Here is a 114,404-nt window from a genome sequence, read left to right as displayed (position 1 = left end):
CGACCTCATCGGGGCGACTGTCCGCATCAAGGCCAACCGCAAGGGGGCGGGAGAAATCAGTCTGCAGTTCGGCAGCCTTGACCAACTGGACGGCCTCCTCGCACGCCTTCGCGGCGAGACGGAATAAGACGTTTTGCTGACCCCATTCGCAGGTCGAATGGCCTCCCGGCTACGAAAAACTGCCTATCTTCTATAAGATGCAGGACCTGGCGTCGCAGCCATGCTGCAGTGCCATACATATTTGACTTTGTTACGGTTAACCCCTAGTATTCGCGGAATTTTTGAGGCGATCGGCGCCTGACAGGCGCGGCGCGGCGGCAGATCCATGCTGAAGATGGTCTTACTGCAGTTCGGCGCGACGATCGTGGCAACGGCCATTGCGGCCGTTTTTTTCGGCCAGGCCGGAGCGATCTCCGCAGCACTCGGAGGTCTGTCCTGCGTGCTGCCAAGCGCCCTGTTCGCGCTGCGGTTGCACCTCGTCGCGAAGCGCGGCGGGTCAGGCCATGTGACGGCTTTTTTTGTCGGCGAGTTCCTGAAGGTCGCGTCGATAGTGGGATTGTTGGTGCTGGTCGGGCTGCGCTATGAAGACGTCCATTGGGGCGGCCTCTTCATCGGCCTGATCCTGGCACTGAAGGCGAATTTGTTTGCATTTTTGGTGAAGACCTGATTATGGCTACCGAAGCACCCACCGCAGGCGAGTACATCGTCCACCACCTCACCCACCTCAACTCCACCGGGCATGCCCAGAAGGCCGTGGTCGACTGGAGCGTGTGGAACCTCGATACCCTGTTCTTCTCGATCTTCCTGGGCGTCGTCACCCTGTTCTTCCTGATCCGCGCCGCCAACAAGGCCACCGCCGGCGTGCCGGGCCGCTTCCAGGCCGCCGTCGAGATCCTCGTCGAGATGGTCGCCGACCAGGCCAAGGGCATCGTGCATAGCGCCGAGTCGCGCAAGTTCGTCGCCCCCGTCGCGCTCACCGTGTTCCTGTGGATCTTCCTCATGAACTCGATGGACTTCCTGCCGGTCGACCTGCTGCCGAAAATCTGGCAGCTCATGACGGGCGACTCGCACGCCTACCTGCGCGTCGTGCCGACCGCCGACCTCAACGGCACCCTCGGCATGTCGATCGGCGTGCTGCTGCTGTGCCTCTACTACAACATCAAGATCAAGGGCATGTCGGGCTGGGTGCACGAGCTCTTCACTGCGCCGTTCGGCAGCCACCCGCTGCTGTACCCGGTCAACTTCCTGATGCAGATGATCGAGTTTCTCGCCAAGACCGTCTCCCACGGCATGCGACTGTTCGGCAACATGTATGCCGGCGAGCTGATCTTCATGCTGATCGCGCTGCTCGGCGGCACCGCCACCGTGTTCGGCTTCGTCGGCCACATCATCGCCGGATCGATCTGGGCCGTGTTCCACATCCTGATCGTCGCGCTGCAGGCCTTCATCTTCATGATGCTGACGCTGGTGTACATCGGCCAGGCACACGAAAGCCACTAACCGTTTTGTAGTCGTAACTGGTTTCTTTTTAACTTCAATCTCTTACTTAAGGAGTCGTCATGGAAAACGTTCTGGGTTTTGTTGCGCTGGCCGCTGGTCTGATCATCGGTATGGGTGCTATCGGTGCTTGTATCGGTATCGGCATCATGGGTTCCAAGTACCTCGAAGCTTCGGCCCGTCAGCCTGAGCTGATGAACGCGCTGCAAACCAAGATGTTCCTGCTGGCTGGTCTGATCGATGCGGCGTTCCTGATCGGCGTCGGTATCGCGATGATGTTCGCCTTCGCCAACCCGTTCCAGCTCTGATCGGTTCGCTCATTTGGCCTCCATCGGCCTCATTGAACACAACTGAGGAGCAAGAACAGTGAATTTGAACGCAACCCTGATTGCCCAGCTCGTTGTGTTCTTCATTCTGGCGTGGGTCACCATGAAGTTCGTGTGGCCCCCCATCGTGAAGGCACTCGACGAGCGCGCGAAGAAGATCGCGGACGGGCTCGCGGCTGCGGACAAGGCAAAGGCCGACCTCTCTCTCGCCGAGAAGAAGGTCGTCGAGGAACTGCGCAAGGCCCGCGAATCAGCGGGTGACGTGCGCACGGCCGCCGAAAAGCAGGCCGCCACCGTTCTCGACGAAGCCCGCGCCGAAGCCGCGCGCATCATTGCCCAGGCGCGTGAAGCCGCCCAGGGCGAAGCCGGTGCCGCTGCGCAGCGTGCCAAGGAAGCCCTGCGCGACCAGGTCGCCAACCTCGCCGTGGCCGGTGCCGAGCGCATCCTGCGTCGCGAGATCAACGCCCAGGTGCACGCCGACCTGCTCGCCAACCTGAAACAGGAACTGCAATAAGTCATGGCCGAGAACGTCACCATCGCGCGCCCCTATGCGGATGCCGCCTTCGAGCTGGCCCGCGGGGCAGGTGCGCTGGGGCCTTGGTCGGAAGCACTCGATCGTCTGGCCGCGATTGCCGCGGACGGCACGATGCGGGCCTGCATCAGTGATCCGAAACTGTCGGCGCAACAGCTGTTCCAGCTGTTCGTCGACGTTGCGGGTCAGGGCCTGACCCCCGAACTGCAGAACTTCGTCCGCGTCCTCGTGGACAACGAGCGCCTGCAGGTGCTTCCGGAGATCCGTGACCTGTTCGTCGATCTCAAGAACGAACATGAGGGCGTCAAGGAGGCCGAAATCGCCTCCGCCTTCCCGCTCGACGATGCGACCCTGGCAACGCTGAAAGCCGATCTTGAAAGCCGTTTCAAGTCCAAGCTGAACATCAGCGTGAGCCTCGACCCCGAACTCATCGGCGGGGTCCGTATCGCCATCGGCGACGAAGTGATCGACGCCTCGGTCCGCGGCAAACTCGCGAACATGGCCGCTGCGCTAAAGAACTAGGAGCATACCCAGATGCAACTCAACCCCTCTGAAATCAGTGATCTGATTAAGAGCCGGATCCAGAACCTGCAGCTCGCAGCCACGTCGCGCAACGAGGGTACGGTGGTGTCGGTTACCGACGGCATCACCCGCGTCCACGGCCTGGCAGACGTCATGCAGGGCGAAATGCTGGAATTCCCTGGCAACACCTTCGGCCTCGCGCTGAACCTCGAGCGTGACTCGGTCGGCGCGGTGGTTCTCGGCGAGTACGAGCACATCACCGAAGGCGACTCCGTCAAGGCGACGGGCCGCATTCTCGAAGTTCCGGTCGGCCCCGAGCTGGTTGGCCGCGTCGTCAACGCGCTGGGCCAGCCGATCGACGGCAAGGGCCCGATCAACGCCAAGCTGACCGACAAGATCGAGAAGGTCGCTCCCGGCGTTATCTGGCGTCAGTCGGTTTCGCAGCCGGTGCAGACCGGTCTGAAGTCGGTCGACTCCATGGTGCCGATCGGCCGTGGCCAGCGCGAGCTGATCATCGGTGACCGCCAGACCGGCAAGACCGCCGTGGCCGTTGATGCGATCATCAATCAGAAAGGCCAGGACATGTTCTGCGTCTACGTTGCGGTCGGGCAGAAGGCCTCGACGATCGCCAACGTGGTGCGCAAGCTGGAAGAGCACGGCGCGATGGAATACACCATCGTCGTCGCCGCGACCGCTTCCGAGTCCGCCGCAATGCAGTTCATCGCGCCCTACTCGGGTTGCACGATGGGCGAATACTTCCGCGACCGCGGCCAGGACGCCCTGATCATTTACGACGATCTGACCAAGCAGGCCTGGGCCTACCGTCAGATCTCGCTGCTGCTGCGCCGCCCGCCGGGCCGCGAAGCCTACCCCGGCGACGTGTTCTACCTGCACTCGCGTCTGCTCGAGCGCGCCTCGCGCGTCTCCGCCGACTACGTCGAGAAGTTTACCAACGGCGAAGTCAAGGGCAAGACCGGTTCGCTGACCGCGCTCCCCGTGATCGAAACCCAGGCCGGCGACGTTTCCGCGTTCGTTCCGACCAACGTGATATCGATTACCGACGGCCAGATCTTCCTTGATACCGACCTCTTCAACGCCGGTATCCGTCCCGCGATCAACGCCGGTATCTCGGTGTCGCGAGTCGGTGGCGCCGCGCAGACCAAGGTCGTCAAGAAGCTCTCCGGCGGTATCCGTACCGACCTCGCGCAGTACCGCGAACTTGCGGCCTTCGCGCAGTTCGCTTCGGATCTGGACGACGCGACCCGCAAGCAGCTCGAGCGCGGCCGCCGCGTGACCGAGCTGATGAAGCAGGTCCAGTACGCGCCGATGTCGATCGCGGAAATGGCCATCACGCTGTTCGCGGTGAACAACGGTTACTTCGACGACGTCGAAGTCGGCCGCGTGCTCGCCTTCGAGAATGGCCTGCAGCAGTTCGTCAAGACGAAGAACGCCGCGCTGGTCTCCAAGATCCTGTCCGCCAAGGAGCTCGACGCCGACGGCGAGAAGCAACTCGTCGCCACGATCGAAGAGTTCAAGAAGAGCTGGGCCTAAGGCCGCGGACGGAGACGGAATATGGCTAGCGGTAAGGAAATCCGTACCAAGATCAAGAGCGTGCAAAACACGCGCAAGATCACCAAGGCCATGGAAATGGTGGCCGCATCCAAAATGCGCAAGGCGCAGGACCGGATGCGTGCTGCCCGTCCCTACGCCGACAAGATCCGCCGACTCGCCGCGAACCTGTCCCAGGCCAATGTGACCGACTACAAGCACCCCTTCCTGGTCCACAAGGACCAGGTCAAGCGGGTGGGCCTGATCCTCGTCACAACCGACAAGGGTCTGTGCGGCGGTCTCAACACCAACATCCAGCGTGTCGCGCTGAACGCCATGAAGGAATGGAACGCCAACGGCGTTTCCGATATCCGTGCCTGCTGCATCGGCAACAAGGGTTTCGGCTTCATGCAGCGTATGGGCGCGAACGTCGTGTCGCACGTCGTGCAGATGGGCGACACGCCGCACCTGGAAAAGATGATCGGCCCGGTCAAGGTCATGCTCGACGCGTTCCAGAACGGCGAGCTCGACGCGGTCTACATTGCCTACACGCGCTTCATCAACACGATGAAGCAGGAGCCGGTGCTGGAGCAGCTGCTCCCGCTCTCCGGCGAACAGCTGGGCACACCCGAAAGCTCGTGGGATTACCTCTACGAGCCGGATCCTCAGGTGGTCATCGACGAGATGCTGGTGCGTTACGTCGAGGCGCTGGTGTACCAGGCTGTCGCCGAGAACATGGCTTCCGAACAGAGTGCGCGAATGGTGGCAATGAAGGCCGCCTCCGACAATGCCAAGACCGTGATTGGCGACCTGCAGCTGGTTTATAACAAGACCCGCCAGGCAGCGATCACGAAGGAGCTGTCGGAGATCGTCGGCGGCGCCGCTGCGGTGTAACGGAATATTGAATTAAGGAAACGACGATGAGTCAAGGAACTATCGTTCAGTGCATCGGCGCCGTGGTGGATATCCAGTTCCCCCGCGAAGCCATGCCCAAGGTTTACGACGCGCTGAAGCTCGAAAGCGCCGCCGATTCCTTCGCGGAAGAGGGGCTGACTTTCGAGGTGCAGCAGCAGCTCGGTGACGGGATCGTGCGCACCATCGCGCTCGGCTCCTCCGACGGCCTGCGTCGCGGCATGAAGGTCGCCAACACCGGCAAGCCGATTTCGGTTCCGGTCGGTCACGGCACCCTGGGCCGCATCATGGACGTGCTCGGTCGCCCGATCGACGAAGCCGGTCCGGTGGAAGCGGACGAGCTGCGTCCCATCCACGCCAAGGCCCCCAAGTTCGACGACCTGTCGCCGTCGGTCGACCTGCTCGAAACCGGCATCAAGGTTATCGACCTGGTGTGCCCGTTCGCGAAGGGCGGCAAGGTCGGCCTGTTCGGCGGTGCCGGCGTGGGCAAGACCGTGAACATGATGGAGCTGATCAACAACATCGCGAAGCAGCACTCGGGTCTGTCGGTGTTCGCAGGCGTGGGCGAGCGTACCCGTGAGGGCAACGACTTCTACCACGAGATGAAGGACTCCAACGTTCTCGACAAGGTTGCGATGGTGTTCGGTCAGATGAACGAACCCCCGGGCAACCGTCTGCGCGTCGCGCTGACCGGCCTGACCATGGCCGAGCGCTTCCGCGACGAAGGCCGCGACATCCTGTTCTTCGTGGACAACATCTACCGCTACACCCTGGCCGGTACCGAAGTGTCCGCGCTGCTGGGCCGTATGCCTTCCGCTGTGGGCTACCAGCCGACGCTGGCGGAAGAAATGGGCCGCCTGCAGGAGCGCATCACCTCGACCAAGGTCGGCTCGATCACCTCGATCCAGGCCGTGTACGTCCCTGCGGACGACTTGACCGACCCGTCGCCGGCAACGACCTTCCTGCACCTCGACTCGACCGTCGTTCTGTCGCGTGACATCGCCGCGCTGGGTATCTACCCCGCCGTCGATCCGCTCGACTCGACCTCGCGCCAGCTCGACCCGCTGGTCGTCGGTGAAGAGCACTACGGTGTCGCCCGCCAGGTGCAGATGACGCTGCAGCGCTACAAGGAACTGCGCGACATCATCGCGATTCTGGGCATGGACGAACTGTCGCCGGAAGACAAGCTGGCCGTGTCGCGCGCGCGCAAGATCCAGCGCTTCCTGTCGCAGCCCTTCCACGTCGCGGAAGTGTTCACCGGCTCGCCGGGCAAGTACGTGCCGCTGAAGGAGACGATCAAGGGCTTCAAGATGATCGTCAATGGCGAGTGCGATCACCTGCCGGAGCAGGCGTTCTACATGGTCGGTGGCATCGAAGAGGCCATCGAGAAGGCCAAGAAGCTCCAGTAATCCGGGGCGCCGCGCGGCAGTCCGCTGCTGCGCGGCCTTGAAAAGGAGTCAACATGGCAATGACGGTCCACGTGGACATCGTCAGCGCGGAAGAGCAGATCTTTTCCGGCCTGGCGGAGTTCGTTGCGCTTCCGGGCGAAGCGGGCGAACTCGGGATCCTGCCCGGCCACATGCCGCTGATGACCCGGATCAAGCCGGGCGCGGTGCGTGTGAAGGTGCCGGATCAGGCGGATGAAGAGCTGGTGTTCGTCGCCGGCGGCATCCTGGAAGTTCAGCCGGGGCTGGTCACCGTTCTGGCGGACACCGCGATCCGGGGCAAGGATCTCGACGAGGCCAAGGCCCTCGAAGCCAAGCGTATGGCGGAAGAGGCGCTGCAGAACAAGTCGTCCGAGCTCGACTACGCCAAGGCGCAGGCCGAACTGGCCGAGGCGATCGCGCAGATCGCCGCGATCCAGAAGCTGCGCAAGCGCGGCCACTGAGAGGCGTTTCGCCGCGGTAGCGGCGAGCAGGAAGCACGAAGGGCAGTCCGCAAGGACTGCCCTTTACATTTCCGGCCCGCCCGGCGAGGGTGGGGCACGACTCAGGCGCGGGCTGGGGGCGGGTAGAGTCGGCCGAGACGTTTGTCGAGGCGCGCGAGATCGTCGCGCAGCACGCGCAGCTCGTCGCCAAAGCTCGCCAGCGCGGCGCGGGTGACCAGGGCCTGCTGCTCTTCGGCAAGATATTCGGCCAGGTTGCCGGTGAGGCCCGCCCAGGCGCGCGCATGCACGCGCCGCAGGCTCGCGGCACCGTCGACCATGCGATGTGCGACGATGTCGCCGAACACGCGCGACAGGTCCTCCTCAGCATCCCAGCGCAGGTTGCGGAACACGAAGCCCAGGGCGTCGGCGAGCTCGGCACTGCCCTCGATGCGCACAGCGTTCATGAGCTTGTTCGCGTCGCCGCCGGCGAGGCCGGGCAGCGCCGAGAACGGCAGTGACAGGGTGACGTCCGGCGCACTCCCGTCCGCGGCGTCGACGAGGTAGCCGTCCGTGTCGATGCCGAATGTCAGCGCGACCGGGTCGGCAGACAGGCGTGCGCAGCGGCCTGCATGCGGGGCGAGGCGCTCGCGCGCCCAGTTAGCACGCGCGAGGAGATGGTTGATGGCGGCCAGGGCGCCGCGAGTGCCGAAATCAAGGACGGACATATTCTCGGAACGGGCTGGCCGACTCAGGCGACCTGCTGGATGCCGGCGATGACCCAGCCGCCGGCGCCGCTGACGGGTTTGGTGAGGTGCCAGACTTCGTCGAAGGGCGCCGGTGCGGCGCCGGGGTCTTCGCGCAGCAGGCCGCTGAAGCGCACGCTGACGATGTAGCGCTGCGCTTCCTCGACGACTTCGAGGATCTGGGCGTCCAGGTCGACGATGTCGGTGCGCTGCTCGCTCATGCCGCGGTCGGCCATCTGCAGGCGGATCTCGGCGTACATCTCGGGCGTGGTGAACTCGCGGATGTCGTCTAGGTTGCCAGCGTCGTGGGCCGCCTGCAGGCGGATGAAATTGACCTTGGCCTGGCGGGCGAAGGCGTCGGCATCGAAGTCATGCGGAAATGCGTGCGTGCCGGCGTCGCCACCGCCGCCGGGGAGCGCCTCGGCAGCGTAAGGGGGCGTGGCACCGCCGCCCTGGACGGCGCCGGCGTACTGCATGCCCGGCTCGCCGCGGCCCTCGGCCGGACGGCGCGTAAGCATGCGGAACAGGGCGATGCCCGCGAACAGCAGCAGCGCGATCAGCAGGAGGGAGCCGAGTTCCTCGCTCAGGCCGAGATGCGAGAGCAGTGCCGCGAGGCCCAGACCGGCGGCCAGGCCGGCGAGCGGGCCCATCCAGGAGCGCCTGGGCTGGGTCGTGGCGGTGGTGGTCTGCGACGTTTGCGGGGCGGGCGTCGCGGATTGCCGCGGCGCTTGCTGGGGACTGATCTGCCTTTGCATGCCGAGGCTGCTGCCGCCGCCGAGACGTTTCGCCTCGACGTCGGCGATGCCCAGGCCGAGGCTGAAGACGACGGCGAGGAGGGCGAGGAGGGCTTTCTTCATGGCTCGATTCGCTCCATGGCACATGGTGCGGCGCCCGCCGCGGCGGAGCCGTGTGCGGCAGCGCCGGCGGCGTTCACACCTTGTAGCCGCGATGCAGCGCGACGATGCCGGCGCTGAGGTTGAAGTAGTCGACCCGCTTGAAACCCACTTGTTCCATCAGCGCCTTGAGCTCCTCCTGGGGCGGATGCATGCGGATGGATTCGGCAAGGTAGCGGTAGCTGTCGGCGTCGCCAGCGACCTTCTGTCCCATCCACGGCAGGATCTTGAACGAGTAGAGGTCGTAGACGGGCGACAGCGGCCCCCACACCTTGGAGAATTCGAGCACCAGCAGCCGGCCGCCCGGGCGCAGCACGCGGCGCATCTCGGCCAGCGCGGCGTCCTTGTGCGTCATGTTGCGCAGCCCGAAGGCGACGGTGACGCAGTCGAACCAGTTGTCGGGGAAGGGGAGCTTCTCGGCATTGCACTGCGCGACGGGCAGCGCGTAGCCTCGGTCGAGCACGCGGTCGCGGCCCACCGAGAGCATGGCGTGGTTGATGTCGGTGAGCCACACTTGGCCTTCGCGTCCGACGCGCTTGGCGAAGGCGAGCGAGAGGTCGGCGGTGCCGCCGGCGACATCGAGCACGCGGTCGCCGCGGCCGACGCCGGAGATCTGGATCGTGAACGCCTTCCACAGCCGGTGCAGGCCGAAGGACATCAGGTCGTTCATGACATCGTATTTGGTCGCGACCGAGGAGAAGACCTCGGCGACGCGTTGCTGCTTCTCGCCTTCGGCGACAGTCTGGAAGCCGAAGTGGGTGGTCTTGTCGTTCATGTTCAGTGCTTGTGGCCGCAGCCGTGCTTCGGGGCGGGCGGTGGGTTGTCGGCGGGGTCGCGGCTCGCCCCGGCCTCGGCGAGGCGGTCGAGGTATTGCTGCCACAGCGTGTCCTGCTGGGTGGCGAGCATGTGCAGGTAGTCCCAGGAGTAGAGGCCGCTGTCGTGGCCGTCGGAGAACACCAGCTTCACCGCGTAGTGGCCGACGGGTTCGATGTCGAGTAGCTCGACGTCGCGCTTGCCGACCTGAAGGGTCTCCTGCCCCACGCCATGACCGCGGACTTCGGCGGAGGGCGAATACACGCGCAGGAATTCGAAGGGCAGCGAGTACTGCCGGTCTTCGCCGAAGGCGATTTCGAGCACGCGCGACTTGCGGTGGAGCGTGAGTGCGGTGGGGATGGGGGTTTCGTCGTCGAGGCCGGCCATGCTTGCCCCTGCTCGTTGTTGGAGGGGACGTCAATCATACCCGATTCGGGGCCGGCCCGTGCCGTGCGGGGGGGCCCGCGACGCTTGTTGCGGGGGCGTGACCTGTCACAAAATCGTCAATTTCCTGCAATACACTGCGTGCGACGACATGGAGTGTGAATATGGCCGCGAACATCCTGCTTGTGGAAGACGAACCGGCGATCCAGGAGCTGATTGCCGCCAACCTCGGACGTGCCGGGCATCACGTGGTGCGCGCCGGTGACGCCGAGACGGCGCAGCGCATCGTGCGCGACGCGTTGCCGGACCTGGTGCTCCTCGACTGGATGCTGCCGGGAATGTCGGGCATCGAGCTGGCGCGCCGCCTGCGGGCGGACGAGCGCACGCGCGCGATCCCGATCATCATGCTGACGGCGCGCGGCGAGGAGCAGGACAAGGTTGCCGGCCTGGAGATGGGGGCCGACGACTACATCACCAAGCCTTTCAGTCCGCGCGAGCTGGTCGCGCGCATCAAGGCGGTGCTGCGTCGGCGCGCGCCGCAGGCGACGGAAGACCCGGTGGCGCTGGGGGGGCTGTGCCTCGATCCGGCGACGCACCGGGTGTCCGCCGGGGAACGGCCGGTGGCGCTGGGGCCGACGGAGTTCCGTCTGCTGCATTTCCTCATGACCCATCCCGAACGCGTGCATTCGCGCGCGCAGCTGCTCGACCAGGTATGGGGCGACCATGTGTTCGTCGAGGAGCGCACGGTGGACGTGCATGTGCGTCGCCTGCGCGCCGCGCTCGAACCGGTCGGCCAGGACGGCCTGATCCAGACGGTGCGCGGCAGCGGCTACCGCCTGTCGGCCTTGCCGGCGGTGGCGGGCGTGTAAGATCCGCAACGACAGTCACAGGCGGGAGTTCCTCATCAGACCCGAATCGCGATACGTGTGGATGCAGGCGCTGCGCGTGGCGGGCCTGGTCGCGCTGCTGGCGCTGATCGTCGGTGCGATCGGCGGCAAGGTCGCGGCGCTGGCGATGCTGTTCGCCGGCCTGCTGGCGATGCTCGCCTGGCAGCTATTCAACCTGCAGCGCCTGGTCGAATGGATGCATGCCCCGAGGGGCGTTTCGCTGCCCGCCGGGGTCGGCATCTGGGCGCACATCTTCTACGATCTGGACCGGCGTTCGCGTACCTCGGCCGATCTGCGCGAACGCCTGACCGGTGCCCTCGACCGCTTCCACGAGGCCAGCCAGGCGATGCCCGACGGGGTGTTGTACCTGTCGGCGAACGACCGCATCGAGTGGCTCAACCGCAAGGCCGAGCAGCAATTCGGCATCGACGGGCGGCGCGACCACGGGGCGCTGGTGACGACGCTGGTGCGCGAGCCGGAGTTCGTGCGCTTCCTGCAGGGCGGCGATTATGCGGAGCCGCTGGTGCTGCATTCGACGCGCCGCGCGGGGCTCACGCTGCTGGTGCAGGTGGTGCCCTTCGGCGACAAGCAGAAGATGGTGGTGTCGCGCGACGTGAGCCAGCTGGAGAAGCTGGAGACGATGCGGCGCGACTTCATCGCCAACGTGTCCCACGAGCTGCGCACGCCGCTGACCGTGGTGACGGGCTTCCTCGAGACGCTGATCGACGGCCGCGACGATTTTGCGCCGGAGGATGTGACGCACTTCCTGCAGCTCGCGCTGGATCAGTCGCTGCGCATGCAGGCGCTGATCGAGGATCTGCTTGCCCTGTCCGCCCTCGAGACGGGCGCGCCGGCGGCAGTGGAAGAGCGTGTGGACGTCGCCTCGCTGGTACGGAGCATCGCCGAGGATACGCGCCTGCTGTCGAATGGGCGGCACGAGATCGAGGCCGACATCGACGCGCGTGCCGGCTGCGCGACCTTGCTGGGGAGCGAGAAGGAGCTGCGCTCGGCGTTCGCGAACCTCGCCAGCAATGCGGTGCGCTACACGCCCGCCGGGGGACGCATCCGCCTGAGCTGGAGCTGCACCGACGGCCGCGGGGAATTTGCGGTCGAGGACAACGGCATCGGCATCGCGGCTGACGACATCCCGCGCCTGACCGAGCGCTTCTACCGCGTCGACCGCGGACGTTCGCGCGAAACGGGCGGCACCGGCCTGGGCCTGGCGATCGTCAAGCACATCCTGTCGCGCCACCAGGCCGAGCTGCGCATCGTCAGCGCGCCGGGCAAGGGGAGCCGCTTCAGCGCGTGTTTCCCGCTTTCGCGCCTGGAGCCGGCGCTTCCAGCGCTTCGTAGCTGACCTGCACGAAATCGGGGCCGCGCAGGAGCGCCTTGACGAGCCGCAGCTGGTAACGCTCGCTGCGGTCGACGACGTCGATGACGCGCTGCGGCTGGAACCATTTGGCCGGCAGGATCAGCGAGGCGCCCGCCTTCAGTGCCGGCGTGGGGGGCAGCAGAAAGCCCTCGAGGAAGGCTTCGTGCAGATTGCCCGCGAGGCCGAAGGGGCGCACCGCGACGACGCGCGGCAAGCCCGGAAGCACCTGCACGCCGGCTTCCATGACGCCGTCGGCGCGATACATGAGCCAGCTGAGCTGCGCGAGCAGGAACTGCTCGCCGTCGGGCGGACGCACGCCGACGAGCTGGTGGTGTTCGAGGCGCTGGGTATGGGGATCCTGGTACAGGCGAAAGCCGCTGACCGAGTGGTCGGCGACCTGCCAGTGCTCGCAGGTGAAGCGGAGCCGCGCGGCCGCGCGGCGGCGTTCGTTCTCGTTCCAGCGCGGGTTTTCGGCCTGGGCGACGCGTTCGCCGAAGGTGAGCAGCGAGATGTCGCTGCGCAGGCTGCGCTGCGTGGCGTACAGCGGCGGCTGTTCGAAGGCCTTGCCGCTGACGTGGAAGGCGATGGACGACCAGCCGACGGTGAGTTCGGCGCGCCCCTGCGTGCCGCGTCGCGGGAAGCGTCGCCCGGCCGAGGCCAGGCCCCAGGGCCGATACAGCGACAGCAGCAGCTTGGCGCAGGCATCCACGGGGCAGTCGGCGCCGAGGCCGAGCGAGGACGGCGTGACGCCCTGCTTGAACTGCTTGAGCACGGCCTGGATCTGGCCGGCGAGCTTGCTGCCGTCGAAGCGGCGCAGGTTCGTCGAGGGCGTCAGCACCCCGACCGGACGCAGGCCGTGGTCGGCACCGAGATCGAGTCCGTAGGTGGCCGGCTGCGGGGTGTCGCCGTCGGGCGCCCCGAGCAGCTCGCAGTAGGGGGCGAAGCGCTGCGCCCAGCGGCACACCCAGCCGAGGTCGCGTTCGCTGCGGCCGTAGGGGTTGGCGAGGTCGACGAGCAGCACGGCGACGAAGGCTTCGGCCGGGCTCTGCGCCTTCCAGATGTCGTTGAGCGCATCGGGGACGCGGATCGTCGCGATGCCCTGTGCCTCGGCGGCGCAGAAGCTGTCGTGCAGTGCCGTCCACGTCCCGCGGGGGATCGCGCGGTGGGCGCGGAAGTATTCGAGCGGCACCATGCCCGCGTAGTGGATGCGCCGCTGCGCCAGCAGCGCGCGCTGGTCGGTCGGCAGGCGTTCGGTCCCGCTCGTGCGTGCGACCAGGCCGTAGGAGCGCGCCATGGCCTGCCACAGCGCGACGACGCTGCGCAGCGTCTCGTTTTCCACGCCGTCGGGCGGAAGCGGATGCGCGGCATAGCGGCTGGCGAGCGTGGACTGCGCGAGCGCGACGTGCGGGCGCGTGGCCTCGAGGATCTCGAGGTGCCGTTCGGGCGCGGGCGGGTCCCGCAGCAAGGCCGTCACCATCTCGGACAGCAGCCGGTGGGTCTCGTCGACGTTCAGCGGATGCAGCCTGGCCAGCAGCGCCAGGCATTCGACGGGATCGTGATAACCCATGGGTTCTCCGTGGTGCGTTCGGTCCGGGTGCGCAGGCTTCATCCGGCGGTCTGTTCGGTGAGCATCGCGACCAGCGTCGCGGAGAGTGTCGCCACCGGCGGGGCCGGGCGCGGCGCGGCGGTGCGCAGCGGGGCGCTCCATATCGGTTGCGGGAAGTGGGCGTCGTCGGCGAAGCGCGGGATGACGTGCCAGTGCAGGTGCGGGACCACGTTGCCGAGGCTTGCAAGATTGATCTTGTCGGGGCGCATCAGCTGGCGCAGCGCGGCCTCGGTCGCGAGCACGACGTTGAGGAGATGGCGCTGCTCGCCGGCGTTGAGGTCGGTCATCTCCGCACTGTGGTGGTTCCACACGACGCGGCAGAAGCCAGGATAGCCGGGCTCATCGACGAGGATGACGCGGCAGCTGCCGTCGCGCCACACCAGGGTTTCGTTGGCGGCCAGACACAGTGGGCAATCGGACACGGGTTTCCCCTTCGGCGCTATGGTGAAAATCGGACTTTAGCCTTTCGGCATGAGGCTGCGAAGTGAAATCTACACGCTGCCCGCACCGGCAGCGGGGTTCCCGGCGATGGTCGTCGCCTCGCCCAGGGTCTCGATCGCGCCATGCCGGAACGCGAGCAGGGTCCCGGGCGGGATCGCGTGCCACACCTCGTTGTCGGTCAGCGGCGTGGTCGCGATCACGGCGACACGGTCGGCCGGGGTCGTGAGCCGGCTGAAGTCGACGCTGAGGTCCTGATCGGAGAGGTGCGCGGTGGTGAAGGGGGCCTGGCGGACGATATAGGCGAGGCGCGTCGAGCAGTGCGCGAAGAGGTAGTCGCCGTTCGACAGCAGGAAGTTGAACGGGCCGTGCGCGCCGATGCGGATCGCGAGGCGGCGCAGGGACGCGTACAGGGCCTCGGGTGGGGGCGGGCCGTCGGGGAATTCGGCGGCGAGGTGCTGCAGGATGTCGCAGAACGCGGTCTCGGAGTCGGTGTTGCCGACCGGCAGGAAGCGGCCGTCGAAGTGCGGCGCGTAGTCGAGCAGGTTGCCGTTGTGCGCGAAGATCCAGTAGCTGCCCCACAGCTCGCGCTGAAAGGGGTGGGTGTTGTCGAGCGTGACCTGGCCCTGCGTGGCCTTGCGGATGTGCGCGATGACGTTGAGCGAGCGGATGGGATAGTTGCGCACCAGCTCCGCGATGGGCGACGAGGCGCTGGGCTGGGGATCGAGGAACACGCGCACGCCGCGCCCCTCGAAGAAGGCGATGCCCCAGCCGTCGGCATGCACGTCGGTGGCGCCGCCGCGCGCCTGGAAGCCGGCGAACGAGAAGCAGATGTCCGTCGGCACGTTGCAGTTCATCCCGAGGAGCTGGCACATCGCGCGATTCCTCTCTCGTCTGATGCGGCAATCATCCCTTCGTCCCGAGCCGGTCGAAGGGCGTCGTCCGGGTTGCGCCAAGCGCCGCCCGGACGGTATCGATCAAGCTTCGAGCTTGCGTTTCAGCAGTTCGTTCACCTGCGCCGGGTTGGCCTTGCCCTTGCTCGCCTTCATGACCTGGCCGACGAGCGCGTTGAAGGCCTTTTCCTTGCCGGCGCGGAATTCCTCGACCGACTTCTGGTTGGCCGCGAGCACCTCGTCGATCATCGCCTCGATCGCACCGGCGTCGTTGGTCTGGCGCAGGCCCTGGGCCTCGATGACGGCGTCGGCGGAGTTGCCTTCGCGGTTCCACAGGGCGTCGAACACCTTCTTGCCGATGTTGTTCGAGATCGTGCCATCAGCGATGCGCGCGACCAGGCCGGCGAGTTGCACGGGCGACACAGGGGAAGCGGCGACGTCGAGCTCGGCCTTGTTGAGGCGCGCTGCGAGGTCGCCCATGACCCAGTTCGCGCAGGGCTTGGCGAGCGCGACGCCGGCGGCTTCGACGGCGGCCTGGTAGAAGCTTGCGACTTCCTTCGACGCGGTGAGCGTCGTCGCGTCGTACGCGGAGAGGCCCCACTGTTCCATGAAGCGGGCCTTCATCGCGCCGGGCAGCTCGGGCATTTCCGAATGCACCCGCGCCTTCCACTCGGGCGAGATCACGAGCGGCAGCAGGTCCGGGTCGGGGAAGTAGCGGTAGTCGTGCGCGTCTTCCTTCGAGCGCATCATGCGCGTCTCGCCGCTGTCGGGGTCGAACAGCACGGTCGCCTGCTGGATCCTGCCGCCGTCCTCGAGGGTGTCGATCTGCCACTGCACCTCGTAGTCGATCGCCTGCTGCAGAAAGCGGAAGGAGTTGAGGTTCTTGATCTCGCGGCGCGTGCCGAGCGGCCCGCCGGGGCGGCGCACGGAGACGTTGGCGTCGCAGCGGAACGAGCCTTCCTGCATGTTGCCGTCGCAGATGTCGATCCAGCGCACCAGCGCATGCAGCGTGCGGGCGTAGGCGACGGCTTCGGCCGAGGAGCGCATGTCGGGCTCGGAGACGATCTCGAGCAGCGGCGTGCCGGCGCGGTTGAGGTCAATGCCGCTCATGCCGTGGAAGTCCTCGTGCAGGCTCTTGCCGGCGTCTTCCTCGAGGTGGGCGCGGGTGAGATGCACCGTCTTCTCGTAGGCTTTATCCCCTTCACCGACGCGGATCGTGATCTCGCCGCCCTGCACCACCGGCAGCTCGAACTGGCTGATCTGGTAGCCCTTGGGGAGGTCGGGGTAGAAGTAGTTCTTGCGCGCGAACACGCTCTTCGGCGCGACTTCGGCGCCGATCGCCAGGCCGAAGCGGATCGCGCGTTCGACGGCGCCGCGGTTGAGCACCGGCAGCACGCCGGGCAGCGCGATATCGACGGCGCAGGCCTGCACGTTCGGCGCCGCGCCGAAGGCGGTGCTGGCGCCGGAAAAGATCTTGGAGGCGGTGTTGAGCTGGGCATGCACTTCCAGCCCGATGACGACTTCCCAATCCGATCTGCTCATAGTCCTGTCTCTTGATTCGCTGCGGTCAGGTGCACTGGCCGCTCGACCGGTCCACCAGGATCGGCCATACATATTCGAACGTGCCGCGGGTGCAGCGTTTCGCGCATTCGGAGAATGCGACGGTGACCTGTTCGCCCTGTTCCCACATGCGCACGGTGCAGCCGTCGCGCGCCTGCAGCTCGACGTGCGGCTCCTTCAGCACTTGCCTGAAGTCGGCCAGGTCGAACTTGCAGCTGCCGCGCTTGGGGACGTCGACCGTCGCGGCGAAGGCGCGCACCTCGGAGTGGCTGACATCCAGCACGGCGCTGCCGCCGTAGCCGACCTCGTCCTTGAAGCGGCAGTCGGTCTTGATGGAGAGCGGGCGCACCGGCATGGGCTTGAGCCGGCCGCGCTGCAGCGCGCGCTCCGGTTCGGCCTCGGCGGCGGATTGTGCCGGGGAGGGCGTGGTCGCCGCGGGCTCGGGCTTGCGCTCGGGCGGGGTCGCGCAGGCGCCCAGCAGCGTGACGGCTGCGAGCGCGACCGCGCGGAGGGCGGGATGAAGGCGGCGCATGGGACGCTCAGCCCGGACGGCGCAGGTGCCAGTCGGTCGCCTGCTGGTACTGGTGCGCGGTGGCGAGCAGGCGCGCCTCGGCGAAGTAGTCGCCGATGAGCTGCAGGCCGACCGGGAGATTCCCGCCGCCGAAGCCGCAGGGGTGCGACAGGCCGGGCAGGCCGGCGAGGTTCACGGCGATGGTGTAGATGTCCGACAGGTACATCTGCACTGGGTCGTCGGTCTTCTCGCCGATCGCCCAGGCGGTGGTCGGGCTGGTCGGGCCGGCGATCACGTCGCATTGCGCGAATGCGGCCTGGAAGTCCTGCGCGATCAGGCGGCGCAGCTTCTGCGCCTGCAGGTAGTAGGCGTCGTAGTAGCCGTGCGACAGCACGTAGGTGCCGACCAGGATGCGGCGCTTCACTTCGGCGCCGAAGCCTTCGGCGCGGCTCTTCGCGTACATCTCGGCGAGGTCGCGGTATTCGGCGGCGCGGTGGCCGTAGCGCACGCCGTCGAAGCGCGACAGGTTGCTCGACGCCTCGGCCGGCGCGATCACGTAGTAGGCGGGGATCGCCAGTTTCGCGTTGGGCAGGCTCACGTCGACGGTGGTCGCGCCGAGCTTGCGGTACTGCTCGAGCGCGGCCTCGACCGCGGCGCGCACGTCCTCGGCCATGCCTTCGGCGAAGAATTCGCGCGGCAGGCCGATGCGCAGGCCGGCAAGCGGCTGGTCGCTGGCCGGTGCGGCGAGCTCGCGCGCGTAATCCTCGGCGGGGCGCTCGAGGCTGGTGGAGTCGCGCTCGTCGAAGCCCGCCATGGCGCTCAGCAGTTGCGCGCAGTCGGCCGCGGACGCGCCGAAGGCGCCGCCCTGGTCGAGTGAGCTGGCGTAGGCGATCATGCCGTAGCGGCTGACGACGCCGTAGGTGGGCTTGATGCCGGTGATGCCGGTGTGGCCGGCGGGCTGGCGCACCGAGCCGCCGGTGTCGGTGCCGGTGGCGATCGGGGCGAGGCGCGCGGCGACCGCCGCGGCCGAGCCGCCCGAGGAGCCGCCCGGGATCCGCGTGGTGTCCCAGGGGTTCCTGACCGGGCCGTAGTGCGAGTTCTCGTTCGACGAGCCCATGGCGAACTCGTCCATGTTGGTCTTGCCCAAGTTCACCGCGCCGGCGGCCTTGAGCAGCGAGACGACGTGGGCGTCATAGGGGCTGACGAAGTTCGACAGCATCTTCGAGCCGCAGGTCGTGAGCACGCCTTCGGTGCAGAACACGTCCTTGTGCGCGAGCGGGATGCCGGTGAGCGGGCCGGCGTTGCCGGCGGCGATGCGCGCGTCGGCGGCACGGGCGGCCGCGAGGGCACCGTCGCGGTCTACGGTGATGAAGGCGTTGAGCGCCGGGTTGTGTTGTTCGATGCGGTCGAGGAAGAGGGTCGCGAGTTCGACGCTGGAGATCTTCTTCGCGTCCAGCGCGGCGCGCAGTTCGGTGAGGCTGGCGTGGATCATGGCTTACTCGATGACCTTCGGGACGAGGTAGAGGCCTGCTTCGGTCTGCGGGGCGACGCGCTGGAAGGCCTCGCGGCGGTCCGCTTCGGTCGCGACGTCGTCGCGCAGGCGCTGTGCGACATCCTGCGGGTGGCTCATCGGCTCGACGCCGCTGGTGTCGACCGCCTGCATCTGCTCGATCAGGCCGAAGATTCCGTTCAGTTTGGCGCGCGTGGCCTCGACGTCGCCCTCGGCGAGTTCGATGCGCGCGAGTCCGGCGATGCGCAGGACCTGTTCAGTGGTAAGCGACATGAGGAAACAAAACCCGCTTAAATCACAAAGGTTTGTAGGTTATCATACTCGTTTGCCGTCAGTCCGGCCGGGCATCAGCCCCACCGCCCACCCTCCTTACCGGTTTCGGGATTTTTCCGCATGTTTGGTTTCCTGCGTTCCTATTTCTCCAACGATCTGGCCATTGACCTTGGCACCGCGAACACGCTGATCTACGTGCGCGGCAAGGGCATCGTGCTCGACGAGCCGTCCGTCGTCGCGATCCGTACCGAGGGCGGGCCCAACGCGAAGCGCACGATCCAGGCGGTCGGCCACGCGGCGAAGCAGATGCTGGGCAAGACGCCGGGCAACATCACCGCGATCCGCCCGATGAAGGACGGCGTGATCGCAGACTTCGTCGTCACCGAGCAGATGATCAAGCAGTTCATCAAGAAGGTGCACGATTCGCGCATGTTCTCGCCGAGCCCGCGCATCATCATCTGTGTGCCCTGCGGTTCGACCCAGGTCGAACGCCGCGCGATCCGTGATGCGGCCCTCGCTGCGGGCGCCTCGCAGGTGTACCTGATCGAGGAGCCGATGGCGGCGGCGATCGGCGCGGGACTGCCGGTGTCGGACGCGACCGGCTCGATGGTCGTCGATATCGGCGGCGGCACCACCGAAGTGGGCGTGATCTCGCTGGGCGGCATGGTGTATGCCGGTTCGGTGCGCGTGGGCGGCGACAAGTTCGATGACTCCATTGTCAATTACATCCGCCGCAACTACGGCATGCTGATCGGCGACACCACCGCCGAGAACATCAAGAAGGAAATCGGCTCGGCCTTCCCGGGTTCGGAAGTGCGCGAGATGGAAGTGAAGGGGCGCAACCTCGCCGAAGGCATCCCGCGCAGCTTCACGATCTCGTCGAACGAGATCCTCGAGGCGCTCACTGAGCCGCTGAACCAGATCGTCTCCGCGGTGAAGATCGCCCTCGAGCAGACCCCGCCCGAGCTCGGCGCGGACATCGCCGATCGCGGCATGGTGCTCACCGGCGGCGGCGCGCTGCTGCGCGACCTCGATCGCCTGCTGATGGAGGAGACCGGCCTGCCGGTGATCGTCGCGGAGGAGCCGCTGACCTGCGTCGCGCGCGGCTGCGGCATGGCGCTCGAGAAGATGGACAAGCTCGGCTCCATCTTCGCCTCCGAGTAATTCGCGTCGTCGCGGCGGGCGCCCCCGCCTGCCGCGCCGCGCCGTAGACGCCGCACGATGTCCCTCGCCGGTCATCCGTCACCACCGATCTTCAAGCAGGGACCCACGCCGCTGGTGCGGCTGGCGGTGCTCGTCTCCATCTGTCTGGCGATGCTGGTCGCCGACCTGAAGTTCCGTTACCTCGAAGTGGTGCGCCAGGCGCTGTCGGTGGCAACCTGGCCGCTGCAGATGGCGGCAGCCGCGCCCGCAGACTTCGTACGCAACGCCGCCGTGTATTTCGCCACCCTCGTCGAAGTGCAGAAGGACAACTCCGCGCTGCGCGGGCGCGAACTGGAGGCGGCGCAGCGCCTGCTGCGCTTCGAGCAGCTCGAGGAAGAGAACCGTCGCCTGCGCGGGCTCCTCGACATGGGGGCGTCGGTCGCGACCAAGAGCGTCGCCGCCGAGATCCTCTACGATGCGCCGGACCCCTTCGACCGCAAGGTGATCCTCAACCGTGGCAGCCAGCAGGGCGTCGAGGCCGGCATGGCGGTGGTCAACGAGCAGGGCATGCTCGGCCAGGTCACGCGCGTGTATCCGGTGCAGGCCGAGGTCACGCTGCTTACCGACAAGGACCAGGCGGTGCCGGTGCAGGTCGCGAGGAACGGCTTGCGTGGCGTGCTCGCCGGGGCCGGCCAGGGGCGGCTCGAATTGCGCTTCACGCTGTCGGGCGCGGACGTGCGCGTGGGCGACCGGCTCGTGACCTCGGGCCTGGACGGCCTGTTCCTCGCCGGACTGCCGGTGGCCGATGTCGTGAGCGTGGACCGCGACGCACAGACCTTCGCGGTGATCGTGTGCGAACCCGTCGCCGGCGTCGAGCGCACGACGCAGGTGCTGCTGCTCGGGCGCGCCGCGCCGCCGCCGCCGCGTCCGGTGCCGGAGCCCGAACCCGAGCCGCGCAAGGGGCGCAAGGGATAATCGATGCAACCGACCCACCGTTCCAGTCGCATCCTGCTGCCGGCCAAGACCTGGTTCGCCTGGCTGAGCCTGCTCGTGGCGCTCGGCCTGAGCTACATCCCGACCGGCCTCACGCCCGGCGTGCCCGACTGGGTCGCGCTGGTGCTGGCCTTCTGGTCGATCCGCGAGCCCTTGCGCGTCGGCATGGGGGCAGGTTTCCTGTTCGGCGTGCTGGTCGATATCGGCCACGGTGCCGCGATGGGCCAGCATGCGCTCGCCTACGTCGTGCTGTGCTATCTCGCGACCTCGGTGTCGCGGCGCGTGCTGTGGTTCGGGCCGACGCAGCAGGCGCTGCAGATGTTCCCGCTGCTGTTGCTGACGCAGGTGATCATGGTCACGGTGCGCCTCGTTGCCGGCGCCGAGTTTCCCGGCTGGTGGTACTTCCTCTCGAGCCTCACGAGCGCGGCGCTGTGGGTGCCGCTGAACTACCTGTTGCTGCTGCCGCAGTACCAGCCGGTGGACCGGGACGACAACCGGCCGATCTGAACCCATGATGGAATTCCGTACCCCCGACGAGGAACTGGGGCGCTTCCGCCGCCGCGTCCTGATCGCGGGCATCTTCATCGCCGTGTGCTTCGGCCTGCTGGTGGCGCGCTTCTGGTTCCTGCAGGTCGTGCGCTACGACTATTACCACACCCGCGCCGAAGACAACCGCATTGCGCTGCTGCCCATCGTGCCGGGGCGCGGTTCGATCACGGACCGCAACGGCGTGCCGCTCGCGCGCAACTACGCCGCCTACACGCTGGAGATCACGCCCTCGCGCGTGCGCGACCTCGAGGCGACGATAGACGGACTGGCGGAGATCGTCGAGATCGACGCGCGCGACCGGCGCCGCTTCAAGAAGCTGCTGGAAGAGAGCAAGAATTTCGAGAGCGTGCCGCTGCGCACGCGCCTGACCGAAGAGGAGGTTGCGCGCGTGATCGCGCGGCGCTACCAGTTCCCCGGCGTCGAGGTGCAGGCGCGCCTGTTCCGCGACTACCCGCAGGGTGAGCTCGCCTCGCACGTGATCGGCTACATAGGCCGCATCAACCAGCGCGATCGCGAGCGCATCGAGGAGTCGGGCGACGAGGCGAACTACCGTGGCTCCGAACATATCGGCAAGAGCGGGCTGGAACAGAGCTACGAGGCCGAGTTGCACGGCGTTACCGGCGCCGAGCAGGTCGAGGTGAATGCCGGCGGACGCGCCGTGCGCCAGCTCGCGCGCACGCCGGGCCTGGCGGGCAACGATCTGGAGCTGACGCTCGACATCGAGATGCAGAAGGTCGCCGAAGCCGCCTTCGGCAAGCGCCGCGGCGCACTCGTCGCGATCGAGCCGGCGACCGGCGGCGTGCTGGCGCTGGTGTCCAAGCCCGGGTACGACCCGAACCTGTTCGTCGACGGCATCTCGACCGAAGACTGGAAGTCGCTCAACGAATCGCCCGACCACCCGCTGGTGAACCGCGCCATCTTCAGCGCCTATCCGCCGGGCTCGACCTTCAAGCCCTTCATGGCGATGGCGGGCCTGTCGGCGGGAAAGCGCACGATCACGCAGACGATTCCCGATCCGGGCTACTTCATGTTCGGCGGTCACCGCTTCATGGACGACAAGGTCGGCGGGCACGGCATGGTGGATCTGCCGAAATCCATCGTCGTGTCGTGCAACACCTACTACTATCAGCTCGCCAACGACCTGGGCATCGACGGCATCGCGAACTTCATGCGCCCCTTCGGCTTCGGCTCGCGCACCGGCATCGACGTGCCCGGCGAGGCCGAGGGCGTGTTGCCGACGCCCGAATGGAAGAAGAAGCGCTTCCGCAAGAAGGAACACCAGAAGTGGTTCGGTGGCGAGACCATCTCGGTGGGCATCGGACAGGGCTATAACGCCTACACACCGCTGCAGATGGCCAACGCGGTGGCGGCGCTGGTCAATGACGGCAAGCTGTTCCGCCCGCACGTGGTGCGCCATGTCGTGAGCCCCGTGACGGGCGAGCGCCGTGTCGTCGAGCCCGCGCCGATCCGCACTATCCCCTTCAAGCCGGAGCATGCGGCCGCGGTGCGTCAGGCGATGGTGGACGTGAACAAGGTCGGCACCGGCGCGCGTGCCTTCGCCGGGGCGCCCTACTCGGTCGGCGGCAAGACCGGCACCGCGCAGGTGTTCTCGCTGCGTGGCCAGCGCTACGTCGAGGGCCGCGTGAGCGAACGCCTGCGCGACCACTCGTGGTTCATCGCCTACGCGCCGGCCGACAAGCCGACCATCGCGCTCGCGGTGCTGGTCGAGAACGGTGGTTTCGGTGCGCAGTCGGCGGCGCCGATCGCGCGCCAGGTGATCGACTACCATCTCCTCGGCAAGCGCCGCGACCAGCCGGCCGGCGAGGATGTCGACGCGGCCGACGAGGGCGACGAGCACGCCGCCCACCCGCACGCCGGCGCGCATGCTACGGCAGCGGAACCGGCGCAGCCGCAGGCGGGCGGACAAGAAGGGGAGCCTCGTTCCGAATGACCGACACGCGATTCCATCCGCGCGAGCTCCTGCTCGGCTTCCTGCGCCCGATCGACCTGCCGCTGCTCCTGCTGCTCGCCTTGCTCCTCGGCTACGCCTTCGTCCTCATGATGAGCGCCTCGCCGGAGCGCATCCCGTCCCTGCAAGTGAACACCGCCGTCGCGCTCGCGGCGATGTGGGTGACGGCGCGCGTGCCGGCGCAGCGCCTGCTGAGCCTTGCGCTGCCGCTGTACCTGATCGGCGTGCTGCTGCTCATCGCGGTGGATCTCTTCGGCGAGACCTCGAAAGGCGCGACGCGCTGGCTCGACATCGGCGTGACGCGCATCCAGCCGTCCGAGATCATGAAGATCGCGATGCCGCTGATGCTGGCGTGGTACTTCCAGCAACGCGAGGGCCAGATCGGCCTGCGCGATTTCATCGTCGCCGGCCTGCTGCTGGTCGTACCGGTCGGACTGATCATGGTGCAGCCCGATCTGGGCACGAGCCTGCTCGTGACCGCGGCGGGCGTCTATGTGATCTATTTCGCCGGCCTGTCATGGAAGCTGCTGGTGCCCGTCGTCGCGGTCGGGGTCATCGGCATCGGTGCAATCGTCGGCTTCGGCGACCAGATCTGCCAGCCCGGCGTCGACTGGCCGGGCCTGCGCGAATACCAGAAGCACCGTGTGTGCACCCTGCTCGACCCGACCCAGGATCCGCTCGGCAAGGGCTTCCATATCATCCAGTCGACCATCGCCATCGGCTCGGGCGGGGTGCTCGGCAAGGGCTGGATGGACGGCACCCAGACGCATCTCGCCTTCCTGCCCGAGCGCCACACCGATTTCATCTTCTCGGTGCTCGCTGAGGAGTTCGGCCTGATCGGCATCGTCGTGCTGCTGGCGATCTACGTGCTGCTGCTGCTGCGCGGCTTCTACATTGCCGCGATGGCGCCGACGCTGGCGACGCGCCTGCTCGGGGGCGCCATCACCATGATCTTCTTTACCTATGCTTTCGTTAACATGGGCATGGTCAGCGGTATCCTGCCGGTCGTGGGCGTACCGCTGCCCTTCATCAGCTACGGGGGAACCGCGCTCGTCACGCTGTGTCTCGGGGTCGGGATACTGATGAGCATCCAGCGCAGCCGCGTGCTCGCGCAGGCGTGATTACGGAGACTGACCGATGCCGACGCATACCCTGCCAACCGGCCCGTCCGGGTACAAGCTGCTGTTCGCGGGCCTGATTGCGGCCGTGCTGGCGCTGGCCGGCTGCAGCACGACACCCTACGTGGATGGCAGCGCCGCCACCCAACCCCAGCCGGTGCCGGGCAAGAGCGCCGTCGTGCAGAAGCGCGGCGGCGCCTACTACAAGGACGACGGCCCGGGCGATAACCCGCCGGCCAATCTCGACGACATCCCCGACGCGCAGCCGCGCGCCGAGCCGCTGCACCGCTTCGCCAACCGCCCGTATAACGTGTTCGGCGAGGACTATGTGCCGGCGAAGGCAGTGATGCCCTTCCGCCAGCTCGGACGCGCCAGCTGGTACGGCAAGCGCTTCCACGGCAAGCCCACTTCCAGCGGCGAGGCTTACGACATGTACGCGATGACCGCGGCCCACCCGACGCTGCCGATTCCCAGCTATGCGCGCGTCACGCACCGCGCGAGCGGGCGCTCTGTGGTGGTGCGCATCAACGACCGCGGGCCTTTCCACAAGGGCCGCGTCATGGATCTCTCCTACGCCGCGGCGCATCGCCTGGGCTACGTGAACGTGGGTAGCGCCGAGGTCGAGGTCGAGGCCATCGTGCCCGACGGGGTCGAGATGATCGCCACCGAAAAACCGATTCCGCCGCTACCCGGCCGCCGTCCGGCGGCGCTCGTGCCGCCGACGCCAGCGCCGGCCGAGCCGCCGGTGCAGCTCGCGATGGCCGAACCGTCCACGCTCACCGATGCGACGTCCGGCATCTTCCTGCAGCTCGGCGCGTTTTCCACCGCCGCGAGCGCGGAAGGCTTCCGCGGCATGGTGCGCGATACCTTCGCCGAGCATGCCGAGCGCCTCGAAGTCCTCGCCGACGGCAAGCGCTACCGGCTGCACCTGGGCCCCTTTGCCTCGGTGACGGAAGCGAAGGCCGAGGCCGAGCGCATCGCGCGCGAACTCAAATTCCGCCCCTTCGTCGTTACGCGCTGATGCAATCTGAACCAATGGAGCCTTGCCCGGTCTTCTGTCGGGGACCGGGCAAGGCTCTATAATCGACCCTTTGCCCCGGCCCCGAGGCCTCGCCGCCTCCGTCTGCCCACTGCCACCCGCCAGCCGATCCTCATGCGCTTCCTCGTCGCCCTGCTGTTTGCCGTCGTCTCCTTCGCCGTTTCCGCCCAGAACGTCCCGCCCCCCACGCTCGCCGCGCGCGCCTGGCTCCTGATGGACCAGGCCACCGGCCAGGTGCTCGCCGCGCGCGAGCCGGACACGCGCATCGAGCCCGCGTCGCTGACCAAGCTGATGACCGCCTACCTCACCTTTGCGGCGCTCAAGAGCGGCAGCATCACGCTGCAGCAGACCGTGCCGGTGTCCGAGAAGGCCTGGCGCATGGAAGGTTCGCGCATGTTCATCCAGCCCGACAAGCCGGTCACGGTCGAGGAGCTGGTGCAGGGCATGATCATCCAGTCCGGCAACGACGCCTGCGTCGCGCTCGCCGAACTGATCGCCGGCAGCGAGGAGTCCTTCGCCCACCTGATGAACCGCGAGGCGCAGCGCCTGGGCATGAAGAACACCAGCTTCATGAACTCGTCCGGCCTGCCCGACCCCAACCACTACACCACCGCGCGCGACCTGTCCCTGCTCGCGTCGGCGATCTCGCGCGACTTCCCCGAGTATTACCGCTACTACTCGCAGAAGGAATACACCTACAACAAGATCACGCAGCCCAACCGCAACCGCCTGCTGTGGCTGGACCCGACCGTCGACGGCCTGAAGACCGGCCACACCGCGGCGGCCGGCTACTGCCTGATCGCCTCCGCCCTGCGCGGCCAGCGTCGCCTCGTGTCGGTCGTGCTGGGCACCGATTCCGACACCATCCGTGCGCAGGAATCGCTCAAGCTGCTGAACTACGGCTTCCAGTTCTTCGACACCGCCAAGCTGTACGCCGCGAACCAGGAGCTGTCGCGCTTCCGCGTGTGGAAGGGCGAGCAGAACGAGCTGCCGGTCGGCTTCCTCAACGATTTCGTGATCTCGCTGCCCAAGGGCCAGGCCGAGAAGGTGCAGAGCCAGCTCACCAGCCAGCAGCCGGTGGTCGCGCCGCTGCAGAAGGGCCAGCAGGTCGGGACGCTGCAGCTCACGCTCGACGGCCAGCCGATCGGCGAGTACCCGGTCGTCGCGCTGCAGGACGTTCCCGTCGCCGGTTTCTTCGGCCGCCTGTGGGATACCATCGTGATGTGGATCAAGAGCCTGTAAGAATTTCGCGGGGGCACGCATGAGCATCTGTTACCTCGACGGCAGCTACCAGCCTCTGACCGAGGCGCGCATCTCGCCGATGGATCGCGGCTTCCTCTTCGGCGACGGCGCCTACGAGGTGATCCCGGTGTATTCGCGCCGCCCCTTCCGCATCGCCGAGCACATCGCGCGCCTCGGGCGCACGCTGGATGCGGTACGCATCCCGAACCCGCACGCCGCCGCGGAATGGGAGACGATCGTGGGCGAGCTGGTCGCGCGCAATGCGTGGGTGGACCAGTCGATCTACCTGCATGTGTCGCGCGGCCCCGACGAGCGGCGCAACCACGCCTTCCCGGCCGTGATGCGCCCGACGGTGTTCCTGATGAGCGAGGCGCTCGTGACGCCCTCTGCCGATGTGCTGGCGAGCGGCGTCGCGGCGGTGAGCGCGGCCGATTTCCGCTGGGCGCGCTGCGACCTCAAGACCACCGCGCTGCTCGCGAACTGCCTGCTGCGCCAGGTCGCCATCGACAAGGGCTGCGCCGAGACGGTGCTGTTCCGCGACGGCTTCCTCACCGAAGGCGCCGCCTCCAACATCTTCATCGTGCGCGACGGCGTGCTGCTCGCGCCGCCCAAGAGCCACCTGATGCTGCCCGGCATCACCTACGACGTGGTGCTGGAACTGGCCGCCCGGCACGGTCTCAAACATCAGGTGCGCGAGATCCTCGAGGACGAGGTGCGCACGGCCGAGGAGGTGTGGCTCACCTCGTCGACCAAGGAAGTGCTCGCGATCACCAGCCTCGACGGGCGCCCCGTCGGCGACGGCCGGCCGGGCCCGGTGGGGCGGGAGATGCATGCCTGGTACCAGGAATTCAAGAACACGGTGATGCGCGTTGGCTGACCAGAACCCCGAAACCCTCCTCGAATTTCCCTGCGACTTCCCGATCAAGATCATGGGCGCGCGCGTCGATGAGTTCGCGCAGGTCGTCGTGGACGTGGTGCGCAGGCACGCGCCGGAGTTCGATCCCGCGACGGTGCAGATGCGGCCGTCGAGCAAGGGCAACTACATTTCCCTGACCTGCACCGTGCGTGCCGAGTCGAAGGCGCAGCTCGATGCGCTGTACCGCGACCTGTCCGCTCACCCGCTGGTGAAGGTGGTGCTGTAGTGCAGGTGGTGGAAGCCCTGCCGCTGGTCGTGCGCCGTCTCGGCCGCGTCGAGTACGAGCCGACCTGGGCGGCGATGCGTGCCTTCACCGACGCGCGCACCGCGGAGACGCCCGACGAGCTGTGGCTGCTGGAACACCCGCCGGTGTTCACGCTTGGGCAGGCCGGCAAGCCCGAGCACCTGCTGCGTGAGACCGGCATCCCGCTGGTGAAGATCGACCGCGGCGGGCAGATTACCTACCACGGCCCCGGCCAGATCGTCGTCTACCTGCTGGTCGACCTGCACCGCCGTCACATCAAGGTGCGCGAGATGGTCAACCTGATGGAGCAGGCGCTGATCGACTGCCTCGCCGACTATGGCCTCGTGGCCGAGCGCAAGGACGGCGCGCCGGGCGTGTATATCGACGGCGCGAAGATCGCGGCCCTGGGCCTGCGGGTCAGGAGCGGCTGCACCTACCACGGCCTCGCGCTCAACGTCGATGCCGACCTCGCGCCGTTCTCGGCGATCAACCCCTGCGGCTACGAGGGCCTGCAGACGATCAGGATGAAGGATTTCGGCGTGACCGACGGCGTGGACGCGGTGGGGGAGCGCCTGCTTGCCCATCTCGAGCGCCTGCTGGCGCTCCGCACGGCCCCCGACAGGCCATAATGCAGCGGGTGCCACGAGCGCCCGCGACCCCGAAGAGACGAGAGACCCCGCATGAGTACAGACAACCGCAAGCAGCGTGGCGCCGACAAGACCGCACGCATCCCGATCAAGATCGTGCCCGCCGAGCGCCTGAAGAAGCCCGAGTGGATCCGCATCAAGCTCGGCGCCGGCCAGGAGGCCGAGCGCTTCAACGAGATCAAGGCGACGCTGCGCGACCACAAGCTGCACACGGTGTGCGAGGAAGCCTCCTGTCCGAACATCCATGAATGCTTCGGCAAGGGCACGGCGACCTTCATGATCATGGGCGACATCTGCACGCGCCGCTGCCCGTTCTGCGACGTCGGCCACGGCCGTCCGGAGCCGCTCAATGCGGACGAGCCGAAGGACCTCGCCGCGACGATCGCCGCGATGCGCCTCAACTACGTCGTGATCACCAGCGTCGACCGCGACGACCTGCGCGACGGCGGCGCCCAGCATTTCGTGGACTGCATCCGCGAGACGCGCGCCGCTTCGCCGAAGACCGCGATTGAGGTGCTGGTGCCGGACTTCCGCGGCCGCATGGAGATCGCGCTGGAGATCTTCGACCAGGCGCCGCCCGACGTTATGAACCACAACCTCGAGACCGTGCCGCGCCTGTACAAACAGGCCCGTCCCGGTTCGGACTACGAATATTCGCTGAAGCTGCTGAAGGAGTTCAAGGCGCGCCACCCGGAGGTGCCGACCAAATCCGGCCTGATGGTGGGACTCGGCGAGACCGACGAGGAGATCCTCGAGGTGATGCGCGACCTGCGTGCGCACGACGTCGAGATGCTGACGATCGGCCAGTACCTGCAGCCCTCGACCGGCCACCTGCCGGTGCTGCGCTACGTGCACCCGGACACCTTCAAGATGTTCGAGACCGAAGCGCTGAAGATGGGCTTCAAGAACGCCGCCTGCGGTCCGATGGTGCGCTCGAGCTACTGGGCGGATCAGCAGGCCCACGGCGCCGGCGTCGTCTGACCCGAGCAGGGACGTAGGGCGGGAGGAGCCGAAGGCGTATCCCGCCATGCCGGACGTGGAGGGGGCGGAAACGTCGCGTGGCGGGATGCGCTGCGCTTCTCCCGCCCTACGAGATCCGGGCGTCCGCGGTCGCGTTTGGTATCAAACGCAGGCAGGATGCCAATGGCGCGGCCGGGGCCGCGCCCTCACGTTCAGCGGTACAGGCGCTCCTCGCGCTCGTGCCGTTCCTGCTCCTCGATGCTCAGCGTCGCGGTCGGGCGTGCGAGCAGGCGGCCGACGCCGATCGGTTCGCCGCTGACCTCGCAGTAGCCGTAGCTGCCATCCTCGATGCGGCGCAGCGCGGCCTCCACCTTGTGCAGCAGCTTCAGCTCGCGGTCGCGGATGCGCTGCTCCAGCACCTGTTCCTCTTCCTGCGTGGCGCGGTCGGCCTCGTCCGGGGTGGCGACGGTTTCGCGCAGATGCGAGCGCGTTTCCTCGCTGTTCTCGCGCAGCTCGGCCTGCAGCGCGAGGAGGCGCTGGCGGAAGAATTCGAGTTGCGCGGCGTTCATGTAGTCGTCCGCCGACATCGCCAGCAGTTCGACTTCGGAGAGTGTGCCGTTGCGTGTGGCAGTCGCCGTCATCATGAGTTCTCCGTGTTACCACCCCGGGCACCACGGTGCCGCGGGGTCAAGTGCATTAATGAAAAAAGGGTAACTCCTGCACGCGCACGCTACCCGATGCGGGGGTATGCTCACGGGCGCTTCGTGTGAAACCCGTCCCTGGAGACCATCATGCGTTCCATTCTGCGAGCTTTCGCCCTGCTTGTCATCTGTGTGCCGGCCTGGGCGGCCGGACTGGGGAACCTCACCGACTCGGAGGCCTCCGGCGGCTTGCGCGAGGCGCTGACGCAGGGCGCCGGACGCGCGGTCGAAATGCTGGGGCGCAAGGACGGTTTCCTCGCCAACAAGAAGGTGAAGATCCCGCTGCCCGACGGGCTGGCGCAGGTCGAGCCGGTGATGCGCATGGCCGGTCGCGGCAAGGACTTCGACAATCTCGTGACGACCATGAACCGCGCCGCCGAGGCCGCCGTGCCCGAGGCGAAGACGCTGCTCGTCGATGCGGTGAAGCAGATGTCGGTGGAGGACGCGCGCGGGATCCTGACCGGTGGCGACGACTCGGCCACGCGCTATTTCAAGTCGAAGACGCAGTCGCGCCTCGCTGAAAAATTCCTGCCCATCGTGAAGCAGAGCACCGACCGCCTCGCGCTGGCCGGGCAATACAACAAGCTCGCGGGCCAGGCGGCGAGCTTCGGCCTGGTGAAGAACGAGGACGCCCAGATCGAAAGCTACGTGACGCGCAAGGCGCTCGACGGTCTGTACGTGATGATCGCCGAGGAAGAGAAGGCGATCCGCAAGAACCCGGTGCAGGCCGCGGGTTCGCTGGCGCAGAAGGTGTTCGGGATGCTGGGGCAGTAGGGCCGGGCACGCCCGGCGCATTGCGGTGTGCTGGTGGGAGCGGCTTCAGCCGCGAATCGGCCCCGTTCGCGGCTGAAGCCGCTCCCACAGAGTCGAGCCCATCCACGCGCAGATGGACCGCGCCCGCTTCGGGTTGTAAGCGGGCCGATGCGCCGGAGGCGATGGGGTAAAATCCGGCCTGGCGCCGCCCGCGGGCGGCGCTGCCTTTTTCCCCACCGCAGTTCCGTCCGCAAGGCCCATGTCCGCTCTCCTCAACGCCCCGCAGCGCGAAGCGATCCGCTATCTCGACGGCCCCAGCCTGGTGCTGGCCGGCGCCGGCAGCGGCAAGACGCGGGTGATCACGCACAAGATCGCGCACCTGATCAACGAGTGCGGCCTGAACCCGTCGAACATCGCGGCGATCACCTTCACCAACAAGGCGGCGAAGGAGATGCAGGAGCGCGTCGCGGGCCTGATGGGCGGGCGCGCGCCGGGTGGCCTCACGGTGTGCACCTTCCACGCGCTGGGCGTGAAGATGATCCGCCAGGAGGCGGTGCATTGCGGGCTGAAGCCGCAGTTCTCCATTCTCGACGCCTCCGACACGGTGCAGATCGTGTCCGACATCTCGCGCGATTCTGACAAGGCGCGTTCGAAGGCGATGCAGTGGCAGATCTCGGGCTGGAAGAACGCGATGATCACGCCCGAGCAGGCGGCGCAGCTCGCCGACGACGAGATCTCGTCGGCCGCCGCGATGCTGTATTCGGAGTACGAGCGCACGCTGCGCGCCTACCAGGCGGTGGATTTCGACGACCTGATCTCGCTGCCGGTGCGGCTGCTGGAAGAGAATCCGGACGTGCGCGAGCGCTGGCAGAACAAGTTGCGCTACCTGCTGGTCGACGAGTACCAGGACACGAACAAGGCGCAGTACCGCCTGCTGCGCCAGCTCTCGGGCGTGCGCGGGGCGTTCACGGCGGTGGGCGACGACGACCAGGCGATCTACGCGTGGCGCGGCGCGGACGTCGAGAACCTGAAGCTCCTGCAGCAGGACTACCCCAAGCTGAAGGTCATCAAGCTGGAGCAGAACTACCGCTCGTCGCGGCGCATCCTCACCGCGGCGAACACGGTGATCGCGAACAACGAGAAGCTCTTCGAGAAGCAGCTGTGGTCGGAGCACGGCGATGGCGAGCAGATCGCGGTGACGGCCTGTCGCGACGCGGATCACGAGGCGGAGTGGGTCGCGTCGAAGATCAGCGCGCACAAGTTCGAGCACCGCACCAAGTTCTCCGACTACGCGATCCTGTACCGCGGCAACCACCAGGCGCGCGTGATCGAGCAGCAGCTGCGCAACCAGAAGATCCCCTACGCGATGTCGGGCGGGCAGTCCTTCTTCGACAAGGCCGAGATCCGCGACCTGATGTCGTGGCTGCGCCTGCTGATGAACGAGGACGACGACCTGGCCTTCATCCGCGCGATCACGACGCCGCGGCGCGGCGTGGGCGCGGCGACGATCGAGGCGCTCGGCAATTACGCCGGCCGGCGCCATGTGAGCTTTTTTGCGGCGGTGTTCGAGGAAGGCGCGGCGCATGCGCTGAACGCGCGCCAGCTCGAGCAGTTGCAGGAGTTCGGCAACTTCATCAACCGCATGCAGTACCGCGCCCATCGCGAGCCGGCGGCGCGCGTGCTGGAGGATCTGCTCGCCGCGATCCGCTACGAGGCCTGGCTGTTCGAGCATCTCGACACGCGCGAGGCGGAGTCGAAGTGGAGCAACGTGCGCGACTTCGTGAACTGGCTGGGCAGGAAGGGCGAGGCGGACGGCAAGAACCTCATCGAGCTGACGCAGACGATCGCGCTGATCTCGATGCTGGACAAGGACGACGCCGAGTTCGACGGCGTGCAGCTCGCGACGCTGCATGCGTCGAAGGGACTGGAGTTCAAGCACGTGTTCCTCGTCGGCGTCGAGGAAGGCCTGCTGCCGCACCAGTCCTCGATCGACGAGGACAAGGTGGATGAGGAGCGGCGCCTGATGTACGTGGGCATCACGCGCGCGCAGCGCACGCTCAACATCACGTGGTGCGAGCGGCGCAAGGCCGGCAAGGAGACGCGCACCTGCGAGCCCTCGCGCTTCATCGCCGAGATGGGTGGCGACATCAGGATGAGCGACCGCAAGACCAATGCGCCGGTGTCGAAGGAAGAGGGACGCGCGCGCATCGCGAACCTGATGGCGATGCTGGAAAAGCGCTGAGGGCGGGCCGGGCGGTAAGCCCCGGCGTTACGGGCCGCAGACCGGGGAATTTCACCCACGGCAATAGGGAAAAGCGTCTAGCGCGCTTCTTCATCCGCCCAATTTCGGTCCTTCCCGTACCGACTTAAAGTGACACCGACTCCCAACCTCATGGAGCGTTGTCATGAAAGACCAAGAACCGCGTGAAGTGTCGGCATCCCGCCGCGCCTTCCTGCGCGGCATCCCCGTGCTCACCGCTGCGGCGGCAGCACTGCCTGCTCCGGCGCTGGCGGCGCATGGAAAGCATCACTGGGCCATGCTCGTCGACGTCAGGAAGTGCATCGGCTGCCAGGCCTGTACCGTCGCGTGCATCCAGGAAAACGCGGTGCCGGAGGGCAGCTTCCGCACCATCGTGTCGACTTACAGCGTGAAGCTCGCCGATGGTGACCAGCCCGCGGGCACCTACATGCTGCCGCGCCTGTGCAACCACTGCGACGAGCCGCCGTGCATCCCGGTGTGCCCGGTCGGCGCCACCTTCAAGCGCGAAGACGGCATCGTCGCTGTCGATGGCGATCGCTGTGTCGGTTGCGCATATTGCGTGCAGGCCTGTCCCTACGATGCGCGCTTCATCAACCACGCGACCAACAAGGCCGACAAATGCACGTTCTGTGCGCATCGCGTCGATGCCGGGTTGCTGCCGGCCTGTGTCGAAACCTGCGTGGGCGGGGCGCGCATCTTCGGCGACCTCAACGACTCGCAGGGCGAACTGCGCCGCCGCCTCGATGCCGCGAAGGCCGAGGTGAAGGTGCTCAAGCCCGAGCAGGGTACCGAGCCGCGCGTGTTCTACATCGGCCTCGACGAGCGCTTCCAGGGCAAGGTCGAAGGTCAGGGCACGCTGTGGCAGCCGCGCAAGGCACACGGCTGACGCGAACAGGAGACCGATCATGACCCCCGATATCGTCGAAACCGTCAATGTCGCCCGCGAGATCGCGTGGCTGCCGTGGGCGGTGCAGTACTTCTTCCTCATCGGCCTGTCCTACGGCGCTTGGCTCGTGTCGCTGCCCGGGCTGGTGTTCCGCCGTCCCGGCTGGGAAGGCATCTCGCGCCTGGCGCTGCTGGCGGCGCTGGTGTGCGGGCTGACCGCGCCGGTCGCGCTGCTCGCCGACCTGCACCAGCCAGGGCGCTTCTGGCACTTCTATGCCTACTTCACGCCCACGTCGTGGATGTCGTGGGGGGCGTTCTTCATCCCGGTGTATCTGACCGGCCTGATCCTGTACGCGTGGCTCGCCTTCCGGCCGGCGCTGGCGCGGCATGCGGAGGAAGGCGGGAAGCTCGCGGGGCTCGCGCGCCGGCTCGCCTACGGTGGGCACGAGAGCCGCAAGGCGCTGGTCGCGGCGGCGCTGCTGACCTTCGTCGGCGCGGCGTTGGTCGCCTTGTATACGGGCGTCGAGGTGATGCTGGTGCGTGCCCGTCCGCTGTGGCACACCCCGCTGCTGCCGGTGCAGTTCTTCGTCACGGCGGTGGCGGGCGGGCTGGGCCTCGCGCTGGTGTTCAACCGCGCGCTGCCCGGGGGGGGCGACCCGGCGGCGACGCGGCGCATGGCGATCGGGCTGGCGCTCACGCAGCTGGTGGCGCTGCTCGTCGGCGTGGTGTGGCTTGCGCTGGGCATGAGCGGGATGTCGCCCGAGCACGCGCAGGCGCTTGCCCAGGTCGCCCCGTCGGCGAACTGGAAGGTGAGCGCGGTATGGGCCGTGCTCGCGACGGTCGCGACGCTCGCGCTGGCTGTGTGGCGCCCCGGTTCCGGCCTGCTGATCGGGCTCCTGGCGCTGCATTCGGCGTGGATGATGCGCTGGACCATCTTCATCGGCGGCCAGGAGGTCCCCAAGACCGGCGCCGGCTACTACAGCTACCAGCTTCCGCTCGGTCCCGAAGGCCTGATGGGCATTGTCGGCACCGCCGGACTGTGGATCTTCCTCTTCGTCGTGCTGACCACGTTGCTGCCGCTGGACCGCATCGGCCAGGCACAGCCTGCGCGCGGGTGAAATGGATCAAGGGAAACGAATCATGAAAATCGAACGTCGCGAACTGATCGCCGCCGGGGGCCTCGCCGCCTTCGCCGCCGGCTTCTCCCAGACCCTGGGCCGCATGGTGTCGGGCCTCGTCGGGGACGAACCGAAGGCGCACAGCATCCATGGCCGCTCGGCAGAGCCGGAATTCAGCGTGGATCACTCGACCGGCGAGCTGCGCCTGAACCCGAACCAGCAGGTGAGCTACACCGCCTGTCTGGGTTGTACGACGCAGTGCGGGGTGCGGGTGCGCGTGGACAAGACCACCGGCAATGTCCTGCGTGTCGCCGGCAACCCCTATAGCCCGCTGTCGACCGAGCCGCATCTGCCGATGAAGGCCTCGGTGAAGGAGAGCTTCGTCGCACTGTCGCGCTTCCAGGACAAGGGGCTGGCAGGGCGCTCGACGGCCTGCGGGCGCGGCAACGCGGCGATGGACCAGATGAATTCGCCCTTCCGCGTGCTCACGCCGCTCAAGCGCGTCGGGCCGCGCAACGGCGGCGAGTGGCAGCCGATCTCGTTCGAGCAGCTGGTGAAGGAGCTCGTGGAGGGCGGCGACCTGTTCGGCGAAGGGCATGTGGACGGCTTCAGGGCGCTGCGCGACCTCGCGACGCCGATCGATCCCGTCGCGCCCGAACTGGGGCCGCGCGTGAACCAGGTCGCGCTGATCTCCAGCGTCAATGACGGACGCGAGGCCTTTGCGCGCCGCTTCTGGAACCAGTCCTACGGCACGCTGAACTTCGTCGGACACGGTTCCTACTGCGGCGGTGCATACCGCTCCGGCTCCGGCGCGCTGTTCGGCGACATGAAGAAGATGCCGCACGCGAAGCCGGATCTGGCAAATGCCGAGTTCGTGATCTTCATCGGCACCGCGCCGGGCAACGCCGGCAACCCCTTCAAGCGCACAGGCACGCTGCTCGCGAAGGGGCGCAGCGAAGGGCGGCTGGAGTACGTCGTCGTCGATCCGGTGCTGACCAACGCCGACAACCGCGCGGCGGGCGAGCGCGGGCGCTGGGTGCCGATCCGTCCGGGCACCGACGGTGCGCTGGTGATGGGCATGATGCGCTGGATGTTCGACAACGGCCGCGTGAATACGGCCTATCTCGCGTATCCGAACCTCGCGGCGGCGGAGGCCGCGGGCGAGCCGTCCTTCACCAACGCGAGCTGGCTCGTGGTCACGGAGAAGGGTCACCCACGCGAAGGGCGCTTCCTGCGCGGATCGGACATCGGCATGACGGTGACCGAGGAGGAGAAGTACAAGGAGGCGGACCCCTATCTCGTGCTCGGCGCCGATGGCAAGCCGATGCCGGTCGATGCCGCGACCGGCCCCGCACCGCTGGAAGCGGCGGGCAGCGTGATGGTCGGCGACAAGGCGCTCGCGGTGAAGACGTCGCACGAACTGCTGCGCGAATCGGCGCTGAAGCTGAGCGTTGCCGAGTGCGCGGCGATCTGCGGGGTCCCGGAAGCCGTGATCACCGGGCTGGCGGACGAATTCAGCAGCCACGGCCGCAAGGCCTGTGCGATCGCCCATGGCGGCATGATGGCCGGCAACGGCTTCTACAACGCCTATGCGGTGGTGACGCTCAACGCGCTCATCGGCAACCTCAACTGGAAGGGCGGCTTCGTCGTGAACGGCGGCGGCTTCAAGGACGCCGGTGCAGGGCCGCGCTACGACCTCGAGACCTTCCCGGGAATGGTGAAGCCGAAGGGCACGCCGCTCGGGCGCAACGTGCCGTACGAGAAATCCGCCGAGTTCGCGCGCCGCAAGGCCGAGGGCAAGCCCTATCCGGCGCGCGACGCGTGGTTCCCGAACGCGCCGGGGCTGGTCACGGAGTGGTTCCCGGCGATGCTGCGCGGCTATCCCTACGGGCTCAAGGCGCTGGTGCTGTGGAGCTCGAACCCGGTGTACGGCCTGCCCGGCGTGCGCCCGCTGATTGAGAAGGAGCTCGCCGATCCGAAGAAGATCCCGCTGATCGTGTCGGTCGACCCGCTGATCAACGAGAGCAACGCCTACGCCGACTACATCGTGCCGGATTCGCTGATGTACGAGAGTTGGGGCTGGACGGCGCCATGGAACGGCGTGCCGACAAAGGTCACCACCGCGCGCTGGCCGGTGGTCGAGCCGAAGGCGGCGAAGACGCCGGATGGCCAGGCGATCGGCATGGAGACCTTCTTCATGGCCTTGGCGAAGGCGATGAACCTGCCCGGCTTCGGCCCGGAAGGGCTCGCCGACATGGAGGGCAAACGCCTGCCGCTGGAACGGCCCGAACACTGGTACCTGCGGGGCGGCGCGAACATCGCCTTCCTCGGCAAGGCGCCGGTCGGCGATGCGAGCGACGAGGATCTCGCGCTGTCGGGCGTAGCGCGCCTGCGCCCCCTGCTCGAAGCGACACTGAAGGAAGACGAATGGCGCAAGGTGGCCTTCCTGTACACGCGCGGCGGACGTTACCAACCGGCGAAGGAGGCCCAGGACGAGGTGAACCCGGAGTGGCAGACCAACCGTTTCAAGAACGCGTTGTGGTTGTGGAACGACAACGTCGGCGGTGCGAAGAACAGCCTCACCGGCAAGCGCTTCGCGGGCTGCGCGACCTGGCAGCCGCCCGCGTTTGCCGACGGCACGCCGATGCGCGAGCTGCACAAGGAAGCGGATTGGCCGCTGCTTGCGGTGAGCTTCAAGTCCGCGCTACAGAACTCCTACAGTATCGCGACGCGCATCACGTCCCTGCATCCGGACAATCCGGTGATCGTGCATCCCGAGGATGCCGCGCGCCTCGGCCTGGCGACGGGCGATCTGGCGCGCATGCAGACACCCGGAGGGGAGGCGACCTGCCGCGTCATCGTGCATGAAGGCGTGATGCGTGGGGTGCTGGCGGTCGAGCACGGCTACGGCCATCGTGAACTGGGCGCGCGTGCCCACGGGATCGGAGGCGAGCGCCAACCGCAGCGGCGGGATCTCGCGGCGGGGATCTGTCTCAACGATCTGGGCCTGGTCGATCCGACCCGTGGCGGCGAGGCGATCTGGGTCGATGCGGTGTCCGGCACTTCGGTGCGCAACGGCCTGCCGGCGAAGCTCGTGCGGCTGTGACGCGCAATTCGAACGGAATGTAACGGCAGGCGGATCCGTATAAGAAAAAGGCTATATTTAAACGGGATGTCGACGGTCGCGCTCCGCGGCACGAGCGCTCCGTCGGCCGTTTGCCGTTTCCTTTACCGACTCAGGAGGATGCCATGAAATCCGGATTGCTGGCGGCGGTCTGCGCAGCCGCGCTGTTCGCGGGCGGAGCTTTTGCCCAGCCGGCCGGTGGCCTGCCGCCGATTGCAGACGACGCGCCGATCTTCGGCTCGCAGATGATGACGGCGCAGGAGCGCCTCGAACACCGTGACCGCATGCGCGCCGCGAACACGCTCGAGGAGCGCGAGAAGATCCGTGCCGAGCATCACGAGCAGATGGTCAAGCGCGCCAAGGAGCGCGGCGTCACGCTGCCCGACGAGCCGCCGATGCGTGGCGGCGCGATGATGGGACCCGGCGGAGGCATGGGACCCGGCGGAGGCATGGGACCCGGCGGAGGCATGGGCGGCGGTCCGCGACGTTAGCGCGGACGGTCGGGGCCTCAGTCCAGCGCTGCCGGATCGGCACGCAGCATCAGGCGGGCGAGTTCCGCGGCGCTGCTCGTATCCGTCTTTTCCATCACGTGCTGGCGGTGCACATGCACCGTCTTCTCGCTGATGTCGAGCTCGCGCGCGACGAGCTTGTTCGGCAGCCCTTGTGCAACCAGGCGGGCGACTTCCAGCTCGCGCGGCGACAGGCGGGCGAGGCGCGCCTTCGCCTCGTCGCGCTGCGCGTGGCGCGAGCGGTCCTCGGCGCCGCGGCGCACGGCTGCCCCGACCGCGTCGAGCAGCGCCTGATCCTTGAACGGCTTTTGCAGGAAGTCGCAGGCGCCGTGCTTCATCGCCTGCACCGCGAGTTCGACGTCGCCGTGGCCGGTGATGAAGACGATGGGCGGCACGGCGCCGCCGGCGCGCAGACGTTCCTGCAGCTCGAGTCCGCTCATGGTCGGCATGCGGATGTCGAGCACGAGGCAGGCGGGCGCCTCGGGCGAACCGGCCTGGGTCGCGAGGAAGTCTTCCGCGGAGGCATGGCTCGCGACGCGCCAGCCCACGGATTCGAGCAGGAAGACGAGCGAGCGGCGAAAGGCCGCGTCGTCGTCCACGACATGGATCACGGCGTCATCGGTCGGCTGCATGATCGGTTCGGCTCTCCGGTGGTGCGCTGGCGGATGGCCCCAGCGGCAGGCTCAGGATGAATTCGCAGCCCGGGCCTTCGCCCGTGCCGTCGACGGTCAGGCGGCCGCGATGGGCCTCGGCGATCGTGCGGCAGATCGACAGGCCCAGGCCCAGCCCGTCCGGCTTGGTGGTGAAGAAGGGCTCGAACAGGCGTTCGCGCGCGGCGGCGTCGAGGCCGCTGCCGTGGTCGCGCACGGCGATGCAGGCATGGCCTGCGCTCTCCCCCGCGCCCTCGCCGATGCGTATGGCCAGGCGCTGGCGCTCGCGCGGCAGGCCGCGCGCCGCATCGTACCCGTTCTTGAGCAGGTTCAGCAGCACCTGCTGGATCTGCAGCGGGTCGACCTCGACGATCGCGCCGGCCGGCAGCGTGTCGTCGATGCTTACCTCGGGCGCATTCGCCAGCATGCCGCGGAACAGCGCCACCGCCTCCGACGCGAGCGCAGCGGGGGCGACGCGCTCGCGCACCGCGGCGCGCTTCTTCGCGAAGCCGCGGATGCGCCCGAGGATCCCGGCCGCGCGTTCGGCCTGGCCGGCAATCTCGGAGGAGGCCTCGCGCACCGCGTCGTCGGTGAGCCTGCCGTTGTCGCTGCGGCGGACGAGGCTTTGCGCGTAATTCACGATCGTCGCCAGCGGCTGATTGAGCTCGTGCGCGAGGGTGCCGGACAGCTCGCCCAGCACCGACAGGCGCGCGAGATGGTCGGCCTGTTCCTGGTTGGCGCGGATGCGCGCCTCCAGCGCCTCGCGCGCCGCGAGCGCCGCGCGCAGCTCGGCCGTGCGCGCGTGCACGAGGTGTTCGACGCGCACCGTGTACAGGATCCACGCGGCCAGCAGCAGCGCGAAGGCCGCGATCCAGCGCCAGTAGCGCTCGGCCAGCACCATCAGCGTCGGTTCGCGCAGGTAGGCGTAGGGGCCGATCTGCAGCTCGCGGAACATCTCGTGCACGGCCTGGTAGTCCGCCGGGACGGCCCACTCCATGCCGTCGCGCGCGGTCGACATCGCCAGCAGCGCGAGGGTGACTTCCTTCGCCAGCGCGGTCGGGGTGTGGCGCAGGGTCGCGAGCGGCCAGTCGGGATACAGCCGCGTCGAGGTCGCGCAGGGGAAGTCGGATTCGCTGCGCGCGCCCAGCACCGTGAAGCCGCGGCGCCATTCCTCGCGGCTTTCGAGCAGGCAGCTGCGCACGATACCGGCGTCCGCCTCGCCACGCGCCACCGCTTCGAACACGCGCGTCATCGGCAGGCCGACGGGCTTCAACTCCGCAAAGTCGCGCTGCGGGTCGATGTCCTGCGCGGCGAGCTCGCGCCAGATCGTCTGGAAGCCGCCGAACACTTCCGTCGACACCACCGCGACGCGCTTCCCGCGCAGGTCGTCGAGGGTGCGCAGCCTGTCGTTGCCGGCCTTCACGATCACCGCGGAGCCGATCGCGCGCTCGGGGGTACGCGTCGGGCCGGGGTCCAGCGTGAGGATGCGGCTCGCCCCCAGTTCGGCCTCGAGTTCGACGTAATGGCCGGGGTTGGTGATCAGGAAGTCGATATCGCCCGCGGCCGCGGCGTCGCGCAGGCCGGCGTGGTCGAGTTGCACGAGGCTGACGGTGCGCCCGGGCAGGGCATCCTGCAGGCGTCGCAGTACCGGCGACCATTCGCCGATGGTGGCGTCCGCGCCGAGGAAAGCGAGCACGCCGATGCGCACCGTGTCGGGCTCATCGGTCGGGGCCGCGCGGGCCGGCGCGAGGGTGGCGAGGAGGAACAGCACGGCGCCGAGCAGGCGCCGCACGCCGGAGTATGCAGGCATCGGGCAAGCATCCCGCGTTCGCCGCGGCCGGTCAAGCGGCTGTCATGGATTCCGATGCCTGCGCAACAACACACGCGGTGTGACGTTCTTCACGCCGGGCTGCGCATAAGTTGCGCGATCTCACCCACCCACAATGTGTCTCCGTAGAATCCTCCGCGGGTTTTTCCTGTCCGTTCGCCAGCGTATGGATCGCTACGGGCCTTCGAAACGACACTTCCGGTGGAACTGAACTGATGAATAACGACAATCCGACGTTGGTGAATTCCCTCATCCGTGGCGTGGCGGTGGCCGCCGTTGCGGCACTGGCCATGGCGTCCGGCGCCGCGAGCGCCGAGGAAGCGCCCTGCGAGGCGCCCGGTCGGCTGGTGCCGATCTCCGGGAAGATCCTCACCAACGCGCTGGGTCCGGGCGACACGCTGGGCGTGCTGTCGGGCAGGATCGACGGCCAGCAGAACCTGAAATGCGGCCTCCAGGGCAAGGCCTTCTTCAATCCGGATGGCAGCTTTGGCGGCTTCACGCACACGCTGGTGTGCGACGACATTGCGCCGGCCCAGTACGGCGGCGACAAGATTCACTCGCAGGTGGTGTCGATCAGCCGCTTCTCCAGCGTTCCGGATTTCCGCAGCTGCGGCATTCCCGGCCTGGAATACGGTTCCTTCACCGAGGTTTCCGATCCGCAGAGCGGCCGCGGCATCTTCTCGCCCACGGGCGGCGGGCGGCTGTACATCGACGGCACGGTCAATTGCGCCGGCGCCGTCGACATGAAGTTCACCGGCAAGGTCTGCCTCGTGCCCTGAGTGCCGCCGCGGGGACGCCATGCGCGGCGTCCCCGTCCGCGCGCGAGCCCGTGCGGGCTTACTTGGCGACCGGCGGTTCGGCGAACTTCGCGCCGCCGCTGTTGGCGAGGTAGGCCACCGCACGCTGCACCTCGGTATCGGTGAGGTCGGCGCCGCCACCGCGCGGCGGCATCTGGCGGATGCCGTTGATCGCGTTCTTCGTCAGCGTGTCGAAACCCTGCGCGATGCGCGGCGCCCAGGCGGCGGCGTCGCCGGTCTTCGGCGCGCCGAGCGCGCCCGCGGCGTGGCAGCCGGCGCAGGTGCCCTGGTAGACCTGTTCGCCGGTACGGCTGCCCGGCGCCACCTTCTGCACTTTCAGCGAGATTTTCGCGACCGGCTCGATGCGGCTCGCGCGGGCTTCCGGGTCGCCTTGCTGCGGCTGGCTGCAGGCTCCCAGCAGCGCGGCGAGCAGGGCGAGGACGGGTAGCGCGGCGCGGCGCGGGAGACTGTCGGGGGAAGCGATGGGCCGGTTGCACAGGGCGGGCATGCGGGCTCCTTGTAGGTGTTTTTGGGAAAACCGGAAGTATAGCCGCCACGCCGGCTGCGGGCCGGATGGCGGCGGTGTGCCGGTGGCCCGGCCTGCCCGGGGCGGGCAATCCTGCCCTGTGCGTGGCGGCTCGCACAAACAAAAAAGCCGGGGGGTCCCCGGCTGATTCGCGCGCGGCGTGAAGCGCGTCGATTACTGCACGCGCGCCTCGACGCGGCGCGCCTCGGCGGCGTCGCCACCCCCCAGCGTCACCGCCGGACGGCGCAGCAGCACGCGTTCGGCCGGCACGCCCGCCTCGACCAGCGCGTCGCGCACGGCCAGCGCACGGTTCTTCGACACCTCGGCATTCACCGCGGCGCCGCCGGTCTCGTCATGGAAGCCCGACAGCAGCACCTTCTTCTCGGGTGCCGCATCCAGCGCGACCACGATCGTCGCGATGTCGGGCGACGCATCCGCCGGCAGCGCTGCCTCGCCAACGGCGAAATAGAACTTAACCAGGGCTTCCCCTACCTCGGCCACGTCGGCGAACTGGTCCGCCACAGCTGCAGCCGCGGCCGGTGCCGGCGCCTCGGCCGCGCGCAGCTTCCACGTCCCGAGGCCGACCACCAGCGCGATCACCAGCGCGATGACACCGAAGAGCACACCGATGACGACGTTGAGTTCTCCGTCTTCCTGATCGAACATGTTCTACGCTCCAAGCACAGGGTTATCCCGCGTACGCAGGGTCGGCGGGCAGTTTAGCCGAAACGATTGCCGAATCGTATCGAATCATTTCAATGACGATCGCAGCCATGCCGCGGAATTCGCCGCACGGAGAAGGTATCGTGGCGGAGCCTGTTGCCTGCAGCGCGCCGTGGCGTTTGAATATGCATGGTTCAAGTGGCTGCACGGGGAAGGGGGCGGTTGCGTGCCCCCGGCCAGCGTGCAGCGGCAAGGAGAGACATGGACATACCGACCCTCATCGAGAAGCCCACGGTCCTGGTGGTCGACGACACCCCGGACAACCTGTCGCTGATGTCCGGCCTGCTCAAGGACCGCTACAAGGTCAAGGTCGCCAACAACGGCGACAAGGCGCTGCGCATCGCCCGCGGCGAGCCGGCGCCCGATCTGATCCTGCTCGACATCATGATGCCCGGCCTCTCCGGCTACGACGTGTGTGCGGCGCTCAAGGCCGACGCCGCCACGCGCGACATCCCCATCATCTTCCTCACCGCGATGACCGCGACCGAGGACGAGACGAAGGGCCTCGCGATGGGCGCGGCCGACTTCATCACCAAGCCGGTCAATCCGCCGGTGGTGCTGGCGCGCGTCGCCACCCACCTGCACATCAAGGCGGCGGCGGATTTCCTGCGCGACAAGAACGCCTACCTCGAAGCCGAGGTCGCCCGGCGCACGCGCGAGCTCGCTGCGATCCAGGACGTCGCCATCCTCGCGATGGCCTCGCTTGCCGAGACGCGCGACAACGATACCGGCAACCACATCCGCCGCACGCAGTTCTACGTCCGCGCGCTGGCCGAGCACCTGCAGCCGCACCCACGGTTCCGCGATTTCCTGACCGACGCCACCATAGACATGCTGTTCAAGTCGGCTCCGCTCCACGACATCGGCAAGGTCGGCATTCCCGACCGCATCCTGCTCAAGCCCGGGCGCTTCGACGACGCCGAGTTCGAGACGATGAAGGCGCATACGACGCTGGGCCGCGACGCGATCATCCACGCCGAGCGCAAACTCGGCATGGACGTGGGCTTCCTGCGCCTCGCCAAGGAGATCGCCTATTACCATCAGGAAAAGTGGGACGGATCGGGCTACCCCGAGGGCATCGCCGGCGACGCGATCCCGATCTCCGCGCGCCTCATGGCCCTGGCCGACGTTTACGACGCGCTGATCAGCAAGCGCGTGTATAAGGACCGCATGTCGCACGAACAGGCCGCCGCGATCATCCGCAAGGGCCGCGGCTCGCACTTCGACCCCGATATCGTCGACGCCTTCGTCGCGCTGCAGGACGAATTCCGCGCCATCGCCGCGCGCTTTGCCGACTAGGCCGCCATCGGTGCGACAACCAGGAGCCGCAACAATGAGCCTTTCGATGTCCGCGCTGGAGCGCCGCACCCTGGCGGTGAAACTGATGCTGGGCTTCGTCGGCCTGCTGCTGGTCGTCGGCGGCATCAGCCTGAATTCCCTGCACAACCAGAACCTGCTCAACAACGACTTGCAGGCGCTTTATGAACGGGAGCTGATGGGCGTCTCGCACGTCAAGGAGGCGCGCATCCAGTTCGCGCAGATGGGTCATGCGCTGCGCCAGGCCATCCTGCCGCAGGAGCCGGGTGAACGCGATCTGGCCCTGCGCCAGCTTGCCGAGTCCGAGAGCCGCATGCGCAGCGAACTGGAGGCGGCGGTGGCCTTGTTCCACCGCGAGGACAACCGCGAGCGGCTCGCGCGCTTCGAGGACCGCTTTGCGCAATACAAGATCGGCGTCGCGCGGGTCGTCGAGCTGCAGAAGAAGGCCGAGCTCATGGAGGCGCTCGCCGCGGTCGCCTCGCCCGGCTTTCAGCACGCCGGCAAGGCTGCCGGCGACACGCTGGTCGACATCGCGCGCGTGATGGAGGAAGAAGCGCGCGACGCCGCCATCGCCGCCGACCGGCGCATGGTCCAGATCGAGCGCACCACCTACGCCATGATCGTCGGCGGAGGCTTGGTCGCGCTGCTGCTGGGTACCCTCGTCGCGCAGTCCATCCGGCGGCCGACCGAACGCCTGCGCAGCGTCGTCGAGCAGATCTCGGCCGGCCATTTCGAACAGTCCGTCCCGCACACCGAGTATCCCAACGAAATCGGAGACCTCGCGCGCGCCATCGAGGTGCTGCGTGTCGAGGCGCGCAAGGTCGAGACGCAGCGCTGGCTCAAGACCCACCTCGCGGCCATCTCCGGCGACCTGCAGATGTCGTCCGGCCTCGCTGAGCTGGCACAGAAGTTCCTCTCCAACCTCGCACCGGTCCTCCAGCTCGGTCACGCCGCCTTCTACTATCACGACGAACACGCACGCCGCCTCGTCCTGCTCGCGGGCTACGCTCTGCGCGGGCCCGCGCAACCCGTCCCCCAGTTCGCCCCCGGCGAAGGCCTGGTCGGACAATGTGCGCTCGAGCGCGCGTCGATCATCTTCACCAACCCGCCAGCGGACTACATCCACATCGGATCGGGGCTGGGCGAGGCCGCCCCGCGCGCGATCGGCGTCTTCCCCGTGGCACGCAACGAACGCCTGCTCGCGGTGGTGGAACTCGCCACCTTCGAGGGATTCGGCCCCCATCAGCAAGCCCTGCTCGACGGCCTGATGCCCATCCTCGCAATGAGCCTCGAAATCCTCGAGCGCAACGCGGCCACGCAGACGCTGCTCGAGGAGACGCAGCGCCAGGCCGAGAACATGGAACAGCAGGCGCGCCAGCTCGAGGAGCAGACCGTCGAACTCGAGGCCCAGCAGGAGTCGCTGCGCGAAACCTCCGCCCACCTGGCGATCCTGGAAGAGCGCAGCCGCCTGATCCTCGGCTCCGTCAAGGACGGCATCATCGGTCTGGACCAGGACGGCGTGATGACCTTCGCCAACCCCGCGGCGCCGGCGATGCTCGGATACAGCGAAGAGGAATTCGTCGGCCAGGCCGTGCATGCCCTCATCCACCATAGCTACCCGGACGGCCGCGCGTTCCCGCGCGACGAGTGCTCGATGTATCTCACCGGCATGGACGGCGAGGCGCGCATCGTCGACAGCGAAGTCCTGTGGCGCAAGGACGGTACCGCGCTGCCGGTCGAATACTCGACCACCCCCATCCACAAGGACGGTGCCCTCGTCGGCTCCGTCGTCGTGTTCCGCGACATCACCGAACGCAAGGCTGCGGAGAAGGCCCTCGCCGACCAGCGCACCTCGTTGCAATACATCCTCGATCACAGTCCGGTCGGCACCGCCTTCACCACCGACGGCGTGTTCCGCTACACCAACCCCGAATTCACGCGCATGTTCGACAGCCGCCCGGGCGACCCCGCGCTGCACATCTACGCCTCGCCCGAAGACCGCCTGCGCATGGTCGAGGACCTACGCCGCGAGGGCTACATCCGCGACCGCGAGATGCGCCTGGTGGCTGCGGGCGGGGAACTGCGCGACTTCCTCGTCACCTTCATGCCCTTCGCCCACGAGGGCGAGAAAGGCGTCATGGGCTGGCTGCTCGACATCACCGACCGCAAGCGCGCCGAGGCCGAGATCCTGCGCGCCAAGGAGCTCGCCGAGGAAGCCACGCGCGCCAAGAGCGACTTCCTCGCCAACATGAGCCACGAGATCCGCACCCCGATGAACGCCATCATCGGCATGTCGCACCTCGCGCTGCAGGGTCCGCTCGACCGCAAGCAGCGCAACTACATCGAGAAGGTGCATCGCGCCGGCGAGAACCTCCTCGGCATCATCAACGACATCCTCGACTTCTCCAAGATCGAAGCCGGCAAGATGTCGATGGAAACGGTCGAATTCCGGCTCGAAGACGTCATGGACCACCTCGCCAACCTCGTCGGCCTCAAGACCGAGGACAAGGGCCTGGAGCTGCTGTTCAGCGCCGCTCCGGACGTCCCCACCGCCCTCGTCGGCGACCCGCTGCGCCTCGGCCAGGTCCTGGTCAACCTCGGCAATAATGCGGTCAAGTTCACCGAAACGGGCGAGATCGTCGTCGGCATCGAAACCGTCTCGCAGACCGCCGAGCAGGTCGAGCTGCAGTTCTCGGTGCGCGACACCGGCATCGGCATGAGCCCCGAGCAGTGCGAATCGCTGTTCCGCAGCTTCACGCAGGCCGACGCGTCCACCACGCGCAAGTACGGCGGCACCGGCCTCGGCCTCGCGATCTCGAAGCGGCTCGTCGAGATGATGAAGGGACACATCTGGGTCGAAAGCGCCGTCGGCCGCGGCTCCACCTTCCACTTCACCGCCCGCTTCGGCCTGCAGGCCGAACCGGCCATCAGGCGCATGTTGCGCGCCGACGAACTGCAGGGCGTGCGCGTCCTCGTCGTCGATGACAACGCCTCCGCGCGCGAAATCTTCTCCGCCATGCTGCGCCACTTCGGCCTGGCGGTCGATGTCGCCTGGGACGGCAGCCAGGCGCTCGACATGATCGCCGCCGCCGACGCCCGCCGCACCCCCTACGACCTCGTGCTGATGGACTGGAAGATGCCCGTCATCGACGGCGTCGAGGCCGTGCGCCGGCTGCAGATCGGGCACTCCACACGACAGCCGGCCGTCATCATGGTCACCGCCTACGGCCGCGAAGAAGCGCTCGGCTCGGCCGAACTGCGCGGCGTCGCCATCAAGTCCGTCCTCACCAAGCCCGTCACCGCATCGCGCCTGCTCGAGGCCATCGGCGAGGCGCTCGACAAGCGCGGCCTCGTCGATACTCGCGCGCACGAAAGCATCGACGGCTCCAGCGCCGCCATGGCGACCCTCGCCGGCGCCCGCGTGCTGCTCGTCGAAGACAACGAAATGAACCAGGAGCTCGCCACCGACCTCCTGCGCCAGGCAGGCATCGAAGTCGTCGTCGCCGGCAACGGCCAGGAAGCGCTCGACACCCTCGCCCGCGACGCCCGCTTCGACGGCATCCTCATGGACTGCCAGATGCCCGTCATGGACGGCTATACCGCCACGCGCGAAATCCGCCGCAACCCGGCGTGGGCCAAGCTCCCCGTGCTCGCCATGACCGCCAACACCATGGCTGGCGACCGCGACAAGGCCATCGCCGCCGGCATGGATGACCACATCGCCAAGCCGCTCGACGTTTCCGGCATGTTCGTCACCCTCGCGAAATGGATCCGCCCTGCACCCGGCGCGCCCGCAAGCGCGGCGGCCTTGCCGGCTGCGCCGGAGAAGGGCGCGGCCGCGCTGCCCTCGCTCCCCGGCATCGACGTCGCCGCCGGCCTGGCGACGACGATGGACAACCGCGAGCTCTACCTGCGCATGCTCGCGCGCTTCCGTGACACCCAAAGCCGCTTCGCCGAACAGTTCGCCGCCGCCCAGGCCGACCCGGATCCGAGTGCCGCCATGCGCGCTGCCCACACCCTCAAGGGCAACGCCGCCAATATCGGCGCGCGCGGCGTCCAGAGCGCGGCCGAAGCCCTCGAACTAGCCTGCCGCGACGGACTGCCCGTCGCCCAGCTCACGCCGCTGTTGGATTGGACGCTGGCCGAACTCGAACCTGTCATCGAGGGGCTGTGGCGGATCGAGCCCCCCGAAAGTGCACAGACCGCGGCGCAAGCCGTGGCCATCGACGCCGCGAACCTGCAGCACGAGCTCGAGCACCTCAGGGCCCTGCTGGAAGACAGCGACCCCGAAGCCGCCGAAGAGGCCGACGCCCTCACCCGCCGCGCCGCTGGCACCCCGCTCGCGCCCGCCCTCAAACAGGTCGCTGCCAGCGTTGCCGCCTACGACTACGACAAGGCGCTGGAATGCCTCGCGGTCCTGAGCACCAAGGGCGCTTGAGGTGACTTTGCGCGCCGCCGAACGCCGCTCTCCGAAGGCCGGAGTCGTCATGCGCCGCAGATCAGGTATAATGCCGCGTTCCGTCGCCACGCCAGTGGCACAAGGCGCCCGTAGCTCAGCTGGATAGAGTACTGCCCTCCGAAGGCAGGGGTCGGACGTTCGAATCGTCTCGGGCGCGCCATATTTTTCAACGGGTTAGATCGTTTCGGTCTAGCCCGTTTTCCTTTTGTGCCCACGCCGTGCCCATCCGGTGCCCACGGTGTGCCCACCATTTTTCACGCTTGCACGGTGGTCGCGGCGAATGACCGTTGCCTCCCGTGCCTTGGCGTAGAGTCAATTCCCGACGCCAGGAACCCGTTCGAATAGCTCTCCGACCGAGCAGTTGAAGAGTTCGCAGAGGCGTTCAATCGCTTCCAGGTCGACTCGACTTGCGGTCTCGTTGTAGAGCAGCGTAACCGTGTTGCGATGCAATCCGGTTTCCCTAGCCACGTCGGCAATCTTCATCTTGCGCTCTCCCATCATGCGGGAGAGGTGACACTTGATCATTTCATTCCCCAGAAAAAAATATCATCTAAAACGACAAAAAGACGTTGACAGCGACTTCTTTGTGCTTAGAATGTTATTCAGGATGACAAAACACATTGACGGAAGGTGTTTTGAAATTCTGGATGAGTCTAACCACTGGAGATCATCATGTCACTCACTTACCTGACCACAGACGAGCTGTCGTCACTAATCAAATACGATCCGCGCACCATCCGCGAACGCCTCAAGGACAGCGTCCTGCTTGAGGGGACGCACTACATCCGTCCGTTCGGCGGCCGGAAGATTCTCTACATCTGGGAGCATATCGAGCGCGATATGGGCTGCGCGTCCGAGCAGTCTTTCGCGATTCCGATGGCAAATGGAGGGGTCTGCCATGGGTAGCATCCGCTGTCGGAAAGACAACGGGCTGTTGTTCTTGGACTTCCGTTTTCGGGATGTTCGGTGCAGGGAACAAACCGCACTGTCCGACAACCAGACGAACCGCAAGCGCCTGCAGAAGGTGCTTGAACGGATCGAAGCCGACATCGCTGCCGGCACCTTCGACTACCGCCGTTACTTCCCGGCGAGCCGCAACGCGGCGAAGTTCGATGCGCAGCCGGCGGCAGCGAGCACCGTCGCCACGGAACTGAAGGGCTCCGCAGCGTCGTCCGTGCCTGGAACACCGCTCTTCCGCGACTTCGCGGAGATCTGGTACGCGGAGAAGGAGGTGGAGTGGCGCAGGAGCTATCGCACCACGATGCGCCGCGCGCTCGACCTGTGCCTGATCCCGCGTTTCGGGGAGACGGAGGTCGGCAGAATCACCAAGGCTGACGTACTTGCCTACCGCGCCGAACTCGGCAAAGTCACCGCGCGGGGCAAGCGAACCACTCTGTCTGCGGCACGGATCAACAAGATGCTGAATCCGCTGCGCCAGATCCTCAACGAAGCGGCCGACCGATTCGATTTTCGCACGCCCTTCGACAGTATCAAACAGCTGCGCATCAAGCGTGTCGATGTCGAGCCGTTTTCGATCGAGGAGGTCAAACTCATCCTCCAGACGGTGCGCCCGGACTTCCGCGACTACTTCACGGTGCGCTTCTTCACCGGGATGCGCACCGGCGAGGTCGATGGCCTCAAGTGGAAATACGTCGACTTCGATCGGCGCCTCATCCTCGTGCGCGAGACCGTAGTCAATGGCGAGGACGAATACACCAAGACCGACGGTAGCCAGCGCGAGATCCAGATGAGCCTGCTTGTGTTCGAAGCGCTCGAACGCCAGCACGCGGCCACCGGGAAGCTCTCGCCTTACGTCTTCTGCAACCGGCACGGCAAACCGCTCGAGCACCGCAACGTCACTCAGCGCGTGTGGTACCCGCTGCTGCGGCATCTCGGCCTCAAACCGAGACGCCCATACCAGTGCCGGCATACCGCCGCGACCCTCTGGCTCGCAGCCGGAGAGTCACCCGAGTGGATCGCGCGGCAACTCGGGCATACCACCACGGAGATGCTCTTCCGCGTCTATAGCCGCTACGTCCCCAACCTCACGCGGCGTGACGGCTCGGCTTTCGAGCGCCTCATCACGGGCGCGATCGCCGACAAACCGCTCGATGTCGTCGCTGTCGATGCTGCGCAAACCGAGGAGAACTGCCATGAATGAGCAACAACTTCCTGTCCCCAGCGCCGCGAAGGATCTCCTCGTCGAGAGGCTGCCGCTGGTCTTCCGCATCCAGTCGATCGCACGTCTGCCATTCGACGCCAAGGCCATCCGCACGTGCGCAACGCTCTTTCATGAGCGGGCAACGATCCGGGTCGAATGGCTGTCGCAGCACCCGGATGTGCGTCTCACCGTGGGCAGTCTCGTTTCGATCCGCTGGTCCGGCCGGGCGGTCACCTTCGATGGTGCAGTGCGCATTGCGCGCCTCGTGCTCATCGAAAAGCCTGTCCCCGCGCTGAATCTCTTCGATACGATCCCCCATCGGTGGCTGCGTGATCGCGAACTCGCCAAACGCGGAGCCGCGCTGTGGAAGGAGTTGCCGCGCGGGTTCCAGCACCTCTTCAATGCGATCTTTTGGGACGGCGGGCGTTTTCGCCGCTTCGTGGAGGGGCCGAGTGCAATCAACGGCGACCATCATGTCCGAAATGGCAACCTGCGACACAGCATCGATGTCGCTGGGCGGGCCATGGAGGTTGCGGCCGCTTACCCCGCGGCGCACATGCAGGTGCTGATCCTCGCGAGCTTGCTGCATGACGCCGGCAAGGCCGACGAGTACCGCCTCGCCGGCGGACACGTCGAGCTTTCCGCGCGTGGTCGCCTTGTCGGTTATCGCCACACGGTCGTCGAATGGATCGCCGTCGCCCGTGCATGTCATCGCGTCATCGTGTCTGACGCGGATTACCTGGCGCTCATGCATGCGCTCACCAGTGCCAAGGGAGTGCCGCCCAACGTGGGCCTGCGCGAGCCGCAAAGCCTCGACGCGACCATCCTGCAGTTTGCGGACGGGCGTTTGACGCGGAGCGATCTGATTGGTCGCCACATCCCGCCGGACATTGGATTCGCTCGCTACCACCCGCATCTCGGGGCGAGACCCTTTGCCGTCCGACCGGCTGTTTAGGACGCTGCGACGAGCTACGCATTCTTGGGGCTTGAACCGGTAGTAAAGCGGCATAGCCTGTGTTTCAAGCCCGCCCACCTTCCTCGCGGCGCTTCGCTCATCGCATACAGGGCGGCAACGCGCCGCCACTCAACGAAAGGACATATCCCATGACTGAAACCGGCAAACCGGATCCTGACAAGGGTGCCGGCGCTCGCAACGCCGACCACAGCTGGTCGCTGCTCTTGCTTGCCCTGCTGTTGCCGCTCGCCGTGATCGTCGGAGGCATGTCAATCACGTATTTCGAGAAAGGTGAGTTGCTTCTGACCGCTCGCGGCTGTCGCGTAATGGCGCATCACGGCGTGACGGTCCAGGCGATCGACGAGGAGGGGCTTTCCGTGCCCGGTTTCACTTCGCGTCGGATACGAACCGTTTCGGCACGATCCGGATCGATACCCCCAGGGGACAAATCGACATCGACATGCCGGCGAGTGAAGTGCCGCGCAGGCAGGCCGATTGAGGGATGAGGGGCCGGCGGCTTCGCAAGGGGCCGAGAGGTCACAGACAACCAAATCCGAGGAAATCATGACCGAACAGCAGTCGAACAACGAACCACACCGGCCTTTGGATGACCGACTCTTCCCCCTTGCATTCATGGGGTCGCTAGCGGTCGCCGTGCTGGCCGCCTGGTATGATATGCAGCCTGTCGATGGTCAGCTGATCCTGGTCGACACGGCCTGCAAAGTGATCAAGTACCACGGAGGGAAGGTCGAGCGCATCGAGGGGACGAATTTGTGCGTCATGCGCACCAGTTTTCGTGAGCCAGAGCATGGCAGGATGGCTCAAGTGAGCGTTGAAACCGACAGCGGTTTATTCAAAGTCGAACTGCCAACATCGGAGATCGTGAGCCTGGCCATCAGATGATTGCGGCCTGCCTCGCCTTGCGGGCGGATGGATCGGCCCACGGTGATGAGGCAATTCCAGACGGATACAGTACGCCGCGGAGGGCTTTGTCTCTACTCTTCACCGGTAAATCGGGAACGTGCACGTTTCCGCACAAATCAGGGTTTTCATGAAGCAAGTAAGCATCCCAGTGATCGATCTGTTTGCCGGCCCCGGAGGGTTGGCCGAGGGCTTTTCGGCCGTAAGGAACGCCAGTGGCGAACGGCTATTCGATGTTCGCGTCTCGATCGAGAAGGACCCGGTTGCCCATCGCACGCTTTCCTTGCGAGCCCTTTACCGAGGCTTTCCCGAAGGGGGAGCTCCCGACGCCTATTACGACTACATTCGCGGTTCGATCTCGCGGGATGAATTTCTCGCGAGCCCGGCTGTGGCCCGCGAAGCGCAGCGCGCCGCGCAGGAAGCAAGGAATGCGATCCTTGGCGAGACACCTGCGGCGGAAATTGACGAATGGATCCAACGGGCCGTTGGTGGAGTGGATCCATGGGTGCTGATTGGCGGCCCTCCGTGCCAGGCATACTCGCTCGTCGGTCGCTCCCGTATGCGTGGGGCCGATCCAAAGGCGTTCGAAGAGGACAAGCGTCATTTCCTCTACCGGGAGTATCTGCGCATCATCCGCAGATTCAGCCCCGCCATATTCGTCATGGAGAACGTCAAGGGCATTCTTTCATCGACGCATGGCGGTGGTCTGATCTTCGAGCGCATATTGGAGGATCTGGCGAGTCCCGGTGGGGACTGCGACTATGAAATCCGATCTTTCGTCGTTCCCGGTGCGGCGGGGAGTCTTGCGCCAAGCGATTTCGTGATCAGGGCGGAGGAGCATGGCGTCCCGCAGATGCGCCATAGGGTAATACTCTTCGGAATCCGCAAGGACTTGACGTGGCAGGCGCATGAAACGCTCGCGCGGGCGCCGGTGCCACCCGTTTCGGTGAGCGAGGCTATCGCGGGACTGCCCCCGCTCCGAAGTCGTCTTTCCAGGGAGCCGGATTCGTTTGAATCGTGGCTGGATGTGTTCCGGACCGCTGCACGGAGCCTCAAGGGGTGGAGAGGTGAAGTCCGGACCCGAGTGGAGGAGCGCATGCGCTCGGCCAAGAGAATTGCCGAGGCGCATCGCTCACACGGCGCGCCTTACACAATGGGATTCGTTCAAACGGGACGCACCCTTCCGCCTGAACTTAGGCGTTGGTATGAAGACGGCCGACTGGGCGGTGTAACCCTCCACGAGGCACGCTCACACATGCGTCCTGATCTGCATCGGTATCTGTTTGCGTCATGTTATGCGGCGGAGTTCGGTATGGCGCCGAAGCTGTCGCACTTTCCGGAAGCTCTACTTCCGAAGCACGGCAATGTTGATGACGAGGATCCTCCGTTCGCCGACAGGTTCCGCGTGCAGCTCGCGCGGCTACCGTCGACAACCGTCGTATCGCACATTGCAAAGGACGGGCACTACTACATCCATCCCGATCCGTCCCAATGTCGGAGCCTCACGGTACGTGAGGCGGCACGTCTTCAGACCTTTCCCGATAACTATTTCTTCGAGGGCAATCGTACTCAGCAGTACACGCAGGTCGGGAATGCAGTCCCGCCCTACCTCGCGCGCCAGATTGCGGAAGTAGTAGGACGATTTGTCGAAGAGGCACGGCCTCGTTCAGAAAAAATCAAACAGGATTTGTGCAATAACGCGCTATAACATTTATTCGATCAATCATACGGCCAGCTCCTGCATTCTCACTCTTCCCTTTTCTTCAGCTATTTGCCCATTGTCGCCGGCGATACCGGTGCTGCTGAACAGCCAGTCTATCCATCTGAACCTCTACGGTAGGAGCGAAGCTGTTGAAATGGGCTCTAGCCACGGCTTAGCGATTTGGCAGTTACAGCGTGATCTCCACGCACACCTTGCAGCGATCCTACGAAGCCGTCCGCGTGGTCGCTGGTCTTTGATTAAGAGCCAAGCGGTCTTGCCGCCGACTTCCGTCCTCGACCTATTACGACTGATGGTTCGTACGGGCTGCCTCCCATAAGTAAACATGCAGCCTCATTCCCATAACTACCGACCTGATTGCGTGCGAGATCAATTAGTATTGATGGTCAGTCGCGACTTGCCTTCTGAAAATCGTATTTGTCATAGACCGTCTTCAGTTGCGCAATTTTGTCCTTCAGCGTAACGGAAATAGATTTACTGGTTTTTATCACCGCTTTCAGTTTTTCCGTGGTTACGGCTTTGTCATCAGAAATAAAAGCGATCTCAACTGTTTCCTTTACCAGCGACTCGATGTCCGCACCGCTGTAGCCCTCAGTGTCTTTGAGAAGTTTGAGTACATCAACTTGATCGCCAAGCTTTCCTCGCTTTTTCAAGTGTATCTCAAAAATACGCCGTCTTTCCTCGGGCGAGGGAAGATCGACGATAAAGAGTTCGTCAAAGCGCCCCTTACGTAAGAATTCAGGCGGCAGAGCCGATATGTCGTTCGAGGTGGCGACGACATAAACTGAGCTTTCTTTTTCCTGAAGCCAAGTTAAGAATTGTCCGAACAGCCGTGTGGTCACGTCGCTACCACCGCCATATCCACCGAGACCCGAGAAAGCTTTTTCCAGTTCGTCAATCCATAGCACACAGGGCGAGACCGCTTCGGCGGTCTTGATCGCGCGCCGCATATTATTTTCGCTCTCACCAACGTATTTGCCCATCAGCTTGCCAACGTCCAGACGCAATAGCGGTACGTTGAACTGACTCGCTGTGGCTTTGGCGGTTAGGCTCTTGCCGCAACCGGGCATGCCGACGATGAGAAGACCCTTAGGCAGATCAATGCCAAATCGGCGCGCCTCGCCCAAATGGGTGAAGATATGAGACTTGTCCTGAAGATACTTCTTGAGGTTGTCCAGGCCGCCAACGTCGCTGAGCGTGGAGTCGAAGGACAGGATTTCGAGGATGCCAGTTTTCTTGATGATCTGTTCCTTCTCCTCCAGAATCAATTTCTTATCCGCTGCTGCGATTAGTCCTGAACGCTGATAAGCAAGGTTTAGGATTTGCCGAATTTCGAAATCGCTCAATCCTTTGAAGGATACGCACAGCTCGTTGATATCTTCCGGCGGGATGGGGATTTGAAATCCATCGGCGTAATCGCGGATGATGCTCTCGATTTCGCGGGATCCCGGCAGGGGGATGTCGAAAACCGTTACCATCTTTTCCAGCTCAGACGGAATTACTAGTTCAGAGCAAACCAGAAAGACCGTGACATAGACACCCTCACGGAACATCGTGCGATCAGCGATTGACTTCAACCGGGCAATAATGGTGGCATCGGCGCTTTCGGGGCGGAACTGACGATGCACATCCTTTAACACCAGAAATGCATTTTTTGGTTCGTTGTCGTCAAAGGCGGAGAGGAAACTGTTCAGGTTGTCGCTGCCGGGGTGCGCGCCCGCTGAAACTTTGTGCCGAAAATCAACGTGGTGTCCGGCTTCGTTGTATTCATAAATTTTGGTATCTTTTTCTGCGATGCTTGCTATCAGTGAGTCTACTGCATGGGAATCAAAGTGATTGATGTAAATGATTGGGCGCAAAGCAGAAACATATGCGGCTAGCTTTGTAGCGAATTGCGGATTGTCTTCCCTGCCCATCGTCAAACTTCCATGTATATGAGTTTATCAACCGAGCTGTTGCTCTTGTAGTCAATACCGTCGAGGATGGGGAATTTGCCGTTTACATCATCCGCTTTCAGTTCCTCACCGTGTATTCCGCAATTGCGTATGAGATTATTATCATTCATCTGAATTATGAGATAGCGGGTCCCTCTGGGTTTCAAGTCTTTCCAATAGCCTTCTGTTTCTCCTGCAAAGGCTTGGATGTGCGGTAGGGTGGGATCTGGCCATGCAATGGACATGTCTTGCTTAACTTGAGAAAGTTCCTTGGCAATGTGAGGACGCATGTCAGAATTCGCCAAAGTTGCCAGAATGACCATTGGGTGCGACTTGATAAAGCGTTCGTAGAATGCACGCGCATCAAGTATATAAAGTTCAAAATAGCGCGAGAAAATCTCTGCTACGGCGGATTTGATAAAGGGATAGTCACCGCTTCGCTCCTCAATGCTTGAAAGAAGCTTCGTGTAATTCCCGTGGTACGCAAGTATTATTTCTTTTCTCTTTATTTCTAGATTTTCATAGCGCTCCAATCGCTCTGCTTCTCTTCTCCGAAACGCGAATGGGTAGGCAGCAATTTCGATCTGTTTATTGGTGGCGTCGCCATGAAAAATACGGCACAGTGCCTTTGCCGCATCTATATCGTCATCCGGTATTCTTTCGAGTTCGGCAATCTCTTCGGTCAGCCTGCGCGTTTCAAGCCAGCGTTTCAGTAAGCCATTCCTGTAGGAAGAAAGAATGTCTTCTATATTGAAGTTATCTCGAAGTTCGTCAAGGTTGCGAACCGGATGGCCGTCGAGAATCAGATTGAATTTTATAGCCTTGGTCATTCTATGGCCCCCCGCATTTACTAGCTGAAAATACTACCGATAAAATTACCCACACGACTGGCTACGCTTTTTGTTCCTTCCCATAGACTGGATGCAGCGGATCTGACGCGATTCGCCACGGTCTTAGCAATGGCCTTGCCGCCCTCCCAAACGGCGCGGCCGATAGTGCTGCCAGCAATTCCTCCCACAAGACCACCGGCAATGCCACCAATAAATGTGCCGAGCGGCCCGAGTACGGACCCAATAGTAGCCCCCAAGGATGCTCCCTCAACTCCAAGTGCCAAGGAGCCAATCAAGCTGCAGGTAGCGTCCCCTGCGCGATCCACGGCTTCCTCATCGCTGATTTTTCCAGATGCAAAGTCAGCAAGCACTTTGACATTTTCGATCCCGACGCATACTGCATTAGCAATTTGACCCGCAGGCGTGCGCTTCAATACCGCGCCAAGCCAGCCGCTTTTGCAGGCCACGACCATGCCGCCGGTCACGGACACAGTGAATCCAGCACTTGCACCTGACTTTAGCGCGCTTTCCGCAAACTCTGCGGCGTCTTCCTCAATGCTACTGTTAGTCTGTCCGGTCAGGCCGTTCCAGATACGTCGCCCAAGAATGCGTGCGCCTTGGAAGCCAATTGCCAGCATCGCGGCGACACCAGCCTTCTGGCCGATGTTCTTGGCAATAGCTTTGCTGTTAACGTCGTTCCACTCATACTGCTTTGCCTCCTCTTCTTCTTGAATTTTACGCTGGCGCTCCTTTGCTTCCTCTTTAGACAAAGGCTTTGATTTTACGTCTTCATGTTCGATAACCTCGGTGCTGTTCTTGATGGCTTTCCCATGCCCCTCTGGGACCAGCTTTCTTTGACCCCGATAGTCGCCCTTTTCAAAGAGCTCTTTGGTGGATTCCGCATCGGAGCCGTATTTTGACTGATAGCGCTTGACAATCTTACCGTTGCCGTCTCGGATAACAATATCGACAGAATTCTTGCCATAGGTTTCACCCGGAGCAGGCTTGAGTACTTCAGCGCGGTAAGGGCTTCCCTGTGCCGCGGCTTCCATATTGAAGCTCTCAACGTGGTGTTGTTCGGCGATGAAGCCATCGAGATGCCGTGACTGGTTGATTCCGCCGTCCCTGCGATACATCAGGTCAATGTTGTCTTTGTTCGCCTGATCGAGGGCGTAGTCGATTTCGGCAGCATAGCTTCCAACATTGTTCACACCCTGAGCCTTCGCGCCGCTCTCAATAGCGGATTTGAGATAATTTTCCCGCGACATTCCCCGATCACGGTATTCGGCGAGTTTCTTTTTTTCTTCCTCGAATCGCTGCACCCGCGCAACAATAGTTTGTGCGGTGCTTTTGCGCTCATCAGCGTCTTTCCATATCTCCGGATAATTGGAAAACTCGCTATCCAGCCAAGCTGTATCTGACATCTCCTCAGACTTGTGGCTATAGGAGTGGACAAAGGACAGAACGGTATTGCGCGCCTTTTGATGGTTTTCACCCGCCGTTTCTATCTCCAATGCCTTTTCGACGATATCAGCCACAACCTCGGGATGCTCTGCGTCTTCCTCAATGCGATGGGCGAGCGCGTTCATGGTTTCAGAACGGTGTTTGAGTTCGGTTGTTTGGGTTTCGGTCATGCTATTTAACTCCCTATTTCGTATGCGGCAAATCTGCGAGGCCTGTGACTGCCTGCATCATTCCTTTCTCATGCACAACTCTTGTTATTCTCCTATGACCACACATTTATTATAGAAATGGCATGCAGATACGTCACAGGCATTTTTGGATATTTTAGCTCGACGGAGACTAACGATGTATCAACCTTGGCAGCCAAATTGCCTTGAGGTCAGCTGTACGTCTGTTAGCTGCCTCTCGTTCGCGTCGGTCGTGACCGCATCGGGCGAAATCATGACCCACATATGTTCGGGGGCGTCATGTTCGATCTGCGAGTTCAGGCCTCCCTGTTTTACAGCTCGCCGTACCCGGACTCTCGATCGATCCATGCTCGGAGCGCAGCCCGCAGCGATGACTCGCTCTCCTTGTTGCGGATGGAGCACTCCCAAACAGTGAGGACGCGCCAGCCTGCCATTCGGAGTTCGTGCACGGCTTTCTGATCACGCTCGACATTTGCTAGAAGCTTCTTGGCCCAGAATTCGCGATTCGAGGTTGGCATCTTGGCATAGGGACATCCGGCATGCTGGTGCCAGAAGCAGCCGTGCACAAAGATTGCGACCTTTCGCGCCGGCAAGACGATATCGGGTTTGCCTGGCAGGTCTTTTCGGTGGAGTCGGAAGCGCAGGCCCGCAGCAAACAGGGCCCGCCGGACAGCGAGCTCCGGAGCGGTGTTCTTGCCCCGGATTCCGGCCATCATGCGACTGCGGGTTTCGGGCGGGACGATGTCTGTCACGGTGCGGCCATCATCGAACTTCGGGAATATCCGACTGCGGCTTCGAATAGGCTGCGACGCGCACCCTGTCCCAGCACTCGGGCTTCTTTGCCCATTCGGAAATCATCCGGCCGCCGGAGCTCCTGTGCAGGGCGTCGTTGACTTCGACAGCCCAGGTCGCAAGTTGCTGACGCAGTTGCTTCGAGATGTCCTGCTGGTTCCAGATTCGATCCAGGTCAATCCGGTCGCCCAGTTTGGCGGCCAGCACCGAGACGAGATATGCGGCGACATTACCCTGGAAGGCAGGAAACATCGGGCGGACGAGTGCGCTGGTACGCTTGAAGAGGATGGCCTTTGCGATCATGGACTTGTACTCGCGAACGTCGGGCAGGGGCCGCGGGGGCTGGTCCTCTTGATCGCGAATGCTGTCCATGAAGCGTTCGAAGTTCTTTTGCGAGCCGAGGCTGACGAGATCCGGACGGCAGTCCCAAGCGTTCAGGTATTTTGCGAGATCCGTCTTGGTGATCTTTCGTGCAGGCGGGGTGACGTTTGTCTTGATGTGCTTCAGCCGCGCGGGTGTGTTGCCCTCGCGGGCAAGCATCGTGTTGTAGCTTCCTGCAGCGCGCTCGTAGAACCACCGCCCGACGCCGTCCGGACAGTAGGTGGTCTGTGAAAGCTTTTCGATTTCGATGTGGAATGGCTTGTTTGCCGACAGATCCGACTGACGCACCGAGTTCTGGCTGTTTGCATAACGGGAGATGTCGGAGATCAGTGCTTCCTCGGCGGCGGCATCGGTCGAGCGGAGAATGATGACCTTTGCCGGCACCCGGACTCCTCTCAGGTCGATTTCGGGAGACTTCTTCTTCGAGAAATAGATCGACGCCGTCGTCTGGCCGCCATTCACGATCTGCATCCCCTTCAGCCAGAGCAGACCGGGCCCGCCGTCTGCCGTCGTGCCGAAATGGGCCTCGTCGGCGACGACCACGATTCCGTTGTTGTAGGCCATGAACCGTTCGGGGTCGTTCTTCAGGGTATCCCGGATGCCGCGATTGACCTTGCCGGCTGCACTGAGGAATGACCGGACGTTTGCTTCGAGCAGTCGTGCACCGTACTTCTCATAGATGAATCGCAGGGCCTCGCCGGGTATGACGGTGAGGGCATAGTCGTAGTCGCTCATTTCCGAGGGAACATAGACGCAGGGCAGTGCGGTTCCCGAAACTTCCTCGAAGTTGACGACGAGCTCGTCGCGGGGTTTTCCCTCGGACCAGTGCCGGTGAAGCCGCTCGATGTCCATCACCTCGAGCTTGATGGTCTTCCCGCCGACCTCGCGCGCCTTGAAGTATTTTGCCTTTGCCTTGCGGTCCGTCAGAACGTAGATCCGGATCTGGTCGAGTGTGGCGTATGCCCCTTCGATGTTCAGGGCAAGCAGGTAGGCGTCGTTCGACTCGTCCATGGTTCTGGAGAGCTTGCCTTCCGCGCAGGTCGACAGGAAGCGGAGACACTGGTCTGCCGCGGTTTTCGTCTCCGTGTCGGTGATGGATTCAATAGTGTCGGAACCGGAATAGAGACTCACGAAGAGGTCCAGCTGGTCGGACTCGTCGGAGATCGCAAAGCCGCTGAGGCGCACGTTTGCGTTGCCCACCTTGGCCGAGTAGTGGCAGATGTTGGGTTCGAAGGTCATGCCGATCTCGGACATGTGCTGCATGACGACCTCGGCAAACACCGACTCAGGATAGGGATATGCCGTGCCAGCCGAATTGAGCCGCTCGCCGATCTCGGCGCGAACCTCTGCCTGGGTCTGTTGAAGAAATTCCTCAAGTTCCATTATTCGGTCAATCCAAGTTGTGCGAGGACATCATCCAGCTGATGCGGGATACCAGAGATGAGGTCCAGATCGAGTTCATAGCGTGCGGCGCGGATCTCGGCTGGCGTGGTGGCGCGGGTCAGCCGCGGAAAACCTTCCGACACGAGGAGAAACCGGGTGCCTGCCGGCTTGAAGCGGCGGGTGTATCGATCCGCCACGTCATCTAGGTATCCGGCATGCAAGAGTCGGGTATTGAATGTGACGAGTGCCGCGGGGCCCTCCGCAAGACGGGTGCGAAGGGCACTGACCGTATCCGGCAGCGAGTTTCCCAAGGGATCCAGCGCGAGTCTGACTCCGGCCAGGAACAGCGGACTCGCAATCGTGTCGTCAAGCTGGTCAAGCGAGCTGACTTTGGCGGGGAATCCTGCCGGAGAGATCGTCGACTTCACCTCGATCGCGCCCGTGCCGAAGGTGAAATCGTGCAGGCCGTCGAGGGGGCCCTGCCAGGCCTTTAGCACGACTGGTGCAGGAAGGTTCGCGTCAAGGAGCCCGTTGAGGAGCTCAAGCTCCCCGGCGAGTCCGACTTCTGCCTCGGGACTCAGTACACCGTCCGAGTCGCGCCGCATGAATTCCTGCCACGCCGCTATTCTGGAGAGAAAAACCTCCACGAGGCGTTCATTGGATGCGTCACGCAGCTGTTCGAGTGTGCCGAGCACGTCCAGTGCCATCATCGCGAACAGATCCAGACGGCCCGCCTGTTGGCGGCGTAATGCAACCCAGACATGCCCCGGTTGCCCGGGTACTTCTTCCCGCGAAACAAGGAAGCCGCGTCCCTGCGGCAGCAGGTTGGGTGGCGGCAGTCTGGTAGGAGCGAAGCCGACGAGCAGTGCCTCCTCATTGCCCGGGAAGTGCCTGCCGGCGAGAACCTTGCAGGGGCTCTTGCGGGCGATCGGGATTGTCCGCCAGCCTTCACTTTCGGGGTGGCCGGCCAGCGCACGCCAAGCAGCCTGCAGCTCCTCGCGCTCACTCTGCAGGGCCATATTCCTGCTCCCATAGGACGTTGTTCACCTTGTATTCGATCTTCACGCCGGAATCGCTGCCCGGGAAGCTGATGCCGAAGGCCACTATGGGCGGAGTATCCTCGTCGAGACCGAGTTCGCTTTCCTTCGGATCCAGCGTGTAGATGAGAAGCACGCCGCGCTCCGGATGGGCGGCGACCCCCTCTGCCCCGAAGCCGCGAATCCTCCGGATCGACGGTCCGTTCGGAAGTTCGGGAAGCTTCTGCTCCTGAAGCCGTGCCGGATCGGGCTTGCGCGCTGCACGTGTCAGTGCGAGTGCCGCTTCCCATTCGGACTGGCCAAGATCGATCGCCTCGTCCTTGGGGTCGAGAAGTCTGCCGATCGAATAGCGATCGGCGACAGCCTTGTCACCCGTGCGCTTGTTCATCCTGATCCGATAGCCCGGGGCAAGCTCCTTTTCCGCCCCGGAGCCGCTGCCCATCACCATCACCGTCCATTTGGTCAGTTCGCCGATGCGGGCCATCGATCCGACGAATTCGGCGAGCATTGCACTGTTGACCTTGTAGGCCGCCGGGTGCGTCTGATACGAACCGAGGAAATCAATGATCGTTGTTGCCGGCACGTCATTCCAGAGGAATCCGGTCCAGCTGTCGATGCGTTCTCCCCGCGAACGCTTGGGGTTTGGTTCGGTGGGCCCGCCCATCGCTTCCACGAGCCGCCTGGTTGCTCGCAGGTTCGCCTCGAGTCTTGAGGCCTCGCGGTACAGGGAAACGGTTTCGAGAACCTGCCCGCTGAATGACAGGAGAAGATTCCTTGCCGCCCGCATCTTGAGTCTGGATGTGACCATGAGCACCGGATGCGACTGCACCTTGAGCCCGTAGTCACGCGGCGTTGCCCCACTTGCAGCCATGAGGTCGAACTCCTCGCGCAGTTCCTCCGATGCATCCGCGATATGGCCGAACCACTCGATCAGTTCGTCGGTCGTGTAAAGTCGGCAGAGATCCAGATAGCCTGGACGGTATCCGAACCAGCGGCCCATCTGCATCAGGGTGTCGTACATCTTCGAGGCTCGAAGGAAGTAACTTACGCAAAGCCCTTCAAGGGTCAGTCCGCGTGCGAGCTTGTCCCCGCCAATCGCGATCACCTTGAGTCCGGTAGCGTTGTGTTCCGCGTAGTCGAGCGCATCCTTGGCGGTGCCGTTGATCATCCTGACGTCGATTTCCGATACGGCATCCGCAAGCTGGGCGGCAACGTCGCCCCAGGCGGGCAGAGGGGGGGAGTCCGGAATTTGCGACGAGGTTGGCACGAAGTCGCGCTCCCACAGCGCCTGCAGCCGTCCCAGGATATGGTCCGCGTCGATGTTTCGGCAGATCCTCTGGCGAAGGTGGCTCAGGTGCCCATCCACCTGTTCCAGCACGGCCTGCTGCACATTGTTGAAGCGTGTCACATGGATCAGCATCGACGCGTGTTCCCGCGCCTGCCCGCGCAGACGTCTGACCGCGCATGTGATCAGGAAGCAGTCGATCGCCTCTACAAGCGAGGAGGGAATCTTCTCGGGGCTGTCGTGCCGAGGCCGGTGACCATTCTTGTGCCCTTGGGGCATCCAGCCGCTGCGGCCGTCGGGCGTTGCGTGGTCCGTCACCTCGCGCACGAGCGGCAGACCGCCGGTGCGCCCATCCGCCGACGTCAGGCCGAATACCCGTGTCGGGCCGACATAGTTTGACGGTGCTGCCAGATTCACGATGAAGGCAGCCGGGAAGATGTCAGGGCCCTCCTCGCGCGTGATTCCCCGTTCGTGAATGAAGATGTTCGCAAAGGGAGTGGCGGTGTAGCCGACATACGCCGATCTGGAAAACGCATGGAGGATCTGACGGATCAGGCTGTTGATCGCCTTCGGCTGGTGCTCCTCGTCGGGCATCCCGTTTTCGTCGAACATCTGCTCGCCGGTATCGACCGATGCGTGGTCCGCTTCGTCGTCAATGATCAGCAGGGGCAGATGCGTGACGATCTTTCGTCCGGTTTCGGGATCGTGCGTGTTGGCTGCATGATTGCGGATCCAGTGCAGCAGTCGGGTCAGCACCGTCTTGTTCTTCTTCACGACGAACAGCCACGGCCGCTGTTCCGGTGTGATCGCGAGGTGCTTGGCCACCTTGGTGTTGAAGTCGCCGTTGTCTGCCCGCGTCGTCGCGCAATTCGGCCGGATCGCTGCATCGCGTCCGTCGGCTCCTGCCCCGATGTACTCGACCACTTCGGGGTTCGGGTTGGTCGCGAAGCCGAGGAAGCCCTCGTCGAGGCGTATCTGGGTCTGCGAGCGCAGGTTGTTGTGCAGACCTGCCAAAACGATGATGATCTTGTATCCGGCGTCGGCTGCCTTGCAGATCAGCCCGGTGTAGCTGCCGGTCTTTCCGGACTGCACATGCCCGACGACGAGCCCCCTGCGGTCCCAAGGATCCGTGCGTTGCGGATCCTCGAGGAAGCCGAGGACGGTGTCCGTTGACTGATCGAGGGCATCCACAGCCTTCCATGACAGTTTTCCCTCCAGCCAGTCGCGGTACCTCTGCCAGTAGCGCCAGTCCCTTTTCCGGTCGACGGTGAGCCAGGGGATGTGTCCGACATCGTTGCTCAGGGTGGTGTCCTGTCCGATCCACACGCTGAAACGCCTGATCAGCTCGTCGGTCACCGCGTCGCGGTCGAGCCCCTCTCCCCAGGAGCGTTTCATTGCCACGACCATGTCAATCTTCTCGGCGATCAGTGCCGGTGTGATCGATGAGCGGTCCTCCTCGTCAAGAAGGAGTTCCTGCACAAACTTGATGACGCGCTGAGTGTTGTCGCTGGAAGTGTCAGCCATATGATTTCAGGAAGTTCGGATGAAATGTCAGGGTGCGGCAGGAACGTCGGGCAGTGCAGCCACCAGATCCGGGTACAGGTGGAACGGATCGGTGCGCAGAAGCTGCAGTCGGGCCTGCTCGGGTGGCACGGACTTGCGGGCCACAAGGTTGCGGTACATGACCTCGAGAACCGCGTGCACTTCACTGGGAACCTCTCCGGCGAACCCCGTGCGCGGTGTCTCGCGCCCCTCGGCTGTGTCAAGCCAGATTCGCTGCACAGGGACTGTTTCCTGGATGACGCGGAGCATCGCGAGAATGTCCGGCGCGAGCGTGCCGGCGTTCTCGAGGACGGCTTTCACTGCGGGATGATCCTGGTCGATTCGGTAGCGCATTCCGCCGGAAAAGTGTTCCGCCACCCAGGCCTGCATGATCGGGTCGCCGCCGACGGCGTCGCGCACGGATTGGCCGCGGTGGGCAAAAACCTTGCGGGCTCGCGCCCGCGTGTCCTCGGCGAGACGGGTCAGGCGCTCCCGTGCGCAGAGGGGCGGACGGGCGGTCGACTTCCGGATGTCGATCTTCCAGTCGGCGTCGGCGGTGTTGGGAATGTCGAGCCTGATGCGGGCAAGGCGATGTGCCTCCTCCTTCGTCCATGCCCGGCCACGGCCAAGCCCCAGCCATCCTCCGGCGACGAGCAGTCGCTCATTGCGGTAGACGTAAAAGCCCTGCTGTGAGGTCCACCCATCCGGACCCGCCATGACTTCATGCTCCTTCGCATCGAGGCGATCCTTGTGAGGCAGCACATGACACTGCACCTCGATGATCCCTGCGTCCGTCGGGATCCGTTCGGTCGGCGATGACCAAGTCGCCGGGTGGTGCGGCATGAAGGGGTTCCACGGCGACACAGGGCGGCCATTGATGCTGAGCCTGAGCTTCGGTGCGGGACCGGCCAGAAACCGGTGAAAGACCATCGCGAGGTGCTGCTGGACGCGATCGATGAGGTCCAGAAATTCCTGCTCGCTGCATCCAGGCGTGACGATGCGGTCAAGATGCTCCCAGAGCACGAGGGTCCCGCTCTTCACCGAATCCAGCCGGGTCAGGAAGTGACTCGACCCTTCGGCCGGGCCTTCGAGGAGATGCCATCCATCATCTGTGCTGGCTGCGATCACGTCCAGATCCCAGCGAAGGCATTCAGTCTGGCCTGTGCGGCGACTTGCAACGGTCAGTCGCCGGCACTGGGAGAACGAGGCGGTCTTGAGTCCGAGTCCGAAACGCCCGAGATCCTGCGGGCTTCGCTCGGCGAGGGGGTTGATCTCACCGAGGCGCATGGCCCGATCGAGCATGTCGGCGTCCATCCCCTCTCCGTCGTCCAGGATCGTGATGGCACTTCCTGAGCCATTCCAATTGAAGGTCAGGTCAACATTGGTTGCGCGGGCTGCGATGCTGTTGTCGATGATATCGGCCAATGCTGTGGCGGCCGAGTATCCGAGACCGCGGAGCGCCTCAATCATGGCGCCAGCGCGGGGCGGTGCGTGTCTCGATCTCATGGTCATTGGGGGCTGAGATCTAGACATTTACAAAGCCCAGTCTGGTGACCCACCGGAATCCGAGGCGCGTCAGTTCCTTCACGAGAGCGCGCTCTTCGGGCGTCTTCTGGGTCTTCACCCGAATCCAGACCTGCCCGGTTCCATCCTCTTTGCGTTGGTCGTCAACCCTGACGCCCGATTTCCGCGCGAGTCGAATGGCACGGTCGATATTTGATTCGCCGGTCGCTTCCTTCTCGGGGGCGGTTGGCAAGGTCGTTCTCGGGGGGGGCTGCAGATTTGGATGGAGAGACGAAGGTGTTGCGATCTGCTCCTGCGTCTCGGCTGGCAAGCTGCGCATGGCTGCTGTTCCATTGCTCGCGGCCGGCGGTTTCAAGGCAGGACGCGGAATGCAGTCGAGGAAATGCCTTAGGGTTTCGCTGCGCGAGGGGTGCCTGAGGCGACCGAGTGCCTTGGATTCGATCTGTCGTATGCGTTCGCGTGTAACGCCAAATGCCTGACCGACGCTCTCGAGTGTCTCGTCATCCCCGTTCTTCAGGCCGAAGCGCATTTCAAGCACCTCGACCATACGTGGATCGAGTTCGTCCATCATGGAGCGCAGGACGCGACCAAGCGCTCCCTGCATGGCAATTTCTTCGGGGCCCGGATTGGCGGATTGAAGCCACTCGGCGATGCTCGTTGCCCCGGGCGCGTCATTCATCGGATCGTCGAGGGATATGCTGCTCCGATCGACCGTGAGGGCCTTTCGTACCGTTTCCTCCTTCATGCCTGCGCTGGCGGCTATTTCTGCCGCTCCGGCCGGAAGTCCCCGTGCCTCAAGTGTGCGTCGTACTCGTGCCACTTTGTTGATCGACTCGACCATATGGACGGGCACTCTGACGAGGCGCTGCTGATCGGCGATGCCGCGCGTTATTGCCTGCCTGATCCACCAGGTTGCATAGGTGGAAAATTTGAACCCGCGTCGATAGTCGAATTTCTCGACGGCCCGAATGAGGCCAAGGTTGCCTTCCTGGATCAGGTCGGCGAACGGAAAACCTGTGTAGGTGTACTTTTTGGCGATCGAAACGACCAGCCTCAGGTTTGCCTCGATCATCGTTTTGCGTGCCTCCATCATCGACCCGAGGCCTGCAGCAATCCGCGTGGCGACGTCCGTGTGGCCAGACGACTGAATGATGGCGTCGCCCACTTGCGCCAGGAAGTTGATGTTCAGGCCCAATGCCCTGAGAAGGGTGGCAATCTGCTCCTGAAGCGGGGCGGGAATTTCGGGTGTCCCCGTGGAGGCGTTCACAAGGCTCCGAAGTGCGACAAGTGTCGCGTCGAGTTCTGGTGTTAGCGCCTGTATGCCGCCTGCTTCATCCTCCGATGATTGATTGTCGTCGTCATCGGAGGACGCGGATGAATCATCGAGTGCCGCGTCGAGGGCCTCATCATCCGAATTGCCTCCCTGTCGGCCAAACATCGAACGGCCGTCAGCCTCGCCACGACGGATGGCGTCAGCGGCCGCGAGAACCACTTCGACTGCAGCTCTGCACGAGGCTACCGCGTCGATCGCGTCGGATACGCCTGCCTCCATCCGACACGCGATGTCGGCTTCATCTTCGCGAGTGAGCGCATGATGGGGGCCAATGTCCCGGATGTACAGTTTGAGGGGATCGGTGTTGTCCGAGCAGACTTCGCGGAAAAACCGGAGGGCCTCCTCCGCCGCATCTTCGTCTCCCGCATTCAATGCTTCGCAACCGTGTGCCTCGGAGCTGAAATCGGGCGCCGTGTCTTCAAGATAGAGACCGAGGTCGTCAATCAGCCGCTCGAGATGTCTCGCGAGGTCCTGATCCGGAACTTCCGCCTCGTCGCTGCATGCCTCCAAGACATCCGATCGGCTTACGTAACCAACCGACAATCCCCGAAGCAGCAGCATGCGGAGACGTTCAAGATCCTCCTCGTCCAGTCGCCGTTCGCGCCGATGGTCAGTGCGAATCTCCGGCAGATCGATCTCAATGTCGGACCAGTCTTCGTCGGCGCTTGTTGCCGCATGCGCGGAGATTGCCTGCTGGATGCATCTTGCAGCCTCGGCATGTCGCGAGTCGTTGGGCGGGGCGACTGCCTCCGTCTCCGCCTCCCAACTGTCGAATGGGCTGTCGTCCGCCGCTTCCGCATCCGGGGGCGCCGGCTTTTCTGCGTCTGAATCCTGGCCAATTGCAGGCAAGCCGTTCGCTTCTTCTTCGTCCATCTTTTTTGTGAGGAACCGACGCAAATTGGCGGCAATCTCCTCCTTGCCTGCGGCGAGGGCAAGGTGAGTGGCATCCAGCCCGCCGGGATCCGTGATGGTGGGGTCGGCCCCTGCCTCGAGAAGCAGTCTGCAGGCCTCCGCGTGACCTCGCTCTGCCGCGAGCATCAGCGGAGTCCGACCGTGTTCGTCAACGGCATCCAGATCGTCACCTCGGCGGATATGCAGGCGAATGGCCGTTTGCACGCCGGCGACGGCGGCCATCCTGAGCAGCGGATTCAGTGACTTCTTCCGGAAGGGGCCCGGATCGTTCAAGACCATTTCCTCTAGATATTCCGGTTGCGGTCCGAGAGGGGCGCAACCCATGACAGGCATGTGAATAATGCGGCATTCACCAACGGCATATGAAACAGAGTTTATCGGCAAAGGCGATCGGTGGGGCATGTCTTGTGTTTGGGCGAATGTGTAGCAGTGCGCGAGTGCTCTGCCTGCGGTGCGCTCTCAGCCCCGAGCGCGGGCGTTACGCATCATCGACCGCCAGCGACCTGTTTGCTCACGATGTCCGTGCATGGTCCGAATGGACTTTGGTGCCATGCATTTTTGATATGCTCATCGCTCGACTTGGGTAGAACGGAGCTACGCTTGAAAAGCGCCCTCTTTGTGGATTTCGACAACGTGTATTCGGGCTTGCGCAAGCTTGATCCGGCCATGGCGGAACAGTTTGCACAGAAGCCGCAGCGCTGGATGCAGTGGCTCGTCTCGTCGCTCGAGTTGCCCGAACACGCCCCGGCGGACGCCCGGCGCCGTGTGCTGGTGCGACGCTGCTATCTCAACCCGCAGGTCTATCAGCGTTTCCGGCCGTCATTCAATCTGGCCGGGTTCGAGATCATCGACTGCCCGGCGCTGACGAGCGAGGGCAAGACCAGCACCGACATCCATATGGTGCTCGACATCGTGGATCTGCTGCAGCATGAGGCGCACTACGACGAGTTCATCGTCTTCTCGGCTGATGCCGACTTCACGCCAGTGCTGCGCAAGCTGCGCCGGTGGGATCGTCGCACGACAGTGCTGGCCATCGGATTTCCGTCGGCGGCCTACCGGGCATCGGCAGATCTGCTGATCGATCAGGACAGTTTTGTCCGGGACGCCCTGGGCTTCCGAGACGAGGAAGGGGCGGCCGTGGAGTCCGGGCCCTCGCCGACGTCCCCTGCGGGGGCCGCGCACGTGGTGGGTGCTGCCCAGCAACTGATTCGGCGCAAGGTCGCGGAGTCCTCGGCGCCGATCGCCCTGTCGCTGCTGGCCTCGACCATCCTCAAGGAAGTCGAGGGAATGGACGCCACGAGCTGGGCGGGATTCGGCAGCTTCCGCAAGTTGGTCGAGGCATCGGATTTCGCGCCCTGCGTCGTTTGTTGGGACGGAGGGGGCGTCATCCACGATCCGCGGCGGCACGCCCCGCCCAAGGCGACCGCGTCCAAGGTCAGAGTCGAGGACGAGCTCGATGCGGTCATTCGGCTGATCCGGACGGAGGTGGCGGCATCGCCTCAGCCGGTTCCGTGCGGGCGCATCGCCCAACTGATCACCGTGCGCCACGGAGCCATTGCGGAAGACTGGAACGGATCGGGCTCATTCCGGAAGATGATTGAATCGCTCGATCTATCGCCGTTGGCGATTGACTGGAGCGGGGCGGGTGGCCGCATCTACGAGCCTTCGCGCCATTCTCTTGCATCCGCGAACGGTGCCAAGGCCGTTGGGGGAGGCGTAGCGGATTGGGGGAAGGATGCGGACCTTCTCCCCCTCGCAACACAGATTCATGACGTGATCAATGCGCCATTGTTTCCGCCTGCCAATTATCAGGCCCTGTTCCGACTGCTCGCAGCGGACCTTGTCGAGCACCCGTTTGATCTAAATGAAACCGGGAAGAGGCTGCGCGACAAGGTTCGTGCGGAGGGGCGACCGATCAATCGCAGTCAGGTGAGCTGGATTCTGCTCGGGCTTCTTCTTCGCGGGCACCAATTTGGTGGCGGGCAGGACGACCACGTCACGCTCGCCCGCAAGACGGCGGACAACGTCCGGTCACTTTGCCTGCGCGAGCAGATGATTGTGGACGCCAACGTGGATGCGTCGATCAGCCGGTGGATCGTAGGGGGGCGTGACACCTGAAATCGCGGCGATACGTTACTGAAGGCTTCGATGCGTTGGCCCCGTTTCTGGCCGGAGGGCGGGATCTGCGGACGTCCGGTCGCTGTTGTCCCGTTGGGGTGGCGGCTGCGGTCGAAGACTGCTAGCGTGGATAAGACGAACGACTGACCGAGTTGCTCGATGAAGCTGACCATCGCCAAAATTGCCAATCGATCGCTGATCGCGGGCCGTGAAGGCCGCGTGATTCCCCTCCCGCCAGGGGGAGTGCCTGTACGGACGGCCGAGGATCGGGCGCGACTGGAAGCGGCTGCGAGGCGGCGCAATGACAAAAGGAAATATCCGGTCCTGCACGAGGCTTGAACGCGGCCGCATGCAGCATCGTCATGGCCCCTGAGCGGCTGGCATCCGGTCGCCAAGGTTGGTGTTCCGCACGCCGGCTGGGCTGCAACCTCGTGGATTGTGCAATCCACAAGGCCTCGCCGGCGCATCGGGGCGAACCGTCCGCGAGCGTGTCGAAGGCGTGATTTGGCGAGGACGATCCCTCAGCTCGGTCCGACACTCCCGCCATGCGACTCCAGCGCCCGGGGGAAGTAGTGCAGTCCCTCGTCGGTCTTGCGCCGGTACAGCCGCGCCGGCCGCCGGCTCGTCTCCTTCATCTCGTCGAGCTCCTCGACCAGGCCTGACGCGAGGATGCGTGTGCGAAACGCCTTCTTTTCCAGCGACCGGCCCAGCACCACCTGGAAAACCGCCTGCAACTCGCTCAGCGTGAAGGTCTGCGGCAGCAGATAGATCGGTAGCGACGTGTATTCCGCCTTGCCGCGCAGCCGTGCGAGCCCTGCGCCGAGCAGGCGTGCGTGGTCGAAGGCGAGCGGTGGCAGGGCAGGACCGCCCGCCGGGGGCTCGAGCGGGAACCACCTGAGGTCGGCAGCATTGCCCCCGCGGCGAGGATGGAGCGTCGCGGCCGGCAGAAGGGCCAGGTACACATGCGTCGTCGACCATCCGCGCGGATCGCGCACGGCATCGCCCCAGCTACCGATCTGCTCCAGATGGGGCGCGACCACCCCGGTCTTGTCCAGCAGTTTGCGCCGCGCGCAGTCCTCGAGACTGCGATCGTGTTGTGTGTCGACGATACCCCCTGGCAGTGCCCACCGACCGGGGAAGGGTTCCCCGGGGGCGTCCTCGCGCTGCACCAACAGTACCTGCAGCGTGGCGTCGAGGAGCGTGAGGATGATGACATCCACCGTGCACAAGGGGCGCGGGTAGGGTTCGCATGCGGCGGGGGCCGCGTTGTGTTTCGCCATGGCGACATATCCTCAGTGAGGGTCCGCGTCATTGTAGCGCTTGACAGGTGGGACTGTGCCACCTAAATTAGTGGTACAGAAACACTTTATGCGCAGGATGCGCGAAACGGAGGGCATCATGTTCGGAATCCGCTTCATCAAGGCCGATCCCACCACCTACCTGATGCAGGTGCGCGGCGGCCGCATCGTGCGCGAGGGCGCGGGGCAGTCCTTCTTCTACTACGCGCCGGCGAGTTCGCTGGTGGCGGTGCCGGTCGGCAGCCAGTTGTTGCCCTTCATCTTCGAGCAGACCAGCGCGGACTTTCAGGCGGCGACGGTGCAGGGATGTCTCTCTTACCGCATCGCGGACCCCAAGAAGATCGCCGCCATGCTCAACTTTACCCTCGCCGCCGACGGCCGCCGCTATGCCGCGGAGGATCCGGAGCACCTGCGCGGCCGCGTCGAAGGTGCGGTCGAGGTGCTCGTGCAGCAGGCCGTGAGCCGGCGCAGCCTGCGCGACTGCCTGCAGGGCGCGGAAGCGATCGCGGGCGAGGTCGAGGCGGCGCTTCGTGTGCGCGGCGACATCGTCGCGCTGGGCCTGGAGATCCTCTCCTTCGCCGTGGTGGCTGTGCGCCCCAAGGCGGAGACCGCGCGGGCGCTGGAGGCGGAGGTGCGCGAGACGATCCTGAAGGCGGCTGACGATGCGATCTACGCGCGACGCAACGCTGCCGTCGAGAACGAGCGTGCGATCCGCGAAAGCGAGCTCGACACCGAGGTTGCGGTGGAACTGAAGCAGCGCACCATCCGCGAGACCCGCATGGCCGCCGAAGCCTCCATCCGCGAACGCGAGGCCGCGCTGCAGGCGGCCGATCTCGAGGCGCGGATCGCGCTCGAAGGTCGTCGGAAGGAATTCGTCAGCCTCGAAGCGGACAACACCCGCACCCGCGCCGAGGCTGAAGCCTACCGGATTGCGGAAGCCATGAAGGCGGTCGGCAGTGCCGATCCCCGGATCGTGCAGGCGCTCGCCTCGGCCGGGATGGCGCCGGCCCAACTCATCGCACTCGCCTTCGGCGGCATCGCCGAGAAGGCCGAGCGCATCGGTCAGCTCAACCTGTCGCCAGACCTGCTGCAGTCGCTGCTGGGCGCAGGCGGCGCGAAGTAGGCGAGGCTCGCCGGTCATGGCGACCATCCTCGATCGCAAGATCATTCTCGTCACGCGCAAGACGCGTCTCGAAGAACTGGTGCAGCGCTTCAACTCGCTCGCCCAGGCGCGCTTCTACCTCGAACACCTCGGTGCCGACTTCGCCGGCTATCAGCGCGAGCATGACACCTACCGCGCCGCGCACGACGTCGTGATGCAGGCGGTGGCAGCGTTTCCGCGACGCCAGACGCTGGATCGCCAGTTCCTGCCCAATTTCCTCTTCGGCCCGGACGACATCGTCGTTGCGCTCGGGCAGGACGGACTCGTCGCGAACACCATGAAGTACCTCACCGGGCAACCCCTCATCGGGGTGAATCCCGATCCGACGCGCCATGACGGGGTGTTGCTGCCCTTCGTGCCCGGGGATCTGGGTGCCGTGCTCGCCGATGTCATCGCCGACCGTCGCGGTGCGCGTGCCGTCACCCTGGCGCGGGCGAGGCTGTCGGACGGGCAGGTCCTTCATGCCGTAAACGACCTCTTCGTCGGTGCGCGCACGCATACCTCCGCCCGTTACGAGATCACGCTGGGCGAGCGGCGCGAGACCCAGTCCTCGAGCGGACTGATCATCTCGACGGGGCTCGGCTCGACCGCGTGGATGAAGAGCATCATCACCGGCGCGCGCGCGATCGCGGCGGGGCTGGGCGCCGCCTCGACGGCACTGGCGGAGGCCTACGCACCGCTGGCGTGGGACACCGACCGGCTGCTCTTCGCGGTGCGCGAACCCTTCCCGAGCATCGCCAGCCAGACCGGGCTGGTCTTCGGGACGGTCGAAGCCGGGTGCGAGTTGCGTCTGCGTTCCCTGATGCCTGAAGAAGGGGTGATCTTCAGCGACGGGATCGAGGCGGACTACCTGCGCTTTACCGCGGGCGTCGAGGCACACGTCGGACTTGCGGCGCACCGTGGCGCGTTGATCACTTGAAGTGCGCAGGCTTGCGTGTAAGGTGGAGCAACAGGGCGCTCGAGAGGGGCCGTTGAACGAGATTGGGGGAGGGGGACGCATGCAGCAGGGCATCACACGCACTCCGCGAAAGGCCGCCCGGGCGATTGTTCGCATCCGGCCCGGCCGAATGATCGTGATCCGGCCACCGCTGTTGCGGATGCTCGGTGCCGACCCGGCGGAACTCATGATTGACCAGGACGGGCATCGTCTGGTGATCGCGCGGCGTCCCACTCCGCAGGAGGCACGTCTGGCCCGTTTCAAGGCGCGACTGGCGAGCCGTGGGGCGGGCCGTAACCGGCCTTCATCGACGCTCCATTGCACTTGAGAGGGCGCGTCATGAAACCGATCATCGCGCTGGACGCCGACGGGGTACTGGTCAATTACCACCATGCGTATGCCGACGCGTGGGCCCGCGCCTTCGGCGCGCGGCCCGCCGTGCGCGATCCCGAGGCGTATTGGCCGATGGACCGCTGGCAGGTTCGTCGGCTGGACGGCGACGAGCTCGAGGCGTTTCGGGCGTGCTTCGATGCAGCGTTCTGGTCGTCCATTCCCGCGATGGCGGGGGCGGTCGAGGCCTGCCACGAGTTGGTGGCGGCCGGCTACGAACTGGTCTGTGTGACTGCCATGGAGCTGCACTTCGAAACCGCGCGTCTTCACAACCTGCACAGTCACGGCTTTCCCATCTCGCGTGTGATCGCGACCGCGAACGCGGCGGCCAAGGTCAGCCCCAAGGCCGCGGCCCTGCGCGAATTGAGGCCCGTGGCCTTCGTGGACGACTATCTGCCCTACCTGCGCGGAATCCCGGAGGACATCCACGCGGCGCTCGTGCTGCGTGAGCCGAATGGATCCCCGAACCGTGGAGACGGGCTGTCGCGCGTGGATTCGCAACACGCAAACCTCGCCGACTTCGCACGGTGGTGGTTGAACGAGCGGGGATCGGGTTGAGGCGGCTTTCCAAAAAACCATTCAGGAATACGATCTCTCATGGAACGCAAGCTGAGTTACGTGGTTTTCTGGGAAGAGGGCGCCTTCGTTGCGCGCTGCCTTGACATTGACGTGGCAAGCGATGGACCGACAGAACAGGAAGCCGTGGTGAGTCTGAAAGAGGCTCTTGAACTCTACTTCGATGGTCACAAGGACGCATTGATGGAGTTGCCGTGTCGAAGCTATCGGTTTGGGCAGGTGGCTATCCACGCCAAGGGGTAGTTCGTGTAGGTCCCAAGGTCAATACCACCGCGATTGCCTTCATCAAGTACAACTCGGCTTCTTGGTCGTTGAGCGTCTGCTTAGCTGCCGTACAGACTTTAGACAGATGGGCGACAGGTGTTCTGCGAACAACGGACCTACAGGCCAGCGCAGTTGCGAAGGTCTCCCTTCCTGACTAGCGAATGCGAACTCTCGGCCCAACCCGGCCCTTCACCGACACAAGACTCCAAGAGCTAGTTCCAGGGCTTTCACCGGAAAAGATGACAATCAAGTGAGATGTCGACTGCACGACAAGTGGCATAATTCCGCCTGGGTGAGACATCGGCTGCTCGGCAGCACACATTGCGGCTCGCACCTGCGTCGCACACTCCTTGGGAAATGCGTGAGCGCTGGTGATCTTCAATTAGGCTCGGTTAGCGAGCTTATAAAGGGGGGCGTTCTTCATCCCCGCTTACCAGCGCGGGTACGGGCCATGATCATGTGGGCGCTAGGTCGTTGATGGTCGTTACGCGATCGATTTGCGAGTAGTGCCTAAGTAGGTATCTAGGAAAAGACAATAGTGCAGAAGCAATCGACCGAGAGTGGCCCCCCTCGCTTACGTGTCCTCTTTGGGCGGCGTGAGGCGCTGGAAATGGACTTGCCGCCGGATACCATCCTCGTCGTGCCGTCGTCAGACGGATGGAACGACTTCGGCCATCACACGCGTGTTAGCTACCGGATTCGCATGCGTTCGGCTAGAGAGCTTGTTGATGCAAGCGGCTTCATCGGGTTCATAAATTCGGATACAGAACAGAACGGCAAGGATTTACTGAAGCAGTTGATCTCGCCCCTGGGTGAGCTAACGGTCACAGCAACGCCCGACCACCGCTTCTTCACGATGCTGCCAGACATGGAGGCTTATCGGAGACTCGTCCAAATACTCGATGCTAGCGACGCAACGGAAGTGCTAACCGCGTTAAACGACCTAGTGACCTTGAACGAATTTGAGTCGACCGCGGACATTCTTGATCTGGCAGTCCAATCGGAGGTGTTCTCACTGTCCTTTATGCGAAGCACAGACTCCTACTTCGCATACAAAAACGCAGGCCCGCTACTACGAGGGCTTTCAAGCGAGCAGACGGGCATCTTGTCACCGACGTTGGCAATTCGGTTTCAGTTGCCGGGGCGACAGAACGAGCACGATCTCAGATTCAGCTTCGACCATTCCGCTGACCTGCCGAAGCGTATCGCCGTTGTCATTGGGAAGAACGGTGTTGGCAAGAGCCAGACACTAGGCCGCATTGCACGCGCTGCCATCGACGGAACAGCAGCCCTCACGGACGGGACCGATGGCGGGCGACCGCTGATAAACCGGCTGCTCGCTTTTGCGCCAACGAACGAGGCCGAATCAGTTTTCCCAACGGACAAGAGAAAGTGGCCGAGAATTTGGTACCGGCGGTACTCGATGAATCGGTCGCGCCGATCGCGCCGAAATGACTATTTATCCGACCTGATCGTGCAGGTTGCCAGATCTAGGCAAATGGTTGCGTCAAAGTCGCGGTGGGAAATATTCACCGAAGCGCTCAGTGCCATTACCAAGGCGGACGAACTTCATCTTCCGACTCGCTCAACATTGGGCGCCTACGTGCCGCTGGCCAAGCTACCCAAGGGAGCAGAGCAACGTGTCCTAGAGCGCTTCGCTTCGATCGACGTCAAGAAGGAGCCTGTGCGCGTAGTGGACGGCAAGGGCTACCCCCTGAGCAGCGGAGAGATTTCGTTTCTCAAGTTTGCAGCTCAGGTCAGCTTGCATATTGAGAACGGCTCACTGCTACTGCTTGATGAGCCAGAAACGCACCTTCACCCGAACTTCATCAATAGGTTCGTTTCGCTCTTGGACGGTCTGCTAGAGGCGACCGGGTCCGCGGCCATTATCGCAACACACTCGGTGTACTTCGTGCGCGAGGTATTCCGCGAGCAGGTTACAGTATTGAGCGTGGACAGCGAGAGCTTGGTGCAAGCGCAGCAACCGAAGTTGCGAACCTTTGGCGCTGAAGTGGGTGCGATTTCCTACTTCGTGTTCGGGGAGGATGAGCCGTCAAAGTTGGCCGGAGAAGTCGAGCGAAGATTGACTGCGAAGGGGGCTCCTTGGCCACAGATCTATGAGGAATACAAGGACGAACTTTCGTTAGAGATGTTGAATGGACTTCGCGCGGCAATTGAGGGCAAAGGGCGCCCATGAACAAAGTGCAGTTGCCCGCGTACGATGACTCGGCTGCGTTTGACAAACTGTCGAAGAACAATCGGCTAGGCAGCTATCCGCAGCTTCAGCCTTTGGTCGGAACGGTCCAAGCAAGCTACGATCAGTATATGGCCGTCAACGGCGCACCGACGCTTGTACATAATCAGCCAATCTCAGCAACTGCGGCAGCCTTCCTGAAGGGACACTACGCGTCCCCTCCGACAGATTTGGAACACATCACCAAGATGCGGGAGTCTACAGAACACTTGGTGTGCCCAATGTGTGGGTCGATGCATAGCGGGACGCTGGATCACTACCTGCCGAAGAACGGATTTCCAATTTTCTCCGTCTTTTCAAAGAACTTGGTTCCTGCTTGCAAGTGCAACAGCAAACGCAAGGAGACGCTACTGGGTGCCAACCCGGGCGAGCGTGTCTTGCACCCGTACTTCGATGACTGTCTCGGTGAGCGACTGGTGAGCGCTCGTTTCGAGGACTTGGGCGAGGTGCCGAGGGTCTCTGTCGTGCTGATGATTTCGAACACGCATCCTCAGCATTCGGCAATCAACTTCCACTTCCGGTCAATTATTCAAAGGACAGCCGTTGTACGGTACTTGGCTGATCGATGGAGTTCGCTGTTTCGCAAACCCAGTCGGGTGGTGCGTGCTCTTGCCGAAAACATCGCGACGCAAGACCAGGTTCAGGCCCTGCTCGAAGAGGAGCGTGACGCCCTGGACGACTTGCACAAGGGTAAGAATAACTGGAACTCAATCTTCGTTTCCGGCCTGCTAGATCCAATCGTGCTGACTTGGTTGGCTGAAAGGCTTTCGATGCCCGGCCGGGTTCCAGATAGCCCGCTCGGCTAACTTGAGAGTCCGCTCTGAGAGCGAAGCCAGCCCAATCGTGCAAGAACGATGGACGACGGCTTTGGCCGACAAACGGCAGCTGGTGGGTACCCCCCCCCCTCCCCCCCTACTTATGCGTCATTACCGCCTCAACTTATGCAAGTCTTGCGCAAGTTGTCCGCAAAGACCGAGGAGCTGGCGTCCGCAGGCGGGCACGATCTATCGTGGTCCTCGTCGAAGTCGGCGTGTGAACGTCTTTGCCATCCACGATACGATAAAGTTTCGGTTCGTTCATGTCGCCGGCCGCTAAGTCAGTCTGTCGAAGCCTCTATGAAGTTCGAGGTCGACGACGACGTGCGCAAGTTTTTCGTTGCCGTCGAGCTGCTCCTGAACAGTCAAGATGCACGGACAGGGCCCGTTCATTGCGGCGCAGATCCGGTCGAAGAATTTCCGTGTATCGATGTTCAGTGACATCGCACTAGAGCCGTCCAGGGGTCTCGCCATTAACCGATGATTTTTCATCGACGGTTCGTCGACGTAAGCAATGATCTGCTTGAGATCGGATTGCGGAACCGGTGGAAGTTTCCGAAACTTGGCGATTTTTCCCGATATCTGGCACACATCGTTGCCGCCCGACGATAGGTTCAGGGGAACGGCGAGTAAATCTCCACCACATGATTTTTGCGTTCTAAGTACTGCGTCTTCGATAAGGGCCATGTCGGCCTGGGCGGGCTCAAGATCAGGCTCGAGATATAGCGAAGTGCTCTCTTCCCCTCTGATCCCTCTGGCGTACGCCGCGATGGCCTGAGTACATCTCGTGCTGGCGCCGTTTTGCAGACGAATTTTTTTTGCAGGGTAGCCAATCGATTTGTCGAGCTTTAGGAATGGTACCCAAGATTCGTGCTGGTCAACCGCGCCCAAGGCGACGAGTAGATCTCGGAGGTCGCTGCAGACGTCCGAGATCCCCGCCGGCATTGCATCCCACTGGATTGCGAGCTCGCTGTCCAACAATGCGATTGGGTAGGGCGACTCTGCGACGATAACAAAATACTGATTCTGGTTTTCCATGGAGTCTGGCCTCACACCGGTCGTTCGATGTCCAGAGTGTTACACCTCCTCAACTCGAATGTGCGCTCTTAAAAGGCGATTTTCCCGCTGTTTTAGCGCCCCCTTCCGCCCAACAGAGCAGCAGGAGAGCGAATCCAATCCGGTTTCGGATCGCGAAACTTCGGTTCTCCTTGAAGATCAGAGCGCAGCGGTGGCTGACCGTGCTGAATCCGTCGTCAAGCGTGAGCGGATCGATCTGAAATGGGTTGCCACCCTTGGTCACGTCCGTGCGGGGTCTGATAGTGAACTGCTGTTCCTTCGCGTACTCGCGGAGGTTGGGATGTTCGGGGGCGGTGGCCGTGAGTTCGTAGTGCGAGCCGTCGATGGTCGCCGCGTCGAGGAACAGGCGCATCCACACAAAATGGGCCGGCTTCGCGAGCAAGACTTGGCGTTGGCGGCTTATGAGCGATGCGACGCTGGCGGAGGTCGGCGCCTCCAGATCGGACGGCCAGGCAGGGCAGAGGGCGTCGATCCGCTCGGCACAGGACAACAACGCTTTCCACTGCTCCTCCGTGACGGCACCGAGCAGAAGTCGGGCCGCCTCCTCATTGCTGATTTTCGGGGTGCTGTGGTGTCTCGAAATGCACAATAGCGCTTGGTAAATGCGAGCGCAGCCCGACTCCTCCAAATCGAGGTGACGGGACGCCGCTTGCCATGGGGTGCCACGCGCCAACAGCCTTAGCAGTCGAAGGAGATCCCGGCAACCTGGACTGCGCGGCGTTGGCGCTTCCGGAGTGTGTAGGCTGCCGCGCTGCCGGGGAAGGCTGTCGAGATCGTCGCAGGCGAGCATCCGGTGCTTCACGGGACGGCGAACGGCGGGATCGGCGAACGATTCGGCCCAACGATCCAGGACGTGGATGTAACTCGTCAAAGTGGTTGAAGGCCCGGCGTGGCCCAGGATGCGGGCGAGTGCCCATAAGGTACGTCGAGTAGAACCTGGCGCTCCCAGGAGGTGGTGTGCGATGGCGTGCGGCGATGGATCCGGCAGGACCGACCGGTACGACGGATAGCCTGAGAGCAGGCCGTCGAGAACCCGCATGGCAAACGTGTGCCTGGCATGGTGCAGGGTCGTGCTTGGGCTAGTGGTGGCTTGCCGCAGGGCGCGAATGATTTCGCGGTGAATCACTCGACGGCGGGCACCGGACACTGAGGCCGCTCCGAGGAGGGGCGCCGCAGCGGTGTCGCCGGCATCCGCCTCGCTAGTCGCGAGTGCCTGCTTTATGGAGGTACGCTCCGGCTCCGTCAGGTCGAAGAGGAGGGGAACGAGCCGCCTGGATGCCTGTGTTTTCAGTTTGCGGTGACGATTGTTGCGGACGGCAATATAGGTTTCTGCGCCCAACTCGACCCAATCCTCCCGCTGCAGTGCAAAAGCCTCGCCAGCCCGAAGCCCGAAGCGATAGCACAGAATCAGGATACTGCACGCAATGCATTGCTCCCCGGCTGGAAGGGCTCTCTTGGAAAGCAGCGCAAGTGCACGAACATAATCCGTTTCGCGGATGTAGCCGGCGGATACCTGAGCACCTCTGGGGGGTATTGGCAATTCGTCCCAATATGGCTCCACCAAGGCAAAATGCTCGCGTGCGAAGGCGTGAAAGCGGTGGAGTTGCTTGCCGACGATCGACAGGTCACGGTCGGTGCGCACTTCGAGGATCTGCCTGTACAACTCGGTGAGTTCCTCCTCGTCGGCGCCGACGAGCTCCTCGTCGTACCACACGTCTTCGATTGCTCCGGAGAGCGTATTGAAGTAACGCCTGACGCTGGAGAGCTTGGAAACCGTTGCGGCAAGATGTGCAACCCAGGCCCCCGCGATCCGTATGGCCGATGGCAGATCAGGGCTGCAACGCTTGAGTTCCCACCGGAGTTTGCCGACCAGGTCGCGCCGTGCGTGGGTACGTGGTCCGGTGTCGGAGGCCTCGAGATGTTCCCTCAGTGCACGAAAGAATGCGTGCACACGCTGTTGCAGGGCCGGTCTGTCGGTGGGGGCGACCTTGGCTTCCCGTTCGACCATCGCCAAGTCATGCCAGGTCTCGTCCTCGCCTTCGCACGGTAGTGCGAGGAATTTGCCTGTGTCCACGCGGACGAGGTCATGCCAACCGAGACTATAGGAAGCGACACGACCTGCGAGGAACGCGGCGAGTGCGCCCGGGAGCTCGATAGCGTTGGCTTGGTCGGTCACCTCGGTGAACGCGGCAACAATGTCCCGCGTGTTGTAGCCCTCGTGACGAGCGCCGGCATCAATCAGCAAATCGGAAATTCGCTCCAGGAGCGCGTTGTCCGATTGGTGGCGCCCCTTCTTCGCCCTAAGGCGCGAGAAATAAGTCGCAGCGGAACGCGACATCGGTAGTCGTATCGTTGGAGCTCCCGTGGGTGCGCGATCTGACCGGGGCTCGTCCTCCGCCTCATCCACCGTGACGTTTGGAAGGAATTCCAGCCAGTAACGACGCTGATGGAAGATCAGCCTTGTCGCGCCGGGGCGCTCCAAAGCCCACAGGATTTTCGGGTTCGAAAGGCGACTCTCGACTGCCAGGTGCAATGCGCACATCAGCGCGGCATCTGCAACGCTCGCTTTGGCGGGGGGCTTGAAACGCCGTAGTCGCGGCAGACCCTCTCGCAGCATGTCGCGCCCTTGTTGAGCCCAGACAGCTGATTCGCGAAAGAACGGAACCTCTTCGTTCAGCGGAACGTAGACGCGGCGGCGCTTCAGATGAACGCTTTTTCGGCGCGCCACGCGCTGGGCCACTCGAAGGTAGAACCGGTAGCGCAGACCGCCGAGTGCGTGAGGAAGTCCGCCCGGCATAAACAGCAGTTCCCGCTCGAGCGAGTTTATCTCTTCGTCATCAAGTTGATGGAGTTCGCGCCCGCGAAGATGCTTCTCCATCACTTGCCGCGCCTGGCGCCGCCCGATGGTTTGACGCTGACGCTGCGCTTCCTCGCGAGCAGCGAGCCCGAAGTTTCGGATCGCACCGCCGGAATGGGCCGAAGGTCGGAGGGGCAGCGCTTCCGCGTCTATGCTCGGCGGCTCGGGCCATTGAACGTCCAGATCCGCGAATAACCCCTCGATCGCCGGGCGCAGCTGTTGCACGTCGAGTTCCCACGTCCGTAAGGAATGATCTCCGTGGGTGACACAGCCCGCGTATGCGTGTCCGAGCAGTGAGTCGATGAGTTCAGGGTCGGCGCCATTGTGCCGCAAGCGCTGCGAGTAGCGATGCCGGAAGCAGTTCAGTGGCAGCGCAAACGTCTCGCCGATCTCCAGCTCGATGGCCTTTTCCGAAAGGGAGACCCAATCCGACACGTCTTCCCTCAGCAGGAAGAAGAAAGGCATGGTGCGGGGTGCGTGCAGCGATTGCGTCGCACGTATCTGCTCTGCCAGCCACGGTCGGGTTGCCTTTAGGTTTTCTGCGAGCCGTTCCAGGTAGGGGAGGTAAGTCTCCCTGATGTAGTTCGTCACTGACGTCGGTAGCGGGACGAGTCGCCCCATGCGATTTACGCCCGCGAGTTTGTCCGCAATGAAGACACGACCCCTGTCGAGGTCGAAGTGGCTGATCGACTCGAAGGGGTCGGTGACGGGTCTGCTGCCGGTTGCTGCAAGGAGCAGCAGGACAAGGTGGCACGCAAAGGCATTATGCTTTAGGGCAAACGAGATGCCCCCTGCGACTCTACCTCGCAGTTTCGCGCCGGCACTGTGGAGTTGCTGGCGCAGCGCGACGTCGATGGGACTGAGGTGACTGCCGAGCGCGTTCGATTCCGGTTCGCAATCAGTCCTCAGTTCGACGCCGCATCTTGCGTACGCGTCGACTACTGACCCAGCACTCCAGGAGGGGTAGGCGGTTGCTCCAGGTAGGCCGCTGTTCGGACGCGAGCAGGCCATTGCCGCGAACAACGCGTCGTTGCCCCCCGCGAAGAGCGTGGTTGGAAGCCACCTCCCGAGCATCGAAGGCATGACGCGGCTGAACCCGGCTTCCCGGGCAGCATCCCGGAACAAGGACGTGGCGGAGGCCCAGTTTGTAGGCCAGTACTGTCTGAGCGTCCCGGAAGGAGCAGCTGCACCGGTGTGTGCCTGAAGTGTCGATGTTGCCCAGTCGGGCAGGGAAATCTTGAGCTCCGAGCAGGGACTCGCCAGGAGTTCCGCGTGTGTTGGTTGCGCCCGCCATCCGGATCGTGGCCGCGGGGGCCGCCGTCGCAAGTCGGTGCAGGCGCCGCTCAATACCCAGTCTTCTGCGGCGTTGTCGCTTATCGGAATATCCAACGTCTGCTCGAGCGAGCGGTGCGTCGTGATCGCAAGCCATACCAGTACTGCAAGGAGGCGTTGAGGCTTGGTCGGCGCATCCACGGAAGCCTCGTTAATCCAGGATCCGACAGCAGCGTATTCATGCGGGAGCATCTGCTGCCAGGACCACGGCAGAAACTGTGCTTCCTCGCGTCCGAGGAGCAGAACCGTGTGTGCGCTGCCGAGCTGCCGCGTGAGGTTTTCCTCGGGGTCGGCATCGCAGCCCAGAAGCGTTTCTTGAACGGTGCCATCGGTGTTCGGTTGAGGCTCAAGAAGCACCGCAGAAAGTTGCAGATCGTCATCGATGAGCCAGCGTGGCGGTTCGGCAGGACAAGCTTTGGGATCAGATACGGGCTGCCAGCCGGGAAAGTCAGGCAGGTTCCAATCGGCGTCTGCTTCGAGTTGAATTTCCCCGATTTCGCATGAGCCGACCTTGCCCAATGCGGAGAGCTCGGTTCGCTCGGTCTCCTCGGGGTTGGCCAGCATGTGTTGGGCTTGGCGAACAACATACTGGTTGATCGACACGAACTGCGAGGGAAGCGCGGCGACTAGCCGCTCCACAAACGCCAACCATCTTGGATTGTCGGCAGACGCGAGCCTAAGGAACTGGGCGGCCGTCCGGATATGGCGGTCTAGTGGATGACCTGCGACGCATCGGACCACGCTGTGCGCGAGTAGCCACAACTGGAACCGCTCGAACCAGCGTTCCATTGCCTCATTTCCAACCCTCCGAGAGGTGACGATCGGGGCGCGCTGAGTCAACAGCGCGATCATGTACGCCCAGGACAACTTGCCGGGGAAGTGCTTCGAGGCGGGGATCGCAGGCGAAAGGGGAGGATATTCGTTCAGCAGCCAGGAGCCGGACGGAGTGGTAAGGTACTCGGCGAGTTCGGCAAGAGCGTGAAGCTCGGGTGCGTCGTGCTGCCAGAGACGGAGGAGCTCAAGTGAGTGTGGGCGCCCCAGAACGGCGATGGCGGATCCGAACCACCGAGGATGTTCGCGCATCCGGCACGCGTGCACCAGTAGCAGGAGAGAGGGAGTGCAATCTCCAGCCTCTGCCCATCGAAGCGCCGGCCCCCACCCCTGCGGGAGGGCAGAGGTCGTTCGTACGTCTGGGGTTTGGCGGGCAGCCAGTAGGTGCGACATGGCTTAGTGCGATGAATATTGGAATGGAGTCGATCATGCCACCATTCTTGGATGTGCTGGAAAGCGTTGTTTTTCCACTAAAGAGACCTGTATGGCCAAAATTTGTACATATAGCATCAATGTTATTGGGTTCCCTCCGAAGGCCTCGGGCGCGCCAGATATCGAAAAGCCCTGATTTCCCTATGAAATCAGGGCTTTTTTCATATCTCCGGGCCGGACGAATCTGGGCACTTAGTGTGTCGTCCCGAACTCATTATTCATGGGCGCTCAATACCGCCCAGCCCTTATCAGGTTGCGCTCAGCGGACAACGTCGAAGATCACACTCATGGGCGCGCTGCCGCTATGACTGCGGTAGCTGACCGGGCCGTGATACACGAATGGTGCGGCTTTTCCTGCTGCGAGCTTCGTGTCGCGTACGAACAGGTGAATCACGATGCTACGCTGACGCTGTTCGACGAGTTCACGGCCGCGCTTGCTCTCTGGCGTTGTTGAATTTTGGCTCTGCCAGTGGAAGCTGTGATCGTCGATCCAGTGATCGAGGTAGCGATGATCCTCGGCCTTCCCCTGCTTGTTCAGGGTGACGAGCAAGACATGCGTGGCACCGTCGTCGAGCACAACGTGCCCACTGTTCCAGTTGCCCGGGTTGAATGTCTCCCCGAATAGCGCGGGGATGTCTTCCCGCATGAACGCTTCGCCGATTGCGAGTTCCAGCGGGTCGATGACGGCCTTTAAGCGAGCCAGTGTGCGCATGTTGTCGGTGGCGACGAGGTCATCGTAGTCGGGATTGTTGGCCTTCAGGACATAGGTCCCGTCGGACATTTTCGATACGACGCGCAGCAGGTATTGATTGTCTCCTGCCTCGTCCTGCCTTTCGATTGCCATGATGGTGCCGGTGATCGAGCCCGCGTTGCCTGGCGTGATGAGCTCCAGCAGCAGGTAGTCGCCATCTCGGATCGGATTCTTGCCGCCGTTCATCGAGTTGCCCGACGCGCGGGCGATGAAATGACGTCCGGGGTCCAGGCGACCATAGCCGCTGCCGAGGCTGCGGTGCTCTTCGGAATCCGTCGTGCCGGTCCTGAAGTGGCCGCAGGCGATGCGAAGGTTGGGAAAATATGCCAGTTCGGTGCGCTCCGGCCGCTCGCGCTTGAATGGGATGACGTTGGTCCCGCCAGTGTTAGTGATGCGTCGTACTTCATACGCAGCGAGTCGATAGTCGACGAGTTCCTGAACGAACGCACTGAAGACGTCGTGGTGTTCCGGCATGACTGCGAAGGTCGGTTCGAAGCGTTGTTCCCGAACGTGGAAGAACGTGGCCGAGCCTGCGGACTGCTTGACGCCGACCCAGGCGTTCACGGGATTGTCGCGCCAGTAACGCTGCCAGGATTCGGCAGTGCCGTCACCCACCGCGCGCACGGCGTCGGAGAGATCGCTCAGCAGCGGCCTGCGACGTTGCAGCACTTGCCAGGACCGCGATGCGAGTTCAGTGAGAGCGGGGGGCGTGCGCCAGCCGCCGAGTTCCTGCAGCGCTTCGAGGAGCACCATCTTGAAGCTCTTCGTCATCGCTGTCGTTTCGACTTCGCGGAGGAATTCGCGGTGCGCGGTCGCGGCGTCCGCCTCGTGCGCTGCGAGCTCGCCCATCGTGGCGATGAACTCGAACCAGCTGCCGTATTGTCTGCGCATCCCCGCGACGTTTGCCCCCGCGCGATAGAACTCGGCCAGCGTCGGTCGTCTTCCCAGGCCATTGCGCAGGGCCTCAAATTCCTTTGCGACCCCATCGGTGTCGAGCGATTTGAGGAAATCGATGAGCGCGAGGTCGTAATTGACGAAACAGCCATCAGGCAGTGCTAGCCGCCCCTGCTCCACCTTGCGGGCGAACTCGGCGAGTTGCCGGTAACTTGCGCCAACTCCCAGGAGTGCCTGCGGTTTATGCAGGAAGCTGTGATGGTTGCCGATGAAATCGAGCACGACGAGCTTGTCCTTGCCGTCGGCTTTGCGTAAGCCGCGGCCGAGTTGCTGCAGGAACAAGATCTTGGATTCGGTCGGGCGCAGCATCATCACAGTGTCGATCTCCGGCAGGTCGACACCTTCGTTGAAGAGGTCGACCGCGAAGATGACCTGCAGGCTTCGATCGGCGAGTCGACCGAGCGCATCGGCACGGCTGATGTGCGAGCCGGCGTACACGGCTGCGGCCGCCACGCCGGCGCGGCCGAATTGCTCTGCCATGTATTCCGCATGGCGGATGGACGCGCAGAAGGCCAAAGTGCGCTGCTGTGCGCGATCGCGCCACTGTTTCAGCGCGTGTCGGGCCCGTGCCAGGGTGGCGAGTTTGTTGGCGAGCTGCTCGGGATCGAAGCGGCCGTTGCGCCACGGAATTTCGCGATAATCGACGGAGGTGTCGTGAATGCCGTAATAGTGGAACGGCACGAGCAGCGCGGCGGCGATACCCGCGAACAGATTGCAGGTGAAGATGAGATTGTCGTCACACAGCGAGAGGATGTCCGACTGGTCGCTGCGATCGGGCGTTGCGGTCAGTCCGAGCAGGAACCGCGGGGCGAAGTAGTTGAGCAGGCGTCGGTAGGTGGCGGCTGCCGCGTGGTGAAACTCGTCGATGACGATGTAATCGAAATGATGTGCGGCGAAACGTTCCAGGTGGGCTGCCCGGCTGAGCGTCTGCACCGAGGCGCACAGCACGTCGACCTGACTGTCCCGGGTTTGTCCCCTGTAGAAGCCGATGCGCGCATTGGGCCGCATGCGCAGGAAGGTTTCTGCCGCCTGATTGAGGATCTCCTCGCGGTGTGCGACGAACAGCACGCGGCGCGCGCCGAAGGCGTGCGCATCGAAGGCAGCGAGCCAGGTTTTGCCCAGGCCCGTGGCGAGCACGACGAGGCCACGGCGGTAGCCTTCACGACGCGTGCCGGCGAGCGCTTCGAGGGCTTCGAGCTGCACTGGAGTGGGCGTAGGTGGGGGCTCGGTCTCCGTGCTCCCCGGGGCGATAGCGCGTGGAGGCGGGATGCGCCGCGCTTCGTAGCGGTCGATCCACGCGTCGTCGAGTTCGATGGTGCGTGGGTCGTGGAACAAGGCCTCGAAGCGCGCGCGTGCTTCGAGAAATCCGTTATCACCGGGGTAGTCGACGCGGTAATTCCATTCGAGGCCGTTCTTCAGCGCCTGCCGGCTGATGTTGCTGGAACCAATGAAAGCGGTGCCACGCAGGCCTCCTCCGTGCTGTCCGTTATCCGTGAAATGGGCAAACAAATAGGCCTTCATGTGAAAGCTGCAGCTCGTAGCCTCGAACACGCGGACCTGCGCGCCCTGCTCCTGTAGCAACATCAGGAGCCGGAGGGCTTCCGGATCGGTGAGATCGAGATAATCGCTCGTGACGATTCGCAGGCGCGCCGGTCTCCTGGAGGGCGCGGCTTCGGCACTGACCGCGTCGTGGAGATCGGGTAGCAGCAGGCGTAGGCCCGTGACCTTGATGAAGGCGACGGCCATGTCGATTTCGTCGGCTTGGGTAATCGCATCGCACAGGTGGGGCAGGAAGGGATGCTCACCCCCGGTGACAAGTTTCTCGTGGCCGCAGTGCTTGTGTCGGACGAGCGCGTTGAGCCATTGTTCGTTGCGGCCGGGGCGTTGATCCGACGTGATCCATGTTTCGATCGCGTCGAGATCGGGAAGCGAGTCGACCCAGCTGCGTAGGCGAGCATCAGTGGCGTCGGTGAAGTGGCGGCCGTCCTGAATGCGTTCGCCGTCGCCGAGTTTGAAGCTGAGGTAGAACACGCCGCCGCTCTTGAGTGTGCGCCACAGACGAGCGATGGCGTCTGCAAGGGCTGCCTCGCGCAAGTGGAGCAAGCTCGCGCATGCCCAGATGCCGTCGTAGCACGCCGTCTCGGTGATCTCTGCAAAATCACGTACGGCGACGGGTTGGCCGGCATAGGCGCTTGCACGACGCGCCAACTCCGCCGATGCGTCGAAGGCGGCGACGCGGTAGCCACGGTCGGTGAAGGCTTTCGCATCACGGCCCGATCCGCAGCCAGCATCCAGAATGAGACCGTCTTTCGGAATGGTTGCCAGAAAGCGCCCATACAGCGATGTCATGTCGACATCGACGGTTTCCGTGAAGAAGCGATCGGCGTTCCGGTCGTAGTAGTCGATGGAATCGGACATGCAAGGTGCTGGCTGTTATGCATAAACTTCGCATAGCGTACCAGGCGCGGAGCGCAACCGACTCTGACCGGCTTCAGCCTGCTTCGGCTCGGCCCGGATTGCCTGAAACCGTCATGCGGCGGCAATACTCCTTTCAATTGCATCAGTAACCCAAGCGTTCAGGCTCTTGCCTTTCGTTTCCGCCGCCATCGCGGCGCGGGCGTGCAACTCCGGCGACAGCCGCAAGCGAAACTGCCCGGAATACGGATGGTTCGGTTCCCGGTTCAGCTTCTCGCAGGTTTCGAGGTAGTCATCGACGGCTTCCTCGAACGCGGCCCGCAGTTCTGCAACGCTTTCGCCGTGAAAGCCGATCACGTCCCGGATGCCGGCGATGTGTCCGACGAAGCAGCCGTCTTCCTCGCTGTATTCCACGCGAGCCGCATAGCCCTTGTGCGTCATCGTGTTCATGGTTTCACCCCAAGATTCTCCAGAAATTGGCGCGCATCGCGCACCTGATAGGGCTTCGCTTCCTTCTCCGGGTGGGGGCGGTGGAAGGTGCCGATGATGCCGTCCTTCTCGAACCGTACCCGCGAGCCGTTACCCTCGATTACCTGACAACCAATCGCCACCAGCAACGCCTCAATGCGCCGCCATTCCAGCGACTTGGAAACCGGGTCCGTGAAAATGGCGATCAGGGTCTTGCGGTGCGTAGCATTCATTTGTTTATGGTATCGAAAAATGGAACCAAGGCAAGCGGCCTTCTTCATCCGGATTGCTTCGGCCCGTCTGGATCGGGCCCTCGACCGCGAGCATCGTTGGTAAGGGCAAGCGGGCAGGCAATTCCGCCACTTCGACCCAGTGCCCATGCTCGTCGTCTCGGGCGCGCCAATATTTCAAGGACTTAGGCCATCTCCGGATGGCCCTTTTTTCTTTTCGTGGGATCGCATCCGGGATCCCGATCTTGCCCACGTCGTGCAGGAACGAGCCGGCCAGATCATGTCGGCAAGCTGCTCTGTCCGGCCGCCACAATGGCGCTGATCGCTGGATGCTGAATTCTTCGTTGCGTCGAAATCGCGTACCAGGTCTCGCTCACGCCCTGCAGCTTTCCGATCGGTCGGGCGCGATATTGCGCCGCAATCTCTTCGCTCATGCCGGCGGGTGCGGGAAACAACCCGACGCCCGCCCGACCAAAAGTTTTCAACAAGGCGCTGTCGCTGAATTCGCCCACGACCTCCGGCCGCAAATCCCGGGCTTCGAACCAGGCATCGATCGCAGGGCGCAAGGGATCGCCGCGTATTGGCAGGAGGATGGGCGCGCCATTGATGCTTCCTGGAAAACCTGCGGCATAGACCCGATGGAAGTCTTCGGTCCCATAAAGATCGATTCCTTGCGTCGCCAACAGATGTGAATGCAGCTTGAGATTGGCGAGCTGTGGCGCCGATCGGTCCGCGATCACCAGATCCAGGCGATTCAAGGCCAGCTCGCCCAGCAAGTTGTCGAAATCGCCTTCGCGACATTCCAGCCGCACGGACAGCGGCGCTCGCACGACATCGGCCAGTAGCCGGAAGGCGAGCAGTTTCGGGATTCCGTCTGTCACTCCGACCGTCAGATGCGGCCTCGCCGTTCGGGTTTCGGCAAGGCCGCGGCGCAGCTCGGCACCCAGGTGAAAAATCTGCTCGGCGTACCCCAGCGCGGTCCGGCCGGCGTCGGTGAGGGTCAGCGAGCGGCCTTGCGGGGCCAGCAGTGCATAGCCGAGCTGCCGCTCCAGTTGCCCCAACTGCGTACTGATCGTTTGCACCGACAAGCCCAAGCGCTCGGCTGCCCGCGTAATGCTGCCTTCTTTGGCAACCATCCAGAAATACATCAGATGACGAAAGTTAAGGTCGGCGGGGTGCACAGTGATATTTCCATTTTTTTGGAAGAGACATATCTATATTAATCCATTTATTCGATACGTCTGTCCGCCTAGAGTTCGCTCCGTCGGGCACGGATTTCCCGCCGACACCAAATCTGGAGACAAAAAATGATCACCCTCGATGACTGCTTCGCTTTTTGCGAAATACCCGCCGTCGTGGTGGAAAAAGTCGCAGAAGAACATGGCCTTCCGCTCGTTCTGGCGTGTGCCTATGCGCACGAGCGACTGGCCGGAACAGCCGATGACCGCACGGCCGGCGCATGTGCGCCGGAACCGTCCCGTTTGGCCGCTTGAGGAGAAGAGCTGCGGCGCTGGCAGTTGGCCCCGGCCTCCGCCTTTGCCTGATATCGATTCAACGAACACTGACGCGAAAGAGCAACCATTATGGAAAGCATCGGCACCCCCTGGCTCTGGACGGCGTTTTTCGCCATCGTCCTGGTCATGCTGGCAATCGACCTGTTTGTAGTCGGCGGCGGCAAGCAGCATCGTGTGTCTTTCAAGGAAGCCGCGACCTGGTCGGGCATCTGGGTCGGTGTCTCGCTGGCCTTTGCCGGTGCGTTGTGGTTCTACCTCGACGGCGCCGCCGGGCGTGAGGTCGCCAACGCCAAGTCGCTTGAGTTCATTACCGGCTACCTGATCGAGAAATCCTTGGCGATCGACAACGTCTTCGTCTGGCTGATGCTGTTCGGCTTCTTCGCGGTGCCACTCGAACTCCAGAAGCGCGTCCTGCTCTTCGGTATCCTCGGCGCCATCGTCATGCGCACCGTCATGGTCTTTGCCGGCGTCTGGCTGATCGCCCAGTTCCACTGGCTGCTCTACGTTTTCGGTGCCTTCCTGCTGGTGACCGGCATCAAGATGTGGTGGTTCGCCGACGAGAAGCCGGACCTGGCAAGGAATCCGGTGATCAACTGGCTCAAGGGGCACCTCAAGATCACGGAAAGACTCGAGGGCGAGCGCTTCTTCGTCATGCGCGAGGAGACCATCGACGGCGTGACCCGGGCCGTCCGTTACGCGACCCCCTTGTTCCTGGTCCTCATTCTCGTGGAGCTGTCGGACCTGATCTTTGCCGTCGATTCGATTCCCGCGATCTTCGCCATCACCACCGATCCATTCATCGTGCTCACGTCCAACGTCTTTGCCATCCTCGGGCTGCGCGCGATGTACTTCCTGCTCGCCGACATGGCGGACCGCTTCTCGCTGCTCAAGTACGGCCTGGCGATCGTGCTGATGTTCATCGGCGTCAAGATGCTGTTGATCGACCTGATCAAGATCCCGGTGGCCGTCTCGCTCGGCGTCGTGGCCACGATCATCGCGACTTCGATCGTGCTCTCGCTGCGCCGGAACAGGTGCGAGCCGGCAAGTACCCGGCACGTGCTGAACGACTCAAGCAACTGATCGGGAAACGATCATGGAACTCGTCCTCAAGGCCCCTTTGCCCTGGCGCCAGCGCGCCGGGGCCTGGCTCGAGAGTGCCACGGTGCAGCGCAGCCTGATCGGGCTGATCCTCGTCAATGCGGCCCTTCTCGGCTTGGAAACGAGCCCGCAGCTGATGACCGATTGGGGAACCTGGCTGCATGCCGCCGATCGCGCCATCCTGTTCGTTTTCGTGGTCGAAATCGCGCTCCGCGTGGCCGTGCATCGCCTTGCGTTCTTCCGCGACCCATGGAGCGTGTTCGATTTCACCGTCGTCGCCATCGCGCTGATTCCGGCCTCGGGACCGCTCGCCGTCCTGCGCGCCTTGCGCGTGCTGCGCGTATTGCGCCTGCTTACGCTGGTGCCGAGCATGAAACGCGTTGTCGGCGGCCTGTTTTCAGCCTTGCCGGGGCTTGGCTCGGTCAGCGCCATCATCGGCATCATCTTTTATGTCGCCGCAGTGATCGCTACCAAGTTGTTCGGGGCTGCTTTCCCGGATTGGTTCGGCTCGCTCGCCAGCAGTGCCTTCACGCTCTTCCAGGTCATGACCTTGGAAAGCTGGGCGATGGGCATCGTCCGACCGGTGATGGAGGTGTATCCGCTGGCGTGGATCTTCTTCCTCGTCTTCATCCTCTCCTCGACCTTTACGCTGCTCAACCTGTTCATCGCAGTCATCGTCAATGCGATCCAGAACGAGCATGCGGGCGAGTCCGCCTCCGCCTCCGCTGCCGGCGACGAGCTCGCGCAGCTGCGAGTCGAGATCGCCGCATTGCGCCGTGATCTTCGGGCGACGCGCCCGCTGGAACACCCGTCAGGAATCGAACCGGAGGCTGCCAGACGATCGACATGACCTCCTTCCGCTGCCGAGCGTCACTTCAGTGACCGGATGCTTGAATGCTGCCGTTCATGACGGTCAAGACACCTGATCCGGGCTGACTACCGGCGTCGCACCCTGCCATCGTCCCGAATGCGCGAGTTCCCGGCACAAGGGGGCAACGAGCGCAGCCACCGCGTCGGCTGCCACGGACAAGGGGAGGTGGCGCGATGCGCACAGCACGACACGCCGGCTGAGCGTCGGGCGGGTCACCTCGCAGCCTTTCAGCAGCCCGGTGTCCAGCTCGTGGCGCAGCGGCATCGGGGGCAGCAGCGTATGGCCGAGACCGGCGAGCAGGCTGGTGCGCAGGATGCTGATCGAACTGATGTCCGCAACGACGTTTGGAGGCGGCAGGCCATGTTCCCGTGCGGCCTGTTCGATGATGGGCCTTACGCCATGAGGTGGCGCGGGAAGGATCAGCGGCAGCGCCAGCGCGGCGGCAAGCGGCACGGTTTTTCGGTGCGGCCGGTCGGGCGCCTGCGCGGGGGAGATCAGCATCAGGCGCTCGTCGAGCAAGGGCTGCTGCGTGAATTCCCCGATCAGGCCGTCGTCGAAGAGCACCGCGAGGTGGAGTTGGCCGCTGCGCAGCTGGGGCACGAGGTTGCCGGTGAGCTCCTCGGTCAGCTCCAGTTCGACTTTCGGCAGGCGCTCGCGCACCGCCTGCAGCAACGGCAGCGCGAGCGCGGCAGAGATGCTGTGCGGGATGCCGAACACCACCTTGCCCGTAGGCTCGCCGCGCGCCGTCTGCACCGCGACGCGCGCGTCCTCGACCTGCCGCAGGATCGCCGTCGCATGGGCGAGAAAGATGCGCCCCGCTTCGGTTGGCTCCACGCCGCGCCGCGAGCGGTGGAACAGCGGCGTCCCCAGCTCTTCCTCGAGCTGGGCGAGCTGGTGGCTCAGCGCCGACTGCGCGACGAACACCTGCTCGGCAGCCTTCGACAGGCTGCCGCAGCGGGCGATCGCGAGGACGTAACGCAGCTGGCGCAGTTCCATGTGGTGGATTGTAGTGCGATCTGAAAAACAGATGGAATGATCGTGATTCTGTATTTTCCAGATCGTCGCCCGGCGGGTCTAATGGACCCATCCGCAGCCGACGCATCCCCCCGCCGCCACGAGCGACGGGCTTCCGGCGACATCTCGCCAGGATGCCTCGGCCCGGCCTTCCTACCGGAATGCTGCCTGCCGGACGCTGCGCCCACCGGCGTGCGATGAATCGGTCCGGGCCAACCCGCCTCGTGCGGCGTTGGCCCGCGTCGTCATATGCAGGGGGGCAAGAGCCCGCATCCGGATAGAATCGGGGACGACTCCATTTCTCCCGACCGCCCTGCATGGCCGCTTCGCCCGCCGCGCCCCGCGCGCGGTGCCTGTGTCTCGACATCGAAACCGCTCGCCAGGACCGCATGGCCCTGCGCGAGCTGGGCGTGTTCCGGCCGGATCTCGATTCAAGCTGCTGCGCCCGTGGCAGGACATCGAGACCATCCGCGAACGGCGCATGCGCGTCGCGCGCTGGTGCAGGAATTCCAGCGCCGCCGCCAGGGCAACACCCTGCTCGTCACCGCCAAGCAGGGCGAGCTCGAAGCCGCGCTGCAGGTCGACACCACGCTCGCCGACGTCGGCAGCGAGAAATGGGACACGGCCCTGTCCGCGGCGCTGCTCTACCTCGACGCCAACGAAGTCCTGCATCTGGCACGCGGCAAGGCCGTGTTCCGCTCCGCGATGAGCATCGAGCTCAACGCCGAGGCGCGCCGCCGCCAGTTCAGGAAATCCGACTACGCCGAGCTCGCGCTGCACTACAAGGACAAGATCGTCCAGGTGCATGTGATGGCCGAGTACGCGCGGCTCGCGATCCGCAAGATCCAGGCGGCGATGGCCTTCATCGTCGACTACTTCAGCCTCGACCGCGCCGAATTCGTGCGCCGCTACTTCGCCGGGCGCAAGGACGTGCTGGAGATGGCGACCACCGAGGCCGCGCACCGGCGCATCCTCACCGACCTCGCCGATCCCGTTCAGCAGTCCATCGTCGCCGCGCCGCTCGACGGCAACCACCTCGTGCTCGCCGGCCCCGGCGCGGGCAAGACGAAAGTCATCGTGCACCGCGTCTCGTGGCTGTTGCGCGAATGCATGGTGCTGCCCGAGGCGATCATGGTGCTCGCGTACAACCGCTCCGCGGCCAACGAGATCCGCCGCCGCCTGTGGGCGCTGGTGGGCGCGGACGCGGCCGGCGTTACCGTGCAGACGCTGCATGGCCTGGCGATGCGCATCACCGGCACGAGCTACGCCGTCGCCATCGAGCGCGGCGAGGCGCTCGATTTCGGCGAAGTCATCCGCCAGGCCACCCGCTGCCTGCGCGCCGCCGAACAGGATGCCAGCGAGGGGACGGAAACAAGCGTCGGCCCCTCCATCGTGCGCGACCGCCTGCTCGCCGGCCTGCGCTTCCTGCTCGTCGACGAATACCAGGACATCAACGGCGACCACTACGAACTCGTCAGTGCGGTCGCCGGCCGTACGCTGCAGACCGAGGAAGATCGCGTCTCGCTGATGGTGGTCGGCGACGACGACCAGAACATCTACGCCTTCGACGGCGCGAGCGTGCGTTTCATCCGCCAGTTCGAAACCGACTACGCCGCGCGCCGCTATGCCTTGGTCGAGAACTACCGTTCCACGAAACACATCATCCATGCGGCCAACCGCGTCATCGAGCGCGCCCGCGAGCGGATGAAGGCCGGGCAGGCGATCCGCGTGAACCACGCGCGGCGCGACCAGCCCGACGGCGGCGAGCAGGCGGCGCTCGACCCGCTCGGCGAGGGGCGCGTGCATGTGCTCGAAGTTCCGCGCAACCCGCTGCAGGAAGTGCAGGTCGCGCTCGACGAACTGCAGCGCCTGCACGCCCTGATCGCGCAGGACGGCGCCGCCGGACAATGGGGCCGCTTCGTCGTCATCGCCCGCCGCTGGGAAGACCTCGAACCCATGGCCGCGCTCGCCCGCCTGCGCGGCATCCCCGTGCAGCTGCTGCGCGACGGCGCAAGCGTCAGCCTGCACCAGACGCGCGAAGGCGACGCCCTTGCGACGCTGCTGCGCGGCCTGCGCCGTGGTGCCCAGCGTCGCCGTGTGCTGATCCGCACCGGCGTCCTGTCGCGCTGGTTCCGTCGTCGCTTCCACACGTCGCCCGACGGCCTCGTCGACCACCCCCAGCGCGCTGCACTCGCGCAGTTCATCGTCGACGCCAAATCCACCGCGCCGGGCCGCCAGCTCGTCGTCAACGATCTCGTCGAAGCGCTGTACGAGTTTGGCGCGATCGGCAAACCCGTCGCCGACGCCCGCCCCAACGCGCCGCTCGTGCTGATGACCGCGCACCGCGCGAAGGGCCTGGAATTCGACCACGTGCTGATCCTCGACGGCGGTGGCTGGCAGGGCCGTGGCGACGACGAGCGGCGGCTGTTCTACGTCGCGATGACGCGGGCGCGGCGGTCGTTGACCTTATGCGAGGCGGTCGGCGGACAGCATCCCTTCGTGCGGGATCTGGACGGGTTGGCGCTGCGCTCGCGTCCGGAGGCACGCCCGCCCGAGCCGGGTGTCGCGCATCGCACCTGGTGCGCGGATCCGGAAAAGGTCTACCTTTCCTGGCCGGGGAAGTTCGCGTCCTCGGCGCCGATTCATCGTGCGCTGGCGGCGCTCGATGTGGGGAGTCCGCTGGCGCTGCGGCCGCGGAGCGATGGAAAGGCGGGGTGGGAGCTCACCGATGCGGCAGGTGTGGCGGTCGGGCGTATGTCGTCGAAGTTCCGGCTGCCGCAGGGCGAGATCGGTGCAGTACGGGTTGCGGTGATGCTCGTGCGTCATGCCAGAGACGACGAACAGGACGTGCGCTGCCGATCCTGGGAGCTGGTGCTGCCGGAGATCGAGTGCATTCGTCCTTGATTGCCCACGGCAGATGCAGCGTCCATTGAGCTGATCAGGCACGCCGCAAGTCCATGACGCAGATTGATTTTTTGGCCTGCGTAACGATAAGATAAAAAACGCATACTTAAAGTGACACATTAGGCTCGAGGTTCTACCCATGGCATCCAGGCTTGAAATCCCTATACAAGAGGTGCAGCGGCGGTTGAGCCTGGACAACCCGTGGTGGCGAGCGGGCGGGGGCATTGACCCCGAAGAGGCGTGTTGGCCCCGACGGGCCTATTTCCCTCCCTTTTGCCGGCTGGCCCTGGACACCCGGGTTCGACGTGCGGTCGTTCTCATCGGCCCCCGCCGGGTCGGCAAGACCGTCATGCTCAAGCACTTCGTTCAGCGGCTCCTGGATGAAGGCGTGCCGGGCGTTCGCATCCTTTTCGCTTCGCTGGACACGCCACTCTACTCCGGACGAAGCCTTGAGGGCCTCGTCCGGACCTTTACCGAACAACATATGCACCCCGCTGGCCAGCAGCTCTGGGTCATTTTCGACGAGGTGCAGTACCTCAAGGACTGGGAAGTTCATCTCAAGTCGCTGGTCGATACCTACCCCAATATCCGCTTCATTGCGAGCGGCTCTGCGGCCGCCGCCCTGCGCATGAAAAGCCGTGAATCGGGTGCCGGCCGCTTCACCGAGTTCATCCTTCCGCCGCTGACCTTTGCCGAGTATCTCAGCTTTGCCGGGCGCGACGAACTCGTCAATGAGCGCGAGGACGAGGCAGCGGGTAACAGCCGATACCTCGCCGCGGACATCGCTGCCCTTAACGAGGAGTTCATCAACTACCTCAACTACGGCGGCTTTCCCGAGGCGGTGATGAACCCCGCAGTGCGCGAGAACCCGTCGCGCTTCCTTCGTCAGGACATCATCGACAAAGTCCTGCTGAAGGATTTGCCCAGTCTTTATGGGATCTCGGATACACAAGAGCTCAATCGCTTCTTCAATGTCCTGGCATTCAACACGGGAGACGAACTTGGTCTGGAAGCGCTGTCGAAGCATTCGAACATTTCCAAGCAGAGGCTGGCCGAGTACCTCGAGTATCTCGAGGCAGCGTTTCTCATCCGCCGCGTCCATCGCGTGGACGAGAACGCCCTTCGCCTGCAGCGCGCTCGCACCTTCAAGGTCTATTTGACCAATCCGTCGGTACGCGCTGCGCTATTCGGCTTCGTCCGCGGGGACGACGAGGCGATGGGGAATCTGGCCGAGACGGCCGTGTGGAGTCAGTGGTTGCACGACACGGCTATCAGTCAGTCGCTGCACTATGCACGATGGAAATCCGGTCGCCAGATACTCGAGGTCGATATCGTCTCGATTGATCCGCGCACGCAAAAGCCGCGTTTTGCGGTCGAAATCAAATGGTCGGATCGGATTCCGGGGCAGTTGCAGGAACTCAGAGGACTTCGTGAGCTCGCGGCGAAACATCCCCTGGCACGCCAGCCGCTCGTCACGACGCGCAGTTACACCGGCAGCGCCGAGGTCGATGGAATGACCGTCGAGTTCTCGCCCGTCGCGCTGCACTGCTACACCATCGCCCGCAACCTCCTGCGATCGAAAAGCTGATGGCAACGTCCGACAGGGGAAGTGCGTCCACCTTTCCTCCGATCCGTGCACGGTAGAAGGCCAGTAGAAGGTCCTTGGGGTCAAGTCTCGCCTCTTGCACAATGCAAGCGTCCGGGCAACTCGATGCGGCGAACAATCGGGGCCAGACTACATTTTTCAGCTGAAGCCTGGTCTTCCTGCCGGATATGCGGAAGATGTCGCCGCCGTCAGCGCAGCAGTTCCGACGCCAGCGTGCGCAGCATGCGCTCCGCCTGCCCGAGATAGCCGCAGCCGAAGAGGTTGAGGTGGTTGAGGATGTGGTACAGGTTGTACAGCGTCTTGCGCAGTTCGTAGCCTTCGGCGGGCGGCCAGGCGCGGCGATAGGTGGCGTAGAAGGACGGGGGGAAGCCGCCGAAGAGCTCGCTCATCGCGAGGTCGGCGTCGCGGTCGCCGCGGTAGACGGCGGGGTCGAAGATGACGGGGGTGCCGTCCGCGGCGATCGCGGCGTTGCCGTTCCACAGATCGCCGTGCAGCAGGCTTGCGCGCGGCCGGTAGTCGAGGAACAGGGCGGGGATGCGTTCGAGGAGCTTGTCGGCGTCGCGCCCGAGGGGGCCGCCGTAGCCCTTCGCGCGTGCCATCTGCAGTTGCGGCAGGAGGCGGCAATCGGCGAAGAACCGCGCCCAGGCGTCGTGCGGTGTGTTGTGCTGCGGAGTGGCGCCGATGTAGTTGTCGCGCATCCAGCCGAATTGCTCGCCCGTATCGCGGTGCAGTTCGACGAGCGCCTCGGCGAAGCGCCGACCGTCTTCGGCACTCGCGAGCGGGCGCAGTTGCAGGTGTTCGAGCAGCAGGAAGGCTTCGTCGTCGGTGGCGCCCCATGCGAGGGGGCGCGGCACGCGGAAGGCGTCGCAGGCGGCGAGCGCGGCGAGGCCGTCGGCTTCGGCCTCGAACATCGGCAGCGCGGCGGCGTCGTTGAGCTTGAGGAACCAGGTCCGGCCGCCCGCCGCCACTTCCAGCGCGCGATTGATGCAGCCGCCACTGACCGGATTCAGGCGTGCGCCGGCGAAGTCGATGCCGCTGGCGGCCGTTAGGGCGCGGGCGAGGCGTTCGTCCGGAGTATGCGGGTGCGTCAACTGCAGAAGTTCCAGTCCGGGCCGGCGCGGGTCAGGGTGTGGAGATGGCCTCGTGCGCGGCAATGCTGTCGACGAGCTTCTTGTCGGCCACGGTGGTGTGCATCGCAAACCAGTCGAACATGAAGTGTGCGAGTTCCTCGAGGGGCGCGCTGTCCGTGTAATAGAGGTTGGTTTCGTGCTCCAGCCGGCGCAGCAGCCACGCGTGTTCCTCGCGGTGTTCCTCGTAGCCCGCGTAGCCGACGTCGAGCATGATGTTCTCTTCGCTGACGAAATGGAACTCGGCGTATTTGCGCACCTCCAGCAGCAGGCGCATGGCCTTTTCCTTCGGGCAGTGTCGGTCCGCTTCCACCGATACCGCACGGATCAGGTCGATGAAGGCGCGGTGCTCGGCGTCGATGCGCGGGTGGCCGACCTCGAATTTGCTGTCCCACTTGATGTCAATCACGTCCGTCTCCGCCTGGCGAGTCTGGGTGGCGCCTCGCCGTGCGGCTGGATCTGCGCGGAGGGCTGCCCCGCGCATATCCTAACCGAATACGAGCGCGGGGGTGGCCGGGAGCGTGATTGCGCGGCGCTTCAGGCGCCCGGGCGCGCAGTACCGACGACCAGGGACGGCGTGGGGGCGGCCGTAGCGGGTTCGGCGCGATGCTGCGTGTGCAGCCCCGGGATGTGGCGCTTGACCACGGCCAATGCGAGGAAGGTGAGCACCATGGCGCTGCCGAGCAGCGACAGGTAGCTGTCTGCGCCGCCCGAGGTGATGACGGCAGCGCCGGCGAAGGAGCTCAGGATCGCGCCGAGGCGGCCGAAGGACAAGGCGGAGGCGGTGCCGGTGGCGCGCATCATGGTCGGGTAGACGTAGGCGCACAGCGCGTACATGGTGGCCTGGACGGCGATCACGAACATGCCGTGCACCCCCAACCCGATCATCAGCCAGGTGGTGTTCGTCGCGAAGTCGACGCCTTGCAGCACGAAGGCGCTCGCGGCGGCGCCGAGGCTGCACAGGATCAGCGGCCAGCGCGAGCCGTAGCGCGTGATGGCCAGCGCGCAGCCGAGCGAGCCGATCACGCCGCCAAGGTTGTAGGCGGTGAGGCCGGAACCGGCGAGGGCGGCAGGCAGGCCTTCGGTGGCGAGCATCGTCGGCAGCCAGCTGAAGGCGGTGTAGGTGGCGAGCATGACGAGGAAAAAGCCGACCCAGATCGCCAGGGTGTCGCGTGTGCGGCCGTTCTGGAACAGAGCGGTGAAGCCGGCGCGCTGCTCGGTACCGGTTTCCGCGGCGTCGACGAAGGCCGTGCCGGGGTCGGCGGGGCGCTCCATGCGCGCGAGCAGTCGCCGCAACTCGGGCCAGCGGGCGGTCTTGCGTGCGAGGTAGCGGGCGGATTCGGGCAGCAGCGCGAGCAGCACGAGGCTGTAGGCGACGGGCACCGCGCCGCCGATCCAGAACAGGCCGCGCCAGCCGAGCACGGGCAGGACGGCGCCGGCGAACAGGCCCGCGAGCATGCCGCCGAGGGGATAGCACACGATGGTCGCGGTGACCGCGAGGGTGCGACGGCGTGCCGGGGTGAACTCGGCGGTCATCGTCGAGGCGCTCGGCAGTGCGCCGCCGATGCCCAGGCCGGCGAGAAAGCGCAGTGCGGCGATCGCCGTGACGTCGGGCGCGAAGCCGATCGCGATCGTGGCCGCGCCGAACAGGAACACGCTGGCGATCAGCACCAGCCGCCGGCCGATGCGGTCCGCGACGATGCCGGCACAGGCGCTGCCGACGGCCATGCCGACCAGGCCCGCGGCGACCGCGGGCGCGAAGGCGGCCTTGGTGATGCCCCATTCCTTGATCAGCGCCGGGATGGCGAAGCCGATGAGCTGCCCATCGAAGCCGTCCATGACGATTGCCAGCGCGGCGAGCGTCACGACGAGTCGTTGCATCGACGTGAATGGTCCGTAGTCGAGTATGCCGCCGATATCGACGGGCGCGGACTTCTGCTGCATCGGTGTGTCTCCAGTGAATGACGGGTTCGCTCGGGGGCGGGCGATCCCATTTGGCGAAAACGATACTATCTTGATTGATGGACAGCAAGCAATTTGTATCACATTAGTAACGCATTTCCCCCGTAACGCTTGCCGACGTTGCGGTGTCGGCGTATCGCAAGCGGATGAAAAAATACGTCACACTCGGACGGGAATTCCTTGGCACGCTTGTGGTCTTTCGGATGGGCTTGCACGTTGAATGGACGTGTCATCCTGTCGACAGGGAGGCCACCATGAAATGGTTCAGACTTGCACTTGCGGCGCTCCTGGTAGTGGGCACCACGCTGCCGGACGTGGCATCCGCGGATCGCGGCCGCAGCGGCCGGCACCACAGCCACTCGCGCCTGGGCGTGCACATCGGGATCCCGCTGTTCTGGGGTTGGCCCGGCCCGTATTACGGCTATTCGCCCTACCGTTATTACGCGCCTTACCCCTACTACGCCTACCCGCCGTATTACGCCTATCCGCCGGCCATGAGTGCGCCATCGTCGCCGCCGGTATATATCGAACGCGACGATGACGACGCGGACGACGACGGCAAATCCGCCGGCAGCTACTGGTACTACTGCGACCGCCCCGAGGGCTATTACCCCTACGTCAAGGAATGCCCCGGCGGGTGGGAGCGCGTCGCGCCGCGGCCGTCGCGTTGAGGGAGGATCCGAACATGAAGAACCGTTTCCATTTCGTTCCGCTCGCGGCGGCCATCGTCACCGCGGGTTGCGTGTCGCTGCCCTCCGGGCCGAGCGTGCTCGTGCTGCCGGGCACCGGCGCGAGCTTCAACGAGTTCCGTGCCGACGAATCGGCCTGCCGCCAGTATGCGTATGAATACATCGGCGGCCGTTCCGCGGGGCAGGCGGCGGCCGATGCGGGCGTGCGCAGTGCGGTCGTGGGCACGGCGATCGGTGCGGCGGTGGGCGCCGCGGTCGATGGCGGGCGTGGTGCGGGCGTGGGCGCCGGCACCGGGCTGCTGATCGGTAGCGCGGCCGGCAGCGGCGCGGCCGAAGTGTCCGGCTACGAGGCGCAGCGGCGCTACGATCACGCCTACGTGCAGTGCATGTACGCGAGCGGCCACCGCGTGCCCGTGTCGGGCCGCTATTCGCCCGGCCGCTCGGACCGCTATCGCAGCACGCCTCCGCCCCCGCCCGCCGGCACGCCCCCTCCGCCTCCGCCCGGCGTGCGCTGATCGGTCTCCACCCCATGCGGTCCGCCTCGGCGGCTTGATCGTCGGGGCTGCGTTCAATACTTCACGCCGGGCCGGTGTGGCGCCTCGCTATGCTGTAGCCTCCCGGCGTCGGCCAGTGCGCCCACCCGGGCGAGCACCGCTGCACGGGCGGCCATTTCGGGCGCCGCCGCGCCACGATGCGATGCGACCGTAGCGGAGGACCGCCATGCCTGCTGAGTCGAATTCCCGCACCGCCGCTCCGGCCGGCGCCTGGTCCAGGCTGAGGAAGTCAGCCAGCCGGCTGCAGGACTGGTTCGTGATCCAGTCCGCACTGGTGAAGATCCTCATTGTCGCTACGGCCGTCCTCATCCCCGTCACCGGCATCTATTCGATGATGCTCTCGCAGAAGCGTGCCGCGCTGGCAGAAGAGGTCAAGGCGATGGCCGTTGGTGGCGGGCCGGGGGCAGGCGTGTGGGCCTTCGACGAAAGCGTGCCGGTGGTGCTCGGCAGCGGCTCGGTGCTCGGCTTCCTCGATGCCAACCCGGTCGAGCGTGTCACGGTGATCTACGAGCCGCTGATGTGGAACCTGTCCGAGCGCATCATCCTCGTGCAATCGCAGGGGCAGCAGCACGCCTATTACCCGAGCGACCTGGAGACGAAGATCTTCGCCGACAAGGCGGTGTCCGCGCCGTGGTCGGCCCGGCTCGCCTTCGTGCCTCGCGCGGAACTCGGCGATAACGCCTTGAAGGTGTTCGAGCGCCTCGACCAGCGCTTCGCCAACGGCCGCCCGCGCTCGGCCGACGACGGCTGGCGCTCCGCGGTGAGCGGGGTGTTGTCGACGGCGCTGATGCTGGGCCTGCTGGCCTTCCTCTTCATGCAGCTTCGCGGGCAGTTCAAGTCGCTGAAGTTCATCGAACCCGGACACATACGCGGCTCCATCGACGAGCTGGTCGGCATGGACGACATCAAGGCCGAGGTCGCGCAGATCAAGGATCAGTACGAAAGGCGTGCGCTGTATGCCGAGTACGGCATCCGCAAACCCTTCAACGTGATGTTCAGCGGCCCGGCGGGCACCGGCAAGACCAAGCTCGCGAGCTATCTGGCGAAGGAGCTGAACCTGCCCATCCTGTTCCACTCCGCCGCGAACCTCGAGACCGGCTATGTCGGCGGCGGTGCGAGCACCCTCAACCGCATCGTATCGATGGCGAAGCGGCGCAAGCGCTGCATCGTGTTTCTCGACGAAGCGCAGGATCTCTTCATGAAGCGCGGCGGACGGCGCAAGTTCGACGACGATACCGCCAACACGCTGCTTGCCGTGCTCGATGGCGTGCGCAGCAAGGACGAGGCCGAGATCATCTGGATCGTCGCGAGCAACTTCAACAGCCAGACCATGCAGATGGACGAGGCCATGCTGCGCCGCTTCCAGATGAAGGTCGACTTCCGCCTGCCCAACCGTGAGGAGCGGCTCGCGATCATCCTGCACTACCTTGCCCAGCGCGCCGACAAGGTGCTGCCCGGCCTCGACCTGAGCCACCTCGTCGGCGTCACCGAGGGGCGCAGCCCCGCGGACCTCGAGACGATCGTGAACCAGGCCGGCATCACCGCCGTGCAGGCGGGCGAGATGATCGGCGCCGACACGCTGATGCAAGCGGCCGAGCGCGTGCTGGTCGGCAACGTGAACTCCAGCACCACCGACGAACGCGAGCGCGACCGCCGCATCATCGCCGTGCACGAGTGGGGCCACTTCCTCGTCGATCTGCAGCGCGAGCGCGAGCTCACGCACGACGACTGGGACCGCATCCTCGCCGACATGAAGACCATCAAGATCTCGCTGAAGGCCATCCCGCGCAGCAACGCGCTTGGCTTCGTCTTCCACAAGCAGGGCACCAACCTGCTCAAGACCAAGGGCGATATCGAGCACGACGTGCGTGTGCTGCTCGGTGGCATGGCCAACGAGGAGCTCTTCTTCGGCGAGGACGGCACCACCAACGGCGCCCACAACGACATCACCCGCGTCACCCAGCTCCTGCATCACGCCGTCGGCGAGATGGGCATGTACCGCAAGACGCGCCTCAACTTCGGCGCCCTCGCGAACGACGGCCAGGGGCCGAGCCGCGCCCTCGACGAGGAAACGCGCGCCATCATGGAGGCGCAGAGCGAGCGCCTGTATGGCGAGACCAAGGCGGTGCTGGCCGAGCTCAAGCCGCTTACGGAGCATCTGGCCGGAAAGCTGATGGAGGCCGGCGAGATGGGGCTGGAAGACGCGCTCGCCGAGATCCGGCGCTTCGAGGCGGAGAATTTGGCGTCGGACCGTAGCGTGGGCTGGAGCGCGTTGAAGGCCGCAGGGTGAGGCCGGCGGATCGGTCCGCACCGCGTGCTCAAGGGGCCAGACGCAGCTCCCAGATTCCCGCCGGCGGCGTGTTGCGCCAGATCACCGATGTCCGCTTCCAGCGCAGGTGGCGCGGCGCCGCGAAGGGCGCACGCGGATGGTAGGTGAACTGCACCAGCTTGCGTTCCGGGCTGTGCGCGAGGAAGCGGCACAGGCTGTGAGCGGTCTCGGACGCAACATGCGCGGGAAGCGAACGGAAAGGCAGGCTGGAAACGAGGACGATCCGGCCGGGGCGATCGAACAGCGAATCGACTACCTGCCGTGCCGTCGCCTCGCGCACGTCCATCGACGGATAACGATGGCGCAGGCGCTGCGCGAGGGCGGCCTGCAGTTCGACCGCGATCAGCGGCACGCCGGGTAGCTTCGCCAGCAGCGCGTCGGTCACCGGGCCGGTACCTGCGCCCAGTTCAACCACGAGGTCCGCACCGTCCGCGGCACTCGCCAGCGCGTTCGCGAGCGCGCGCGACGACGGCAGCAGCGTGCCCGTCGAGCCCGGATTGCGCAGCATCGCGACCAGCAACTGCAGGTGCGCGGAAGGGGTGGCGAGGCGGAACATGGATGCCATCTTAGTCAGGCTAGGCGCCCCGTGGGCGGACGTCGGCGTGTGAAGATGTAACGGAGGTCGGCTGCGGCGAGCCGCGGCGGGCATTCCGGCGCGATCGGCCCCGGCGTTCCGACACGTCGCGAATCATTTCGGCGGCAGCAGAGCATTGAAGCGCAAGGCGCGATGGACCCAGCGTGAAAGATCGGCGTCCGACTCGAAACCGGGCGGTTCGACCATCACGAAACCGGTCAGCGGGCGCCCCGTGAAGTCCATCGGACGAGCGTGGGCCGTGCGCAAGGCGTCCTCGTACCGTTCGGCGCCGACGCGCACGACCAGCGTGTCGCGGAGAATGCCGACGCACATGTGGCCGCGCAGCATGAAGGCGAGGCCGCCGAACATGCGCTTTTCGGCGATGTCGTGATGCTCCCTGAGTTCGTCCCGCAGCCGCTCGGCGAGTCCTTCGTCGAAAGCCATCCCGCGCGCCTCCCGCGAATCGGGGCAATCCCCCATGCTGCAGTGTAGTACCGCAGGAAGTTCAGGGCGGGGCAGCGCGCGTTGCGATGCCGGTGTACGCGTTCGCCGCCGCGTGTCACGGCGGAATTATCCTGCCTGGGGCGGTTGCCGCCCCAGGCCACGTCAGCGACTCGCCGGGTCGGCAGGTTTCTTCGGTTCTTCCGGCACGTCCAGCCCCCAGTCGCCGTATTCGTACCAGTCTTCGCCGAGCATCTCGGCCGGGTGCAGGGTGCGACCGGAGCCGTTGCCGCAGGCCAGCGAATCGGCCGGGCAGTACTTGTCGCAGCCCCAGCAGATGCGTTCGGGGTGCTTGGGATGGAGGGGAAACTTCTTGGCCATGTCGGGGAGCCTCGTGACCGCTTGGGTGGCGGATTCTGGGAATTTCCGACTATTTTACTCAGTCATGGCCGGCGGGCTTTGATGCCCGTCAAGACTGTCCGCGGCCGGGGCGGCTGCATCGCGGGCGCGGGCGGCGTATAGTCGCGTCTCCGCAGATTGCCCCCCGCAGCTGCCACTTTCCTGCCCGATTTTCGCCCCCGTTCGCCGCTCCCTTCCATCCGCGACGCGGGGCGCCACTGCCGCCGAATCAAGATGTCACTGCCCCGCTTCGATCCCGCCGAATACTCCGCCCAGCTCGCCGAAAAGACCGCCCGGTTTGCAGACGATTTCGCCCCGCTGGGCGTGTCCGCCCCGGAGGTGTTCGCGTCCGAGCCGCTGCACTACCGTCTGCGCGCCGAGTTCCGCATGTGGCACCACGGCGACGGTCTCATCGATTATGCGATGTTCGCCTCGGACGACCCCAAGACGCCGGTGCTGCTCGACGATTTCCCGGCCGCTGCGGCACCGATCTGCGCCCTGATGCCGCGCCTGCGCGACGCCCTGCGCGCGAATGAGGTGCTGCGGAAGAAGATCTTCCAGGTCGAATTCCTTGCGACGCTGAGCGGCGAACTGATGGTGAGCCTCGTCTACCACCGCGCGCTCGACGCGGCCTGGGAAGCGGCCGCGCGCGCGCTCGCCGCGGAACTGGGCGTGCAGATCATCGGCCGCAGCCGCAAGCAGAAGATCGTGCTCGACCGCGACTGGCTGCTGGAGGAGTTCGAGGTCGATGGCCGGCCCCTGCGTTACCAGCAGATCGAAGGCAGCTTCACGCAGCCCAACGGCGGCGTGAACCGCCAGATGCTGGGCTGGGCGCGGCGTCAGGTCGTGGGTGTGGGCGGCGACCTGCTGGAGCTCTACTGTGGTAATGGCAACTTCACAATGGCGTTGGCGCCGCTGTTCGACCGTGTCCTCGCGACCGAGGTCAGCAAGTCCTCGGTACGCGCCGCGCACTACAACATCGAGGCGAACGGCGTCCGCAACATCACGATGGTGCGCATGTCGAGCGACGAGATCAGCGACGCCTTCGCCGGTGGACGCGAATACCGGCGAATGAAGGACGTCGACCTCGCCGGCTACCGCTTCTCGACCTTGTTCGTGGATCCCCCGCGCAGCGGCCTCGACGACGCTACCGTTAAGCTCGCGCGCAGCTTCGACCGCATCCTGTACATCTCCTGCAACCCCCACACGCTGCGCGACAACGTCGCCGCACTCGCAGACTCGCACGAGATTTCAGCCGCTGCAGTTTTCGACCAGTTCCCCTACACGCACCACCTCGAGGCCGGTCTGTTGCTGACGCGGCGCGACCTGGCGGGCTGAGGGTTCAGCGGCCGCGCGTCGTCGCGCGCGCCTGCGACGGCGGATCGGGGCGCTCGGCGTCCTGCAGCGGATAGGAATCGGCGAAGTAGGCCGGCCCCTTCATGATCAGCACGATCACGGCCCCGATCGCCAGCACGGTCACACTGCTGAAGGTCAGACCCAGGATGCTGAGGCCGATGATGTCCGCGGTGGTGATGCTGGCGGTGGGATCCGGGCCGATGCCGGCCCACGCCATCAGGCGGGCGAGCGCCGGCGCGAGGGCGGCGATCAGCGTCCCGCCGGCCAGCACGAAGGGAAGCCGCACGAGCAGGCCGCGTTCGAACGCCGTCGAGACGGCGCTCCGGTTGGGGGATGCGGGGGAGTTCATGGCGACTCCTTTCGTTCTGGTCGGAGTTTGACGCTTGGGGGAGCGGATGATTCCATGCGGGCCGCCGTACGGCGCGATCCCATGGAAGTCAGTTCCTGCAATGCGGTGGAACTTCCTTCCGTTCTTCGTCAGACGGGGGTCTTGCGAAGCTGAAATAGCAGTTGTGCGTTCCGTCATCCAGGTCTGGCCACTTCGTGTGAACCATGACGTTGCTTACCCGCCAGCCAGCATCGGTTTTCGTCAGGAAGTAAAGGCTGCGGGCAAGCTCAATGTCGGGCGGGCTTCCTTTTCGCCATTTTTCACCGGTGAGCACTGAAACCTGGGCTCTGTTTCCAGTGATCGCGGGGAGGGCGATTCGTGGTTTCGGAATCTCAATATAGCGAGTCGCCGAGGAGAGATTTTCAGCATCCAGGTTTGGATATCTGTAATCCGCATCACACGTGACCGTGCCAGAGCGAGTTTGGCGTTTCTTAATTGCATCTTCCTCGAAAAAATTCCTCAGCAAAGCGCAATGGCTTGCTGGGTTGAATTTGCCACTCGATCGCGAAACGCGATTCATCAAGAAGGGGCCTCCGTTGCTGTCGGAAAATCTCCCGAGAGAAAAAGTGTCCGGATCATATGAATACATTGATTCAATGAATTTCGTGACCTCGGCTTGCTCTGCGGTCGCGTCGTTACCGCCGAGAACAATGCTTGGCGCGAGCAATGAAAAACTCAAACCAAGAAATAAACCTGCTGCAATTCTCATGATTTTACAATTTCATGCCTTAAATGTTCTTCGAACAGGCTCTCGAAGTACGCCATGTCCATTGGTTTGTGGCCACCCCTGGTGCGGTGTGCATTCTCCTTGCCCCCCGGCAAGCTTGTCCATTCCGAGGTCAAGCAGGAAACTGCCTCCCGGATTTTTCCGGTGCGTACCAGATGCAGGGCGCCGCGATCCTCAAGTTTCATCACTGCAAGTCGGTCCTGAACCAACGGACTGAATAGATCGCCCGCGTATTGCATCAGTCCTTTATCGAAAATCTCTTTCCACGTTCCGTGAATAATCTGATAGGCGCCTGCAGCCGTCGAGCCCTTTGTCGGTTTCTGCAACCCCTCCCAAGGATGCGTGGCATAGCTCGAGAAACGTTTGTTGCCGGTAGGTAACGGAGCGTTGAGCATCTGATATCGTTTGCTGTCGTCGCTCTCAGCTTGGCATTCGAAGTCACGGATACAGCGCAGGAAAGCCCTAATACGTTGAATAGGTAGGGGGTCAAAAATCTTTCTGAAAATTCGGATATTCTGATAATTGCTCCAGGCTGGATGGTGGCCAGGATGCTTTGGTGGTGCAGGAATAAAGTCGCTAATATAAAATTCGTAGTCGCGAATATCGATATGCCCGTAGTTTGGGATAGTTGGATTCTTGGCCTTGCGTTTCTCCCAGTTGGATTCCGTCCATTCGTAAACGATCACGTCTCCTGCTGCTGCCCAGCGCGCATCCGGCACGTCGTCTGAAACATCCTTGAACCCTTTCGCTAGCAAGGTAGGTGCCGCGCCACTGGCAGATTCGCCGACTAGCATGCCGTCAACGATTTTGCAGCGCGCCAGTGCAATCTTCACATATGTGTAACAGAGGCCGGAGGAGTCGACCGTTCTTTTCTCGCCAGGTCTGTGATTGAATGTCCCTTTGTTCATAGACGCCAGCACATCAGCGGTTCTCTCGCCCGTTGCTTTATAGTCATACTCGGTTTGTTCCCGTGCGAACTCGAGCAGCGTTTGGACTTGCTTGATCATTACTGAATTGACCGCAACAGCGGTCACGGGTGTCGTGCCGCCAGCGCTGTGCGCTTGCGTACTGGTTTCGCTGGTACTCGCACCCCACAGGTTAAATGTTGGCATTCGCCAACTGTTCCACCAATCCAACACTTTTCCCGGCATGACCGCGAGAGGGTTACCGTTTTGGTCGCGCCGCTTTTCTAACGTGGGCGTATGACCGGTTCTGCCGGAAATGTGCTGCGGCGGTCTATCGGCTTTCTGCCGGACTCTGGGTGGTATCGTCCCGGACGGGGCCCTCGGTTTGAGGTCCGATTTCCGCCCCGTGCTCGGTGGAGGTCGTCGCTTGGCGGAAGGCTGACTTGTACTCGAGCGCTCAATTGAGGAGCTTTTTGGAGGGACGGTTATTGTTGGTCCGGTATCGGTTTTTGCCGGCTCGGCCTGAGTAGCAGCGGGATCATGGGCGTTGGGAGGTTTATCCTGTGCTATCAGGTCGCCGCGGTCGGCTGCTACCGGTCTAGGGATATGGTCTTCCCCATCGCCGGGCTTGCCTTCATGCCTTTCTGTGGCGGTCTCGAGGACTATATTCGGACTGACCGCGGTCAGCACACCGTCGCTCGAAGGCATTCGGCATTCGCCAAGTTCTTTGTAGCTGCCATCAAGGCGTTGCACGGAGATGGTCAGCGTTTCCCCGGGCGGCGCTTCGATAGGCGGAATACTGCCGCCGGCATCAGTACGAGCAATCAGCTCGCCGTCAGACCAGCGGATGGCTACCCCCATCTTGGCAATCGGTTCTCCGTCAAGTGCCAGAAAGCCGATTTCGAGGCGAGGCGTTATTGTCTCCTCTTGTTTGCTCTCGGTGTCTGCAGTTGTTGGGGTTGAGTCTCCCGGAATCTCGTCATGCGTCGGTTGCATGTTGTCTGCCGCAATGGGGTCGTTAACTGAGCTCATGGGTGGCCTCGATCAGAGGTGACTTACATCCAGGAAAAACTGCCAGTCGCCATGGGAAATTACGACTTTGAGCTTCTCCGGTTGATGTGTGTAGAGCGTTCCAGTTGTGCCGTCCGCGTTCAGTTGGCCAGCGGCAATCAATGTGCCTTGCTCGTTGTATGCCTCATAGGGGAGGCTCGCGTGGAGCGACTGCTCTAGCGGGTCCCCACCGATCAATCCGGCAACATTGACGCGCTGGCTGTATCGGCCACTCTCTGAGAACTTCAGGTTATTTGGCTTTGGAGAGCTTGGCAGGGTCACGGCTACCGCCTTCGGTCCCGTCAAATTCTTCCTGCTCGCCTTGAGCGCAACCTTTCCGGGCGCATGCAGCTGGATGTTCCCGCCCTCGATCCTGAGATACGCCCCCTGCGCGGTGGCGAGGATGTGCTTCCTGGCGCTGGCGGACAGCGCGGCGTTGGTGCTCGCGACGGTAACGCGCTTGTCGGCGGCGGCGCTGAGCTTGCCGCGCTGGCTTTGCACGCTGACCTGCCCGCTGGCGGCATGCAGGTGGATGCCGGTTTCGGTGTTGGGTTTCTGCCCGGCCGAGGCCTTGCCGATGGTGAAGAGGGCGAGGCCATGCGCGATCGCCATGGCGTGATTGCCCTGGCTGACGAACTGTGCGTCGCCGGATGCGGTGACGAGGTTCTGGCCGGCGGCGAGGATCACGTCTTGCGGGGTAAGCTGGGCGATGCCGGCGGGGGCGCTGTGCTGGATACGGGGGGCGGACCAGGCGGGGACGGTGCCGGTGCCGCCGCCGGCGGCGAGGAAGCCGCTGGGGCTCGCGCCGGCGTCGGTGTCCTGGCGTTCGGCGGTGCTGCGCAGGACGTCGAGGGCATGTTCGAGCGAGGTGGTGGCGGGGAGGCTGTCCGGGGCGTCGTCGCCGCTCAGGCCCGCGTGGTGTTTGTGGGCGGTGGCGGCGAGGCCGTGTACGAGGTCGCGGGCTTCGTCCGTGCGCTCGATCGCCTCGCGGCTGTCGAGGTGGGGGCCGTGCGCGCCGGGCCGTGCGTCGGCGCTGACGAGCAGTCCGCTGCCGGCGCGGGTGGCGAGCGCGGCGCGGGTGGCGAGTTCGGCGCCGTGTCCGCGGCTGGCCTCGCGGGCGTTTCCGCTCTGCTGCTTGAGGTGGCCCAGTTGCAGACGGGTGTCGTGCTGGGTGGTGGAGAGTTCGATGCGCGCTTCGTTGGCGGTGTCGTCGAACACGAGCTGGTTGTAGCCGCCCTGTCCGCTGCGGCTGGCGGAGAGTTCCTGCGTCTTGATGCCGGAGAGGCTGGCGCGGTGGGTGTGGGCGGGATCCGAACGGCCGGCGAACCAGGCCGGGGCGTTGGCGGTGGCATGCTGGGTGCCGCCGGCGAGGCGGTTACCGGCGCCGTCCGGGTTGCCCTCGCCGTTGTAGAGGGCGCCGATGACGACGGGCCGGTCGATGTTGCCGTGCTGGAAGGCGATGAGCACTTCCTGGCCGGGACGAGGGACGAGGTGGCCGCCCCAGTCGGCGCCGGCCATCGGCGAGAGCAGGCGCAGCCATACGCCGCGGGTGGCATTGGCGGGGGCATTGTCGCTGCCGCTGGGGTGGGGCTGGCGGCTCGCCGAGCGTTCGCCGCGTTGCCAGTGGAACTGCACGCGGATGCGCTGGTCGCGGTCGGTGTGGGTTGGGGCGGGCTCACCCGTTCCGGCGCAGTCGCCGACGACGATGGCTGTGGTGGGGCCTGTCTCTTATAAACATCTGACGCTGCCGACGAATTAGACGGTGTAGGACTGTGTAGTCGCCGTATCATTAAAAAAAAAAACCCCATCACAACAC

General features: G+C 64.4%; 100 protein-coding genes and 1 tRNA gene (1 of these 101 running past the window's edge). 57 read left to right on the top strand and 44 right to left on the bottom strand.

The window, feature by feature from the left end; translation table 11 throughout:
• From GO615_RS03805 to GO615_RS03760, 10 genes are all read left to right on the top strand, one after another.
• Positions 1-127: the 3' portion of a ParB/RepB/Spo0J family partition protein gene (locus tag GO615_RS03805; protein WP_169125718.1), read on the top strand. 734 nt of this gene lie to the left of the window's left edge; the window shows 127 of its 861 coding nt (coding positions 735-861); the start codon falls outside the window, past its left edge; its stop codon occupies positions 125-127.
• A gap of 198 nt (positions 128-325) precedes the next feature.
• A complete protein-coding gene (locus GO615_RS03800; RefSeq protein ID WP_169125717.1) occupies positions 326-667 on the top strand; it encodes an ATP synthase subunit I in 342 nt (113 codons plus the stop codon).
• Between the two features lie 2 nt (positions 668-669).
• Positions 670-1,500, top strand: coding sequence for a F0F1 ATP synthase subunit A (gene atpB / locus GO615_RS03795; RefSeq protein ID WP_169125716.1), 831 nt, complete (start codon positions 670-672; stop codon positions 1,498-1,500).
• A 59-nt stretch (positions 1,501-1,559) separates the two neighbouring features.
• The gene (atpE, locus tag GO615_RS03790; RefSeq protein WP_050414076.1) at positions 1,560-1,805 is read left to right on the top strand and encodes a F0F1 ATP synthase subunit C; all 246 of its coding nucleotides are present in this window, start codon (positions 1,560-1,562) and stop codon (positions 1,803-1,805) included.
• Positions 1,806-1,863: 58 nt separating this feature from the next.
• Positions 1,864-2,337 carry a F0F1 ATP synthase subunit B gene (locus tag GO615_RS03785; protein WP_169125715.1) on the top strand — a complete coding sequence of 158 codons (474 nt, stop codon included), beginning with the start codon at positions 1,864-1,866 and terminating at the stop codon, positions 2,335-2,337.
• Positions 2,338-2,340: 3 nt separating this feature from the next.
• Positions 2,341-2,877 carry a F0F1 ATP synthase subunit delta gene (locus GO615_RS03780; protein ID WP_169125714.1) on the top strand — a complete coding sequence of 179 codons (537 nt, stop codon included), beginning with the start codon at positions 2,341-2,343 and terminating at the stop codon, positions 2,875-2,877.
• A 12-nt stretch (positions 2,878-2,889) separates the two neighbouring features.
• Positions 2,890-4,428, top strand: coding sequence for a F0F1 ATP synthase subunit alpha (gene atpA / locus GO615_RS03775; RefSeq protein ID WP_169125713.1), 1,539 nt, complete (start codon positions 2,890-2,892; stop codon positions 4,426-4,428).
• 21 nt (positions 4,429-4,449) lie between these two features.
• Complete coding sequence (gene atpG, locus GO615_RS03770; protein ID WP_169125712.1) at positions 4,450-5,319, top strand: F0F1 ATP synthase subunit gamma; 870 nt, start codon at positions 4,450-4,452, stop codon at positions 5,317-5,319.
• A 26-nt stretch (positions 5,320-5,345) separates the two neighbouring features.
• Entirely contained in the window at positions 5,346-6,746 is a 1,401-nt protein-coding gene (gene atpD, locus GO615_RS03765; RefSeq protein WP_169125711.1) for a F0F1 ATP synthase subunit beta, read from the top strand.
• A gap of 53 nt (positions 6,747-6,799) precedes the next feature.
• The gene (locus GO615_RS03760) at positions 6,800-7,225 is read left to right on the top strand and encodes a F0F1 ATP synthase subunit epsilon (protein WP_169125710.1); all 426 of its coding nucleotides are present in this window, start codon (positions 6,800-6,802) and stop codon (positions 7,223-7,225) included.
• A 101-nt stretch (positions 7,226-7,326) separates the two neighbouring features.
• On the opposite strand, the gene GO615_RS03755 is transcribed toward GO615_RS03760, so the two are convergent.
• The 4 genes from GO615_RS03755 to GO615_RS03740 all read right to left on the bottom strand — a co-directional run bounded on the left by GO615_RS03755 (position 7,327) and on the right by GO615_RS03740 (position 10,040).
• Complete coding sequence (locus tag GO615_RS03755; RefSeq protein ID WP_169125709.1) at positions 7,327-7,929, bottom strand: ubiquinone biosynthesis accessory factor UbiJ; 603 nt, start codon at positions 7,927-7,929, stop codon at positions 7,327-7,329.
• A 23-nt stretch (positions 7,930-7,952) separates the two neighbouring features.
• Positions 7,953-8,804, bottom strand: a complete 852-nt coding sequence (locus tag GO615_RS03750; protein WP_169125708.1) for a Tim44 domain-containing protein — start codon at positions 8,802-8,804, stop codon at positions 7,953-7,955.
• Positions 8,805-8,877: 73 nt separating this feature from the next.
• Positions 8,878-9,615 carry a bifunctional demethylmenaquinone methyltransferase/2-methoxy-6-polyprenyl-1,4-benzoquinol methylase UbiE gene (ubiE, locus tag GO615_RS03745; RefSeq protein WP_169125707.1) on the bottom strand — a complete coding sequence of 246 codons (738 nt, stop codon included), beginning with the start codon at positions 9,613-9,615 and terminating at the stop codon, positions 8,878-8,880.
• 2 nt (positions 9,616-9,617) lie between these two features.
• The gene (locus tag GO615_RS03740; protein WP_169125706.1) at positions 9,618-10,040 is read right to left on the bottom strand and encodes a gamma-butyrobetaine hydroxylase family protein; all 423 of its coding nucleotides are present in this window, start codon (positions 10,038-10,040) and stop codon (positions 9,618-9,620) included.
• A gap of 161 nt (positions 10,041-10,201) precedes the next feature.
• Between GO615_RS03740 and phoB the strand changes: the two genes are divergently transcribed.
• On the top strand, positions 10,202-10,906 hold the full coding sequence (gene phoB / locus GO615_RS03735) for a phosphate regulon transcriptional regulator PhoB (RefSeq protein ID WP_169125705.1): 705 nt from the start codon (positions 10,202-10,204) through the stop codon (positions 10,904-10,906).
• Between the two features lie 61 nt (positions 10,907-10,967).
• The gene (gene phoR, locus GO615_RS03730; protein WP_169125704.1) at positions 10,968-12,281 is read left to right on the top strand and encodes a phosphate regulon sensor histidine kinase PhoR; all 1,314 of its coding nucleotides are present in this window, start codon (positions 10,968-10,970) and stop codon (positions 12,279-12,281) included.
• Here the strand turns inward: phoR and GO615_RS03725 are convergent.
• The 7 genes from GO615_RS03725 to gatC form a co-directional block, all read right to left on the bottom strand.
• Positions 12,223-13,863, bottom strand: coding sequence for a cyclic-di-GMP receptor FimW-related protein (locus GO615_RS03725; RefSeq protein WP_169125703.1), 1,641 nt, complete (start codon positions 13,861-13,863; stop codon positions 12,223-12,225). The genes phoR and GO615_RS03725 overlap by 59 nt on opposite strands.
• Positions 13,864-13,901: 38 nt before the next feature.
• Positions 13,902-14,324, bottom strand: a complete 423-nt coding sequence (locus GO615_RS03720) for an HIT domain-containing protein (RefSeq protein ID WP_169125702.1) — start codon at positions 14,322-14,324, stop codon at positions 13,902-13,904.
• Positions 14,325-14,393: 69 nt separating this feature from the next.
• Complete coding sequence (locus tag GO615_RS03715; RefSeq protein WP_169125701.1) at positions 14,394-15,215, bottom strand: class II glutamine amidotransferase; 822 nt, start codon at positions 15,213-15,215, stop codon at positions 14,394-14,396.
• Between the two features lie 102 nt (positions 15,216-15,317).
• Complete coding sequence (gatB, locus tag GO615_RS03710) at positions 15,318-16,775, bottom strand: Asp-tRNA(Asn)/Glu-tRNA(Gln) amidotransferase subunit GatB (protein WP_169125700.1); 1,458 nt, start codon at positions 16,773-16,775, stop codon at positions 15,318-15,320.
• 25 nt (positions 16,776-16,800) lie between these two features.
• The gene (locus tag GO615_RS03705; RefSeq protein WP_169125699.1) at positions 16,801-17,325 is read right to left on the bottom strand and encodes a hypothetical protein; all 525 of its coding nucleotides are present in this window, start codon (positions 17,323-17,325) and stop codon (positions 16,801-16,803) included.
• 7 nt (positions 17,326-17,332) lie between these two features.
• Positions 17,333-18,796: an Asp-tRNA(Asn)/Glu-tRNA(Gln) amidotransferase subunit GatA gene (gatA, locus tag GO615_RS03700; RefSeq protein WP_169125698.1), complete on the bottom strand. Its 1,464-nt coding sequence runs from the start codon at positions 18,794-18,796 to the stop codon at positions 17,333-17,335.
• A gap of 3 nt (positions 18,797-18,799) precedes the next feature.
• Positions 18,800-19,087: an Asp-tRNA(Asn)/Glu-tRNA(Gln) amidotransferase subunit GatC gene (gene gatC / locus GO615_RS03695; protein WP_169125697.1), complete on the bottom strand. Its 288-nt coding sequence runs from the start codon at positions 19,085-19,087 to the stop codon at positions 18,800-18,802.
• A 120-nt stretch (positions 19,088-19,207) separates the two neighbouring features.
• Between gatC and GO615_RS03690 the strand changes: the two genes are divergently transcribed.
• The 11 genes from GO615_RS03690 to lipA all read left to right on the top strand — a co-directional run bounded on the left by GO615_RS03690 (position 19,208) and on the right by lipA (position 29,928).
• Positions 19,208-20,251, top strand: a complete 1,044-nt coding sequence (locus GO615_RS03690) for a rod shape-determining protein (RefSeq protein ID WP_076602349.1) — start codon at positions 19,208-19,210, stop codon at positions 20,249-20,251.
• Between the two features lie 57 nt (positions 20,252-20,308).
• Positions 20,309-21,205, top strand: a complete 897-nt coding sequence (gene mreC / locus GO615_RS03685) for a rod shape-determining protein MreC (protein WP_169125696.1) — start codon at positions 20,309-20,311, stop codon at positions 21,203-21,205.
• Between the two features lie 3 nt (positions 21,206-21,208).
• The gene (gene mreD, locus GO615_RS03680) at positions 21,209-21,730 is read left to right on the top strand and encodes a rod shape-determining protein MreD (protein ID WP_169125695.1); all 522 of its coding nucleotides are present in this window, start codon (positions 21,209-21,211) and stop codon (positions 21,728-21,730) included.
• A 4-nt stretch (positions 21,731-21,734) separates the two neighbouring features.
• Positions 21,735-23,723: a penicillin-binding protein 2 gene (gene mrdA, locus GO615_RS03675; RefSeq protein ID WP_246262130.1), complete on the top strand. Its 1,989-nt coding sequence runs from the start codon at positions 21,735-21,737 to the stop codon at positions 23,721-23,723.
• On the top strand, positions 23,720-24,862 hold the full coding sequence (rodA, locus tag GO615_RS03670) for a rod shape-determining protein RodA (RefSeq protein WP_169125694.1): 1,143 nt from the start codon (positions 23,720-23,722) through the stop codon (positions 24,860-24,862). The genes mrdA and rodA overlap by 4 nt, the downstream gene beginning before the upstream one ends.
• Positions 24,863-24,878: 16 nt before the next feature.
• Positions 24,879-25,880, top strand: a complete 1,002-nt coding sequence (locus GO615_RS03665) for a septal ring lytic transglycosylase RlpA family protein (protein WP_169125693.1) — start codon at positions 24,879-24,881, stop codon at positions 25,878-25,880.
• 132 nt (positions 25,881-26,012) lie between these two features.
• Positions 26,013-27,140, top strand: a complete 1,128-nt coding sequence (locus tag GO615_RS03660) for a D-alanyl-D-alanine carboxypeptidase family protein (protein ID WP_169125692.1) — start codon at positions 26,013-26,015, stop codon at positions 27,138-27,140.
• Between the two features lie 19 nt (positions 27,141-27,159).
• The gene (locus GO615_RS03655) at positions 27,160-28,017 is read left to right on the top strand and encodes an aminotransferase class IV (protein ID WP_169125691.1); all 858 of its coding nucleotides are present in this window, start codon (positions 27,160-27,162) and stop codon (positions 28,015-28,017) included.
• A complete protein-coding gene (locus tag GO615_RS03650; protein ID WP_169125690.1) occupies positions 28,010-28,282 on the top strand; it encodes an HP0495 family protein in 273 nt (90 codons plus the stop codon). The genes GO615_RS03655 and GO615_RS03650 overlap by 8 nt, the downstream gene beginning before the upstream one ends.
• A complete protein-coding gene (lipB, locus tag GO615_RS03645; protein WP_169125689.1) occupies positions 28,282-28,929 on the top strand; it encodes a lipoyl(octanoyl) transferase LipB in 648 nt (215 codons plus the stop codon). Before GO615_RS03650 ends, lipB begins: the two co-directional genes overlap by 1 nt.
• 51 nt (positions 28,930-28,980) lie before the next feature.
• Positions 28,981-29,928, top strand: a complete 948-nt coding sequence (gene lipA / locus GO615_RS03640; RefSeq protein WP_169125688.1) for a lipoyl synthase — start codon at positions 28,981-28,983, stop codon at positions 29,926-29,928.
• A 191-nt stretch (positions 29,929-30,119) separates the two neighbouring features.
• Here the strand turns inward: lipA and dksA are convergent, their stop codons facing one another.
• Positions 30,120-30,551, bottom strand: a complete 432-nt coding sequence (gene dksA, locus GO615_RS03635; RefSeq protein ID WP_439328729.1) for an RNA polymerase-binding protein DksA — start codon at positions 30,549-30,551, stop codon at positions 30,120-30,122.
• A gap of 147 nt (positions 30,552-30,698) precedes the next feature.
• On the opposite strand from dksA, the gene GO615_RS03630 reads away from it, so the two are divergent.
• The 6 genes from GO615_RS03630 (at position 30,699) to GO615_RS03605 (ending at position 39,239) form a co-directional block, all read left to right on the top strand.
• Positions 30,699-31,382, top strand: coding sequence for a DUF4197 domain-containing protein (locus GO615_RS03630; RefSeq protein ID WP_169125687.1), 684 nt, complete (start codon positions 30,699-30,701; stop codon positions 31,380-31,382).
• 238 nt (positions 31,383-31,620) lie between these two features.
• A complete protein-coding gene (locus tag GO615_RS03625) occupies positions 31,621-33,603 on the top strand; it encodes a UvrD-helicase domain-containing protein (RefSeq protein ID WP_169125686.1) in 1,983 nt (660 codons plus the stop codon).
• Positions 33,604-33,766: 163 nt separating this feature from the next.
• Complete coding sequence (gene dsrO / locus GO615_RS03620; RefSeq protein WP_169125685.1) at positions 33,767-34,507, top strand: sulfate reduction electron transfer complex DsrMKJOP subunit DsrO; 741 nt, start codon at positions 33,767-33,769, stop codon at positions 34,505-34,507.
• Between the two features lie 19 nt (positions 34,508-34,526).
• Positions 34,527-35,624: an NrfD/PsrC family molybdoenzyme membrane anchor subunit gene (gene nrfD / locus GO615_RS03615; protein WP_169125684.1), complete on the top strand. Its 1,098-nt coding sequence runs from the start codon at positions 34,527-34,529 to the stop codon at positions 35,622-35,624.
• A 22-nt stretch (positions 35,625-35,646) separates the two neighbouring features.
• Positions 35,647-38,730: a molybdopterin dinucleotide binding domain-containing protein gene (locus GO615_RS03610; RefSeq protein WP_169125683.1), complete on the top strand. Its 3,084-nt coding sequence runs from the start codon at positions 35,647-35,649 to the stop codon at positions 38,728-38,730.
• A gap of 143 nt (positions 38,731-38,873) precedes the next feature.
• A complete protein-coding gene (locus GO615_RS03605; RefSeq protein WP_169125682.1) occupies positions 38,874-39,239 on the top strand; it encodes a hypothetical protein in 366 nt (121 codons plus the stop codon).
• 17 nt (positions 39,240-39,256) lie between these two features.
• On the opposite strand, the gene GO615_RS03600 is transcribed toward GO615_RS03605, so the two are convergent.
• Together GO615_RS03600 and GO615_RS03595 are read right to left on the bottom strand one after the other, a co-directional pair.
• The gene (locus GO615_RS03600) at positions 39,257-39,889 is read right to left on the bottom strand and encodes a response regulator transcription factor (RefSeq protein ID WP_169125681.1); all 633 of its coding nucleotides are present in this window, start codon (positions 39,887-39,889) and stop codon (positions 39,257-39,259) included.
• Positions 39,873-41,717, bottom strand: a complete 1,845-nt coding sequence (locus GO615_RS03595) for a sensor histidine kinase (RefSeq protein WP_211166938.1) — start codon at positions 41,715-41,717, stop codon at positions 39,873-39,875. Before GO615_RS03595 ends, GO615_RS03600 begins: the two co-directional genes overlap by 17 nt.
• Before the next feature lie 233 nt (positions 41,718-41,950).
• Here GO615_RS03595 and GO615_RS03590 point away from each other — a divergent pair, with 233 nt between their 5' ends.
• Positions 41,951-42,514, top strand: coding sequence for a hypothetical protein (locus tag GO615_RS03590; RefSeq protein WP_169125680.1), 564 nt, complete (start codon positions 41,951-41,953; stop codon positions 42,512-42,514).
• A gap of 58 nt (positions 42,515-42,572) precedes the next feature.
• On the opposite strand, the gene GO615_RS03585 is transcribed toward GO615_RS03590, so the two are convergent.
• Positions 42,573-43,040, bottom strand: coding sequence for a c-type cytochrome (locus tag GO615_RS03585; protein WP_169125679.1), 468 nt, complete (start codon positions 43,038-43,040; stop codon positions 42,573-42,575).
• A gap of 192 nt (positions 43,041-43,232) precedes the next feature.
• On the bottom strand, positions 43,233-43,724 hold the full coding sequence (locus GO615_RS03580; protein WP_169125678.1) for an OmpA family protein: 492 nt from the start codon (positions 43,722-43,724) through the stop codon (positions 43,233-43,235).
• Between the two features lie 258 nt (positions 43,725-43,982).
• Between GO615_RS03580 and GO615_RS03575 the strand changes: the two genes are divergently transcribed.
• The 3 genes from GO615_RS03575 to GO615_RS03565 all read left to right on the top strand — a co-directional run bounded on the left by GO615_RS03575 (position 43,983) and on the right by GO615_RS03565 (position 49,717).
• Positions 43,983-45,080, top strand: coding sequence for a response regulator (locus GO615_RS03575; RefSeq protein ID WP_169125677.1), 1,098 nt, complete (start codon positions 43,983-43,985; stop codon positions 45,078-45,080).
• Between the two features lie 34 nt (positions 45,081-45,114).
• A complete protein-coding gene (locus GO615_RS03570; protein WP_169125676.1) occupies positions 45,115-49,536 on the top strand; it encodes a response regulator in 4,422 nt (1,473 codons plus the stop codon).
• A gap of 104 nt (positions 49,537-49,640) precedes the next feature.
• A tRNA-Arg gene (locus GO615_RS03565) sits at positions 49,641-49,717 on the top strand.
• Between the two features lie 152 nt (positions 49,718-49,869).
• On the opposite strand, the gene GO615_RS03560 is transcribed toward GO615_RS03565, so the two are convergent.
• Positions 49,870-50,058 (bottom strand): helix-turn-helix domain-containing protein, encoded by a 189-nt coding sequence (locus GO615_RS03560; RefSeq protein WP_281358691.1) that lies wholly within the window; start codon positions 50,056-50,058, stop codon positions 49,870-49,872.
• Between the two features lie 171 nt (positions 50,059-50,229).
• On the opposite strand from GO615_RS03560, the gene GO615_RS03555 reads away from it, so the two are divergent.
• The 6 genes from GO615_RS03555 (at position 50,230) to GO615_RS03530 (ending at position 55,302) form a co-directional block, all read left to right on the top strand.
• Positions 50,230-50,463 (top strand): hypothetical protein, encoded by a 234-nt coding sequence (locus GO615_RS03555; protein ID WP_169125674.1) that lies wholly within the window; start codon positions 50,230-50,232, stop codon positions 50,461-50,463.
• 34 nt (positions 50,464-50,497) lie between these two features.
• Positions 50,498-51,718 carry a tyrosine-type recombinase/integrase gene (locus tag GO615_RS03550; RefSeq protein ID WP_246262128.1) on the top strand — a complete coding sequence of 407 codons (1,221 nt, stop codon included), beginning with the start codon at positions 50,498-50,500 and terminating at the stop codon, positions 51,716-51,718.
• Positions 51,669-52,673, top strand: a complete 1,005-nt coding sequence (locus GO615_RS03545) for an HD domain-containing protein (RefSeq protein ID WP_246262127.1) — start codon at positions 51,669-51,671, stop codon at positions 52,671-52,673. Before GO615_RS03550 ends, GO615_RS03545 begins: the two co-directional genes overlap by 50 nt.
• Positions 52,674-52,822: 149 nt before the next feature.
• A complete protein-coding gene (locus GO615_RS03540; protein WP_169125672.1) occupies positions 52,823-53,179 on the top strand; it encodes a hypothetical protein in 357 nt (118 codons plus the stop codon).
• Between the two features lie 58 nt (positions 53,180-53,237).
• The gene (locus GO615_RS03535; RefSeq protein ID WP_169125671.1) at positions 53,238-53,576 is read left to right on the top strand and encodes a hypothetical protein; all 339 of its coding nucleotides are present in this window, start codon (positions 53,238-53,240) and stop codon (positions 53,574-53,576) included.
• 148 nt (positions 53,577-53,724) lie between these two features.
• A complete protein-coding gene (locus tag GO615_RS03530; RefSeq protein ID WP_169125670.1) occupies positions 53,725-55,302 on the top strand; it encodes a DNA cytosine methyltransferase in 1,578 nt (525 codons plus the stop codon).
• Positions 55,303-55,700: 398 nt separating this feature from the next.
• Here the strand turns inward: GO615_RS03530 and GO615_RS03525 are convergent, their stop codons facing one another.
• From GO615_RS03525 to GO615_RS03485, 9 genes are all read right to left on the bottom strand, one after another.
• Entirely contained in the window at positions 55,701-57,230 is a 1,530-nt protein-coding gene (locus GO615_RS03525) for an AAA family ATPase (RefSeq protein WP_169125669.1), read from the bottom strand.
• A gap of 2 nt (positions 57,231-57,232) precedes the next feature.
• On the bottom strand, positions 57,233-58,078 hold the full coding sequence (locus GO615_RS03520) for a hypothetical protein (protein ID WP_169125668.1): 846 nt from the start codon (positions 58,076-58,078) through the stop codon (positions 57,233-57,235).
• A 20-nt stretch (positions 58,079-58,098) separates the two neighbouring features.
• Entirely contained in the window at positions 58,099-59,712 is a 1,614-nt protein-coding gene (locus tag GO615_RS03515) for a hypothetical protein (protein WP_169125667.1), read from the bottom strand.
• A gap of 329 nt (positions 59,713-60,041) precedes the next feature.
• Positions 60,042-60,482, bottom strand: a complete 441-nt coding sequence (locus tag GO615_RS03510) for a DNA mismatch endonuclease Vsr (protein ID WP_169125666.1) — start codon at positions 60,480-60,482, stop codon at positions 60,042-60,044.
• Between the two features lie 10 nt (positions 60,483-60,492).
• Entirely contained in the window at positions 60,493-62,286 is a 1,794-nt protein-coding gene (locus GO615_RS03505; RefSeq protein ID WP_169125665.1) for an AIPR family protein, read from the bottom strand.
• Positions 62,286-63,305 carry a PD-(D/E)XK motif protein gene (locus GO615_RS03500; protein ID WP_169125664.1) on the bottom strand — a complete coding sequence of 340 codons (1,020 nt, stop codon included), beginning with the start codon at positions 63,303-63,305 and terminating at the stop codon, positions 62,286-62,288. The genes GO615_RS03505 and GO615_RS03500 overlap by 1 nt, the downstream gene beginning before the upstream one ends.
• Positions 63,289-66,132 (bottom strand): Z1 domain-containing protein, encoded by a 2,844-nt coding sequence (locus GO615_RS03495; RefSeq protein ID WP_169125663.1) that lies wholly within the window; start codon positions 66,130-66,132, stop codon positions 63,289-63,291. Before GO615_RS03495 ends, GO615_RS03500 begins: the two co-directional genes overlap by 17 nt.
• Positions 66,133-66,159: 27 nt before the next feature.
• Complete coding sequence (locus GO615_RS03490; protein WP_169125662.1) at positions 66,160-67,620, bottom strand: ATP-binding protein; 1,461 nt, start codon at positions 67,618-67,620, stop codon at positions 66,160-66,162.
• Positions 67,621-67,675: 55 nt separating this feature from the next.
• A complete protein-coding gene (locus GO615_RS03485) occupies positions 67,676-70,192 on the bottom strand; it encodes a sigma-70 family RNA polymerase sigma factor (RefSeq protein ID WP_211166937.1) in 2,517 nt (838 codons plus the stop codon).
• Between the two features lie 327 nt (positions 70,193-70,519).
• Here GO615_RS03485 and GO615_RS03480 point away from each other — a divergent pair, with 327 nt between their 5' ends.
• Both GO615_RS03480 and GO615_RS03475 read left to right on the top strand, forming a co-directional pair.
• On the top strand, positions 70,520-72,037 hold the full coding sequence (locus tag GO615_RS03480) for an NYN domain-containing protein (protein ID WP_169125660.1): 1,518 nt from the start codon (positions 70,520-70,522) through the stop codon (positions 72,035-72,037).
• Between the two features lie 159 nt (positions 72,038-72,196).
• Positions 72,197-72,376: a hypothetical protein gene (locus tag GO615_RS03475; RefSeq protein WP_169125659.1), complete on the top strand. Its 180-nt coding sequence runs from the start codon at positions 72,197-72,199 to the stop codon at positions 72,374-72,376.
• 182 nt (positions 72,377-72,558) lie between these two features.
• On the opposite strand, the gene GO615_RS03470 is transcribed toward GO615_RS03475, so the two are convergent.
• Positions 72,559-73,317 (bottom strand): NUDIX hydrolase, encoded by a 759-nt coding sequence (locus GO615_RS03470; protein WP_169125658.1) that lies wholly within the window; start codon positions 73,315-73,317, stop codon positions 72,559-72,561.
• A 118-nt stretch (positions 73,318-73,435) separates the two neighbouring features.
• On the opposite strand from GO615_RS03470, the gene GO615_RS03465 reads away from it, so the two are divergent.
• From GO615_RS03465 to GO615_RS03435, 7 genes are all read left to right on the top strand, one after another.
• Positions 73,436-74,458: an SPFH domain-containing protein gene (locus GO615_RS03465; RefSeq protein WP_169125657.1), complete on the top strand. Its 1,023-nt coding sequence runs from the start codon at positions 73,436-73,438 to the stop codon at positions 74,456-74,458.
• A 16-nt stretch (positions 74,459-74,474) separates the two neighbouring features.
• A complete protein-coding gene (locus tag GO615_RS03460; RefSeq protein WP_169125656.1) occupies positions 74,475-75,416 on the top strand; it encodes a diacylglycerol kinase catalytic domain-containing protein in 942 nt (313 codons plus the stop codon).
• Between the two features lie 79 nt (positions 75,417-75,495).
• Complete coding sequence (locus GO615_RS03455) at positions 75,496-75,762, top strand: hypothetical protein (RefSeq protein ID WP_169125655.1); 267 nt, start codon at positions 75,496-75,498, stop codon at positions 75,760-75,762.
• Positions 75,763-75,773: 11 nt separating this feature from the next.
• Positions 75,774-76,382 (top strand): HAD family hydrolase, encoded by a 609-nt coding sequence (locus tag GO615_RS03450; protein WP_169125654.1) that lies wholly within the window; start codon positions 75,774-75,776, stop codon positions 76,380-76,382.
• 39 nt (positions 76,383-76,421) lie between these two features.
• Positions 76,422-76,643 carry a type II toxin-antitoxin system HicB family antitoxin gene (locus GO615_RS03445; protein WP_169125653.1) on the top strand — a complete coding sequence of 74 codons (222 nt, stop codon included), beginning with the start codon at positions 76,422-76,424 and terminating at the stop codon, positions 76,641-76,643.
• 559 nt (positions 76,644-77,202) lie between these two features.
• Positions 77,203-78,861 carry an AAA family ATPase gene (locus GO615_RS03440; protein ID WP_169125652.1) on the top strand — a complete coding sequence of 553 codons (1,659 nt, stop codon included), beginning with the start codon at positions 77,203-77,205 and terminating at the stop codon, positions 78,859-78,861.
• Positions 78,858-79,724, top strand: a complete 867-nt coding sequence (locus GO615_RS03435; protein WP_169125651.1) for a hypothetical protein — start codon at positions 78,858-78,860, stop codon at positions 79,722-79,724. Before GO615_RS03440 ends, GO615_RS03435 begins: the two co-directional genes overlap by 4 nt.
• Positions 79,725-80,009: 285 nt before the next feature.
• Here GO615_RS03435 and GO615_RS03430 read toward each other — a convergent pair whose 3' ends face one another.
• The 6 genes from GO615_RS03430 to GO615_RS03405 form a co-directional block, all read right to left on the bottom strand.
• Positions 80,010-80,771, bottom strand: a complete 762-nt coding sequence (locus tag GO615_RS03430) for a hypothetical protein (protein WP_169125650.1) — start codon at positions 80,769-80,771, stop codon at positions 80,010-80,012.
• 49 nt (positions 80,772-80,820) lie between these two features.
• A complete protein-coding gene (locus GO615_RS03425; protein ID WP_169125649.1) occupies positions 80,821-85,788 on the bottom strand; it encodes a hypothetical protein in 4,968 nt (1,655 codons plus the stop codon).
• A 733-nt stretch (positions 85,789-86,521) separates the two neighbouring features.
• Complete coding sequence (locus GO615_RS03420; RefSeq protein WP_169125648.1) at positions 86,522-90,385, bottom strand: DUF3427 domain-containing protein; 3,864 nt, start codon at positions 90,383-90,385, stop codon at positions 86,522-86,524.
• Between the two features lie 111 nt (positions 90,386-90,496).
• Positions 90,497-90,832 carry a type II toxin-antitoxin system HicB family antitoxin gene (locus tag GO615_RS03415; protein WP_169125647.1) on the bottom strand — a complete coding sequence of 112 codons (336 nt, stop codon included), beginning with the start codon at positions 90,830-90,832 and terminating at the stop codon, positions 90,497-90,499.
• Complete coding sequence (locus tag GO615_RS03410) at positions 90,829-91,131, bottom strand: type II toxin-antitoxin system HicA family toxin (protein WP_246262126.1); 303 nt, start codon at positions 91,129-91,131, stop codon at positions 90,829-90,831. The genes GO615_RS03415 and GO615_RS03410 overlap by 4 nt, the downstream gene beginning before the upstream one ends.
• Positions 91,132-91,358: 227 nt before the next feature.
• Complete coding sequence (locus GO615_RS03405) at positions 91,359-92,261, bottom strand: LysR family transcriptional regulator (RefSeq protein WP_169125646.1); 903 nt, start codon at positions 92,259-92,261, stop codon at positions 91,359-91,361.
• Between the two features lie 126 nt (positions 92,262-92,387).
• Here GO615_RS03405 and GO615_RS03400 point away from each other — a divergent pair, with 126 nt between their 5' ends.
• The 3 genes from GO615_RS03400 to GO615_RS03390 all read left to right on the top strand — a co-directional run bounded on the left by GO615_RS03400 (position 92,388) and on the right by GO615_RS03390 (position 94,542).
• Positions 92,388-92,573, top strand: coding sequence for a hypothetical protein (locus tag GO615_RS03400; protein ID WP_169125645.1), 186 nt, complete (start codon positions 92,388-92,390; stop codon positions 92,571-92,573).
• A gap of 90 nt (positions 92,574-92,663) precedes the next feature.
• Positions 92,664-93,674, top strand: a complete 1,011-nt coding sequence (locus tag GO615_RS03395; protein WP_169125644.1) for a TerC family protein — start codon at positions 92,664-92,666, stop codon at positions 93,672-93,674.
• 13 nt (positions 93,675-93,687) lie between these two features.
• Complete coding sequence (locus GO615_RS03390; protein WP_169125643.1) at positions 93,688-94,542, top strand: ion transporter; 855 nt, start codon at positions 93,688-93,690, stop codon at positions 94,540-94,542.
• Between the two features lie 63 nt (positions 94,543-94,605).
• Here GO615_RS03390 and GO615_RS03385 read toward each other — a convergent pair whose 3' ends face one another.
• Entirely contained in the window at positions 94,606-95,559 is a 954-nt protein-coding gene (locus tag GO615_RS03385; RefSeq protein WP_169125642.1) for a LysR family transcriptional regulator, read from the bottom strand.
• 465 nt (positions 95,560-96,024) lie between these two features.
• Between GO615_RS03385 and GO615_RS03380 the strand changes: the two genes are divergently transcribed.
• Together GO615_RS03380 and GO615_RS03375 are read left to right on the top strand one after the other, a co-directional pair.
• Positions 96,025-98,481: a UvrD-helicase domain-containing protein gene (locus GO615_RS03380; RefSeq protein WP_339380112.1), complete on the top strand. Its 2,457-nt coding sequence runs from the start codon at positions 96,025-96,027 to the stop codon at positions 98,479-98,481.
• Between the two features lie 139 nt (positions 98,482-98,620).
• Positions 98,621-100,069, top strand: coding sequence for an ATP-binding protein (locus tag GO615_RS03375; protein ID WP_169125641.1), 1,449 nt, complete (start codon positions 98,621-98,623; stop codon positions 100,067-100,069).
• A gap of 206 nt (positions 100,070-100,275) precedes the next feature.
• Here GO615_RS03375 and GO615_RS03370 read toward each other — a convergent pair whose 3' ends face one another.
• From GO615_RS03370 to GO615_RS03360, 3 genes are all read right to left on the bottom strand, one after another.
• On the bottom strand, positions 100,276-101,178 hold the full coding sequence (locus GO615_RS03370) for a fructosamine kinase family protein (protein WP_169125640.1): 903 nt from the start codon (positions 101,176-101,178) through the stop codon (positions 100,276-100,278).
• A 31-nt stretch (positions 101,179-101,209) separates the two neighbouring features.
• On the bottom strand, positions 101,210-101,623 hold the full coding sequence (locus GO615_RS03365; RefSeq protein WP_169125639.1) for a hemerythrin domain-containing protein: 414 nt from the start codon (positions 101,621-101,623) through the stop codon (positions 101,210-101,212).
• Between the two features lie 128 nt (positions 101,624-101,751).
• Positions 101,752-103,158 (bottom strand): MFS transporter, encoded by a 1,407-nt coding sequence (locus GO615_RS03360; RefSeq protein WP_169125638.1) that lies wholly within the window; start codon positions 103,156-103,158, stop codon positions 101,752-101,754.
• A 272-nt stretch (positions 103,159-103,430) separates the two neighbouring features.
• Between GO615_RS03360 and GO615_RS03355 the strand changes: the two genes are divergently transcribed.
• The 3 genes from GO615_RS03355 to GO615_RS03345 all read left to right on the top strand — a co-directional run bounded on the left by GO615_RS03355 (position 103,431) and on the right by GO615_RS03345 (position 106,709).
• Positions 103,431-103,847: a hypothetical protein gene (locus GO615_RS03355; RefSeq protein WP_169125637.1), complete on the top strand. Its 417-nt coding sequence runs from the start codon at positions 103,431-103,433 to the stop codon at positions 103,845-103,847.
• 14 nt (positions 103,848-103,861) lie between these two features.
• The gene (locus tag GO615_RS03350) at positions 103,862-104,380 is read left to right on the top strand and encodes a glycine zipper family protein (protein WP_169125636.1); all 519 of its coding nucleotides are present in this window, start codon (positions 103,862-103,864) and stop codon (positions 104,378-104,380) included.
• A 205-nt stretch (positions 104,381-104,585) separates the two neighbouring features.
• Positions 104,586-106,709, top strand: coding sequence for an AAA family ATPase (locus GO615_RS03345; RefSeq protein ID WP_169125635.1), 2,124 nt, complete (start codon positions 104,586-104,588; stop codon positions 106,707-106,709).
• A gap of 28 nt (positions 106,710-106,737) precedes the next feature.
• On the opposite strand, the gene GO615_RS03340 is transcribed toward GO615_RS03345, so the two are convergent.
• The 3 genes from GO615_RS03340 to GO615_RS03330 all read right to left on the bottom strand — a co-directional run bounded on the left by GO615_RS03340 (position 106,738) and on the right by GO615_RS03330 (position 108,144).
• A complete protein-coding gene (locus tag GO615_RS03340) occupies positions 106,738-107,304 on the bottom strand; it encodes a class I SAM-dependent methyltransferase (protein WP_246262124.1) in 567 nt (188 codons plus the stop codon).
• 132 nt (positions 107,305-107,436) lie between these two features.
• Positions 107,437-107,766: a TfoX/Sxy family protein gene (locus tag GO615_RS03335; RefSeq protein ID WP_169125633.1), complete on the bottom strand. Its 330-nt coding sequence runs from the start codon at positions 107,764-107,766 to the stop codon at positions 107,437-107,439.
• A 162-nt stretch (positions 107,767-107,928) separates the two neighbouring features.
• Positions 107,929-108,144, bottom strand: a complete 216-nt coding sequence (locus GO615_RS03330) for a DUF3079 domain-containing protein (protein WP_169125632.1) — start codon at positions 108,142-108,144, stop codon at positions 107,929-107,931.
• A 252-nt stretch (positions 108,145-108,396) separates the two neighbouring features.
• Here GO615_RS03330 and trmA point away from each other — a divergent pair, with 252 nt between their 5' ends.
• The gene (trmA, locus tag GO615_RS03325; protein ID WP_169125631.1) at positions 108,397-109,500 is read left to right on the top strand and encodes a tRNA (uridine(54)-C5)-methyltransferase TrmA; all 1,104 of its coding nucleotides are present in this window, start codon (positions 108,397-108,399) and stop codon (positions 109,498-109,500) included.
• Between the two features lie 4 nt (positions 109,501-109,504).
• Here the strand turns inward: trmA and GO615_RS03320 are convergent, their stop codons facing one another.
• The 4 genes from GO615_RS03320 to GO615_RS03305 form a co-directional block, all read right to left on the bottom strand.
• Positions 109,505-109,867, bottom strand: coding sequence for a hypothetical protein (locus tag GO615_RS03320; protein WP_169125630.1), 363 nt, complete (start codon positions 109,865-109,867; stop codon positions 109,505-109,507).
• 88 nt (positions 109,868-109,955) lie between these two features.
• Positions 109,956-110,615 carry a hypothetical protein gene (locus tag GO615_RS03315; RefSeq protein WP_169125629.1) on the bottom strand — a complete coding sequence of 220 codons (660 nt, stop codon included), beginning with the start codon at positions 110,613-110,615 and terminating at the stop codon, positions 109,956-109,958.
• Complete coding sequence (locus GO615_RS03310; RefSeq protein ID WP_169125628.1) at positions 110,612-112,570, bottom strand: lysozyme family protein; 1,959 nt, start codon at positions 112,568-112,570, stop codon at positions 110,612-110,614. The genes GO615_RS03315 and GO615_RS03310 overlap by 4 nt, the downstream gene beginning before the upstream one ends.
• A gap of 12 nt (positions 112,571-112,582) precedes the next feature.
• Positions 112,583-114,223, bottom strand: a complete 1,641-nt coding sequence (locus GO615_RS03305) for a DUF2345 domain-containing protein (RefSeq protein WP_339380111.1) — start codon at positions 114,221-114,223, stop codon at positions 112,583-112,585.
• Between the last annotated feature and the right edge of the window lie 181 nt (positions 114,224-114,404).

The sequence above is a fragment of the Aromatoleum evansii genome (assembly GCF_012910805.1).
GTDB classification, from domain to species: domain Bacteria; phylum Pseudomonadota; class Gammaproteobacteria; order Burkholderiales; family Rhodocyclaceae; genus Aromatoleum; species Aromatoleum evansii.
This window is presented reverse-complemented; position numbering and strand designations above follow the sequence as displayed.

Excerpts from the sequence above, each read along its gene's own strand:
- GO615_RS03800 (WP_169125717.1), top strand. The coding sequence starts at position 326 with ATGCTGAAGATGGTCTTACTGCAGTTCGGCGCGACGATCGTGGCAACG.
- atpB (WP_169125716.1), top strand. The coding sequence starts at position 670 with ATGGCTACCGAAGCACCCACCGCAGGCGAGTACATCGTCCACCACCTC.
- atpE (WP_050414076.1), top strand. The coding sequence starts at position 1,560 with ATGGAAAACGTTCTGGGTTTTGTTGCGCTGGCCGCTGGTCTGATCATC.
- GO615_RS03780 (WP_169125714.1), top strand. The coding sequence starts at position 2,341 with ATGGCCGAGAACGTCACCATCGCGCGCCCCTATGCGGATGCCGCCTTC.
- atpA (WP_169125713.1), top strand. The coding sequence starts at position 2,890 with ATGCAACTCAACCCCTCTGAAATCAGTGATCTGATTAAGAGCCGGATC.
- atpG (WP_169125712.1), top strand. The coding sequence starts at position 4,450 with ATGGCTAGCGGTAAGGAAATCCGTACCAAGATCAAGAGCGTGCAAAAC.
- atpD (WP_169125711.1), top strand. The coding sequence starts at position 5,346 with ATGAGTCAAGGAACTATCGTTCAGTGCATCGGCGCCGTGGTGGATATC.
- GO615_RS03760 (WP_169125710.1), top strand. The coding sequence starts at position 6,800 with ATGGCAATGACGGTCCACGTGGACATCGTCAGCGCGGAAGAGCAGATC.
- GO615_RS03755 (WP_169125709.1), bottom strand. The coding sequence starts at position 7,929 with ATGTCCGTCCTTGATTTCGGCACTCGCGGCGCCCTGGCCGCCATCAAC.
- GO615_RS03750 (WP_169125708.1), bottom strand. The coding sequence starts at position 8,804 with ATGAAGAAAGCCCTCCTCGCCCTCCTCGCCGTCGTCTTCAGCCTCGGC.
- ubiE (WP_169125707.1), bottom strand. The coding sequence starts at position 9,615 with ATGAACGACAAGACCACCCACTTCGGCTTCCAGACTGTCGCCGAAGGC.
- GO615_RS03740 (WP_169125706.1), bottom strand. The coding sequence starts at position 10,040 with ATGGCCGGCCTCGACGACGAAACCCCCATCCCCACCGCACTCACGCTC.
- phoB (WP_169125705.1), top strand. The coding sequence starts at position 10,202 with ATGGCCGCGAACATCCTGCTTGTGGAAGACGAACCGGCGATCCAGGAG.
- phoR (WP_169125704.1), top strand. The coding sequence starts at position 10,968 with ATGCAGGCGCTGCGCGTGGCGGGCCTGGTCGCGCTGCTGGCGCTGATC.
- GO615_RS03725 (WP_169125703.1), bottom strand. The coding sequence starts at position 13,863 with ATGGGTTATCACGATCCCGTCGAATGCCTGGCGCTGCTGGCCAGGCTG.
- GO615_RS03715 (WP_169125701.1), bottom strand. The coding sequence starts at position 15,215 with ATGTGCCAGCTCCTCGGGATGAACTGCAACGTGCCGACGGACATCTGC.
- gatB (WP_169125700.1), bottom strand. The coding sequence starts at position 16,775 with ATGAGCAGATCGGATTGGGAAGTCGTCATCGGGCTGGAAGTGCATGCC.
- GO615_RS03705 (WP_169125699.1), bottom strand. The coding sequence starts at position 17,325 with ATGCGCCGCCTTCATCCCGCCCTCCGCGCGGTCGCGCTCGCAGCCGTC.
- gatA (WP_169125698.1), bottom strand. The coding sequence starts at position 18,796 with ATGATCCACGCCAGCCTCACCGAACTGCGCGCCGCGCTGGACGCGAAG.
- gatC (WP_169125697.1), bottom strand. The coding sequence starts at position 19,087 with ATGTCGCTTACCACTGAACAGGTCCTGCGCATCGCCGGACTCGCGCGC.
- GO615_RS03690 (WP_076602349.1), top strand. The coding sequence starts at position 19,208 with ATGTTTGGTTTCCTGCGTTCCTATTTCTCCAACGATCTGGCCATTGAC.
- mreC (WP_169125696.1), top strand. The coding sequence starts at position 20,309 with ATGTCCCTCGCCGGTCATCCGTCACCACCGATCTTCAAGCAGGGACCC.
- mreD (WP_169125695.1), top strand. The coding sequence starts at position 21,209 with ATGCAACCGACCCACCGTTCCAGTCGCATCCTGCTGCCGGCCAAGACC.
- mrdA (WP_246262130.1), top strand. The coding sequence starts at position 21,735 with ATGATGGAATTCCGTACCCCCGACGAGGAACTGGGGCGCTTCCGCCGC.
- rodA (WP_169125694.1), top strand. The coding sequence starts at position 23,720 with ATGACCGACACGCGATTCCATCCGCGCGAGCTCCTGCTCGGCTTCCTG.
- GO615_RS03665 (WP_169125693.1), top strand. The coding sequence starts at position 24,879 with ATGCCGACGCATACCCTGCCAACCGGCCCGTCCGGGTACAAGCTGCTG.
- GO615_RS03660 (WP_169125692.1), top strand. The coding sequence starts at position 26,013 with ATGCGCTTCCTCGTCGCCCTGCTGTTTGCCGTCGTCTCCTTCGCCGTT.
- GO615_RS03655 (WP_169125691.1), top strand. The coding sequence starts at position 27,160 with ATGAGCATCTGTTACCTCGACGGCAGCTACCAGCCTCTGACCGAGGCG.
- lipA (WP_169125688.1), top strand. The coding sequence starts at position 28,981 with ATGAGTACAGACAACCGCAAGCAGCGTGGCGCCGACAAGACCGCACGC.
- dksA (WP_439328729.1), bottom strand. The coding sequence starts at position 30,551 with ATGATGACGGCGACTGCCACACGCAACGGCACACTCTCCGAAGTCGAA.
- GO615_RS03630 (WP_169125687.1), top strand. The coding sequence starts at position 30,699 with ATGCGTTCCATTCTGCGAGCTTTCGCCCTGCTTGTCATCTGTGTGCCG.
- GO615_RS03625 (WP_169125686.1), top strand. The coding sequence starts at position 31,621 with ATGTCCGCTCTCCTCAACGCCCCGCAGCGCGAAGCGATCCGCTATCTC.
- dsrO (WP_169125685.1), top strand. The coding sequence starts at position 33,767 with ATGAAAGACCAAGAACCGCGTGAAGTGTCGGCATCCCGCCGCGCCTTC.
- nrfD (WP_169125684.1), top strand. The coding sequence starts at position 34,527 with ATGACCCCCGATATCGTCGAAACCGTCAATGTCGCCCGCGAGATCGCG.
- GO615_RS03610 (WP_169125683.1), top strand. The coding sequence starts at position 35,647 with ATGAAAATCGAACGTCGCGAACTGATCGCCGCCGGGGGCCTCGCCGCC.
- GO615_RS03605 (WP_169125682.1), top strand. The coding sequence starts at position 38,874 with ATGAAATCCGGATTGCTGGCGGCGGTCTGCGCAGCCGCGCTGTTCGCG.
- GO615_RS03600 (WP_169125681.1), bottom strand. The coding sequence starts at position 39,889 with ATGCAGCCGACCGATGACGCCGTGATCCATGTCGTGGACGACGACGCG.
- GO615_RS03595 (WP_211166938.1), bottom strand. The coding sequence starts at position 41,717 with ATGCCTGCATACTCCGGCGTGCGGCGCCTGCTCGGCGCCGTGCTGTTC.
- GO615_RS03590 (WP_169125680.1), top strand. The coding sequence starts at position 41,951 with ATGAATAACGACAATCCGACGTTGGTGAATTCCCTCATCCGTGGCGTG.
- GO615_RS03585 (WP_169125679.1), bottom strand. The coding sequence starts at position 43,040 with ATGCCCGCCCTGTGCAACCGGCCCATCGCTTCCCCCGACAGTCTCCCG.
- GO615_RS03580 (WP_169125678.1), bottom strand. The coding sequence starts at position 43,724 with ATGTTCGATCAGGAAGACGGAGAACTCAACGTCGTCATCGGTGTGCTC.
- GO615_RS03575 (WP_169125677.1), top strand. The coding sequence starts at position 43,983 with ATGGACATACCGACCCTCATCGAGAAGCCCACGGTCCTGGTGGTCGAC.
- GO615_RS03570 (WP_169125676.1), top strand. The coding sequence starts at position 45,115 with ATGAGCCTTTCGATGTCCGCGCTGGAGCGCCGCACCCTGGCGGTGAAA.
- GO615_RS03560 (WP_281358691.1), bottom strand. The coding sequence starts at position 50,058 with ATGATGGGAGAGCGCAAGATGAAGATTGCCGACGTGGCTAGGGAAACC.
- GO615_RS03555 (WP_169125674.1), top strand. The coding sequence starts at position 50,230 with ATGTCACTCACTTACCTGACCACAGACGAGCTGTCGTCACTAATCAAA.
- GO615_RS03545 (WP_246262127.1), top strand. The coding sequence starts at position 51,669 with ATGTCGTCGCTGTCGATGCTGCGCAAACCGAGGAGAACTGCCATGAAT.
- GO615_RS03540 (WP_169125672.1), top strand. The coding sequence starts at position 52,823 with ATGACTGAAACCGGCAAACCGGATCCTGACAAGGGTGCCGGCGCTCGC.
- GO615_RS03535 (WP_169125671.1), top strand. The coding sequence starts at position 53,238 with ATGACCGAACAGCAGTCGAACAACGAACCACACCGGCCTTTGGATGAC.
- GO615_RS03530 (WP_169125670.1), top strand. The coding sequence starts at position 53,725 with ATGAAGCAAGTAAGCATCCCAGTGATCGATCTGTTTGCCGGCCCCGGA.
- GO615_RS03525 (WP_169125669.1), bottom strand. The coding sequence starts at position 57,230 with ATGGGCAGGGAAGACAATCCGCAATTCGCTACAAAGCTAGCCGCATAT.
- GO615_RS03520 (WP_169125668.1), bottom strand. The coding sequence starts at position 58,078 with ATGACCAAGGCTATAAAATTCAATCTGATTCTCGACGGCCATCCGGTT.
- GO615_RS03515 (WP_169125667.1), bottom strand. The coding sequence starts at position 59,712 with ATGACCGAAACCCAAACAACCGAACTCAAACACCGTTCTGAAACCATG.
- GO615_RS03505 (WP_169125665.1), bottom strand. The coding sequence starts at position 62,286 with ATGGAACTTGAGGAATTTCTTCAACAGACCCAGGCAGAGGTTCGCGCC.
- GO615_RS03500 (WP_169125664.1), bottom strand. The coding sequence starts at position 63,305 with ATGGCCCTGCAGAGTGAGCGCGAGGAGCTGCAGGCTGCTTGGCGTGCG.
- GO615_RS03495 (WP_169125663.1), bottom strand. The coding sequence starts at position 66,132 with ATGGCTGACACTTCCAGCGACAACACTCAGCGCGTCATCAAGTTTGTG.
- GO615_RS03490 (WP_169125662.1), bottom strand. The coding sequence starts at position 67,620 with ATGATTGAGGCGCTCCGCGGTCTCGGATACTCGGCCGCCACAGCATTG.
- GO615_RS03475 (WP_169125659.1), top strand. The coding sequence starts at position 72,197 with ATGAAGCTGACCATCGCCAAAATTGCCAATCGATCGCTGATCGCGGGC.
- GO615_RS03470 (WP_169125658.1), bottom strand. The coding sequence starts at position 73,317 with ATGGCGAAACACAACGCGGCCCCCGCCGCATGCGAACCCTACCCGCGC.
- GO615_RS03465 (WP_169125657.1), top strand. The coding sequence starts at position 73,436 with ATGTTCGGAATCCGCTTCATCAAGGCCGATCCCACCACCTACCTGATG.
- GO615_RS03460 (WP_169125656.1), top strand. The coding sequence starts at position 74,475 with ATGGCGACCATCCTCGATCGCAAGATCATTCTCGTCACGCGCAAGACG.
- GO615_RS03455 (WP_169125655.1), top strand. The coding sequence starts at position 75,496 with ATGCAGCAGGGCATCACACGCACTCCGCGAAAGGCCGCCCGGGCGATT.
- GO615_RS03450 (WP_169125654.1), top strand. The coding sequence starts at position 75,774 with ATGAAACCGATCATCGCGCTGGACGCCGACGGGGTACTGGTCAATTAC.
- GO615_RS03445 (WP_169125653.1), top strand. The coding sequence starts at position 76,422 with ATGGAACGCAAGCTGAGTTACGTGGTTTTCTGGGAAGAGGGCGCCTTC.
- GO615_RS03435 (WP_169125651.1), top strand. The coding sequence starts at position 78,858 with ATGAACAAAGTGCAGTTGCCCGCGTACGATGACTCGGCTGCGTTTGAC.
- GO615_RS03430 (WP_169125650.1), bottom strand. The coding sequence starts at position 80,771 with ATGGAAAACCAGAATCAGTATTTTGTTATCGTCGCAGAGTCGCCCTAC.
- GO615_RS03425 (WP_169125649.1), bottom strand. The coding sequence starts at position 85,788 with ATGGAACGCTGGTTCGAGCGGTTCCAGTTGTGGCTACTCGCGCACAGC.
- GO615_RS03420 (WP_169125648.1), bottom strand. The coding sequence starts at position 90,385 with ATGTCCGATTCCATCGACTACTACGACCGGAACGCCGATCGCTTCTTC.
- GO615_RS03415 (WP_169125647.1), bottom strand. The coding sequence starts at position 90,832 with ATGAACACGATGACGCACAAGGGCTATGCGGCTCGCGTGGAATACAGC.
- GO615_RS03410 (WP_246262126.1), bottom strand. The coding sequence starts at position 91,131 with ATGAAGAAGGCCGCTTGCCTTGGTTCCATTTTTCGATACCATAAACAA.
- GO615_RS03400 (WP_169125645.1), top strand. The coding sequence starts at position 92,388 with ATGATCACCCTCGATGACTGCTTCGCTTTTTGCGAAATACCCGCCGTC.
- GO615_RS03395 (WP_169125644.1), top strand. The coding sequence starts at position 92,664 with ATGGAAAGCATCGGCACCCCCTGGCTCTGGACGGCGTTTTTCGCCATC.
- GO615_RS03390 (WP_169125643.1), top strand. The coding sequence starts at position 93,688 with ATGGAACTCGTCCTCAAGGCCCCTTTGCCCTGGCGCCAGCGCGCCGGG.
- GO615_RS03385 (WP_169125642.1), bottom strand. The coding sequence starts at position 95,559 with ATGGAACTGCGCCAGCTGCGTTACGTCCTCGCGATCGCCCGCTGCGGC.
- GO615_RS03375 (WP_169125641.1), top strand. The coding sequence starts at position 98,621 with ATGGCATCCAGGCTTGAAATCCCTATACAAGAGGTGCAGCGGCGGTTG.
- GO615_RS03360 (WP_169125638.1), bottom strand. The coding sequence starts at position 103,158 with ATGCAGCAGAAGTCCGCGCCCGTCGATATCGGCGGCATACTCGACTAC.
- GO615_RS03355 (WP_169125637.1), top strand. The coding sequence starts at position 103,431 with ATGAAATGGTTCAGACTTGCACTTGCGGCGCTCCTGGTAGTGGGCACC.
- GO615_RS03350 (WP_169125636.1), top strand. The coding sequence starts at position 103,862 with ATGAAGAACCGTTTCCATTTCGTTCCGCTCGCGGCGGCCATCGTCACC.
- GO615_RS03345 (WP_169125635.1), top strand. The coding sequence starts at position 104,586 with ATGCCTGCTGAGTCGAATTCCCGCACCGCCGCTCCGGCCGGCGCCTGG.
- GO615_RS03340 (WP_246262124.1), bottom strand. The coding sequence starts at position 107,304 with ATGTTCCGCCTCGCCACCCCTTCCGCGCACCTGCAGTTGCTGGTCGCG.
- GO615_RS03335 (WP_169125633.1), bottom strand. The coding sequence starts at position 107,766 with ATGGCTTTCGACGAAGGACTCGCCGAGCGGCTGCGGGACGAACTCAGG.
- GO615_RS03330 (WP_169125632.1), bottom strand. The coding sequence starts at position 108,144 with ATGGCCAAGAAGTTTCCCCTCCATCCCAAGCACCCCGAACGCATCTGC.
- trmA (WP_169125631.1), top strand. The coding sequence starts at position 108,397 with ATGTCACTGCCCCGCTTCGATCCCGCCGAATACTCCGCCCAGCTCGCC.
- GO615_RS03320 (WP_169125630.1), bottom strand. The coding sequence starts at position 109,867 with ATGAACTCCCCCGCATCCCCCAACCGGAGCGCCGTCTCGACGGCGTTC.
- GO615_RS03315 (WP_169125629.1), bottom strand. The coding sequence starts at position 110,615 with ATGAGAATTGCAGCAGGTTTATTTCTTGGTTTGAGTTTTTCATTGCTC.
- GO615_RS03310 (WP_169125628.1), bottom strand. The coding sequence starts at position 112,570 with ATGAGCTCAGTTAACGACCCCATTGCGGCAGACAACATGCAACCGACG.